This is a genomic window from Collinsella sp. i06-0019-1H4 (assembly GCF_042849575.1).
In the GTDB taxonomy this organism is placed as follows: Bacteria; Actinomycetota; Coriobacteriia; order Coriobacteriales; family Coriobacteriaceae; genus Collinsella.
Map to the genome: position 1 here is coordinate 230687 of NZ_BAABYB010000001.1, position 115343 is coordinate 346029.

Here is a 115343-nt window from a genome sequence, read left to right on the forward strand (position 1 = left end):
ACACCGGCTGCGGCGAGTTCTCGCTGTCGGTCTATCCCACAAGCCAGCCCGTGGCGCTCGAACTTACGCGCCGTGGCTACATCTACGACCTTATGGAGGCCGGCGCGATCGTGCGTACGGCGTTCTGCGGTCCGTGCTTTGGCGCCGGCGACACGCCTGCCAACAACGGCCTGTCCATCCGCCACACCACGCGCAATTTCCCCAACCGCGAGGGTTCCAAGCCGGGTAATGGCCAGCTGAGCGCCGTGGCCCTGATGGACGCTCGCTCCATTGCGGCGACGGCTGCCAACGGCGGCGTCCTGACGCCGGCGACCGACCTGCCCGAGGAGACTTGGGACGAGGCCTGCGAGTACACCTTTGACGACGCGCCGTACAAAAAGCGCGTGTACTGGGGCTTTGGCAAGGCGGAGCCTGCCGACGAGCTGGTCGAAGGCCCCAACATCAAGCCGTGGCCCGCGATGGAGCCCCTCGGCGACGATATCCTGCTCAAGGTGTGCTCCAAGATCATGGACCCGGTCACTACGACCGATGAGCTCATTCCCTCGGGCGAGACGAGCTCCTTCCGCTCCAACCCGCTGGGCTTGGCCGAGTTTACGCTCAGCCGCCGCGACCCGGCCTACGTGGGCCGTTCCAAGGAGGTCGACGCGGTGGAAAAGCGCCGCGTTGCCGGCGAAGCGGCAGGCGACCTGGCGGCGCTCGATGCCGAGCTTGCCGGCGTGTTTGAGGCGCTGGCTGGCGCGGGTGTCGCGGCAGACGCCAAGGCAACCGAGTACGGCTCCATGCTCTACGCCAAGAAGCCGGGCGATGGCTCTGCCCGCGAGCAGGCCGCGAGCTGCCAGCGCGTAATTGGCGGTCTGGCAAACATCGTCCACGAGTACGCCACTAAGCGCTATCGCTCCAACGTGATGAACTGGGGCATGGTGCCCTTCCAGATGGAGGCCGAGCCCAGCTTTGAGGTGGGCGACTACGTCTTTGTGCCGGGTATCCGCGCCGCGCTCGACGGCGACCTGAAGGACATCGCCGCTTACGTGGTTCGCGCCGACGGTACGGTCGAGCAGATTGAGCTCTATATTGCCGATATGACGGCAGAGGAGCGTGCCATCGTCAAGGCCGGCTGCCTGATCAACTACAACAAGTTCAAGGCCGCTGCCGAGTAACGCACTTAATTGTCCGCCCGGGGCTTATCCTTTCCCGCCCGCTCACGCGCTTCGCGAGGGTCGCGTTCGGGAAAGGGTAAGCCCCGGGCTACATTTCTGCGTTCTCGTTGGGTCTTGAGGGACGCTAATAAATAGACTTGTTTGATGCCGCCCCTGTTAATGGGGCGGCTTCTTTTTGTCGAGAACCGCCACAAAGGGGACAGGCACCTTTGTGGCGGTGGGGACGAGCTCGATGTTGTTGTGATCGTTGAGCGGCATGTTAATGGGCACCTCTACAGAATTTCATCTGGGCTGGCGGGTTTGGTTGTTTTGGGGATGCCGAGTTTGGATGACGCGAAATCGTCAACATTGTCCTTAATTCCGTCTTTGGTGTAGACAGTGACCATATAGGTGCTGTGTCCGAATTCGCCCTTGTCGCGTGTTGCCCAGGCATCCCAGTAGGCGGCCCCGTTTCGCCCTTTGATTTTTCCGACACGGCGGAGTTCTGTTCGCTTTAATTTCTGGTTGCTATAGATGGTTCGACCGGCTTCCGCGGTGAGCCCGCACTGTCCAAGCAGCTTGTCGAGGACTTGGTTCATGTGGCGCTCATCGGTGTTTGGTGCGTAGTCGTAGGCGAGGGTGATGGAGTCAAGGGGCTGGTCGTCGATCAGATAATTCATTGTCTGAGGTTCGAGGCAGAAATAAGGAGAGCATCCGTCGACCTTGCCGAGCAACGGTAACTTGGACTGCCAACTTCCGGTGGGAATTGCATATTCGTAGAACACGCCACGGCAGACAAAGGAGAGCGAGGTGGCACGCGAGCCGGCGTCGATCATCCCGCAAAGATCGAAGGGCGAGGCGATACCAAAAGAAAAGGGCGTGATGACGATAAGGAAGAGCATCACGATGGGTATGGCGAGAATGGCGATGACGTTGCGACCGGTGGAATGAGACGGCTTCATATGCGCTCCTCGAGACAAAGAGCTGTTGAGGATAGGCAGAAATGGATATGTTCAGAGAACAATTCAAGTTTAATCTCATGGCGTGAGATGGTCGACCGTTAGCGTCGAAAACCACCACAAAGGTGCCTGTCCCCTTTGTGGTGGTGGGGAGCGCGCGGCTTCTTTGGTGATAGTGTTAGCCGGCGGTATCATTAGGACAAATGGCGCGGGTTTGCATTGTGAGGTGCTTTGCTGTGAGAAGTCCTGCCCGTATTGGATTGATTGTCTTGGCGCTTGCGATTGCTGTGGTTGGCGCGGGCGCTGTCGGTATGGCATTTCTACCTGCTGCGGTGACGGAGCCGGTGGTCAAGCCTGTGACTCAATCTGTCGAACTTCTGACCGGCGACGACAAGCCTGAGACCATTACCGTTGATTTTGATGAGCAACCGGCTGCGCTGGGCATTAGTAATTATCCACGCATTCAGCTTGGGGCTATGCGCTATACCACGGATTCTGGTCTGATCGACAGGGCGTCCGAGCTGCTCAAGGGCAAAATCTTTAAGCGCTGGTATGGATATGCGTCCTATCGGGCAAAAGCGAACGACATGGTTGGCGGATGCCACTCTTCCATCGAGCTGGACACTGCAAACGGCGCAAAGTTATGTGATGTCTCGTACGATCCGGGCTACGAGGACAATGAGGGTCCGGGCATCTACATCATGGACGGCGATGTCGCCTATGTCATGGAGGGCGACCAGACCGAGCTCAACGATTTTATGGGCCAGTGTATCCAAGATGCCTATAAACAGACCTGCTTGCCTGACCCGCAGGCTGCACGCGATAGTGGGTCTGCCCGTACATGGCTGTTCGAGGATGAGATGCCCTGGACCGTCGAATCGGGAAGTACGGGTCCGGCGAAGGAGTAGAGACCGCGACCACCACAAAGGTGCCTGCCCTCTTTGTGGTGGTTTTCGGTCTGTCTCGATCTGTAACATCTTGGCCGCTAAAAGTGGGCCTGGTGTTACAGATTTAGATTTTTGATCCGGGTGTCTTCTGTTTGTCTCAATCTGTAACAGGTAGAGCTCTATTTGCCGAGTAGATGTTACAGATTGAGACAAACGGGTGCCGCTGGTCATTTCATCTCGATCTGTAACATTTAGAGCTATAAACAGCCGCTAGATGTTACAGATTGAGATAGTAAGGGGACGAGGCCGTAGCGGGTGAGCGCACCTGCCCCCTATCTTTCAATCACTCAGAAAATCTTATATATAGAGACTTAGATTTGTGTATAAGATCGCGCAAAGCTGGCAACAATACATCTCGAACAACGTGAAGCCGCCCCGTAGGGCGGCCACCCCAAGAGAGGTGATTCCATGAGAATCGATAAGCTAGCAATGACGTCGCGCGAGGCGCTGCAGACCGCCATGAGCACGGCTGCCGACGCGCAGGCCGGCGCGGTGGAGCCGATTCACCTGCTGTCTGCCCTGCTCGGTGCCGGCGAGCGCAATATCTCCGTGATCATCGAGCGCATCGGTGCCGACCCGGCTCAGCTCGCACGCTCCACGCAGGATGCCATCGACCATGCGCCTAAGGTTTCGGGCGAGGGCCAGCAGATGGGTCTTTCCAATGAGCTCGTCCGCGTCATCGAGAAGGCCGAGAAGAAGGCCACCAAGATGGGCGACAGCTTTGTGGTGACCGAGCATCTGCTGATGGCACTTGCCGAGGACAAGGGTGAGGCCGGCCGCGTTCTGCGCGACGCCGGCGTGACCAAGGAGCGCATCGAGCAAGTCTACGAGGAGCTGCGTGGCGATGACCGCGTGACGTCTGCCGAGGACAAGACCCAGTTTGAGGCGCTGGAGCAGTACGGCCGCAATATCTGCGACCTTGCCCGTGCCGGCAAGCTCGACCCGGTCATCGGCCGTACCGACGAGATCCGTCGTACCATCCAGGTCCTGTCCCGTCGCACCAAGAACAACCCCGTGCTCATCGGCGAGCCGGGCGTCGGCAAGACGGCCATCGTCGAGGGTATCGCCCAGCGTATCGTGGCCGGCGACGTTCCGAGCACCCTGCGTGACCGCGACCTCATCGAGCTTGACATGAGCGCGCTGGTCGCCGGTGCCAAGTACCGCGGCGAGTTCGAGGACCGCTTGAAGGCCGTGCTCAAGGAGGTACAGAAGTCCGAGGGCAAGGTCATCCTGTTCATCGATGAGCTCCACACCATCGTGGGCGCGGGTGCCACTGAGGGCTCCATGGACGCCGGTAACATCCTCAAGCCGGCGCTCGCCCGTGGCGACCTGCATGCGATCGGCGCGACCACGCTCGACGAATACCGCAAGTACATCGAGAAGGACGCGGCGCTCGCGCGTCGTTTCCAGACCGTTATGGTGAGCGAGCCTACCGTCGAGGACACCATCTCGATCCTGCGTGGCCTCAAGGAGAAGTACGAGATCTTCCACGGCGTGCACATCACCGATAGCGCGCTCGTGGCCGCCGCCGACCTCTCCGATCGCTATATCGCCGACCGCTTCCTGCCCGACAAGGCCATCGACCTGGTCGATGAGGCGGCAAGCCGTCTGCGCATGGAGCTCGACAGCATGCCGGTCGAGATTGACGCCACCACGCGTCAGCTCACCCAGCTGCAGATCGAGGAGCAGGCGCTCATGAAGGAGACCGACGATGCCTCCAAGGAGCGTCTGGAGGCTCTGCGCCAGGAGATTGCCGAGGTCCAGGAAAAACTCAACGTGCAAAAGGCTGGCTGGCTCAACCAGAAGAACGCCATCGACCACGTGCAGGAGCTCAAGGGCCAGCTTGACGAGGCCAGGAGCGAAGAGGAGCGCGCGACGCGCAACGGCGATTTGGGTCGTGCGTCCGAGCTGCGCTACTCCGTGATTCCGGGCCTGCAGCAGCAGATTCAGGATTCCGAGGCCGCGCTCGAGGCGCAAAAGCAGCAGGACGGCGAGGGCCTCAATGAACAGGTGACCTCCGATGAGATCGCCGAGGTCGTGAGCGCCTGGACCGGCGTGCCCGTGTCCAAGATGATGCAGGGCGAGCTCGACAAGCTGAAGGGCTTGGAGGGCGAGCTGCATAAGCGCGTCATCGGCCAGGACGAGGCCGTCTCCGCCGTCGCCGCAGCTGTGCGCCGCAGCCGTGCGGGCCTCTCCGATCCGGACAAGCCCATCGGCAGCTTCTTCTTCCTGGGCCCCACCGGCGTGGGCAAGACCGAGCTCGCCAAGGCGCTTGCCGAGTGCCTGTTCGATGACGAGCGCGCGCTCGTGCGTATCGACATGTCCGAGTACATGGAGAAGTTCAGCGTCCAGCGTCTGATCGGTGCGCCCCCGGGATACGTGGGCTACGACGAGGGCGGCCAGCTCACCGAGGCCGTGCGCCGTCGTCCGTACTCCGTAATCTTGCTCGACGAGATGGAGAAGGCCCATCCGGATGTCTTCAACGTGCTGCTGCAGGTGCTCGACGACGGCCGCCTGACCGATGGCCAGGGTCGCCAGGTGTCCTTCAAGAACACGATTATCATCATGACGTCCAACGTGGGCTCCAAGGCCATCGCCGATCTGTCCGGTAAGGACGAGGAGGAGATGCGCCATCAGGTCGACGCCGCCATGGCTCAGACCTTCCGCCCCGAGTTCCTCAACCGTATCGACGATATCGTGGTGTTCCATCCGCTCGGCATGGCGCAGATCGAAAGGATCGTCGACATCCAGCTTGCCGACGTCCGCGCACGTCTGGCCAAGGAGCGTATGACGCTTGCCATCACCCCGGCGGCCAAGCAGATGCTCGCCGTGGGCGGCCTGGACCCGGTCTTTGGCGCCCGTCCGCTCAAGCGTCTGGTGCAGCGCGAGGTCGTGGATGCCATCGCCGCCGCTATCATCGACGGCACGGTGCGCGAGGGCGATCAGGTGACGGTCGATGTCGACAAGGACGGCGGCTTTACCGTCGTGTGCGACAATACGCCGGCGGCCACCTACGAGGTCCCCGACGCCGAGTAGATTTTGGGCCATGCCTTAAAATCTGCCTTTTGAGCCGAACGCCAAGGGCGGCGGATCCGATTGGGTCCGCCGCCCTTTTTCGTGCGACAATCGATGGTGTTGAACGTGAGCACATGGCAAGGAGCTATGCAGATGAAAGACGAGAACAAGACGAACGCACCGGTGGCTGAGGCGGCGCCCGCCGCACCGAAGACTCCGCCTAAACCGGCGCCCAAGCCGCGCGACCCCTATATCCGTGCCGAGAACGAGGACGATGACGGTTACGATCCCTACAGCGATCGCCGCCCCGAGCGCGAGCCAATGTTCGAAGCCGATCCGTGGCGCTGAGTGCCACCCAAAAGGTCACCAATAAGTTGCGGTGAAATAGGGACTGTTTTGCGGTTTGACCAGCAAAAACAATCCCTATTTCACCGCAACTGCGTTAGGGATGTGGTTGTTGGGCGGCTGTCTTCGGGCCGACTAGTCCTGGGCTTTGATGCTCGGCAGGAGAATCTGGGCGAGGTAGTCGGTCTCGAGTTTGGTCGCGGCGTCTGCCTTGCCGTCTTTACCGACCAGGTCGTTCTTAATCTGGCTATAGGTGTAGCGGTTGCCGGTCGTAAGCTCGACAAGCTCAATGGCCGTGTCCATGGGGTAGGTCGACACAGGGTCCTGCGTGCGTCCATTAACGGTTTGCGGAATCACGTACGGATAGACGGGGCCGCTGGCGTAGACGGTGTAGCCGTTGCCCAGGCTGACCGTGCCCAAAACCGTATCGCCGTCATCGGGGGTAAAGGTCTCGCCGTCGCGCACTGCGACAAGCGTCACGAGCGGTGTGTTGGTGTCGCTGTCCAGATAAATGCACAGCGTGCTGCCGTTTTGCCAGGTTGCGACCTTGCCATACCACTCAACCGGAATATCGAGCTGATACAGGTTCGTCGCCTTGTGCCGAGCGTCGGCATCGCGGGCGGACTGAGCCTCGCTTGCGCTTACGGCGTTGGCGGCGGCATCGCGGCGCGTAATTGCCGCCTGCTGGAGTATCTTTGCCGCGGCGGCAGAGCTTGCGCCCCCTTCCTCGGCATACTTGGCGGCGGCATCGATCTGGTCGTCAGTCACCGTGTCGGCCGAAGGTACCTTGAGCTTAAAGGTGGCTTGAGCGCGCAGATCCTGCCCATCGCTCTTAATGGTGACCTGCGCCTTGGTGGTCGGGACGGTGTAGATGGTGCCGTCTTCCGCGATGGGGGATCCAGCAATGGAGAGCGTGTAATCGCCGGGCAGCAGCTTAATGCCGCGACCGTGCTCGTCAACGTAGAGCGTTTCGCTCACAGAGGAGCCGTCGGAGTCCTGGCCACTCACCTGCACGGGGATCTTTGAGCCGGTGGAGCAGTCGAGCCCCGCGGCATGTACGCCAATTTGCACCGACATCATCGTGTGCGCACTGGCGGCGACAGCGGCAGCCTGCTCTTGCTGATATCCGTTCCAGGCAGCATAGCCTGCGTCGCCGGCGACGAGCGCGACGGCCACAACGCCGGCAACCATCAGGTTGCGGCGCCTGGGCGACATCTTACGATGACGAACCTCGGCTTCGCGTGCCGAAGGAACGGACGGTAGGGGAATATCGCCCATGGCGATGGTCTCGTCCACGGCAGGCGCAGAGCCTAAGCCAGGGAGCTCGCGGGTCAGCGAATCTTCGGCCGGCAAGTTGTCGAGCAAGATGGTTTCCTCGCTCGTGTCGGATCCGGGCTGGCCGTCGGCCTCGCATTCGGATTCCTCGTGCCCCGCCTCGTCTTCGGCGGGCGCGGCGCCATCGTCTTTTGCATCCCGATCATCGGGCTGCGCCTCGATTTCCGGCTTATCCTGCACATCAACGCTCGAATCGTCAAACGCAATCTCGGCCAGCGCAATCCGGTCTAGGCTCTCCAGGGCCTCGGCACACGCTTCTGCATCTTGGACCGCGTCCTCTTGGCCCGTCGTCTCATCTTTCATATATCCCCCAAGCTCAATATCGGGACAACACTGTACCCAAAAACGGGACCCTATAGAGCCGCCGCATGATTTGAAATCCGATTTTATATATGCGCATGTTTTTGAATAGATGAATAGAGGCGCAATGACAAAAGCCCCCGAAAAGCGAGCGAAACGCTTTCCGGGGGCTCTGCGAGACATTGGATGAAAAACCTGGCGGGCGGGCCTATGCCCAGGCGCCAACAGCGACCAACATGTTACTCGGCGTGCGCGTAATCAACCTTGGCGCGGCGAGCGGTAGCCTTCTCCCAATCGCTGGTGCCCTCAAAGACATCCTGCTTGTAGGGATTGCGGCCGAGCTTCTTGGCACGGTAGGCGATGTAGATGATTGCGGCGACGTTGGCGATCAGCGCGGCGACCGAGACCGCGGTAGCGGCGCCGGGGTCGAGCGTGGAGTGGGTCACAAAGATGGACTCCTCCTGGAAGTACGGGAACACCTGGGCAAACATGCACCAAATGGCCAGCGTGAAGGCGCGGTTCTGGATCCAGCCGCCCTTGTTCCAGATAAAGGCGGCGACGGTGGGCGCCAGCAGCACCGCAAAGCCGCAGAACCAGGAGTGGGTGGGCAGGCAGTTGTAGGTGTAGCAGAAGTTCCAGATATCGTAGGCGATGATGTAGACCCAGGTCATGTCGGGCCACAGCATATCGGTCTGATCCTCGGAGGCGTAGACGCTCCACCAACCGGTCATGCAGAAGATGTTGATGATGCCGGCGATGCCGTTGAACACGTTGTTCCAGCCGGCCAGCTGCGTAGCACCTTCGGAGGTGACCCAGGTGGATTCGCCCAGGACAAAGAAGTGATAGGCGCTCTCAAAGTCGGACACGACGGCGATCATGATGTTGATGGCGACGATCACAAACGGCCATGCGCGGAACCAATGCGCCTTGCCGATCTTGCCCCACTGGTACTTAATGGCAATGAAGCCCCAGCAACCGGCCAGCGCCGCGTATACCTTGGCGTAGTGGAACCAGCTGTTCTGGTACACATGGGTGGGGTTGGTGAGCGCCCACTCGGCACCCTGCGAAACGCCCACGGCGATGGCGACGCAGTAGATGGTCATGGCCAGCGGAGCCACGCCAAAGATGATTGCCGCGCCCAGCTTGGTGCGGCGGCCGACCTCGTTGAGCACGATCAGGCCAATAAAGACCATGGCCCAGCCAGCCCAGTGGATAAGGGTATCGCTACCCCAAACGTCGAACAGCATGCTGCTCTCCATTCACACGCCCGCGGCCCCTCTTCTGATCGCGGGCAGTTTGGCCAAATGTCGTCAGTTCTGGGGCTTGCGCTCCGGATACTTGGCGGTATAGCCCTCGATGTGGAGTGTCGAGGCGATGATTTCCTTGACCGTCTCGTCGGGCACATCGGGGTGTGTGCGGATATACATCAACAACCCCATGATGAGGGTGTAGAACGTCTCGTAGACATGGTCGATGCGTAGCTCATGATGGGCGACAAAATCCACCACGGTGGTGTCGCAGATATACTGCGCCACGCGCTGGACCACGTTGTGCAAAAAGCCGCCGTAGAGCGCACCGCTGCTCGAGGTGAGCGTGCTCGGCAGCTCGTGGCCGCTCACGACCAGACGCTTAAAGAGCGGGGCGACGGTGTCGAGCGCGCCTTCGATATCACCGACGGTGCGGCCGGCGTTCCACCGCTCGAGCTCGGAGATAAAACCGTCGATTGCCTCGTCCATGACAGCGGTGACGGCGGCGTCCATATCAGCAAAGTAGTGGTAGAACAATGAGCGCGTGCAGCCGGCTCGCTTGGTCACGGCCGATACCGAAAGATGAGACACGCCCAGCTCGGAGCTCACGGTGCGCACGGCGGCGAGGATCTCGCGACGGCGTTCGTCGCCCGTCAAGCGCTTTGCCGCGCTATCGGATGCGGGGACGGCATCGACCACAGAGGTATCTGCTGTGTTGTCGCCCATGTTTTGCCGCCTTTCATCCTCTTTTGCCTGACCGTTCACCTAACAGTCTTGAATATTGTTGACGGTTCGTCAATACTATTTTTGACACAATGTCAACAATGGCGGGTGAACGGCATGGGGCATGCCCGACCTGCAAAAAAAGAGGGGCGCTGCGGCCTCGTCGGGCTGCGGCAAGAGAAGGGACAACCATGATTCTCAACGGACCGGGAATTAGCTACACCGAGCCCGATATCGGTTCGGAGTTCGTGCCGCCGCTGCCGGAGCATCCGCGCGAGGCAATTGTCAAGCTGTGCGAGCACTGCACCAACCGTCTGCTGCATCGCGACGAGCTGCTGGGCTACGAGTACTGGTCGTTTGCCGAGGCCGCGACCGACGAGCAGGCCGAGGTGCTCTGCAAGATGAAGATGCGCCGTCCCTACACGCTGCCCGAGATGGTCAAGCTCACCGGCATGCCCGAGGCCCAGATCGAGAAGATGCTCGACGACATGAGCTACACGGGTCTGCTCGAGTACAACTGGGAAAACCCCGAGCGCGCCAAGCAGTGGGTGCTGCCCATGCTGGTACCGGGTTCCGCCGAGTTCCTCAACATGCGCGTGAGCCAGCTCGAAGAGCACCCGGTCTACGCCAAGTTCTTTGAGCAGGCGTCCAAGGGACCGCTGTCCAAGGCCACGCCGATGGTGCCGCCCGGAGGCGCCGGCATCGGCATGCATGTCATTCCGGTCGAGAAGGCCATTGATGCCACGAGCACCTCGGTGCCGATCGAGCATATCGAGCATTGGCTCGACAAATACGAGGGTAAGTATGCCGCCAGCACCTGTAGCTGCCGCGCGAGCCGTCGCGTGATGGGCGAGGGCTGCGCCGACGACCCCGCCGACTGGTGCATCGCCGTGGGCGATATGGCCGACTACGTGGTTGAGACCGACCGCGGCCACTATGTGACGCGCGAGGAGGTTTACGACATCCTGCGCCAGGCCGAGGACAACGGCTTTGTGCACCAGATCACCAATATCGACGGTGAGAACAAGATCTTCGCCATCTGCAACTGCAACGTCAACGTGTGCTATGCCCTGCGCACCTCTCAGCTGTTCAACACGCCCAACCTGTCGCGCTCGGCCTATGTCGCCAAGGTCGAGAAGGACAAGTGCGTGGCCTGCGGTCGCTGCGTTGAGGTGTGTCCGGCCGGCGCCGCCAAGCTGGGCCAGAAGCTCTGCAGCAAAAAGGCCGGCGGACAGGTGCCCGAGTATCCGCGCCAGGAGCTGCCCGACGCCACCAAGTGGGACCACACCAAGTGGTCGCCCAACTACCGCAACGACAACCGCATCGAGACGCATGAGTCCGGCACCGCGCCCTGCAAGACGGCCTGCCCCGCGCATGTCGCCGTTCAGGGCTATTTGAAGCTCGCGGCTCAGGGCCGCTATGACGAGGCGCTGGCGCTCATCAAGCGTGAGAACCCGCTGCCCGCTATCTGCGGCCGCGTGTGCAACCGCCGCTGTGAGGATGCCTGCACCCGCGGCCGTGTGGACGCCGCCGTGGCTATCGACGAGGTCAAGAAGTTCATCGCCCAGCGCGATCTTGATGCCGCGACCCGCTATGTCCCACCCGTGGTGACCCCGACGCGTGCCGGCGGCTTCGACCAGAAGATCGCCATCATCGGTGCCGGTCCGGCAGGTCTGTCCTGTGCCTTCTATCTGGCCGAGAAGGGCTACAAGCCCGTCGTGTTCGAGAAAAACGAGCGCCCGGGCGGTATGCTCACCTACGGCATTCCCAGCTTTAAGCTGCAGAAGGATGTTATCGAGGCCGAGGTCGAGGTCATTCGCCTGATGGGCGCCGAGTTCCGCTATGGCGTGGAGGTCGGTCGCGACGTGACGCTCGACGAGCTGCGCGAGCAGGGTTTTAAGGCCTTTTATGTTGCCATCGGCTGCCAGGGCGGCCGCTTCGCCGGTATTCCGGGCGAGGATGCCGAGGACGTGACCGTGGCCGTCGACTTTTTGCGCGAGGTCAACAGTGGCAAGATCGACGCGCTGCCCGGCCGCACCATCGTGGTGGGCGGCGGCAACGTGGCCATCGACGTCGCGCGCAACGCCTGCCGTCTGGGTTCCGAGCACGTTGAGATGTTCTGCCTGGAGAGCGAGGCCCAGATGCCCGCCAGCGAGGAGGAGCGTCGCGAGGCCGTTGAGGACGGCGCTCACATCAGCTGCGGCTGGGGCCCCAAGGAGGTTCACCTGGACGAGGCCGGTCGTGTGTGCGGTATCACCTTCAAGCGCTGCACGCGTGTCTTTGACGACGAGGGCCGGTTTGCGCCCGAGTACGACGAGAACGATCTGCGCCGCGTCGATGCCGACCGCGTGGTCATGTCGATTGGCCAGTCCATTGTGTGGGGCGACCTGCTGGCTGGCTCCAAGGTGGAGCTCGGCCGCGGCCAGGGTGCTCTTGCCGACCCCCAGACCTATCAGACCGCTGAGCCCGACATCTTTGTGGGCGGCGACGTCTACACCGGTCCGAGCTTTGCCATCGACGCCATCGCCGCCGGTCACGAGGCCGCCGTGTCCATCCATCGCTTTGTGCAGCCGGGATCCACGCTCACCATCGGCCGCAACCAGCGCCACTACACCGCGCTCGACCGCGACGATGTCGTGATCGAGAGCTACGACAACGCGAGCCGCGAGGTGGCGCATGTCGACCGCGAGCGCGAGAAGGCTGCACCCTTTAGCGAGTACGTCGAGACCTTTACCGAGGAGCAGGTGCGCGCCGAGACCGCCCGCTGCCTGGGCTGCGGTGCCTCGATCGTCGATCCCAACAAGTGCATCGGCTGCGGCCTGTGCACCACCAAGTGCGCGTTCGATGCCATCCGCCTGGATCGCGATCGCCCCGAGTGCTCCACGATGGTCAAATACGAGCAAAAGCTCCCAAGCCTCGGCAAGTACGCGCTCAAGCGTGCCATCAAGATTAAATTCGGTCGCAAGTAAGTAGTCATAACGGGAACGGCGGAAGGAATTAAAAGTGCACGAGCTCGGAATCGTTTACCACATCATTCGCGATGTCGAGAACGTGGCGCGCGCCAATGGCGTGAGTCGCGTTTCGAGCGTCACGCTGCTGCTGGGCGAGGTCTCGGGCGTCGTTCCCGACTTGCTGCTCGACGCTTGGCGCTGGGCGGCAGATAAAAAGCCCATCGCGCAGGGCGCGGAGCTTATTGTGGAGCCTGTCGAGGCCGTGACGCATTGCGAGGCGTGCGGCCGCGACTATGCGACAGTCGAGCACGGCAAGACCTGCCCTCATTGCGGCAGCGGCGAGACATACCTGCTGCAGGGCCAGGAGGTCATGATTAAGCAGATTGAGACCCCCGACGAGGAACCGGCAGACGCTGCCCCCGACGGCCCTTCCGACGTCCTCGACGCCGTCGATGCCGCCCACCCCCTCCACATCGTCTAGGATTCCCTATAAGTTGCGGTGAAATAGTTCCTAAATCCAGCCTTCTGGCTCTTAAACAAGAACTATTCCACCGCAACTTTTTTGAGTGGTTTCGTAGATCATAAGTCGCGCAAATAGTCAAGTCATACCTGTTTGAACAATGTAGCGGCAGTACAAGCGCATTCGCGCTTGCCTAAAATCGATATTAATGAACAGTCTGCTTGTATCTGTAAAATGCGTGGCTTGATGAGCGACGCCTTGGCGGGTAATGAGTCGAAAAGCAGCAACGTAACCAACTTGTAACAAACTTAGACGTTTAAACAAATAATCCAACCTTTTGCGGATTTAGCTATAATTCCACAAACCAAACAGGTATACTCCTTTCATGTCGTGTAGGAATTACGTAGACAAAAAGGAGGTTATGTGATGGTAAGTATTGTTCTTGCTAGCCACGGGGACTTGGCAGCTGGAATCAAGCAGACGGGCTCGATGGTCTTTGGCGATCAGCCGTCTGTGGCCGTGGTCTCGCTCGAGCCGAGCATGGGCCCCGACGACTTCCGTGCTAAGGTCGAGGAAGCAATCGCTTCCTTCGAGGACCAGGAGCAGGTGCTCTTCCTCGTTGATCTGTGGGGCGGCACGCCGTTCAACCAGATTAGCGGGCTCATCGAGGGCCATGATTCCTGGGCTATCGTCACCGGTGTCAACCTGCCTATGCTCATCGAGGCATATTCGCAGCGCTTTGATGCAAAGAACACTGCACATGCGATCGCAAAACATCTCGTGACTGAGGCTAAGGCTGGCGTGCGCGTCAAGCCCGAGTCTCTGGAGCCCGAGGAGAAGAAGCCGGCTACGGCCGCCGCTGCTCCTGCAGGCGCCATCCCTCCGGGAACGGTCATCGGCGACGGGCACATCAAGATTGCCCACGTCCGTATCGACACCCGTCTGCTGCATGGTCAGGTGGCCACCACGTGGACCAAGCAGATCAACCCCAACCGCATCATCGTGGTTTCCGACGGCGTTGCTCACGACGAGCTCCGCAAGACCATGATCGAGCAGGCTGCCCCTCCGGGAGTCCATGCCAACGTCGTGCCTATCAAGAAGATGGCCGAGGTCGTCAAGGACACGCGTTTTGGTGACACCAAGGCCATGCTGCTCTTCGAGAACCCGCAGGATCTGCTCAAGGCCATCGAGGCCGGCGTCGACATCAAGGAAGTCAACATCGGTTCCATGGCTCACTCCAAGGGCAAGGTCGTCGTCACCAACGCCGTCGCTATGGGCGATGACGACGTTAAGACCCTCGAGGCCCTCAAGGCCAAGGGCGTCAAGTTCGAGGTCCGCAAGGTTCCTTCGGATGCCTCCGAGGATCTCGACGCCATGTTGAAGAAAGCTAAGGCCGAACTGGCCGCTCAAGCATAGTAAAGGAGGGTCCGATACATGTCTGCAATCACTATTCTGCTTGTTGCGATTGTCGCGTTGCTTGCCGGTATGGAAGGCATTCTGGATGAGTTCCAGTTCCATCAGCCGCTCGTGGCATGCACGCTTATCGGTCTCGTAACCGGTCACCTTCAGGAGGGCATCCTCCTGGGCGGTTCGCTCCAGATGATGGCCCTTGGCTGGGCTAACGTCGGCGCCGCCGTCGCGCCTGACGCCGCTCTGGCCTCGGTCGCTTCTTCGATCATCATGGTGCTCGCCCTCAACGGCGGCGCCACTGATTCGGCCAAGGCCGTTACCGCGGCCATCGCCGTCGCCGTCCCGCTGTCGGTCGCTGGTCTGTTCCTGACCATGATCTGCCGTACCATTGCTACCGCTATCGCTCACGCCATGGACGGTTGCGCCGAGAAGGGCGACTTCTCCGGCATCGAGCGCTGGCAGTACGCTGCCATCCTCATGCAGGGCCTTCGTATCGCCATCCCGGCAGTACTTCTGTGCGTTATCCCGGCCGAGGCTGTTACCAACGCGCTTAACGCTATGCCCGACTGGCTGTCCGGCGGCATGGCCGTCGGCGGCGGCATGGTCGCTTCCGTCGGTTACGCCATGGTCATCAACATGATGGCCACCAAGGAGACCTGGCCGTTCTTCATCCTCGGCTTTGTCCTTGCTGCCATCCCTCAGCTCACGCTGATCGCCCTTGGCCTCATCGGCATCTCCCTTGCCCTCATCTACCTTGGCCTTAAGGATCTGGCCAAGCAGGGTGGCGGCACGGGCGGTGGCTCCGGCGACCCGCTCGGCGACATTCTGAACGATTACGAGTAGGAGGGGAGTGATACATATGGCAGAGAACAAGATTCAGCTCACCAAGGCTGACCGTAAGAAGGTTTGCTTCCGTCATCAGTTCCTTCAGGGCTCGTGGAACTACGAGCGTATGCAGAACGGCGGCTGGTGCTTCGCAATGATCCCTGCGATCAAGAAGCTCTACACCAGCAAGGATGACCAGATTGCCGCGCTTAAGCGCCACCTGGAGTTCTATAACACCCACCCCTATGTTTCCGCCCCCGTCATTGGCGTTACCCTCGCCCTCGAGGAGGAGCGCGCCAACGGTGCTCCGATCGATGACGTCGCCATCCAGGGCGTCAAGGTCGGTATGATGGGCCCGCTCGCCGGCGTCGGTGACCCCGTCTTCTGGTTCACCCTTCGCCCGATTCTGGGCGCTCTGGGCGCTTCCCTGGCCATGTCCGGCAGCATCGTCGGTCCGTTGCTGTTCTTCTTCGCGTGGAACATCATCCGTTACGCTTTCCTGTGGTACACACAGGAGTTTGGCTACAAGGTCGGCTCCTCTATCGCCAAGGACCTCTCCGGCGGTCTGATGGGCAAGGTCACCGAGGGCGCTTCCATCCTGGGTATGTTCATCATCGGCGCCCTGGTCGAGCGCTGGGTGTCCATTTCCTTCACCCCGATCGTCTCCACGGTCAAGCAGTCTGCTGGCGCCTTTATCGACTGGGCTAGCCTGCCTTCCGGTTCCGAGGGTATCAAGGAAGCGCTGACGATGTACAACTCCGTCGGTGCTACCGCCCTTGATCAGATGAAGGTCACCACGCTCCAGGGTAACCTCGATCAGCTCATCCCCGGCCTTGCCGCCGTGTGCCTGACCCTGCTGGTCTGCAAGCTCCTCAAGAAGAAGGTTAGCCCGATCGTCATCATCCTGGCTCTCTTCGCCGTCGGCATCATCGGTCGCTTCTGCGGCTTCATGTAAGCACGCTTCGGCTTAAGACCGAGAGTTGCTAGGTAAGGGCTTTTGAGCCATTGAAACGGACCGCACCCGGTGGGTACACTGGATGCGGTCCGATTGTTTTTATTGGAGGGCGAGGCGCGTATGGCGCAATCTCAGAACAGCACGGTCGATCTGGCAACGCCGGCAACCTGCCTGATGGGGCTTACCAGCCACGGTAACGTCATGGTGGGCAATAAGGCGTTTGAGTACTATAACGAGCGCAATCCCGAGGATTATATTCAAATCCCGTGGGACGAGGTCGACTATATCGCCGCCGAGGTTTTGCGCGGCACCAAGAAGATCACGCGTTTTGCCATCTTCACCAAGGACAACGGCCACTTTACGTTTTCGACGCGCGACGATAAAGAGACGCTTCGCGCGGTCCGTAAGTACGTCGACGAGGATAAGCTCGTGCGTTCGCCTGACTTTATCGATGTGACGGCTAAGGGCGCCAAGAGCATCCCCGCTGCCATCAAGAGCCTTTTCCACAGAGACAGCTAATCGTTGGCGATAGATGGCGGAAAATGCATCCCGGAATTTGTTCTCATTCCGGGATGCATTTTCCTTTTGAGGGCCAGTTGGGAAAGCTTGTCCCATTATTTCGCGTTATTCCGGGTTATTCTTTCCGATATTGAGGATTGCCCTCGGAAACTATTCGCTATAGAGCCTTCTCGATGAGTGGCCATGCGCTACATGGCAAAGGGGTAAATCTGCTACACTAGTACAACATGCCTCCGTAGCTCAGGGGATAGAGCACCGCTCTCCTAAAGCGGGTGTCGACGGTTCGAATCCGCCCGGGGGCACCAGGGAATATGACGGCGTCGCGGGAGCGGCGCCGTTTCTGGTTCAAGACTTTAGTCCGCTGGCCGCGCAGCGGCCAGCTTTAAACCACCCGCTACGCGGGTGGAGACAAACGGCTTTACAAAGCCACCCCTCCGACCGATATTGACGATTGTTCAGGCCGTCAAGAATTCGAGTCGAAGGGGTGGTCGCCATGGCCCAGAAGGCCTACAGCCTTTCCCACACGAAGTGGATGTGCAAGTACCACATCGTGTTCACGCCGAAGTATAGGCGCAAAGTGATCTACAACCAAATCAGGAGCGACATAGGGGAGATCCTCAGGAAGCTGTGCGAGTACAAGGGGATCGAGATAATCGAGGGGCACCTGATGCCCGACCACGTGCACGTGCTGCTGGCGATCCCGCCGAAGTACAGCGTCGCGAGCGTCATGGGCTACCTGAAGGGGAAGAGCTCGCTGATGATATTCGACAGGCACGCCAACCTCAAGTACAAGTTCGGCAACAGGAAGTTCTGGGCGGAGGGCTACTACGTGTCCACCGTCGGCCTGAACGAGGCGACGATCGCCAAGTACATCAGGGAGCAGGAGTCCCACGACATCGCGCTGGACAAGCTGAGCGTGAAGGAGTACGAGGACCCCTTCAAGAGGGGGTGATGCTGCCGGTTCGACCGGCGCGCCACGGGTCAAGATGCACTAGGCCTGGACGAAGTCCGGGCCCGCGCCTTTAGACGCGAGCCCGGGGCCCGTGGGTTATACCCTAAGAGCAAACCACCCTTTTTAAGGGTGGTTCTGATTTGCGGGGGCCGCCGTGCTGCTCGCCCGTGGGGGACTGGCATCTGTTTCCTAGAGTGCGCTGCGGTAAATCTTTCTCGCGTTGTCCAGCGTGAGCTTCCTGAAGCTGCCGAAGAGCTCTCCGCGGTTGATCTTGAGGCCCGGAATCATCTTTTCGATATCGTCCTCGGTGACTCCGAACTCCGATAGCGCGCGCGGCATTCCCAGCGAGACGAAGAAATCCTGCAGCTCGTCGATGGTCGCTTCGACCGCGTACTCGATTGCCTGCTCGGGGGTTACCTCCACATCGAGCTCGTCCGCGTCCGAATCGATGGGTTCGATGCCAAGGGCCTGGGCGCTGAACTCCAGGAAGCGCTCAGGGTGCTCTCGCCATACGTAGCGCATCCAGGCGGGGAAGATGACGGCGAGGCCGGCGCCGTGCGTGATCTTGGTGTCCAGTGCGGATAACTCGTGCTCAAGGCCGCGGCAGGTCCAATCGCCGTCGCGCAGGGCGTTATGGGCGAGCGTACCCACCCACATGATCTCGGCGCGGGCGTCGTAGTCATCGGGGTTCTCCATCACCTTGGGCGCCGCCTCCCTCGCGGCGCGCACTAGCCCGCAGGCGATGTTGTCGGTTACGCCCACGGCGGGCTCGCCGGAGAAGAGTCGCTCCATGATATGGGCGATCATGTCGGTCACTCCCGCGGCGGTCTGGCAGGCGGGCAGGCTGAAGGTCAGCTCCGGGTCGAGGAAGGCGATGGCCGGGCGGTTGAGGTCCGTGTTAATGCTGCATTTGAGGTGCTCCTCGTCGTTGCTGATAACGCAGGAGTTAGATGCCTCGGAACCGGATGCGGGGATGGTCACCACGCAGGCGACGTCGATGCGGTCGGCGGGAACGGCGCGCTTGCGGAAGAAGTCCCATACGTCGCCGTCGTATACCGCCCCAGTGCGATGGCCTTCGCGCAGTCCATGACGGAGCCGCCGCCCACGGGCAGGATGATGTCGGCGTCGTTTGCCCGTGCGAGCTCGACGCCTTCTCGTGCCAAGCCTATTTCGGGGTTTGGACGCACCCCTCCAAGCCCGATGTGCTCCACGCCCGCGGCATCGAGCGATGCCCTCACGCGGACGAGCGTTCCGCAGCGAACTGCGGAACCCCTGCCGTAGACAATGAGCGCTCAGCGGTAGCCGGAGGCGGACAGAGTCCCCCAACCTTGTCGGTCGCTTTTCGCCCAAAGACAAAGCGGGTGGGGGAGTAGAAAGAGAAATCGTTCATGGAGCTCCAATCTGGCGTTTCGCCCTACATGCGCGGAGGAGTTTTTCGGGCGCATCGCCTGCGTTCGCGTCGCAATCTCGGCGGCGCGGTGCGGTCCGTGGATTCCATCGTATCGCCCGCGGCACCCCTTACCGACGATTGAGGCGAGTCTGCATTTCGCGGCGCGACGTCCACCTGGCGGACGATATCCGTTCGCGACACGTGGCCGTCCCGGTCGCAATAGCGTATGCGCACCGGGTTGCCGAGATGGGCCTGCGACCCCTTCTCCTGATGCGAGCGCGCGAGACGGGCGAGCAGCGGCGCGAGCACCTGCTCGACCGTCTCCTCCCGATACCACGCCGCCACGGGCAACCCGTTCACGTCAAACCCGTACGTTCGCCATGCCATTCGCCTCGCCGCCTTCGCCGAACGAAACCGCGTATCCAGACCGCCGGTCCCCCACCCAGCACTTCGACGAGCCTTCGCGCTCACTTCTGCGGTCGGGATGCGCCCGCGAGGCGCTCGGCAGGCAGCGCCATTTCCGCTCGCTGTGTCGAGCGCGAGTGTCGAGAAGTCGCCATATGCCACTCAGATGTAGCATGGAGTGCCGAAGCGCACGCGCCCGTGACGAAACACTGGCGCCAACCCGTTCCGCGCACCACCCCGCCCGTAAGGTGTGTGGCGAAAGGAGGACCAGCCGCATGAACATCCCCGAGACACAGAGCCTACCTCGATCGCATTCCGCACGAGCTTCTCTGACATTTCCGCCCATTACCACGTGGAGGTCCCCGTCGCGGAGATCGCCTACGCATACGACTACATCAATTCCCGGCATGCCCCGCGCAGGCAGGCCACGCTGAACGACGGGTCCGCGGCCCGGCAGGACGAATGACGCGCTTCGGCACAGGCCATGCCGAAACGCGTCACGCAAGCAAAGGAAGGAAGCCAACATCACATGAGCATCATCGCAGCACGCATCGACAACCGCCTGCTACACGGCATAGTGGCAACCCAGTGGGTACCCGAGTTCCGTCCGCAGCGTCTCATGGTCATCGATGACATCGTCGCCAACGACCCGACCAAGAAGGCCGCCATGCGGATGGCAAAGCCCTCGGGAGTCGCCCTCTCCATTATCAACAAGGAGACGGCTCTCACGAACTATCGGGCGGGCAAGTACGACGACCACACGGTCTTCATCGTGGCGCGAGACCCCCAGACCATCCTCGACGTCATACAGACGGGCCAGGTTATTCCCACACTCGTGGTCGGAGGCACAGTCTTTCCCGAAGAGGGGTCAGACGCCGTCCAGGTGAGCAGTCGCGCCTACGTCACCAAAGACGAGCTGCCCGCATATCGAGCGATTGCTGGCACCGGCTGCGACATCACCGTTCGCTATGTGCCGGCCGACAAGCCCGTAGAGCTCTCCAGCATCATCACGCTTTAGCAAGGGAGTGAACTTATGACACCATCCATCATCCAGATAGCCGTCGTTACACTCATCGCCTTCATCTACGGAGCCGAGAAGAACGCGGGACAAATTCTCACGAACATGTCCGTCACGCCAGCATGGTTCGTCGGACTTGCGCTCGGCGACCCCGTAACCGGCCTCGCCGTCGGCGCCATCGTCCAACTCATGAGCCTGGGCGTGGCGGCCATGGGAGGAGCCTCCGTCCCCGACTATCCCACTGCCGCCATCATTGGCGCCGTCGTTGCCATCACCTCGGGTCAGGAGGCGAGCGTCGGCGTTGCCGCCGGAATCGCAGTCGGCATGCTCGGCCTTCAGCTCGACGTCATCGCCAAGACGGCAAACGGCTTCCTCGGGCGTACCTCGCAGCGCTTTGCCGAAGAGGGCAAGTACTCGCAGATGAAGAGCGTACTTTTCCTCGGTCCGGTCTTCTATGGCCTTACGGCGGCCATCCCCACGTTTGCCGTACTGCTCTTTGGCGCCGATGCCGTCAACGCTTTCCTCTCCGTCATGCCCTCCTGGTTCACGACCGGCCTCTCCATCGCCGCCGGTATCCTCCCCGTCGTCGGCCTTGCGATGCTTCTGTCCTTCATGCCAATGAAGAAATTCATCGCCTACGCCATCGTTGGCTTCGTTCTGGCCGCCTACCTGCAGATAAGCATTCTCCCCATTGCCCTGCTCGGTGCCGCCGCGGCCATCGAGTACTACAAGTCGCACAGCAATCCGTCCGTAAACGCCCTCGACGCTGGAGGTCTGGAAGATGAGTAACGAAGTTAACGCCACCAAGGCAAACGAAGCGCCAACCCGCCTGGCAGACGGAACGTACCAGCCAGTCCTCACCGTTTCCGATCTCGACCGTTGCGGCCGCCGCTGGATGCTCGGCGCGTCCATCTATAACTATGAGTCCCAGTGTGCCCCGGCGGTCATGTTCGCAACCGAACCCGCCCTGCGCAAGATCTATGCAGGAGACGAGGAGGGCTACCGCAGGTCACTTCTGAGCACCTATCGCTATTACAATGCGACTCCCCAGGTAAGCGGCCTGCTCCTCGGCGCCGGCCTAGCCTTGGAGGACAAGGGGCACAATGACGCCATCGACGCGGTCCAAGACCTTAAGATTGGCCTCATGGGCTCCCTCTCAGGAGTCGGCGATACGATCTTCGCCATCCTCATTCCCACCATCTTCGGCTCCATCGCCGCCTACATGGGACAGGCGGGAAACCCCGTCGGCGTGCTTCTCTGGCTCGCCGTCGCCATCGCCATCTTCGTATGGAAGCTCTTTGACTGGCGCATAGGCTATAAGTTCGGCGACAAGCTCTTCACGACCCTTGCCGAGAAGATGTCCGTTTTCACCGAGTCGACGTCGGCACTTGGCATGATGGTCGTCGGTGCGCTCATCCCCACCGTCATCAAGGTCTCGTGTGGTCTCACGTTCACCATGGGTGACGTCACGCTCGACGTCCAGACGGGCATCCTCGACCAAATCATGGTCGGCATGCTGCCCGTAATAGCCACAGCCATCGTCTACGCCCTCGTCAAGCGCAAGGTCAGCATCAACAAGATTGTCCTCGGCATCCTCATCATCTCGTGGGTGTGCGCGGCTTTCGGCATTCTTGCTGCCTAGCCTAGGGCTAGACCAACCCACAAAGGACGCATTATGAGGCACATCATCATTGCATCGCACTACGGCCTGGCAGCCGGACTCGGAGACACGCTCAAGGCCATCATAGGACCGGGGCACGACATCAGGGTTGTCTGCGCGTTTACAGACGAAACCCCGCTCGAGGAGAAGCTCGCCAGCGCATTCGAGGGCATCGCCGAAGATGACGAGACCCTCGTTCTCACCGACATCCTTCAGGGCAGCGTAAACCAGCTCGTAGCCTGCTCGGCTCCGCGAGGCGCGTTCATAGTGACCGGCGTAAACCTTCCCGTGGCCCTCGAGCTCTCGCTCCACGCCGGACAGCTTACTCCCGATGTGGTGAGGCATGTCGTCACCCAAGCCAAAGAGCAGCTCGTCTACCTCGGAGATCTTACTCCGGACGTTGACGAAGAAGACGAATAGGAAAGACGCGACAGTAAGGAGGACGAGACATGCGCAAAGTCCCGACCAATAACCAGCACCTGTTCTACCAACCGAAGGACGTGTGGGTGGGAGACGTCATGCCCTTCGGCAAGGACGGCACGTTCTATCTATACCACCAGCGTGACACGCGCGACCCCGCTCCGCTTGCCGAAGGACAGCCCTTTGGGTGGTCGCTCGCGACCACCCAGGACTTCGTGACGTACCAGGAACACGGAACGGCGATCCCCCACGGCGGAGAAGACGACCAAGACCAGTTCATCTACGCCGGAACCGTTTACGAGGCAAAAGGGGAGGTACGCGCTTTCTATACCGGGTTCAACCGCAACTACCTGCGAGAAGGCAAAACGTCCCAGGTGCTCATGCAGGCGAAGGCCTGCTCGGATGATTATGCGACGTGGAAAAAGACGGGCGTTGCAGTAGAGCTCACGCCTCAGCCAGGATACGATGGGCGCAACTGGCGCGACCCTTTCGTAATATGGGATGACGACCGGAAGGAATACCTCCTCGTACTGGGCACGCGTAAGGGAGACGACCCCTCCAAAACCCTCCAAACTGGCAGGCTCGTTCACTTTACGTCGAAGGACCTCGAGCACTGGCAGTTCAAGGGCGACTTCTGGGCCCCCGGCCTCTACACCATGTTCGAAATGCCAGACATTTTTAAAATTGGCGATTGGTGGTACCTGGTCTACTCTGAGTACAGCGACGAGAACAAGATCGTCTACCGCATGAGCCGCGATCTCTACGGTCCGTGGGAGAAGCCGAGAGATGACGCCTTCGACGGGAGGGCGTATTACGCCGGACGGACCGCCTTCGACGGATCGCGCAGGATTCTGTCCGGCTGGGTCCCCACGCGCGAGAACGACGATGACCGGGCCAACTGGCTTTGGGGTGGCTCGTTTATGCCCCATGAGGTGTACCAGCGCCCCAATGGCACCCTCGGCGTTCGCCCTCCCCAAAGCATAAAGGATGCGTTCGAGTGCCCTGATGCCGTCCCGGATATCGAGCTTCGCGGAGACCACGAACGAACGGAGTGCGTAATCACCGAAAACGCAGGCGAGATCTTCTGCTTCGAGGCAGACGTGACGTTCAGGGACGCTTGCGACTTCTCAATTCGAGCCTACAAGAATCTCGAGACCGACGAGTCGTACGAATACCGCTTCGACCTCGACGCGAATCGGCTCTCGTTCGACAAGAGCCCCTGTTACAAGTGGTTCCGCGTAATGGATAAGGGGCTTTGGAGGCCAGTCTGGCTCGAGTCCGGGCGTTCTTACCACCTGCAGTTCATCGTTGACGACAACATCCTCGTCCTCTACCTCGACGGTACCGCACTCACGACACGCGTCTGCGAGAAGTTCGGCCACTCGCTTGCTGTTACGGTAACGAATGGCGAACTCAAACTGTCCAACATAGCCTTGGCGAAGGGGCTGCGCGAACAGGAAAAGTAAGCCAGTGAACCTCGTCACCACAGCGACTCCCCCAGCAAAACACGCGAACAACGGGTCCGGCCGCATTCCGGCGACCGGACTCGTCCTGTGCCCTGATGGCACATGGCCCCGGGCTGCCGACAGCGAGGCGGCCTTAGGGGCCTCGCCTACAGATTCCTGAGTGCGTCGACGAGGGAGACCTTGCCCGCGGTGACCTCGTCGGCCTGCTTGATGACCTTTGCGGGCACGACGGCCACCACAGCGCCGGCGGCAGAGTCGATTCGAGCGATGTGGTCAGAGACGGAGCGAACGGCGAGCCGCTTGCCGACAGGGAGGCAGTCAAAGGTGGCAAAGCGCACTCCTACGGTTGGGATACGCCCGTGAGGCGCTCGGCGGACAGCGCTGTTGCCGCTCGCTGTGTCGAGCGCAGGTGTCGAGAAGTCGCCATATGTCACTACAGATGTATCATGGAGTGCCGAAGTTCACGTGCCCGTGACAAAACGCGGGCGCCAACCCGTCCCGAGCACCACCCCGCCCGTAAGGTGTGGGACGAAAGGAGGACCAGCCGCATGAACATCCCCGAGACACAGAAAGACCTGCTTGCCTACCTCGATCGCATCACGCGCGAGCTTGGCAGCACGCGGGGCGGGCGCATCCAGAACCGTCTCGACCACTTCACCACGGCATCTATAACCGACTCGCTCGCCATCTCGCGCAGCCTGGCAAGTCAGTATCTCAACGAGCTCGTGCGCGCTGGCCTCGTGGTGAAAGCAGGGGCACGACCGGTGTGCTACTTCCACCGCCGCTCCCTCGAACGCTTCTTCCAGTCTCGCATTGAGCGTAGCACCTACCCTTCGGTCGAGCAGCTCTTCGCCACGCTCGGAAACGGCGAGCGACTCGACTTCGACCGCGCAATCGGTCACGAGCTGAGCCTTGCGCCCTGCATCAGCCAGCTCTGCGCCGCGCTCAAGTACCCGCCAGCTGGCCTGCCCATCCTGCTCTGTGGCGCCTCGGGAACCGGCAAGGGTCTACTCGCCGAACTTGCCCTCGAATACGGCAAGAACGTCGGCGTCCTGCAGCAGGAAGCCAAGCTTGTGAGCATCGACTGCTCGCATTACGCAGACGATGCCCGCGCGCTCACTCACGACCTGTGCGCAGATGGCGGGCCTGCAGATCGGGCGAGCGGCGGCATCGTTTATCTCAAGGACGTCGACGCCCTCTCACCCGCTGCCCAGGACGCGCTCTTGGAGTGGGCCTCCGCACAGGCGGGCGCCATTGTGCCAGCCCCTGCTGTGCGCCTTATCTTTGCCACCTCAAACGAGGCAGACAGTACCGAGTGCCGCAGCCTCACGCGTCGCATCCCCATGTCCGCCCAGGTGCCGTCTCTGCGCGAGCGCACCCAGGAGGAGCGTGAGGAACTGACTCTCCACTTCCTCAAGGAGGAGGGCCGACGCATAGGACGCGACATCCTCATAAGTCGCGGAGCCTTCCGAGCCCTCGCCGGCACCAACTTCGAGGAGAACGTACGCGGCCTGCGCGACTGCATCACCAACTGTTGCGCCGAGGCCTATCTAGACACGAAGGGTGACAGCCTGGAGATTCGCACCTACCAGCTTCCCTCCGCAATCCTTGCCGGCTCCGCACTCGAGCGCAGCGAGAACGACATGCAGCTCATCGACACCACCCGGAGCATCCAAAGCCAGGCGGACGACCGCGCACGGCATGTACTCGACGCCATGCTGGAGCCATACGAGAGCTATCGCGAAGGCACGCTTGATGGGGGCGCGTGCAGCGCTCAGCTGGTGGAGCGAGCCCGCGACCTCGAGGACTACCTGGCGTTCGGGCAAAACCCGGGCCGCTCGAAGTCCGATGCATACGAGCAGATCGCCGACAGCGTCGTCACTTCCGTGAACGAACTCTACTCGATCGATTTGTCCCGAAAGAGCTCGCATCTAATCGCCCAGGGCATCTGCCTCCAGCTGTGGCCGCCCGCAAGCCTCTCGCGCTGGAAGAGCTCCCATGCAAGCGAGCTTTCCGGCATGCGCGGCGTCGTGGCCCAGCGCAACCGCTTTGCCGTTACTGTCTGCGCCTGCATCGCTGATGAACTCAAGGCCACGCTCGGCATCGCACTCGACGATCTCACGTGTCTGCTCGTCCTTGCGCATGCGGCACTCGCACTCGACCCGTCTAAGCGTCGTCGGAGCGTCGGTATCGTCCTCAGTCATGGCTACTCGACCGCCACGAGCATCGCCGACGCCGCCAATCGGATTCTTGACACGAGGGTCTTCGAGGCCATCGACATGCCCTACGACCAGAAGGTTACGGACGTCGCTGTTCCTCTTCAGCAAATCATCGACCGCTTCTCCTACGCAGACGAGGTCGTCATCCTCGTGGACATGGGATCGCTCCAGGATATTTATAAGAGTCTGGAATCCACCTCCGGCATGACGCTCGGCATCATCAACAACGCCTCTACCGGCCTTGCGGTGGAGGTTGGCGCCGGACTTATCGCGGGTCGCTCCGTGCGAGAGGTTCTCGACGATGCTGCGGCAGCTTGCACCTGTAATTATCACATCGTGGCGCGCAACGCCCGACCGGACGCGATTGTCTTCTGCTCCGAAGGCGGACTTGACGCAGCTGCGCGGATCCGCGATCTCGTGGCGCAGAGCCTGCCTGGCGAGTCCCCCGCGCGGCTTGTCGCCGTTGACTGGCGGCAGCTCGCCAATAACGGATCTGAGGATGCCGCCTTCTCCCAGTACAACGTGCGCTCGGTCATCGGCACGGACAATCCGCACGCCGACGGAGTCCCGTTCATTTCGCTCGAGGAACTCATCGCCGGCGAAGGAACGGCCCAGATAGACCGCGCCTTCGCACGCTTGCTCGACGCTGACAGCTTGCGCACGTTCCACCAGAATCTCGTCAAGAACATGACCCTCAGGAACGTGGTCGAGTCCATCACAATCCTTAACCCCAACAAGCTCTTCGGCGAAATCGAGAGTGCCGCAGAGCGGCTCCAGCAGCTCACCGGAGACGTGATTGGCGCTCGTGTGAGCATGGGGCTCTACGTGCACCTGTGTTGTCTCGTGGAGCGCCTCGTGACCAGAAGCCCCATCGAGAACTACGCAGACGAGCAGCGCTTCGCCAATGAACACAACGATTTCGTCGAGGCATTCCGCACGAGCTTCTCTGACATTTCCGCCCATTACCACGTGGAGGTCCCCGTCACGGAGATCGCCTACGCATACGACTACATCAATTCCCGGCATGCCCCGCGCAGGCAGGCCACGCCGAACGATGGGCCCGCGGCTCAGCAGGACGAGTGACGCGCCTCGCAAGCAAAGGAAGGAAGCCAACATCACACGAGCATCATCGATCGCTGCGTGCAAGGCGGCGGGCCTCACCGTGTTCGCCAAGCGCGAGGAGCGTTTTGGTTTTTCGCAAGCAAATGCGGACGAAATCAGCGACCAGATTCCCGATCCGCTCAAACATGCAGGGCCCCTATGTGTTTAACCTCATTTTTCCGTGTGCGGTAGAATGGAGTCGTTGAGATCGCGAACGCCTTAAAGGGAGAGTTTTTGTGGATGCGCATCTGGATGGGGGCTCTTCCGCCCCGCTGTATCAACAGGTGCTCGATTTGCTTAAGAGCGATATCGAACAGGGGACATATCCCGTTGACTCGCAGATTCCAACGGAACTTGAGCTTTCTAAGATGTACGGCGTGGGAAGGGTCACGGTTCGCCGCGCAATAGAGGAGCTTGTGGGCGAGGGGTATCTCACCAAGCGGCAGGGGCGTGGTACGTTTGTGACCGCGACAAAGATAATTCGCAAGGTGCATCAGAAGGACGATGTTCAGAGTTTTACCCAAGCATGCGCTGAAAACGGCATGAAGGCGGGCGCTCGCGTCGTTGCCCGCAAGACCGTTGCCGCCGATCGCGACCTCGCTTCTTTCTTTGGCTTGGATGAAGGCTCTGACCTCATCTTGGTCTCACGCGTGCGTACCGCAGACGGCGTGCCGGTCCTGTTCGAGAACAACTACTATCCTGTCGATGGATTCGAATTTCTCAAAGATATCGGTCTCTCCAATTGTTCGATATTCGAGGCCGTGGGGGAGCGTACGGGTAGGTATCCCTGCTCGTCCGATCCCTGCAGGCTGGAGATCGCCCGTGCGGGAATTGATGCCGCCCGCGAGCTCAAGGTCCCAGTAGGGGAGCCGCTGTTCTTCATGAACGCGGGCTTTCTCGATTCCAACGGAGAGCGCTTCTGCTATGGCAGACAGTACTACGTGGGTTCGCGCTACAGCTTCGATATCTAGCGGCTCTGTCTCACACAGCGCTGTTCTCGTATTGCCGCGGCAGGTCCGTTTAGCGCGTAAAAGTTACCACTTATAGAACAACCTAATATGTTTCTTGACCGACGCCTTCATGCAGGTTATACATAGAACAACCTAAGATGTTTGCCTATACGTGAAGGATTTTTGGCAAGCATCGTTGCTCTGGCAGGAGGTTAAGAATGTCGGATGCCAAACAGGAGAAGCCCAAGCGCAGATTCCATCTCCAGCTTCCCCATGTGTACACCATCGCGTTCATGCTGATCGTGTTCTTCGCGGTGCTCACATGGATCGTCCCATCGGGTCAGTTCGACCGCCAGACCATTCAGACGGCCGCGGGCGAGCGAGAAGTCGCCGTAGCCGGAACGTACCAAGAGGTCGACAAGGTCTGCACCGATTCGGAGACGGGGGAGACCGTCGATCTGCGACAGGGCATCGATGCCGTCCTGCAGGCTCCCGCCAAGGGCATTCAGGCTGCGGCCGATGTCGTCGCGTTCGTCCTGCTGATCGGCGGATCGTTCGCCATCGTCACCAAGATCAACGCCCTAAACGCCGGCATGAGCCGCGTGATCAAGAAGCTGAAGAACAAGGACATCTTGATCATCCCCATCTCCATGATCCTGCTCTCGATCTGCGGCACCACGTTCGGCATGTCCGAGGAGGCGCTGCCGTTCTACGCGATCTTCATCCCCATCATGCTGAGCATCGGGTATGACTCCATGACCGCGTTCATCATCTGCTTCCTCGGCCCCAACCTTGGTTACTGCGCATCCACTATTGATCCTTTCAACGTGCTGATCGCCCAGGGCGTTATCGGCATCGAGGGAAATCCCCAGCTTTGGCTCCGCGCCATCCTGTGGGTCATCTTCACCGCCGCGGGCATTTTCTGGGCCATGCGCTACGCGCGCCGCGTCAAGCTCGATCCCAAGTCCTCCATCACCTATGAGGACGATAAGCAGAAGCGCATCGAGTTCTCTGTCACCGATGCCTCTATCGAAGAGGAGTTCACGCTTCGCCACAAGCTCGTCCTCATTGATTTCGCGGTCGGCATGGGCGTTATCGTGTGGGGCCTCGTTACCCAGGGCTGGTATATGGACGAGATCTCCATGGTGTTCCTGGCCATGGGCCTTCTTGCCGGCATACTCGGCGGCCTGGACGAGAAGACCATTGCGGAGGAGTTCGTCCGCGGAATCGCCGACTTCGCCTACGCAGCCTGCATCATCGGCATCGCCCGCGGCATCCTGGTCGTCGCAGAGGGCGGAATGATCATCGACTCTATTCTTAACTGGCTCGTCGGACTCCTTGCGGGCGCTCCGTCCTTCATCTATACCACCTTCATGTACATCGTCCTCGGCCTGCTTTCGCTGCTGGTTCCTTCCAGCTCCGGCCTCGCTGCACTCACCATGCCCGTCATGGGCCCGCTGACCGAGCTTATGGGCCTCAATCCCGAGGCTGCCGTCACCGCTCTGCAGTTCGCGAACCAGACCGTCAACACCATCAGCCCCGTTGCGGGCATGACCGTCGCGGGTCTTGCCGTGGCGAAGATCTCCTTCGGGCAATGGTGGAAGACCATCTGGAAGTTCTTTATCTTCATGGTTCTGTTCGGATTGGTCGCGACTGTGATCTCCGGCCTACTGCCGATGTAGGAGGTGCCCAGCATGGATTTAAGCGCTTCCACACCCCGTCTGCGTCGCGAGCAGGTCGCCGGCATGAACATTCACTACATCATGTGGTCGCTCGATTACTTCCTTGATGCTCAGCAGCGCCTTGGCTTCAAAACCATCGAGCTTTGGGCGGCCGAGCCGCACGTGACGCTGGACCACACGGGGTATTTCGAGGCCGACGAGCTTCGCCGCAAGATCGAGTCCCGCGGACTCTCCGTGAGCTCCCTGTGTCCGGAGAACGTGGTGTATCCGTGGCAGTACGCTGCCAGAAAGCCCCTCCACGCGCAGCGGAGCCTCGCTTACTTTAAGCACGGCATCGAGCTCGCCGAGGTGCTCGGCGCCCCGTATATGTCCATCAACTCCGGTTGGGGCGATTGGGACGGGGACCGCGAGGAGGCTTGGAAGCGCTCTGCCGAGCACTTGGCGATTCTTGCGGACTATGCCGGCGAGCACGGCGTGACCCTCTGCATGGAGAGCCTGAGGCCGGAAGAGAGCAACTTGGTGGTTACACTCGCGGACGCCAGGCGCATGCTTGACCAAGTAGCCAGCCCGCACCTTACTCCAATGGTGGACACTACCGCTATGGGAGTCGCCGGCGAGAGCCTTGAAGAGTGGTTTGCCGAGTTTGGCGATGGTGCCATAAGGAACATGCGCTTCATTGATGGCGACCCATATGGCCATCTGGTTTGGGGCGATGGAAAGCACAGTATGGACGATTTCGTACGCGTCCTCAACGCGCATGGGTTCGAGGGCTATCTTGGCCAGGAGATCACCGATGGAAGGTATTTCGATGATCCCGCAGCAGCGGACCGGCACAACATGGACGCCTTCGAGAGGTATTTTGTCGACTAGCGCGTAGCTCCCATTCGCGTGGGGAAGTCAACACGCTTGACGAGAAGACTCGCAGTAAACGTTGGCGGATTCGTCCGCCGTATCGAAAGGAAGAATAACAATGAACGCACATGATCTTATCGCCGACGCAATCGCTGAAAAGGGCGGTTTCGATAGCGTCTTCTGGGTTGCCTGCGGCGGCTCCCTCATCGACCTGCTGCCCGCCCACGAGCTGCTCAAGCGCGAGGCGACTACGTTTGCCAGTGAGGCGTATACCGCCCGCGAGTTCGATATCATGCGTCCCAAGCGCCTGGGCGAAAAGTCCCTTGTCATCGCTTGCAGCCACTCCGGCAACACCCCCGAGGTAATCGATGCGTGCTCGATCGCCAAGGCGGCGGGCGCGACCGTTATCGTGCAGACGGACAACGCGGGTTCCGGCATCGATAACGGTGAGTGGACGTGCTGGGTATATCCGTGGGGCGAGGGAGTTCCGCAGGCGGAGGTGCCCGCCGGCATCTCTTTGGCTCTCGCTTCCGAGCTCCTGGATCAGCAGGAAGGTTATGCCGACCTTGCCGACATGTACGAAGGCATCGCCAAGATGGACCAGATCCTGCCTGCAGCTCGCGAGAAGGTCAACGCCGAACTCTGCGACCGTTTTGCCGCCCTGTGCCAGGACCACAAGTTCCTGTATATCTTGGGGTCCGGTCCCGTGTTTAGCCAGGCCTATGGCTTCGCTATCTGCTCGCTTATGGAGATGCAGTGGCAGAGCTGCGCCTATATCCACTCCGGCGAGTACTTCCACGGCCCCTTCGAGGTGACCGAGCCCGGAGTCTTCTACTTCCTGCAGATGTCTTCTAGTGAGTGCCGAGCCATGGATGAGCGCGCCCTCGCATTCCTCGAGACCCATACCGACACTCTTATGGTGCTCGACGCCATGGAGTACGGCATGGACCAAGTACCGGCGAGCGTTCGCGCGTTCCTTGATCCAATCCTGTTCTACGCGATGAACTGTGAGCTGCGCTCCGCTCGCGGCAAGGTGTTCGACCATCACCCGGACGTGCGTCGTTACATGGGCATCGAGAAGTACTAGCGATTTTAAAACGGGGCGCGAGGCGCGTTGAGACGTGCGAATCCCTCGCGCCCCGTCTGCTCGCCGTAACCACGGCGGTTTACCTGAATGGAGATAACCATGGCAGCCTATCCTATAAGCGTGCTTGGCTTTGGAGACAACGTTGTCGATAAGTACGAGCACATCAAGGCCATGTATCCCGGCGGCAATGCAGTTAACTTCGCCGTCTTCGCCAAGAAGCTCGGCGTCGATCGCAGCGCCTACATGGGAATCTTCGGATCAGATGAGGAGGCCGAGCACGTTATAGCATCGCTCGAGGACGAGGGCGTCGAGCTTCTTCGCTGCCAGCAGGTCCTGGGCGTCAACGGCGCCGCTCGCGTGACCGTTGACGAGACCGGGGACCGTATCTTCCTGGGCTCCAATGAAGGCGGCATACGTGGCGACATGCGCTACGTGATAGACCGCTTCGCCGCCGAGTACGTCAGCGGCTTCGATTTGGTGCACAGCGGCAACTACTGCTTCACCGAGCGCGAGCTCCCCAAGATCAAGGCTGCCGGCGTGCCTATCAGCTTCGACTTCTCCGATGACTCCACCGACGAGTACTTCGGGCAGATTGCGCCATTTGTGACGTACGCCTTTATGTCCATGGGCGACGCTTCCCTGGAGGATATCAAGGCGAAGCTCGAGTGGGTGAAGGCCCTTGGCCCTCAAATCGTATGCGCATCGCGCGGGAGCAAGGGCTCCGTCGCCTATGACGGCGAAAACTTCTACGAGCAGGGCATCAAGCCCGTGGCGCCCGAGGAGCTCAAAGACGCTATGGCGGCCGGCGATTCACTGCTGACGGCGTTTTTGGTCACCTATCTTTCCAAGAAGAAGGCCGGCGAGTGCGGCGAGGCCGCGATTCGCGAGAGCTTGGACTTCGCTGCCGGTTTTGCGGCGGAGACCTGCAGGATCGAGGGCAGTTGGGGCCACCCGCTGGTCTACGAGAACTAGTTTTTTGTCGTGGCGGGGTGTCTTGGGGCGCCCCGCATTGCGTTAGGAGTCAAGATGTCCGTTCGTGCCTGCGCGGCAGGATTTTGCTGCGCCGATGTCTACCAGAATCTGGATCCCCTGGGTTGCATCCAAGGGGGCCTCTCAGGAGCGCTTCGAGGGGTGCTTCTTGAGTATATGAAGGCAAAAGGGATATGCAATCTTCATATACGGCCTTCTTTTAGAGGGCGTTGTCCTTACTCTTTCATCTCCTTGCCTATGGACATTTTGTCCATAGGCAAGAGTCCATGGTCGAGATCATGGTGAAGTTCTGCGGCCAGTAATTACTGCATTACATATTCTGTTGTCACCTGGGAGGCTCGCTTTTGCGGGCCTCTTTGCGTTGCTAAGGGGCCATGGTCTGTCGATAAATAAAGCGCCCGCTTGCGGGGGAGCAAGCGGGCGCCGTTGAGCGAATATGTTTGCGGCCCTAGCCGCTGCGGGTGATGGGTCCTCGACTAGTTAGTCGTGCCGGAATCGTCGCCCGAATCGGAGCCAGAAACCGAAACCGTCAGCGTGATCGTGCTGTCGGTGGACTGCTTGCCAGTGGGGGAGACGCCCGTCACGGTGGCGTTTTCGTTGCCACTCACGGGATTGCCGTTCTGATCGCAGAATGCGATGTTGTAGAACCCGGCGTTGTTGAGCGCGGTGACGGCGGCGGAGATGCTCTTGCCGTACAGGTTGCCCGGAACGCTGGCCTTGCCGGACTTCTTGGCGATGACGACGGTAATCGTGGCGCCGGGCTTCTGCTTGCCGCTGGGGTTCCAGCTAATGACGGTGCCCTCGGTGACGGAATCGTTCTCCTGGTAGCTCACGTTGACGCCAAAACCGGCCATGTCGAGAGCGTTGCGTGCCTGGGCCTCGGTCATGTCGGTCAGATCGGGGACGGAGGTGGTGTCAGGACCGCTGGAGACCTTATACGAGATGGTCGTGCCCTTCTCGACTTCCTTGCCGGCATCAGTGCCCTGCTCAAAGACCTGGCCTTCGTCGGCCTCGTTGGCCTCCTCGGTTGCGTTGCCCTTCAGGCCCACGCTTGCCAGCGCGGCCTCGGCCTGGTCCTTGGTTAGGCCGACGAGCTGCGGAACCTCAACTTTCTCGGAGGGCTTGGGGCCCTTGGAGATCACCAGGTTAACCTTGGAGCCCTTGGGCTTCTTAGTGTTGCCGTTGGGGGTCTGCTCGGCAACCTTGCCCTCGTCGACATCGTCGTTATAGCTCTGGTCGACAGTTCCGACCTCAAGGCCGGCCTCCTTGATCAGCTCGATAGCGGTCTGCTGGTCCTTGTTAAGCACATCGGGCACCGTAACCTGCTCGCCCCCAAAGAGCCCGGTGGCGAAGGCCACCACAACGCCAACCACGGCGATTGCGGCGACTACGGCGGCGATAATCTTGTTCTTGTTGGACTTGGGCTGATCGACCTCGTAGGAACCGGTGGAACCCGAGACGGCGCTGCGGGGGTTGGTCTGTCCGCTTACGCCCGATACGGGGCGAACCATAGCGCGCGTGGAGTCAGACAGCTCACGGGTCTTGGTGGCGCCCAGGTCGCCCGCGGCACCGATGATGTGCGTGGGCTCGGAGACGTTGACGGCGCGGCCGGACAGGTAGTTGTTGAGCACCTGGCGCAGCTCGTCTGCCGTCTGGAAGCGGTTCGACGGGTCCTTTTCCATGCACTTGAGGATGATGCGCTCCAGATCGGCGTCGACGCCGGAGTTGATCTGGCTCGGCGGAACCGGCAGTTCGTTTACCTGCTTGAGCGCAACCGAGATGGCGTCGTCACCGTCAAAGGGGACGCGACCGGTGGCGCACTCGTACATCACGACGCCCAGGGAGTAGATATCCGAAGTGGGACCGAGGTCCTGGCCGCGCGTTTGCTCGGGGCTTACGTAGTGGGCGGTGCCCAGTACATTGTTGTCCTGCGTGAGGTGGCTGTTCTTTGCGCGCGCGATGCCAAAGTCCATGACCTTGATGTTGCCGTCGGGCAGCACCATGATGTTTTGCGGCTTAATGTCGCGGTGGATGATCTCGTGCTTGTGGGCGACCGAAAGCGCGGAGCTGATCTGCGAGCCGATCTGCGCGACCTTCTTTGGATCGAGGGCGCCGTGGCTCTTGATGCCGCTCTTAAGGTCGGTACCGCGCAGGTACTCCATGACGATGTAGTAGGTATCGCCATCCTTGCCCCAATCGTAGACGCCCACGATATAGGGGGAGGAGAGACCTGCTGCTGCCTGGGCCTCCTGCTTAAAGCGGGCGGCGAAGGTGGCGTCGCCGGCATACTGCGGCAGCATGATCTTGACGGCAACCGTGCGGTCGAGGACCTGATCTTGCGCACGGAAGACGGTCGCCATGCCGCCCGTTCCCACCTTATCCTTGAGGAGGTATCTTCCCCCGAGGACCCTCTGTTCCATTCCTGCTCCTAACTAACTTATTCGCTCAACGATGTGTGTGGTACCAAATGTGTGGCCGCTGGGGCCGTGTGGCGCGTTGCCGCTAGCTCATCGGCCGTGGCGTGCCCCAAGTATCCGCCTTGATCACGGGCATCACGCTCCCTGTGCGGCGAGCGCCGCGGTCAGGACGATGCCGGCAATCTTGGCCGCCTCGACGTCATGCTTGTCGTAATCCTCCAAGGCCACCGAGATGGCGACCGTGGGTGAATCGTAAGGTGCAAAGCCAACGAACATAGAGTTGACGTTGGTGCCGCCGGTCTCGGCCGAACCGGTCTTGCCGGCAACCTTGACGCCCGGAATCTGGGCATCGGTGCCGGTGCCGGACTGGACGACGGCGAGCATGGCCTGCTTGACCTGGTCGGCCGTGGCGGAGCTGACGGCCTGACCCAGCGAGCGGGACTGCGTGGTCTTGACCACGGTCCCGTCCGGGGCGAGTATCTGTGACACAAAGAACGGGTCCATGACCACGCCGCTGTTGGCGATAGCGGCAGCGATCACGCAATTCTGCATGACGGTGGTCTGCGGGCCAGGTGTGTGGTCCATGCCGACGGGCTGGCCGGCGCCGGCCCAGGCGGTCTCCCACTCGGTCATAAGCGAAGGGTCGGCCATGATGGAAGCCGCGGTGGTCAGGTCCTGACCGAGCTTTTGACCGTAGCCAAAGGCGTTGGCAAACTGGACGAGCGAGCTGGCGCCGACCTCGTTGGCCACCTGGCCAAAGACGACGTTAGACGACACGGCGAAGGCCTGCTGCAGGCTGATGGTTCCGTAGCTTTCGTTGGCGGAGTTGGTGACCGGCGCGTTGCCGATATCCATGGAGCCGGGCGCCTGGTACGTGCTGGTAAGGCTGGCGGTGCCGGTTTCGAGCGCCGCGGAGAGTGTGACGACCTTAAAGGTCGAGCCCGGGGTATAGAGAGCGTCCATGGCGCGGTCGTACATGGAGCCGTCCTCGCCACCGCCCGACTGCATCAGGGCATCGATGTTGGTGTTGTCATAGGTGGGCGAGCTTGCGCATGCGAGGACCGCGCCGGTGCGCGGATCCATAACCACCACGGCACCCTTAAAGCCCTTGAGTGCCTGCTCGGCAGCCGTCTGGATGCGCGAGTCGATGGTGAGCTTGGCGGTGTTGCCCGGTTGGTTTTGGCCCGCGAGCGACGCGAGGGCGTTGTCCCAGCTGGAGTAATCCTTGGAGCCGGTGAGCGTTTCGTTCATGACGCTCTCGACACCAGCGGTGCCGTACTGCTGGCTTACATAGCCCACCACGTGAGCGGCCATGTTTCCGTTGGGGTAGGAGCGGGCGTAGGTGCCGTCTTCCTGTTGCAGCGACTCGGCCAGCGTCACGCCGTCGGACGTGATGATGGAGCCGCGCTGGATGTACTTGGAGCGGGCGATGGTGTGGTTGTTGGTCGGCATGTCCTGATAGTCCTTGGCCTTGATGACCTGGACATAGGTGAGGTTGCCGATAAGGATGGCGAATAGTGCCGTAAAGGCGAGCACGGCGCGGGTCAGTCGATTGGCGAGCGCCACGCGGCCGAGCACACCGGATTCGGGCGTGTCGAGCAGGCGACGACGCATGCGCGAGCCGGCGGAGTGGCTGCCGCGGGCATACGAAGACGAAGTGGCGAAGCGCGTGCCGGCCGGGGAGGACGCCGAGGCGACCTGGTCGTCGGTGATGGCGGCCATGGTGCCGGTGCCGGTGAGCTCGGCCTCGCGACCGGTTGCCTCGTCACCGGCGCGCAGCAGCAGCGCGACGATGATAAAGCTTGCCAGCAGCGAGGAGCCACCCTGGCTCATAAAGGGCAGGGTGACGCCGGTCAGCGGGATCAGGCGGGTAACGCCGCCAACGATCAAGAACGCTTGGAAGCTGATAGCGGCCGTAAGACCGGTGGCGCTAAAGGCGGCAAGGTCGGACTTGGCACGGGCTGCCGTGGTCAGGCCACGTACGGCAAAGAGCATAAACAGGATAAGAACGGCGCCACCGCCCAAAAGGCCCATCTCCTCGCCGATAGCCGAGAAGATAAAGTCGGACTCGACGACGGGGATGTTGTTGGCCATGCCGTTGCCAATGCCGACGCCAACAAGGCCGCCGTCGGCCAGCGAGAAGAGGGACTGGACAATCTGGTAGCCCTGGCCCTGTGCATCCTTAAAGGGATCGGCCCAGATCTGGAAACGAACCTGGACGTGCGACAGGAACTTGTAAGCGCCCACGGCCCCCACGGCCAAGAGCACAAGGCCGATGATGACATACGAGAAGCGACCCGTGGCAACGTAGAGCATCAGCAAGAAGATGGTGTAGAACAGCAAGGCCGAGCCCAGGTCACGTTCGAAGACAACGACGAGCAGGCATACGCCCCAGACTGCGAACAGCGGTAGCAGCAGGCGCAGACGCGGAATCTTAAGACCCAAGATCTTGCGGTTGGAGATAGAGAGCAGTTCGCGGTTCTCGGCCAGGTAACCGGCTAGGAACAGCACGATAAAGACCTTGGCGAACTCGCCGGGCTGAATGGTAAAGCCGGCGATGCGAATCCACAGTTTAGAGCCCGAGATCGTGGTGCCGATAAAGATGGGCAGCATCAGCAAGATGATGCCGATGATGCCAAAGGTGTACTTGTAGCGCATGACCACGTCGAGGTTTTTGACCAGCGCAAGCGTCCCCACCATCAACGCCACCGAGATAAACAGGATGACGAGCTGCGAGATGGCGAGCGTGGGCGCCAAGCGCGTCACAAACGTGATGCCAATGCCCGAAAGAACAAAGACGATGGGCAGGATGGCCGGGTCGGCGCCGGGTGCCAGAATGCGCACGGCGATATGCGCCGCGGCGAAGGCGGCAAAGAGACCGATCGGAACGGCAAGTGTCTCAAACGAGATGGCGGCGCCTGCGGTGAGCACGTACATCGCATACAGCAGGATGACGGGGAACGCCGAGGCGATGAGTAAGAGCAGTTCGGTATTACGGCGACTCATAAGCGGCACTCCCTTTCTAATTCTTATCGGAGGCTTCGGCCTCGGCGGACTGTTCGGCGGTATTCTCGGAATCCGATTCGGAGATCGAACCCTGGTCGGTGTTATTGCGGATCGTTTGCGCGTCGATCACCTGACGGGTCTGCTCCTCGTCGATCTGATGGCGGTACTTGGAGATGGTGTCCTGTGCGTCGTCGATGCTCGTCTGCTGAATACCTGCCTTAAGGCGATTTTGTGTGTCTTCGGGCAGGTCGGACAGTTTGATGGTGGTCGTGCTGTCGAGCCAGTGCAGCTTAAGGCCGAGCGGCTTGCCGGGAATGCCCCGGTAGACCGCGACGGTGTCCTTGTAGGTGCCCAGGTAGTACGAGCCGGTGATGCCTGCGTAGGCCCAGATGGCTGCCGCCAGCACAAAAGCGATGCCCAGTACGGTGGCAATGGTGATGTTGCGGCGGCGGACGCGCTTTGCCTCGCGCATGACGCCATCGTCGACCAGGTCAACGACAAGCACGGTGACGTTGTCATGCCCGCCGGCGACCAGTGCCGCGTCAACAAGGTTGTCGACGCAAATCTGCGCGGTCGAGGACTGCGTGGCGATGTTTTCGATATCGCTATCGGGAATCATGCTCGAAAGACCGTCCGAGCACAGGATCAGGCGGTCGCCTTCCTCGATATGCAGGGTAAAGTGGTCGGCATACATTGCGGGATCCGAGCCCAGCGCGCGGGTGATGACCGAGCGGTTGGGGTGGATGCGAGCCTCGTCTGCCGTAATCTCGCCGGCGTCCACGAGCTCCTCCACATAGGAGTGGTCGCGGGTCACGCGGATGAGCGTGCCCTCGTGGAGCAGATAGGCGCGCGAGTCGCCCACGTGGGCGATAGCGAGCATGTCGTTTTCGATATAGGCGCAGGTTGCCGTGCAGCCCATGCCAGGCTTGCCAAGCCCGTTGAGCGCAGCCTCGATGACCGCGGCGTTTGCAGCTTCGACGGCGGCCGCCAGTCGTGCGGCGTCGGCTGCCTGCGGCGCTGTCTTGGCAATGGTCTCGACGGCGATGGAGGAGGCTACCTCACCGGCGGCGTGGCCGCCCATGCCGTCGCATACGCAAAAGAGCGGCGATTGCACCAGATAGGAGTCTTCGTTATGCGGGCGCACACAGCCAACATCGGAGCGGGCGCCCCACATGAGCTGCGTGGTCGTGCCGGCGTCGTAGGTCGAGTCAGTCTCGACGCGCTCGTCGGTCAGCGGCTCAAAACTCATGGTCGAGCCGGGGTCCTTAAGCTTGGCCTCCACGGCGGCAACGTCAATCTCGGCCGTATCGCCGGGCGAGACGGTGTCGGCATCGTTGCTCGGGTCGTTGACGTTGGGCGTGGCGGGCTCTTCGGTTGTACGGTCGACAGGCTCGTCGTCTTGCGGGGCGACGGCTGCAGACTCGGGCGTCGCGAAGTGCGCGGGCGCGGGCGTGCCGTGGGATTGGGAGACATCCTCCGTCGTTGCTGCGGGTACGTCTTCGGTTACAGACTGCATGGCTTCGGGCGCCGCCGCGGGTTCCGGTGCAGATGCGGACTCGGGTGCTGCGGCGGGTGCCGGCGCTACGGGAAACACCGGTGCCGCGGGCTCGGGAGCCGCAAATACCGCGGAGCTCTCGGTAATCGCCGTGGCGACGGGTTCGGCAAAGTGAGCCGGCGCGGGCATGTCTTGCGGGACCGCGGGCTGCTCGGTAGCGGCGTGCACGCCGATGGGGGTGTTACCGCCGTCAGCGTTGTCCTCGGTATCCTCGCCGTCGGTCAGCGTCGGATATTCTTGCGTTACATGCGAAAGAGGCAGGGAGAACACAGTGTCCTCGGGCTCCACGGGCGCATGGCCCGCCGGGGCGGCATGAACCGGCGCGGTCGCGGGGGCGGCCGACGTCTCTGGCATGGTTGCGGACTTGTTCTCCTCGTCGATCATCGACGGTTCACCTTCATGACCACGTCGCCAATCTGGACTTCGTCGCCCTCGCGCAGCGTTGCGGGTTCCACCAGCTGGCGGCCGTTGACGAGCGTGCCGTTAAGCGAGTTGAGGTCCTCGATAATAAGTGCCGGACCCTGCAGCGAAAAACGCGCATGCGAGGCCGAGACAAACGGTTCGTTGATGCAGATGTCCGACGACGGCGAACGGCCGACGATGACGGGGCCGAGCATATCCACGTGGATGCCGCGGATGCCGCGCGGGCCCTTGTCCACATCGATCGTCCAGATGGCCGAGTCGCGGCGCTGGCCGCGGACGAGCCCCACGCCGGTCTTCATGACGGCAAACAGGAAGATATAAAGCAGGACGACCAGGACGATGCGGCCTGCAAACAGGACGATATCGATGTTCATAAGCGACTATCCCCTAAATTCGAACGTGCTCAGGCCAAACGTCAGCAGGTCGCCGTTGCGCAGCGGGCAGCGCGTGATGCGACGGTTGTTGACGAGCGTGCCGTTGGTGGAGTTGAGGTCCTCGATCGACCAGTCCGAGCCGGTAAAGGTGAGCTGGGCATGACGGCGCGACACGTTGGGGTCGCGCAGGGCGATGTCGGAAACCGAGCGCTCGCGACCGATGGTCACCTGTGCGGAGGTGATGGCGTGGCTCTCGCCGCTCACGACGTCGACGAGCTGGGCGAGCGGACGCTGCGGGGCGCGAGAGCTTGCCATGTTGGAGGCGATGCTGGCTGCGGCGCCAAGGCCAGCGGCGGCGCCGGTCGCGGCGGCTCCGCCCATGCCGGCAAGCGCGTCGCGCGAGACGGTTTGGGGCACGGGGATGGGTGCGGCGGCGGGATCGGGCATATTGGGCGCAAAGGGGTCGGCCACGGCAAGCGGGTCGGGAGTGGCAGCACGAGGTGCCGGCTGCTGCTGCGGCATAGCAGCGGGGTGTTGCTGCGGGGCGGCAAACTGCTGCTGGCCGGCGCGCGGGGCGCTGGCGGCACGGCTCGCGGCCGAGTTGTTCTGGCCCAGGCCGTTTTGGTAGGCGCGCTCTTCCTCGTACAGGCGACCGAGCGTGGGGGCATCGACGTTCTCGGCAAAGACCGAGAACTTGCCGCCGCGCAGCTGCGGGTCGATCATAAAGCGAACGAGGGGCTCGCCGACAAAGACGTAGCGGCGCTTTTCGGCCTGCGCTTTCACAAACTCGCGGACCTCGCGCGAAAGCTCGGGATAGAACGGGGCGAGCATGGGATCGTCGTCGGCGGCAATCAGGATGGTATAGAGCGCCGGCGCGGTGTTGACGCCGTTGATCACCAGAGTCTGATCCTCCATGTCGCGAGCGGCCTGCTTGGCAAGCTTCTTAAAGGAGAACGGGGCACGGGTGGCACCGAAGATGCCGGCCACGTGGTCCTCGAAGATGTTCAGGAAGTTCACGAAAGATCACTCTCCGTATAGGTTCTTTGGTATCCGAGCAAATAAAGGCATATCCCGACGATTATAGAGGATAGGATTCCCGTAACCGCCGCCTTGGCGACGACCGGGCCCGCAAGGCTGGCAATTTCCATATGGTGTGCAAGACAAAACGATACGGCCGAGCCGATGCCGGCGACGGCAATTGCGACGATGGCGGCAAGGTTCGATCCCTGCTCGGCGCGCTTGGCATGAGCATTGAGCAGCAGCGATGTTGCCGCGGCTATTGCTGCAACCAGCACGATTGCAGCGAGAAGGAGCGCGTCTCCCAGCGCTGCGACGACATTGCTAAGCCCCAGTACGCCTCCCGCAGAGAGAGCCGCTGCGGCAAGGCGGGCAAAGAGTGCGCCCATGCCCGTGGCCGCCGCTGCGCTTGCCGGGCCGAGCCAAAACGCCGCGATGCTCGTGGCGGCTCCGGCGGCAAGGAGGGCGTCGCCGGTTAGGCAACCCAGCGCAAGCGCGCAGGTGAGCGTCGCGCTCGCAGCCGCCTCGGTGCGTCCCCAAGCAATCCACCAACCGGACATGGCAGCGGCAAAAATGACCGCGACCGGCAGCATCGACAGGATGCCCTGCGCCTGCATGGTGGCGTTGGCCATGAGCACCAAAAAGCCCACGGCCGAGATGGCCGAGCCAATCTGCGGGGCCAAGCCTGCCGCCGCGCCAATGGCGACGGCCGCCACGACCAGCCCGGGAAGCGTCGCGACGCCGGCTGTCTGCATAAGCAAAAAGCTGAAGGCTCCGCATGAGAGCGCCGAGATGCCGCGCATGGTGTAATTGCGTGCGCGGCCCCAGCGCGTGCCCGCCCAGCCAAGTGCGGGGTCGACCTCGACGGTGTCATCCTCGTAGCTCGATGGCTCGATATCATCTGCCGCGCACTCGTCATTCGAAAGCTCGCCTACCATCTGCTCCAAGCTGCGACGGCCTTCGCGCACGCTCCCCAAGCCGGCAAGGAGCTGGTCGCAAAATGCCTCGATGCTGCTGGGGCGGTCCTGCGGCATGGGGGAGAGCGCGCTCATGAGCGCGGCCTCGGCTCCCGGGGGAAAGTGTGGTATCAGCTCGCTGGGATAGGTGGCGCCGCCGATGATGCGGTCGAGCGAGTCGGCGGGCGTGGCCGCCATAAAGGGGGCGCTGCCGCACAGGCCCTCATAGATTACACAGGCGAGGGCAAAGACATCGGCGCGCTCATCGACCGTGCCGGTCTCGATATCGAGCTGCTCGGGTGGCATGTAGCCGATGGTGCCGCCGCGCGAGCCGCCAAAGCCGCCGGCAGACGACAGTCGCGCCATGCCAAAGTCGGTGAGCTTTACGTTGCCCGAGTGGTCGATGAGCACGTTGGCGGGCTTAATATCCAGGTGGAGCACGCCGTTGCTATGGGCGAAGGTGAGCGCCTGGCCCAGCGCGTCGGCAATTGCCGCGGCCTCGTCAAAGGTGAGCGAATGGCCGTCCACGCGATGCAAAAAGTCGGCGAGCGACATGCCGTCGACATATTCCATGACGAGGTAGGCATAGGCGGTATCGTGCGTAAAGTCGATAACCTGCACGATATTGGGATGTTGAAGCATGGCGGCGGTGTGTGCCTCGCGCAGGACATCCATGATGTCGCTGGCGGGCATGCCGGCGCCGTTGATAAGGGGGATGCGCTTAATGGCGACGCGGCGGCGCAGGTGCGTGTCGCGGCAGATCTCGATGGAGCCAAAACCGCCGGTCGCAAGTGTCTCGAGCGGCTGGTACCGCTTGAGCAGCTCGCGAGAGCTGGTGCCCTCCAAAGGAACGTCCGGCGAGAACCGGGCGGTATGTTGCGGGAAAAGCGGCATGGCCAACCCTCGTGCGTTTAAAGTTCGTTTGCGAGCGGCGGGCGCGGGGCCGAGCCATTCGCGGTGGCATAGATGCTGCTAGTGTAGCACGCTCGGGCGGATGGCGAGGATAACGGGATGCGAGGCTGCCTGTCTGTCTTGGCCTTCGTCTCGACCCATCCGGAAAGCGCGCCCCAGTTTGCGGCCAAATACTGGGACACGCTTTCCGAATGGGGTGTGCTGCGGAAACTGCGTCCCAGAATATTGACTCAGAACGGGATACAGTTTCCAGATCGACGCTCAAAAGGAAACCGCATCCCGCTTTGATGCGGGGACTGCGGACAAAAGCTGAACCGTGATCTGGCTCGGATTGGAGTTCGCCTGAATCGTTGATGCTGGCTGGTGTGGGCGTGGAGATAAACGAGCAGCCCGAGCGATATAATGACACGCTATGGAGGTCATATGCTCTTTTCCCGCTGTTCTGCCACATCTGCTTTCGCCATTGCGCTCGTCGTAATGGCGGTTACCCCTTATCACCGGTTTTCATCTTCAATCGGCTTGGCATCAGGTGCAATGACCTGGCTCGTTATCCTTGGCGCATGCCTCGCGGCGTTTGGTCATGGTGTTGCGCTCCGCAAGGGGAGAGAAATAAGACGGCCGGGTCGCCTTGGCGTCTTCGGTGTTTTCCTTGCTGCTATTGCGGTGGTTCCCGAATGGGTCGACTTGGCCTTCTATGCTCGCGGAGATTCTATTCCAATCGTGTTTGCACCAATCTGGTTGTTGCATCGTGTTTCGTGTGCCTTGTGCTTCACTGGGTCGTTGCTCCTCTCATATGTAATTTGGGATACGGCGGGCTCTCCTTTGATACGGGGGGCGGCGCGGGACGGCGAAAGGGGGACCCGCCGATCGCAGAGCACGCTTTTTGCAGAAACAATAGTTGTCCTGTCTTGCCTGCTGTTTTGCTGTCGAATTTCATGGAGAGTCGTTCCCGAGCCATGGGGGATGCCCTCTGTAACGGCCGCATCAATTGGCCTCGTGCTTTTAATTCCGCTGGTCTATCTCGTATTGGCTGCGGTCCCGCTGCTTTGCTGTCCCCGCGCCTTTGGTCGGGGGCAGGGCGACGTGTTTGCCCGTTCTGTGCTTGTAGCAGTTCCCATTGGCCTTGTTCCGGCTGTCGAGGTGGCATACTTTGCAAGCGATGCCGCAGTCATTGCATCACTGTCGATGGGGTCCGCTATTGCTGTTGCCGCCTTCGTATGCACATTGCTAAGGGAGAAACGGGACAACAATTCGGATACCCCTCGCACGTCCGACCCATTCGATGCGGGGGTGTTTTCCCCTGCCCTGTCGCCTCGAGAAGAGCAGTTTGTTCGACTGCTGCTCAAAGGGAAAACGCCGGCGGAAATTGCCAGGGAGACGGGTACGAAGCCATCGACGGTGCGAACAACGCTTCACCGAGCATACGGGAAGGCATCGGTTGCGGGCTCACGCGAGCTCGTGGCATTGTTTGCGGGTGAGGGTGATGCTACAGGGCCTGGTCTGCTGCAGCGGCATGCTGGTGATATGTTGACATCAGTTCGGACGCGCCGGCTGTTTCGATACCTGCTCACAACATTTTTTATCCTCCTTGCGGCGGGCCCCTTGGTAATGGCGGATAGCGATTGGGGATCCGGTGTTTCGCGGGCAGTCGCCTTTTCTCTCGCAAGCTATGCATTGGGTCTCGGACTGCTTCTGTCGCTGCACTACGCGGGTGAAAAACTGAATCGTGAAGTTGCGCTGACTAGAACGGATGGGGCGATTGGGCTCGGAAGCCCGTGCGTATGGGCGGTGCTGTCTGCCGTGGAATGGTCTTTTGTCTATATCGCGGCATGGAGGTGTATATGCGATCCGTTGATGGCTGCGCCGGTCCTGCTGTGCGGCGTGGCATCTACGGTCTCGCTCGCTGTTGGGCTGCGTCCGTTTAAGGTGCATGCCCGTGTCCGGGCTATCGTGCCGTTGGTGTCAATAGGTGCGGCTACTTTAATCCATGCGGCCACTAGGGGGCGAATCCATGGGTTCGCGGTGCTGACGGGGATGTTGCTCACATACATAGTGCTGCGTAGCTGTCCGCAGCGCAAAATGCTTGGGATATGGATGCTTTGCTTTGGGGCGGCGGCTCCTGTCTGGGTTGTCTTGCTCAACATGGTGCAGGATCTGACGGTTTTCGAGCCTCTGTTCCTTGCGTCGTTGCTGGGGCAAAGTTCGGCCGTCAATGTCGTCGTGGCAACGGTGATTGTTTGCTGGTCTGTGCCCATGCTCGTTACGCACATCGTGCTCGTACGCTCGGTTGAGGACGAGAAGGCCGTCTTGAAGTACCGTGCGAACGGGTCCACCGAAGCAGCTCACGTGCGCCGGCTGGCTCTGCTTACGTCGCGCGCCCTGTCCGATGTTCAGGCCCGAATATTGTTGATGACGGCAGAGGGCACAACGACAAAGACTATTGCGCAGGATGTCGGTTACGCTGCATCTACGGTGCAAGCGCTGCGATCCGCGTCCTATCGCCAGTTGAAGATCAAGAACAAAGCAGAGCTTATTTCATTGTTATCGCAGGTAGATAACGTGTAAACGCCTGGATTATCAACTCAATAGCGAGTGTTTACAGACATCTTTCTCCATTCATGCAAAGGTTGCTGTGCGTCGACGCATTGTTAGCCGCTTTTGATTGGAGAAGGCCATGATTAAGCCAAGGAGCGCTATTACTCGAATCGGAGTCGGGTTGGCGATTGCTGCGGGTCTGTCCCTAGGGGTTCCCGCTGCATCGTTCGCGCAAGAGGAGTTTGACACCTCTCAGGTTTCTAGCATTACTCAAAACGCCGATACGGGAATTACGACCTGTACGAACAATGCCGATAGGGCATTTAGTTTTCAATGTGCCGGGACGAGTGCAACTGGCTACCGTCAAAAGGATGATTCCTCATCGCTCTATCTGGATATCCAAGGTTATACGGGAAATCCGCTTCGGTTATATACAGACGGTGCGTATAACACAAGCGGTAGCGGCAGCATGAATTGTACTCAGGGAACGTATCGTTCGAATCACAAGGGACAGTGGGAAATGTATAACCTCGTCCGTGAGAACGGGCGATCTGCGGCGCGACTGACTGCATGGGCGGAGTCTGGCTACGGCACTGTTATTGGTGTATGGAGCCCCGACTGCGTCGGGCATTTCCGCAAGCTTCCCGCATAGTTGTTTGAATTGGCTCCCTCCGGCTTTCTGGGTCGGAAGGGGGAGGAGGACGTATGAACCAAAGGCTCGTAAGATATGAGCTGTCGAAAACGATAAGACGCCCAGCTTTTATCTTTGCTCTCTTGATTGCAGTCGCAGTTGCAATAGCTGCTGCGCTGGAGCCGTGGGCAAATTTGGAAAAAGAACGTCACAACCTTCTTTCTTTTGGTTACGGCGTTGGCATGCAAGCCAAAAACTATCTCGGTCAAACACGTGAAAGCAGCTTCGGTAACTGGATTGTTGTGAGCGCGAACGCGCCACTGTCTGCGTCGGTGTTTTTCTATGCACTGCCCCTGCTTGCAATGTTGGCCGGATCTTGGTCGTGCCTCTTTGAGCGTTTGAGTGGTTATGACATGCAGATATGCACGCGCGTTTCCAGAAAGGCATACGTGAACGTAAAGGTGCTGTCTGCTTTCCTCTCCGCGTTTACAGTGACTGCCATTCCTCTGCTCGTCAATTTCCTGATTGTCTCGATGCTTTTTCCTGCGTATCTTCCTCGGGTCGATGAGTCGACCTACGTAGGGCTTTACCTACATAGCTATTTCTCCGGTCTATTTTATTCACATCCTTTGTTATATGTGCTTGCATACACGCTGTTCGATGCGGTCACGCTCGGGACTTTATCCATGGCTGTAACTGGCTTCTCAATTTTGTTTCGTAGCAGAATCAAAGCGATAATTGTCCCGTATCTGCTAATGGTTGCGTGGCATTTTGCAAATGGCTGGATCTTCGGCGTAATGGCTTGTGTGGGGTTTAACTGCAATATCTTCAACAGCATCAGGTCGGAATCGCTGAATAACTGGCCAGACATTCGAGCCGGTTTTGCGGAAATCATATTATTGACCCTTGCTTCGTTGGCTTTTTCTGGGGCGTGGAAAAGGCGGGAGATGGTCTGATGCTGTTTAGGCTGGTCGCCGCGGACCTGAGGACCGTTTTGAAGAAGAACATCATTACCTTTATTGCGATTGCGGCAGTGACCGTTGCGAACCTGGTGTACGCCTACGGTTTGTCTTCTGTGTATGGGGTCAGGACGGATGCCTTGGGGTTTGCGGACAATCTTGCGCTCGTGTTTGCCGGATCTGCTCCGTTTGAGCCTAGGCCCGGGGTCATGTTTGTGCCTCCGCTAGGATGGCTATTTCTCATTCTGCTTATTCTCTATACAACACTCGATTATCCCGCCGAATCGTTGCACGGGTTTGGTTTGCAAACGCTTGTCCGATGCCGGGCGAGAACCCTTTGGTGGGTCTCGCGTTTTATCTCAGTGGCGGCGATAACAGCATTTTCGCTGCTCGTGGTGGTTTGCTCTGTTGTGATTTGGAGCTTGATGGTGAGTGCCTCGTTCAGCGCGGTCATCCATGGCGAGTCGCTTCAGCTGGCTAATTTGGCGCCGTGGTTTCTCAAGGCGAGCGAAGCAGGTGCACTGCCGTTTTTCGCAGGTCTCTTTCTTGCTTTTGAGGCGCTTGCGTTTGTGCAGGCAACGGTTGGGTTTGTGCTTGGGCCGTCAGTTTCATTTGCGGTTGTAATGAGCTACCTGATCTGTTCGGCATATGCGCGGCATTGGGCGCTACTGGGAAATGCCTTGATGCTGTTGCGCTGGGGTGGAATCGTCAAAGAAGGAATTGCGACGGGCTCGAGTGGCTTGTTTTCAATTGTGATTATGTCGTTATGCCTATCGTTGGGTGGACTGTGGTTTCGAAGGGCCGACCTTATCGAAAAGAGGGACAAGATATGAGTGTGATCGTTAGGGACGTATCGAAGCGCATGGGCAAAAACGATGTCCTGCGCAACGTGTCTATCGAGGTTGACCCTGGGACTGTGGTCGGGCTTCAGGGGATAAACGGTTCGGGTAAGACCATGCTCATGCGAGCGGTCTGCGGATTGATTAGACCCACCGAGGGCGAGATTATTATCGATGGCCAAAGACTTGGGGCGGATATCTCGTTTCCGCCGAGTCTGGGGATGTTGATAGAGGCGCCTTCCTTTTTAGGATATCTGTCTGGTTACGACAATCTGGAGCTCATAGCTCAAATCAATGGCGTTGCCACCCCCGAGGACATTCGCTCTGCCCTGCGGCTCGTGGGGCTCGATGCAGACGAAAAAAAGAAGTTTCGAGCATACTCGCTTGGGATGAAGCAGCGTCTGGGAATAGCTGCGGCAATTATGGAAAAGCCGAAGCTGCTTGTTCTCGATGAGCCAACGAATGCCCTCGACGAAGCGGGCGTGGAAATGCTCAAGCGCGTTGTGGCGATGGCGGCATCAACGGGTCGCGAGGTTCTTCTGTCTAGCCATGACGGAGAGGTGCTCGAGGAGCTAGCCGATCGTGTTTACTGCATGCGCGACGGTGCCGTTGTGAAAGTTCGGGAAAGGTCGTGAGCGCGATGAAGAAGGCCCTGTTGACGAGAAGGTCGATGCTCGCGCTTTTTGGCTGTGCTGTTACCGGCCTTGCGGGCATGAGGGTGAGCGTCGTTAACGGGAACCGGACAGTCATTCCTGAAAAATATTACGCGGAGGGCGAATGGCTCTCGATGGATGGGGCGTTTCTGGGGTCGAAGGATGTGGCGACTGACGGGTATTCGTTTTGCATAGACGGGGCAGAGCTGCTCACGCCGCGCGAGTATCTCAAGCGTGCGCATGATGATTATTCAAAATATGGCATCGTAGATACGAAAACGAAATTGAAGGACGCCGACATCACGTGTGTTATCGCCGTAAAGATGCGTGTCAGGAATAAGGACAATGTCGAAGGCGGAATTAAAGCGTATGTTTGGCATTTGGTGCCGGAGTCTGCGCCAAACTATGACTTTGTGGTCAATACCGATCTGATAACGCAGGCAATGCCGGTGCTGGGCGGTTCTGCTGCGTTTGCTGTACAGGTTGGGGCGGAGAACGAGTTACTCGTCCCATTCATGATGCAAAACACCAACGACTATTTCGAAGGTTACGAGACCGTCCGTTTTGAGAAAGCGTTTCCCGGGACCTATACGATGAAGATGACCGATCTGCCGGAGCGAAGGCTCTTCAGGTTTGAAGTTAAATAGCTCGAAGGCCCTGTTGGGGGAGCCTCATCCTACGCTGAAGCGGGATGAGATTCCCTTCGCAGTGGCGCTCGGCCCTAGCGCTTCTTCTTGCTCTTCTTCTGCTTGCGCTGCTTGCCCTTGTTGTCCTGGGGCTTGTCGGCCTTGTCGCCCCGCTTGGCCTCGGCGGCAGCCTTCTCGGCCTTCATTTTCTTCTTCTTGGTCTCGATGCGGAGCTTTTTGTTGATGCGCGCCTTAAGGAAGGGACCGAACTGCTCGGCATCGCCGCGGACAAAGGTGTCCTTAGGGATCGTCACGCCCTGGTCGGCGAACATGGCCACAAAGATGCGCTCGCCGTCGAGCACGTGGTCGAGCTTTTCAAACGGGAAGAACTGCGACTTGCCGCTCGTGCCCCAAACCATCAGGCCGTCCTCGTTGGCGGCGACGCGGCGATAGCGGCCACCCATGGACTCGTCGGCCTCAACGGCGTCGATAAAGTCGCGGGCGAGGGTGTGGTGCAGGTTTTTGCTCCACCAGGCCAAAAAGGCGCCGAATACGATCAAGACGACGCCAAACTTGATCCAGTTGCCGCCGGCCACCAGCATGCCGATGCCGATGAGCGCGGCAATTGCCGCGGCGACATACAGCGAGCCGCGACGCCTGGGCGAGGCGACCAGGCGGGCGAAGTCGGTGACGAGGTCGTTTTCGTATTGGTACTCGTTGAGGTACAGGATGCCGTCGTCGGCTGCGGCCTGCTCCTCGAGCGCGACCTCGACCTGGTCGGCTGCTTCGGAGGGAATGAGGTTGCTCTCTGCGTCTGCCATGCTCTTTGGACTCCTATCGCGGCGGGCTCGCCGTACGGGTTATTATGGAATGCAGTATGCCGTGCGACCGCATGGCCGCCGCGGCAACAAGACTCAGTATACCCGGGGGAGCACCCATGGAATCGTTGTACCGAAAGTATCGCCCGCTCACCTTCGACTCCGTGGTGGGCCAGCAGCATATCGTCTCGACGCTCGAGCACGCCATCACCGAGGGGCGCCTGTCCCACGCCTACCTGTTCTGCGGACCGCGCGGCACGGGCAAGACCACCATGGCGCGCATTCTGGCCAAGGCGCTGCTGTGCCGCAATGCCGAGGCGGCGCGCGCCGAGGGTGCAAGCGGCTGCATGCCCGACGGTACTTGCGAGGAGTGCGAGCTCATTGCCGAGGGTAACCACCCCGATGTCTACGAGCTCGATGCCGCCTCCCGCACGGGCGTGGACAATGTGCGCGAGGAAATCATCAACTCCGTCAACTTTGCCCCGGTGCGCGGCAAGTACAAGATCTATATCATCGACGAGGTCCACATGCTCACGACGGCGGCGTTCAACGCGCTGCTCAAGACGCTCGAGGAGCCGCCGGCACACGTGATCTTTGTGCTGTGCACCACCGACCCGCAAAAGATTCTGGAGACCATCCTCTCGCGCTGCCAGCGTTTCGATTTCCATCGCATCGGCAACGAGGATATCGAGCGTCGCCTGGCATACGTGTGCGAGCAGGAGGGCTTCGATTACGACGATGAGGCGCTGGCTATCGTGGCGCGCCATGCCAAGGGCGGTATGCGCGACGCGTTGTCCACGCTGGAGCAGCTGAGCGTCTTTGGCAACGGTTCTGTGCATGCGGACGACGCCCGCTCGCTTTTAGGCGAGGTTTCGGACCAGATTCTGGGCGAGTTTTCCCGCGCCATTGCCGATCGCGATGTTGCCGAGCTCTATGGACTGATCCGTGCGCAGGTCGAGGAAGGAAACGACCTGCTGGAGCTGACGCGCGACCTGGTAGCGCATGTGCGTGACGTGTACGTTGCCTGCGTTGCCGGTGCCCGTGCCGAGCTGTTTGAGGGCGGCTCCGAGCAGGCCGAGGCGCTTGCTGCCGAGGCCGCTGCCTTTGGCGAGCATCCTGCCGACCGCCTGGCCCGCGTGCTGACGGTGCTCGACGATGCCGCACTGGAGATGAGGGGCGCGAGCGACGTGCGCCTGGTGCTCGAGATTGCCTGTACGCGTCTGGCACGTCCCGAGGCTGATTTAACGATTGAGGCATTGGCCGAGCGCGTGGCTCGCTTGGAGGCCATGGTTGCCAACGGCGCCGTGCCGGCGAGCGTGGCTGCTGCTCAGGCCGCCGCGCCTGCAGCATCCGTACCCGCTGCTGCCCAACAGCCGACGCTCATTTCGGGCGCTCGTGCTGCCGCTCCGGCGGCATCCGCTGCCCCCGCTGCTACGTCCGCGCGCCAGGGCGGTATGCCTTGGGACCGTGGTGCTGCTGTTCCGGCTGCCCAGCCTGCGTCCCGTTCTGCGTCCGTGTCAGCTTCCAAGCCTGCAGCGCCTGCACCTCAGCCTGCGCCAACTCCGACGCCTCAGCCCGTTGCGGCCCCCGCGCCTGCCACCGCTCCGGCACCTAAGCCCCAGTCCAACAATGCCGCCCAGGTTGCCGCCGCCGGTACTGCCGAGACGCCCGCGGTCGATGATGCCGGAGAGCTGCAGCGCAAATGGGCCGAGGTTGTCGAGCGTGTCAAGGCGCGTCAGGCTTCCTACGCAGGGCTTTTGCTCAACGCTCGCGCCACGGCCGACGACGGCTCCAAGCTCACGGTCTCGTTCCCCGCGGGCTCGACCTTTGCCATGAAGATGCTCGGACGCGCCGACACGCAGTCGGTGGTCCTGCCGACAGTCAGTGCGGTCTTCGGTCGTCGTACCGTCGACTATGTCCTGAATGGGGGTGGCACGCCGGCTCCTCAACATGAGGAGCATTCTCCATCTGCACGGGCTGCGGTATCTGCGGACCCGCAACCCGTGTCCTCGGCGGCCCCTGTATCCTCGAGCGCCAGCGCTCCACAGCAGCAAGCGACGCCGGTGATGGCACCGACCCCGTCGGCGCCTGAACCCGTTGCGCCCAAACCGGCTGCTCCGGTCCCCGGGCCTAAGCCCGCCGCCGCGCCTGCGCCCAAGTCATCCGACCTGGCTAAGGCCCCCTGGCTGCGCTCCGACAACCCCGCCGGCGCTCCTGCCACAGGCAAGCTCCCGACCGAGCCCGCACCCCGAGCGCCCGAGCGCGCGTCCGCTCCCAAGGCTCAGCCCGCCGCGCCGTCTGCGCCGTGGGAATCCGAGCAGGTTCCCTACGACGATGTCATGGTCGGCGGTTTTGCTGCCGATGCCGGCGGGGACGATCTGCCCCCGTTCGACGTGCCGGGTGCGGCGTCCGCGCCCAAGCCCGCTGCAACTGCCCCCAAAGAGGAGGACGCTCCTGCGGCTCCCTGGGAGTCCAACCCCGGCGCGGGCAGCCCCTTCGGCCATCAAGGCGCAGCCCCAAGCATCCCGCAGACCGAGGACGAAGCCAAAGCCCTCATCCGTAGCGTCTTCGGCCAGTCCACCATCTTCAAACCGGTGGAGTAGCTGTACGGGCGGGTACGCTGCTCAAGAAGAGATCTCTTTGTTCGGGCGCATCTGTATTTCGGACATGTGTAGTGTGGTGCCGCGTATATCGCATTCGAGCAGACAGGCGCGTGACGGTCGGCCTAGGATGCTGAGGTCGATACGATATGTCGCATGGCTGTCCGTGTATTCGACTTGCTCGGCGTTGACGGTTGCTCCGATTGTAAATAAAGAGCCCAGTTCGGCATCGACAATCTTGGAGTCCTTTATCTTGACCTTGAACTCTTGGTAGAGGGACGGGCTGTTGTAGTAAATGGTTCGGGTTCCGTCGGTGCATTCATCGGTCGTCTCCCATTTGACGACGGGCTGGTCCGAGCTGGCTATCAGCAGTTCTGCTCCAAAAGCTATGGCATGGGTGATGACAACCAGCAATGCCCAGCCGACAAAGAGATAGAGAACCACATATGCAACGGGGTGTTTTGAGCGGATGTTTTGGAGCGCGTCGGGGGCATTCATGGGGCACCTCCAAATTGCAATCTATGACAATCAAATTATACCCTGCCGCCATGTGCTCCGCCTCGAGCAGCGGTTTGGCATTTAGCTATTTAGTGGCACACATGAAATGCCGGATTCGGCTCTACTAGATTGAGTATGCGATATTATGCAACCTTGCATAATTCGGCCTTGCATAATCTTTGCGCGTGGTTTGTATTGGAGGACATGTATATCGACTGAGGTAGCGTGTCCGCCCCGCTTGCTTGCCCCGCGCCGTGGTACGATTTTTGAGTTTGAAAGTCCCGTCGCGCTCCGGCTGCCCTTGCAGCTTGTCGCGCGGCCGCACGTAAAGGAGCCATCATGGCCGGTATGAACATGCAGCAAATGATGAAGCAGGCTCGCAAGATGCAGGAGCAGCTTGCCGCCGCGCAGGAAAACCTTAAGTCCCAGACCGTCGACGCCTCTGCCGGCGGCGGCATGGTCAAGGTGACCGTTAACGGCGAGATGGAGCTTGTCAACCTCACCATCGACCCCGATGCCCTCGATCCCGAGGACGTCGATATGCTGCAGGACATGATCATGGCTGCCGTCAACGAGGCCGTCCGCGGTGTCAACGAGCTTGCCAACAAGCAGATGGGCGCCATCACCGGCGGCCTCAACATCCCGGGCATGCCGTTCTAAGACACGCATATATATGAGTGCCAACCATAGTCTGCAAAAATTGCTCGATGAGCTGGGCCGTCTGCCGGGCATTGGTCCCAAGTCGGCCCAGCGCATCGCCTATTACCTGCTCGAGGCCGATGCCGAGGAGGCGCGCCGCCTGGCCGAGGCTATCCTGGAGGTTAAGCAGGAGGTTCACTTTTGCAGCCGCTGCTTTAACTACGCCACGGCCGACGAGTGCTCCATCTGCCAGGATTCGATGCGCGATACCACTCGCATTTGCGTGGTGGGCGAGCCGCGCGACGTCCAGGCAATCGAGCGCACGGGCAGCTACCATGGCCTGTACCATGTGCTAGGCGGCGTGATCAGTCCCATGGACAAGATTGGTCCCGAGCAGTTGCACATTCGTGAGCTGCTGGCACGCTTGGGCCACGAGGACATCCACGAGGTCATCATCGCCACCAACCCCAATATCGAGGGCGAGACCACGGCGAGCTACCTGGCCCGCACTATCAAGCCGCTGGGCGTTGAGGTATCGCGTCTGGCGAGCGGCCTTCCCGTGGGCGGCGACCTGGAGTATGCCGACGAGCTTACGCTTGGGCGCGCCATCGAGGCCCGTCGCACGATTTAGTCGCCGGGTGCTCCGCGGCATGGCCGGCCGTTCTGCCGCACGGGGTACTCATAATTAGGCACGCGTTCGCTTGTTTGTTGTGCAACAAACCTGCTCTACTTTCGCTTATCGCGTGGATGGGGCCGTTTGTACTCCGTATTTGCTCATTCGTTGCGCAACCTTTTAGATTCGCTGATACACTCACATATGGATATGAATGAATGCGCCGCTCCTGAGCGGCGTGTTTTTGTTAGAGGAGAGCGCATGCGACCCGGGGGCACTCAGACAAAGCGTGGCACCGCGGTGCGCATACGACGCCGGCTGGGCCTGGCGCCTCGGGCGTACGTGCTGCTGTCGTGCTCGCTGGCGCTCGTCGTTGCCGGCGTCTCGGCCTATGGCATGACGGTGCCGTCCATGGTGCAGGCGCATGCTGCGCGCGAGTTGCATATAGGGCGCAAGGCCAAGAACGACCTGGGGACGACAACCGGATATGCATGGGCGAGCGTGGTCGGGCGCACCGTGTTTGGCGTCGATCCTGCTGACGAGGGCGAGCAGGCGTCTAACGAGATCACGCTGGCAAACGGCAAGACCATCATGCTCACCAACACCAAGGTCATTACGAAGCTTTCCAATAACAACGTGGCTTCTGTCATTAACAAAGCGGAGCAGCAGAAGGAGCAGGATACGCAGCAGGCGGGTAAGCCCGGCGGCTCGGACGGGTCCGGTTCTGGCACCGGTTCGGGCTCCGCCTCTGGCGGTGGATCTTCGAGTGGTGGCTCGACGGACGGCGATGCCGGCGGGGACACGGGCACGGGTAGCCTCTCGGCTGCCGAGGAGGAGAGTATCCACAGTTGGCTCGTGACCAAATACAACATGCTCGATGGCTATGTCGCCCGCGCCAATAGCGTGGTGTCGACCTATAACGCCACGGGCGACACCGGACCATGCGATAGCCTGGTCAATGACATGTTTGTCATCCGTGCCGAGTTTGGCCGGCAGACGTTTCCTCCCCAGTCAAAGTGGTATCGACAATTCGCCAACCTTTGGGGCTGCTACACAAACCTGTGTCAATGGGTCGGACATTACGGCGACGATAACGTCGCGCTCAACAACTTCAATAACAATGTGGCGGCGATCGCCCTATGACGAATAGCCTTGCTTCTAGCGCATCGTGCGCGCTAGACCGCGACCCTATGGTGGGCCTGCGCCTGGCGCGCGTTGGAGGGTTTGAGCCTGCTATTGCGCTGAGCCCGGATGAGCTTCCCGCCTACCTGCGCCGTTTTACGATGCTGTTTGCCGATGACGCCACCATGCGCCGCGGCGGTATCGGCCGTGTGACGCGTGCCGTCAACGCGCAGGGCGAGGCCGTGGCGCTCAAACAGCTCATCTTGCCAACGCGCGACGAATTTGATGACGATGTAGCCCGCGAGGCGCTGGTCGCCAAGTTCAAGGCGGCGTTTCGCGAGGAATACGAATGCCACCGCGCCCTTTCGGGCCTTAAGGGCTTTCCCCGCCTCTACGGATGGGGCGAGGTCGACGGCGTCCCTGCGATTGTCATGGAATGGGTCGAGGGCGAGACGCTCGCCCGCCTGCGCTCGCGCCTTGCCGTAGATGATGCCGGGCGCCTGTCGCCGCTTGTGGCGGCACGTCTGGGTCGCGACCTGTTCGATCTGCTCTGCCGCATGAGCCTGGTGGGTGAGGGCTTTGTCCATCGCGATATCTCGCCTGCTAATATTATGGTGCGTACGGCGCGTCTACCGCTTGACCGGCAGCTTGCCGAGGGCACCTTTGACCTGTGCCTGATCGACTTTGGCTCGTCGCTGGCGCTCGAGCCTGCCTCTGCGGTGGCGGGAACCGGCGGCAAGGAGTCCTTTACAGAGCGCTACGCCACGTTGCGCCGAGCGACGGTCGCCTACGCTCCGCCCGAGATGCTCACCGACGATATTGCCGACCTGCGCGTTTTGCGCATGTCGCCGGCAATCGACGTGTATGCCGCGGCGAGCACGGTCTATGAGCTCATCGCCGGTGTCGCGCCGTACGAAGTAGCGCCGGGCACGTCGGGTACTTCGGGCTCGCGCAAAAAGACGCGCGATATCGCCAGCCCTTATCGTCTCAAGATGGATACGCTGCCCGATTATCCCGTCGGCGCCCACGCGCCCGGCTGCGACTTGACGCAACTGCTGCGACGCGAGCCCGATGTGGCACTTGCCGCGGCCGAACAGGCTCAGCAGCTGGGGCTCGATCCAAATTCCGAGGATCTGCGCGATGCGCTGGCGTTTGTCGACGCTCAGCTGTTCGATGTGGTGATGGCCTGCCTGTCGTGTAATCAGGGCGATCGTCCCGAGCCCGCCGCGGTGGAGGCGGCGCTTACGACGTTTTGCGACCACTACGCGCAAAACGTCGGTCGCTCGCTTCGCGGCGAGCCGCTCACGCCCTGTCCCATGGACGCGTCCGGCCGCGTGGTCCGTCGCGCTGCGATGATCGGCGCTGCGTCTGCCTGCGGCCTCGTATGGGCCGTTGTGGTGGTGTCGGCGGCACTGCTGGCGTCTGGTGCTCGTGCGACGGTTGCCGTGGGGTACATTTCGTGGTCCGGTACGCTGCCGGGTATCGTTGCCGCGCTCGCGCTGGCGCTGCCGGGCATGGCGGGTATTGCCGCCGGCGCCATGGCGCACGATCGTCGCACGGGGTTCCTGCATGGCGTACTGGCGCTTTCTGCCTGCGAGGTTCCGGTGCTGATTGCGGTTGCATGCACCGTGTTTTCCCAGCGCGCCGTAGCGAGCGGCTTTGTTGCCGCCTTAATTGCAACATACGCGCTCGTATGGTTTTTGCTGTCGATGGGTTTTGCCTTTGAGCTTCCCGTCGCGGCGCCGCGGCGCGCAAAAACCCAGACGGTGACGCCGCTTGCCGGTGGTGCCGCGGCGGTTCGCGCCTTTGTCGGGACGACCGAGACGTCGTCCGATACGAGTTCAACGACCAAGGAGGTCTAGGCCATGGCATCTCAAATCAAGCTCACCCCGTGCGGAGCCATGTTCGACATCTTTAAACGCGCAGCGCACCTGAGCCATATCGAGCTATGTGGCATGGTGCTTTCGAGCCGTCCGCTGGCCGATGGCCGCAGCCCCCAGAGCCGCGCCGCTGATCGCTCCTGGGTCTCGCGCTTTATCGTGCGCGCTCCGGTCGGCACGCTGCAGGAGCGCTATTTTGCCGATTACGGCACCTCGGCCGCGCGCATCATGTCGCATCTTGCCCTGCACCGCCGCAATCCCATGAATGCCACGGCGGTGATCAACATGGTGTGCGGCCCCGCCGGCGAGCCCATGGTGCGGGCGCTCGAGGAATGCCATCAGGATACGAGCCTCTACCGCAATGCGGTCGAGCGCCTGTCGCAGGCGGCGGAGCTTATGCCCGCCGAACGTGCCGAGGCCGTGCTGGTGCTGTTTGTAGCCGTCGGTTGCTCGGCAGATGTTCGATCCTCGGTGACCTATGCCATCGACTACGCTCATGCGACCTGCGGCGGCGCCACGTCGACGCCGCGCTCGCTGAGCACCTCGACGGTCACGGGCGATCACGAGGCGGCGCCTGCGCATCCGCTGGGCCTGCTTCGCGTGCAAAACGGCTACGTGGTGAGCGCTCCGCGCTGGATTCAGCCGAGTGAGCAGGGCGTGGAGATCGGTGCGCTGGCGACGGGGGAAGGCGATATCACCGATGTGGGCGATGACGTTTCGGCTCGCCATGCCCACGTGTGGTGCGATGGCCAAAATGTCTGGTACGTCGAGGACCTGTCGTCCACCAACGGAACCGTGGTGGTAAACGGCGCGACGAACGTCTGCACCCAGGTCGAGCCCGGCCGCTCCGCTCAGCTCAACCCCGGTGACGAGCTCAGGCTCGGCGAATCCACCACCTACGCCATCCTCCTCGGCGCTCTCTAACTCATCTCCTAAATAAGTTGCGGTGAAATAGGGACTGTTTAAGGCCGCGACCGGCAAAAACAGTCCCCATTTCACCGCAACTGCCGTGTGGTCGGCGATAGAGAAACGAGAGTGGATTTCCGGACGCACGAGAGAGGATTTTCGGACGCACAACCCATGAGAGTGGATAATCTCCCACTTTTGGTCAAGATACAGGCAAAAAGTGGGAGATTATCCACTCTCGATGCAGGCTGCGACTTTTCCGTCCGAGGGGCCATCTCGCCCCTTGGCAGTCACCTAAGGTAAACCTTTACCGCCCACCTATATTTGTCGAAATATGGCTTGGCGGCGGGGTACAATAAGCCCGCATGCGGATTTCCGTTGCGGGCGCTTCCCATCGCCGGGGCGTGCCCGGGAGCATCCGGCATGCGGCCTTTGCGGCGCTCGGTCATGTGCAAGACGGGTAGCTGGGCCTGTGGAGCGCGTGCAGCCCTCCTCGCCTTGGCATGCCTTCTCTCCACGCCATGTGCCTGCTGCTCAGTCTGCCTGCCAGATGATTGGAAGCAACAGCGAAAATCCCATCACGCCAACATCCCGGCAATCGCCGGGGCCTGTATACCTATATGAGAGGAGAGGGGTATATGGCGCGTAAGTTTAAGTCTATGGACGGCAACGAGGCGGCCGCATATGTTTCGTATGCGTACACCGAGGTAGCGGGAATTTATCCCATTACGCCGTCCAGCCCGATGGCCGACCATGTCGACCAGTGGGCGGCCCAGGGTCGCAAGAACATCTTTGGCACCCCGGTCAAGGTCGTCGAGATGGAGTCCGAGGCAGGTGCAGCCGGTACCGTTCACGGTTCGCTGGGCGCCGGTGCTCTGACCACCACCTACACGGCTTCTCAGGGCCTGCTCCTGATGATCCCGAACATGTACAAGATCGCGGGCGAGCAGCTCCCGGGCGTCTTCCACGTCTCCGCGCGTTGCGTCGCTTCCCACGCCCTGAACATTTTTGGCGATCACTCCGATGTCATGGCCTGTCGTCAGACCGGCTTCGCCATGCTCGCCGAGGGCAACGTCCAGGAGGTCATGGACCTCTCGCCGGTGGCTCACCTTGCCGCCATCGAGGGAAAGACCCCGTTCCTTAACTTCTTCGACGGCTTCCGCACCAGCCACGAGATCCAGAAGGTCGCCATGTGGGACTACAAGGATCTTGCCGAGATGTGCGACATGGACGCCGTCCAGGCTTTCCGCGATCACGCGCTCAACCCTGAGCACCCGCACACCCGCGGCAGCCACGAGAACGGCGATATCTTCTTCCAGAACCGTGAGGCCTGCAACAAGGTCTACGACGAGCTTCCCGCCGTCGTCGAGGGTTACATGAAGAAGATCAACGAGAAGCTCGGCACCGATTACGGCCTGTTCAACTACTACGGCGCTCCCGATGCCGATCGCGTCGTCGTGTGCATGGGCTCCTTCTGCGACGTGCTCGAGGAAGTCATCGACTACCTCAACGCTCACGGCGAGAAGGTCGGCCTGGTCAAGGTTCGCCTGTTCCGTCCGTTCTCCATCAAGCACTTTGTCGACGTTCTCCCCGAGACCGTCAAAAAGATTGCCGTCATGGACCGCACCAAGGAGCCGGGTTCCATCGGCGAGCCGCTCTACCAGGACGTCGTCTCCGCTCTCTACGAGGCCGGCAAGACGGGTATCAAGGTCGTCGGCGGCCGTTACGGCCTGGGCAGCAAGGACACGCCTCCCGCGTCCGCGTTCGCTGTCTTCGAGGAGCTCAAGAAGGACGAGCCCAAGCGCGAGTTCACCATCGGCATCGTCGATGACGTGACCAACCTGAGCCTGCCCGAGGCCGAGGATGCGCCCAACACCGCAGCCCCCGGCACCATCGAGTGCAAGTTCTGGGGTCTGGGTGGCGACGGTACCGTCGGCGCCAACAAGAACTCGATCAAGATCATCGGCGATCACACCGACAAGTACGTTCAGGCCTACTTCCAGTATGACTCCAAGAAGACCGGCGGCGTCACCGTCTCGCACCTGCGCTTTGGTGATTCCCCGATCCGCTCGCCGTACTACGTGACCAAGGCCGACTTTGTCGCTTGCCATAACCCCAGCTATATCGTCAAGGGCTTCAAGATGGTCCGCGACGTCAAGCCGGGCGGTACCTTCCTGGTCAACTGCCAGTGGAGCGACGAGGAGTTCGCCGAGCACATGCCCGCTGTGGCCAAGCGCTACATCGCGAACAACAACGTCAACGTCTACCTGATTGACGCTATCGACCTGGCCGCCAAGGTCGGCATGGGCAAGCGCACCAACACGGTGCTCCAGTCCGCCTTCTTCGCGCTGGCCAAGGTCCTGCCCGCCGAGGACGCCCTGCAGTACATGAAGGACGCGGCTACCAAGTCCTACATGAAGAAGGGCCAGGCCATCGTCGACGCCAACCACAAGGCTATCGATGCCGGCGCTACCGCCTTCCGTAAGTTCGAGGTTCCGGCCGACTGGGCAACTGCCGAGGATGCCGCTCCCGTCGAGCTCTCCGAGGAGACCAAGTCTGCCATCGCCCAGCAGGTCAAGAACCTGCTCGAGCCCATCGATCGCATGGATGGCGACAGCCTGCCCGTTTCCGCCTTTGTCGATTGCGCCGACGGCCAGTTTGAGCTGGGCGCCTCCGCATACGAGAAACGCGGCGTCGCCGTGGTCGTTCCTCACTGGGACGAGACCAAGTGCATCCAGTGCAACCAGTGCGCCTATGTGTGCCCGCATGCCACCATCCGTCCGTTCGCGATGACCGAGGACGAGGCTGCCGCCGCGCCCGAGGCTACCCGCACGCTCGACGCCATGGGCCCCAAGGCCAAGGGCATGAAGTTCACCATGGCCGTGTCCCCGCTCGACTGCATGGGCTGCACCAACTGCGTCAAGGTCTGCCCCAAGGGTGCCCTCGAGATGGTTCCCACCGAGCAGGAGATGGACCAGCAGCCCGTTTGGGACTACATGGTCGAGAACGTCTCCGAGAAGAAGGAGCTCATCGCGGCCAACGTTAAGGGCAGCCAGTTTAAACAGCCCTACCTGGAGTTCTCTGGCTCCTGCGCCGGCTGTGCCGAGACCGCCTATGCACGTCTGGTGACCCAGGTCGCCGGCGACCGCATGTTCATCTCCAACGCCACCGGCTGCTCCTCCATTTGGGGCAACCCCGCTGCCACCGCTCCTTACTGCAAGGACAAGGACGGTCACGGCCCGGCGTGGAACAACTCCCTGTTCGAGGACAATGCCGAGCACGGTCTGGGCATGGCCGTGGGCTATGAGGCTGTTCAGCACAAGCTGATTGCCGCCACCCAGGAGATCATCGCCGCCGATGGTCCGTCCGACGAGCTCAAGGCTGCCGGCCAGGCTTGGATTGACTCTGTCAACGACGCCGAGGCCTCCAAGACCGCTGCCGCTGCCTACGTTGCCGAGCTCGAGAAGTGCGGCTGCGAGGCTTCCAAGGCAATCCTCGCCGACAAGGCTTACCTCACCAAGAAGTCCTTCTGGATCTTCGGCGGCGACGGTTGGGCCTACGACATCGGCTTCGGTGGTCTGGATCACGTCCTGGCTTCCGGCCACAATGTCAACGTCTTTGTCTTCGACACCGAGGTTTACTCCAACACCGGCGGTCAGGCCTCCAAGGCCTCGAACCTGGGCCAGGTCGCTCAGTTCGCCGCTGCCGGTAAGGTGACCAAGAAGAAGTCCCTGGCCGAGATTGCCATGAGCTACGGCTACGTCTACGTGGCGCAGGTCGCCATGGGCGCCAACCCGGCTCAGACCCTCAAGGCCATCCACGAGGCCGAGGCCTACGACGGCCCGTCCCTCATCATCGGCTACAGCCCCTGCGAGATGCACTCCATCAAGAAGGGCGGCATGCAGAACTGCCAGGCCGAGATGAAGAAGGCTGTCGAGTGCGGTTACTGGAACCTCTTCCGCTTCAACCCCGAGGCTGCTGCCGGCAAGAAGTTCTCGCTCGATTCCAAGGAGCCCGCGGGCGGTTATCAGGAGTTCCTGATGAACGAGGCCCGTTACGCTTCGCTGACGCGTTCCTTCCCCGAGCGCGCCGAGGAGCTCTTCAAGGAGAACGAGCAGGCCGCTATGGATCGCTACGCTCACCTGCTGAAGCTCAAGACGGTGTACAACGAGGCTTAGGTCTCCCACCGCAGGATCTGAGGGCTGACCTTCGCGGACGTCCTCGGACATGAAAGAACCCCCGCTGCGCACTACGTGCGGCGGGGGTTCTTTCGTCCTGCGGAGTGTCCGCGAAGGTCAGCCCTCAGATCCTGCTACGACTACGTCCTCAGATTGTGTGGGCTGATGAAGGACGTGGTTGGTGGGGTGCCTTGTCCCGGTCACTGTTTCGCGGCTTTGCCGCGAAACCACGCGCTGCTTTGGGCATAGAGGGGGACCTAGTTGCGGACCCAGATGGCCTAGAGGGATATGGGTGCAAACGAGAAATCGTTGTTGGGGTCGTCCTTTTCCATAAACTCATCGAGGCAGAATGTCATATAGATTGGAACGTACAGGACCTTGCCCTCTTTGCTGAGGTTCTCGTGGCTTAGCACAACGGCCTCGGGGATTTTGTATTCGTTCACGCTCATCAGACGGTCGAGGGCCGCATGGGCTCGAACCTTCTTGCCCGATTTGACCTCGATTGGGACAACGTGCCCACGGGTGCCTTCGATCACAAAGTCAACTTCGCCGACCTCGCGTGTCTGGTAGTACCATGCATCAGTTCCAAGGGCGACAAGCTCCTGCGCGACCACGTTCTCATAGAGACCGCCGAGGTTGGGGGTTTTCATATCAAGGTAGACAGCGCGTGCCGTGCTGCCGGGATACCGTGATGCGAGCATGCCTGTATCAGACTCGTATAGTTTAAAGGCGGTCGCCCTTTCTGTCCTCTTAAGAGGACTCCGGGCCTCCGTCACCTGGGCGACCATCAAACCGACGCCCGCGTTCACCAGCCATAGGAAATCCTGCTCGTATTTTTGAAGGCGAGCCCCCTCGCCCAGGGATGAAACAACAAAGCGATGGGACTCCGCCTCAAGCTGAACGGGAATTTGTTCGAAAATCGCGCGAACGTTAAACGCTCGAGTCGATGCATATTTAGAGATATCGCTTTTGTACTGATCGACCAGCTGAATTTGAAGCTCACGCGTCCTCACGAGTGAATAACCCGAATCGATATAGTTCTGTACGACCTCCGGCATGCCGCCGCAAACGATATAAGCTCTAAAGTTTTTGAGCATCGCCTCATGAATATAGTTTTCGACGGGACGCCTCTCGACAAGGCAGCTGCGGATGTCTGCAAGCACATTCTCGCTGATGCTGTTTGCCCAACAAAACTCTTCAAAATCCATTGGCCGCATAACAATGTGCTCGACATACCCCACCGGGAAAGAAGAGATCCCCTTAAACTCAGTCCCAAGCATAGACCCCGAGAAGACATAGCTAAAGCGCCCGTCCTCGACCAGCGCCTTCATGAGCGTGACGATCTGCGGATACTCCTGTATTTCATCGACAAAGATAAGCGTATCTCCCTCAACAAGCGGTGCATCCGCAAGAAGGGCCACGCGGTTGATAAAGTCAACGGCGTTCTTAGCGCCAATGAGCACATCTCTTGCCTCGGTATCGAGCAGCAAATTGGCCTCAAAATACGACGCGTAGTTGTCTTTACCAAACGCGCGAATCGCATAGCTCTTGCCAATTTGACGCGCACCGGTAACAAGCAATGCCTTATGAGAGTTATTTTTCCAGTTCAAAAGCCTATTAGTGACCTTACGGCGTAGCATTAAAACCCCCAAATGACAAAAATTGGCAAATAGATTTGCCCTAATCATACAAAAATTGGCAGATAGATTTGGCTCTAATCATACAAAAATTGGCAGATAGCAAAGATTCGCTTAGGTCTCAAAGCCATCGAGTCGGCGCGGTGCCATGCGAAAACGCTGGGGACGCCGTTAGCGTTCTCGGCTGCTTGAGTGGGCAGGAGCGAAAGGGCATCAGCGGCGTTCATGCAATACCCGACGGTAAAGTTCCATACTGCAAACTCACAGTCGCTTGCCGCAAAGTGAAGCGCGATTGGCTATCCCTTTTGTTGGATGAAAAGCCCCTTGTTTTTGCAGGGGTGCATACTCGTCTTATAAGTGCATAGAATCTCGTATAGTGCGAGTAAGATTTTGCGCTGTCCGTTTTGTGTTTAGCAAAGATATAGTTTGCATAATCTGGTCTAATCCCTGCTCTATTTAAATAAAGTTGCACGTAAATGGCGTAGATATGCGTGAGCTGGGGTTCTTTACGCTGAGCGGGTAAAAACGACCGTTCACCGTTCAACTATTTTCAAAATGAATAAAATGAGGGATAACAGGAATATAAACCTTAATAAACTCGCGTATCGCACGGACACGAGTTATTAATGGGTTGTAGGCCTTTTACAGAAAGGATTCCAGCAATGTCTAAGCCTCTTGGCAAGCCCGATCGTATTGTCGTCGCCCTCGGCGGCAACGCCCTCGGCAACAACCCCGTCGAGCAGATCGAGGCCGTGAGCAACACCGCCCACGCCCTCCTCGGCCTCATCGAGCAGGGCAACGAGATCATCATCACCCACGGCAACGGCCCGCAGGTCGGCATGATCCAGAACGCCTTCGCCGCTGCCCACGACGCCATCGGCACCCCCGAGATGCCGCTGCCCGAGTGCGGCGCCATGTCTCAGGGCTATATCGGCTATCACCTGCAGCAGGGCATCGGCCGCGAGATGCACAAGCGCTATAAGCGTTGGCACGCCGCAACCGTCGTCACCCAGATCGAGTGCGATCCGGACGATCCCGCGTTCAAGAATCCGACCAAGCCGATCGGTCCCTTCTACACCGAGGAGCAGGCCAAGGAGTTCATGGCCGAGGATCCTTCCAAGGTCTTCGTCGAGGATTCCGGCCGCGGCTGGCGTCGCGTCGTCGCCTCCCCCGACCCCAAGAAGATCGTCGAGGCCGACTCCATCCTCAACCTGCTCGACAACGAGTTCATCGTCATCGCCTGCGGTGGCGGCGGCATCCCCGTCGTCCGCGACTACGAGAACAAGGGCTGCTACAAGGGCGTTCCCGCCGTCATCGACAAGGACCTGGGCGGCGAGCTGCTGGCCGAGGACTGCGACGCCGACGTCCTGTTCCTGCTGACCGCCGTCGAGCATGTCGCCATCAACTTCGGCAAGCCCAACCAGGAGGAGCTCGAGGACCTCACCGCCGACGAGGCCGAGCGCCTGGCCGACGAGGGCCAGTTCGGCAAGGGTTCCATGGAGCCCAAGGTCCGCGCCGCCATCAAGTTCGCCCGCTCCCGCAAGGGCCGCACCTGCATCATCGGCGCCCTGGACAAGGCCGCCGAGACCATGGCCGGCCTCTCCGGTACCCGCATCCACGAGTAGCCCCTACTCCGTTGCCTCTCCCGTGGGCGCCAGGCAAAGCGCCCACAAACTAGCCTCTCTTCATGAGCCCCGCGGTCCGCTCCGACTGCGGGGCTTTTGCTATTCACCTAGTCATTGGGGACGTTCTTAAACGACTAGTCAAACAAGAACGTCCACAACGACTACTCATTTAAGTCTGTCCCCAATGACTGCGGAAAGCGCATCTCACACCGGCACATGGCTTTCGGGCCCTTTCTCCGTGCTCCCTATAAGTTCGGCTGGACTCCCCGCAACCTGTTCCGAGTTGGCGGAACGAGCGCGACGTGGAGTGTCATTCTTTACCGCGTTAGACTAGACGCAGGGAAAGGAGGAGGACATGGATGCTCGCGTCAAGCAGCTTGTAAATATGATCGAGGACGCTCAGCCTGTCGCTGTCGCGGTACTTGCCAAGCGTCTCGAGGTAAGCGAGCGCGCCGTGAGAAACTATATCCATCGCGCAAACGACAACCTTGCAGGGGTTGCACGCATCGTTGGCAGCAAGGGGCAGTATCGTATCGATGTTGCACGTGCAGATGAGCTTGCTCGCTTGCTAGACGGTGCGGCTCTGGCCCATCCGGGCATTCCTGATACGCGCGACGGCCGTGTGTCCTTCCTTCTTAACGACCTCCTCATGCGGTCCCAGTGGGTGACGATTGAGGAGTATGCGGATTTACTCTACGTTTCGGCGCGAACTCTGTCCAATGACATGCGTCTGGTAGAGCAGAAACTCGCCCAATTTGACTTAACGCTCGAAAAGCGCCCACGCTACGGAATCCGCGTTGCGGGCGGGGAGTCGCAGCGGCGCCTGTGCCTGGCCTCGCTGGTGAGGCCCGTGTTGCCCGACACCGACGATGCAAAGCTCGCCGAGCGCCTGCGGGCCATCGCCGCATGTGTGGACGATGCTCTGACGGCCTCGCCCGTCACGGTGAGCTCGCTGGCATCCCGCAATCTCATCATGCATCTTTACATTGCTCTTGGCCGCATCGAGCAGGGCTGCTATGTCCCAGCTGCAGAATCGGACGTTCAAAAACTGGAGGGAACGCGCGAATACGCCGCGGCTTTCCAGATTGCCGCAAACATCAAGGATGCCCTGGGCGTGAGCATGCCCCGAGAAGAGGTTGCCTTTATCGCAATCCATTTGCTCGGCAGGGGCACGGGCGTGCCCGAGAAGGGCTCTGCCGTTATCTCGGACGAGATGTGGGAGATTGCTTCCGAGATGGTACGTGCGGTCAACGATGAGTTTAGGTTTGACTTTAGCGGCGATCTTGAACTTCGCATGAACCTTGCTCGGCATATCGGCCCTCTGGGCTATCGCCTTGAATATCACATGCATATGGATAACCCCATGCTGTCCGATATCAAGACGAGGTTTCCGTTGGCCTATTCGATGGCAGCTGGCACCTCGCAGGTACTCGAGCGTCATTTTGGCAGCCAGCCCTCTGATGAAGAGCTCGGCTACATCGCCATGGCATTTGCCCTGGCCCTCGAGCAGCAAGCCGACCAGCCGCGTCGCAAACGCATCCTGATCGTGTGCGCCTCGGGAGCGGGAAGCGCCCGTATGCTCGAGCACCAGTACCGCAAGCAGTTTGGCATGTATATCGATTCGATTGAGACATGCGATGTCGCCCGCGTGGGAACGTTCGATTTTTCGCATATCGACTACGTGTTCACAACGGTGCCGCTCAACGTCAAGTTGCCCGTGCCCGTCCGCGAGGCCGATTTCTTCTTGGAGACGAGCGATGTCAACGCTATCCGCAAGGTGCTGAGCGACGACACTGCGCAATCGGACTCCGTGAGCTCTTTCTTTAGCCGTGCCCTGTTCTTCAACCGCGTTGAGGCGTCGTCGAAGCAGGCCGTTCTCCGATATCTCTCCGAGCGCGCCGTCGAGAGCGGCCGTGTCGATGCCCAGTTTGCCCAAGAGGTCGCCGAGCGCGAGAGCGCGAGCGCCACCTCGTTTGGCAATGGGGTAGCCATGCCCCATGGGATGCATCCCTTGAGCGCCGAGGCCTTTGTTACCGTGGGCCTGCTCGAACATCCCATTCTTTGGGACGAATACGGCCATGAGGTCGATATCGTCTTTATGGTGTCGTTTGCCCGGTCGGGCGGCGATGAGGCGCGGATCTTGAGCTCACTGCTCGCCGAGATCTTTATGGACCGCCAGGGGGTCGAGCGCCTACGCGAGCGCCGGTCCTGGCATGAGCTGATGGCGCTTGTGCAAGCGCATACGGCTTAAGACTTCTTTTGTCGATGACCCTGTCAGTCTACCTGCAATAAACCTCGAGGATTGCGGGCGGGAGATAGGCGTTTCGAATATTCAAGTACAAACCAAACATCACGGGAGAGGAGACCGTTATGGACGATCAGGGAACCGAGATGGTTTCGTTTCAGCTGGTCGCTGCAGCGGGAGAGGCACGCAGCCTTGCCTTCGAAGCCCTTGAAAAGGCAAAGGCGGGGGATTTTGACGCCGCCGCCAAACTCATGAAGCAGTCAAAGGATGCGGGAATCAAGGCTCACCACATCCAAACGCAGCTGCTTTCGACTGAGGCAGCGGGCGAGCATCTGTCGGTGGATGTGTTGCTGGTCCATGCTCAGGACCACCTCATGTGCTCCATGCTTGCTCAGGAGCTCGTGCAGGAGCTGATCTGCCTGTATGAGCGCACTGCAACCAAGAACGCCTAGCGGCGTGCGGTGACTATCCAACCAATCAATGCGAAGGGAATCCCTTATGAAGATCCTTCTTGTTTGCGCAGCTGGTCTGTCTACAAGCATTCTGATGAAGAAACTCGAGAAATATGCGGAGCAAAACGGCATCGAGCTCGATATCGATGCGGTGGGTATCGGCGAGTATCAGGAGACGTGCGCCAATTATGACGTGCTGCTCTTGGGGCCGCAGGTGTCCTACCAGCTCAACACCGTCAAGCAGGGGAGCGGTAAGCCGACCGCGGTCATCCCCGCACAGGACTACGGCATGGGCAACGCCGCCAACGTGCTGGCACTCGCCCAGTCGCTGTTGGGTTAGGAGGCAACCATGGAGAAGTTCATGACCCTGCTTCAGGAAAAACTGACCCCTATCGCCAATTTCTGCGGCACCGAGCGCCACTTTGCCTCCATGCAAAAGGGCTTTATGAGCGCGATCAGCTTCATCTTGGTATCTGCCGTCTTTATGATCCTCGCCAACCCGCCGGTCACGGCCGACCTGGTGGCGCAGGGCGGGTTCTGGTCCGTCTTTGGCCCTTGGCTCGATTTTGCCACGGCCAATAAGCTCACGCTGCTCATTCCCTTCAACATGACGATGGGCATACTGTCGGTGATCGTGACGTTCGCAATTGCCTATAACCTGGCGGGCACCTACAAGATGCCCAAGCTTAACGCCGGCATGACCTCGCTGGTGATGTTCCTGATCGCCGCGGCGCCGTCGTCCTACTACCAGCTTGCTGACGAGTCCGTGCTCCAGGCGGTCCCCTGCACCTATCTGGGTGCGCAGGGCCTGTTTACCGCCATCATCGTTGCCTTGGTCTCCGTCGAGGTCACGCGCTTCTGCCAGACCAAGGGCATCACCATCAAGATGCCCGATGGCGTGCCGCCGTTTTTGTCCGAAACCTTTGGCGCCATCGTACCTATGCTCGCCAACATCCTCATCTTCTTTGGCGGCAACCTGCTGATCCAGATGATCGATCCCGCGCTGTCCATCCCCTCGGTTATCGAGAAGCTGCTCGCTGCCCCGCTTTCCGTCGCAGTTGACTCTGTGCCCGGCGCACTGCTTATCTGCTTCATGACGCTGCTGTTTTGGTGCTTTGGCGTCCACGGCAACATGATCGTAATGCCCATCACCGCCCCGGTCACGCTTGCCGCCTTTGCCGCCAACGCCTCGCTCTATGCTGCCGGGCAGCCGCTTGAGTTCCACCCGGCGCTCATGTCGTTGGCCATCAACCTCATCGGCGGCACGGGTAATACGTTCTCTTTTGTGGCGCTCTGCGCGTTTAGGGCAAAGTCGCAGCAGCTCAAGGCATTTGGCAGGGCATCGATCGTGCCGAGCTTCTTCCGTATCTCCGAGCCCGCGATCTTCGGCGCGCCCATCATCTTCAACCCGATCCTCATGATTCCGTTTGTGCTAGGCGGCATGATCTCGGCCCTGCTGTATTGGGGTGCGGTCTCACTGGGTCTTGTCTCTAACTTCTACATCTTGGTGAGCGGCACGTTCCCCATCTTCGTTCAGGGCTTTGTCCAGTGCCTCGACCCGCGCATCTGGGTGTTTACGATCGTTTTGATCGTGGTCATGGCTGTGGTCTGGTACCCGTTCTTTAAGGTGTACGATAACCAGCTCCTGGCTCAGGAGCAGGAGAACGCCGCGGCAGCTTCTGCCGAGGATGCTGAGTAGCATGAGTTACTTTGACAGAACGTCTGCCGCCGGTATGCCCGAGGGCTTTTTGTGGGGTGGTGCCCTCGCCGCCAACCAGGCCGAAGGGGGCTGGAACGAGGGCGGCCGCGGCATGTCGCACTCCGACCTGATCCCACAGGGTTCCGACCGCTGGGATGTAATGTTTGGCAGGCAAAAGCCCGTGGACGATCCGGACAGGCTGTATCCATGCCGCTGGGGCAACGACTTCTTCCATCATTGGCACGAGGATGTCGAGCTCTTTGCCGAGATGGGCTTTAAGTGCCTGCGTCTTTCAATTTGCTGGAGCCGTATTTTTCCCACAGGGATGGAGACCGAGCCCAACGGCGAGGGCTTGGAGTTTTACCGTCAGGTATTCGAGGCGCTGCGCGAGCATGGAATCGAGCCGCTTGTGACGCTGTCGCACTACGACTATCCGTTGGCTCTGGTCGAGCGCTATGGTGGCTGGCAAAGCCGAGAGATGATCGAGCGGTATGCGCACTACGTCGAGACCGTCGGACGCGCGTACCAGGGCCTCGTGCGTTATTGGCTTACGTTCAACGAGATCAACAGCGTGGCGCTGTCCTATCTCAACGCGGGTGTCACGCTCGAGGATGAGCGTGACCGTGCAGCCGTGACCGCGGCGTTCTCGCACCATATGTTTATGGCGAGCGCTCGCGCTGTCGAGATTCTGCACAAGATCGATCCCGCAAACAAGGTGGGTTGCATGGTCGCTGCCGGTGCGACCTATCCGTACCGTTGTGCGCCCGAGGACGTATGGCTTGCGTATGAGGAGGACCGCGGCCGCTACTTCTACACAGACGTGATGGCTGCGGGCGCCTATCCTGCTTGGAAGCTGCGTGCACTCGAGAAAGAGGGTGTTCACGTGCCCTTTGAGCCGGGCGATACGGAGTATCTGGCAGAGCATACGGTCGACTTCATCTCGTTCTCGTACTATTGCTCGCGCTTGGTGTGCGCCGATGATCAGGTGATCGCCGAGAAGGCGGAGGGCAACGTGTTCCCGACGTTGCGCAATCCGTACCTCAAGGATAAAGAGACTGCCTGGAAGTGGCAGATCGATGCGCTGGGTTTGCGCGTGACGCTTGCCGGCTACCACGATCGTTACCATCTTCCGCTCTTTATCGCCGAGAACGGTGTGGGCGGGCTCGATGCGCTGGAAGACGGCAAAGTCCACGATGCGTATCATATTGATTACCTGCGAAGGCATATTCTTGCGCTGCGCGATGCAATTGTCGAGGACGGTGTTGACCTGATGGGATACACGCCGTGGGGCTGTATCGATTTGGTGTCGGCCTCGACGGGGCAGATGAAGAAGCGCTATGGCTTTGTTTATGTTGATGCCGATGATATGGGCAAAGGCACGTTCGATCGCTACCGAAAGGACAGCTTCTGCTGGTACCAAAAGGTCATTGCATCAAATGGCGAGGACTTGAGTTAACTCTTGCAGGTCTGTTGCCCCCGCGGTCCGCTTCGGCCGCGGGGGCTTTTGTTATTGAGGCGGCTGTTCATGAGGAGCATTGCAGGCTGCGGAAACCCGGCACTTGGGGACGTTCCTTTCCTGCCGGCAGCTTGGGACAGTCCTTAAAGGCCGCATCGATCAACTGCGGAAAGCACATCCCAGAATGAGCGTCCAACATGGGGTGCGGTTTCCCTTGAGGCCCTCAATCGGAAAATGCATCCCGGATTTTTGTCGAAAAGCGGTCCCTAGTTTCCCAAACGGGCCGCTAACGGAAAGCGCATCCCGCTATTGGGCCCCAAAGCAGGATGCGCTTTCCGTGCTGGCAGTTCCAAGCAGTTCGGGATGGCCCTTTTCGTCTGCTCTCGGCCGGCGTCCGTAAGACTGTCCCCAATGACCACTCATTTAAGTCTGTCCCCAATGACTAGTAGTAGGCCCACATGGCTTCGACTTCGTTGAGGACCTCCACCACGCCCCAGCGGCGGGCGCTGCGGCTGGCCGAGTTGGGGTCGTAGACGCCAATCTGGTTGGCATCGTCGATGCCGTAGAGCACGATGTAGTGGCCTACGTTGGTAAACGTACCGGGGCGCACTGCGGCGATGACGGGCACACCCGAGCGAAGTGCTTGGGTAATCGATTCGCGATCGTTATAGAGCTGTGTTCCGTTGAGCCCTAGCTGCCACGCACCGCTTGTCATAAACGACCACTCGGTGGCACCAGTGGGGGCGTAGTTGCCGGCTTCGGCCAGTGCGCATATATCGACCGGCGTCTTATCGGTGTGGCCGGTCTTAAAGATATAGACCATGGTGAGGCAAGTGGGACCGCAAGCGTTTTCGCGAATAGTGCCACCGGCATAGGGCAGCTCCGACCATGCGGGGTCAATTTGGTAGATGTGGGGCATGGTGCCGGCCTGCCATTGCGAGCGTGGGGTCGAGAACGCAAAGGAGTAACCGGGCGCGACGGGAGCTTTAAGCAGCTTGTCCTCGGCAGTGGGCTCGAGACCGGCTGATCCGTGAGAGATACAGGATCCCAAAAACACAAAGACGAGGCAGGCGGCGATGGAGCAAAACGCAAGGCGTAGGCGGCGGGCCGGAAGCGCGTGACTTGTGGTGTGCGACGCGGGGCGAGGGGCGGAATTGCCGCGATCGCGTTGAGGTCGCGAAAAGGAGCGCTTAACGTAGTAGTCGGTCTTACGGCGATCGTAGCGGCGTGGCTGCGATGTGTCGGTCTGGCGTTGGCGTGTGCTCGTACTCATTCGGTCTGACTGCTGCACGGTACGGCTTTGTTGCCGCGAAGAAGCCCCGAGCTGCTCTTGGGGGCGCTGCGGGTTGTCGTTGTCGGAGGTGCTTCTGGGCGTTGGCGTGGTGCGGCCGGCAAGGCGCACGCTTTGTGGCCGTTGGTCGCCGTCATTGTATCCATATGCCATTCGAATCACCTTGCCTCATGTGTAACTTGTCTATCCTACATAAAAAGATGCACGACACATGGGCATGTGCGCCAAAAGCCTGACAAATGGTATGAACGTTGCCGCGCCGCGCGCCAAGCGTCACGGCAACAGGTATTCAAAAGCAGCCAAGATGAAAGCGTCCAAGACGAATGACGTCTTCCTCCGTTCGTCCCAAAAACGGCGCCGCTCGTTTTGCAGTTCTGCCTTCGGTCGAGCTACAAGCGGCACTGCTGTGCCAAGGCCGTATCTTAAAGCCATGAAATAAAAGCGCGCGGCAAAGCGGACCGCGCAAGGGGTGACGCCAAGGGCGTCAAAAAGGAAAGGAGGGGAACAATGGCGGACAAGAACGCAGAAGTTGCAGTCGAGGACAACGGCGGCATGAAGAAAACGCTTTCGCTCTGGAACTTCTTCACCATCGGTTTCGGTGCCATCATCGGTACCGGTTGGGTTCTGCAGGTCGGCGACTGGATGGTCGTGGGCGGCGGTCCCGTTCCCGCTATGATTGCATTCCTCTTGGGCGCAATCTTCCTCGTGCCCGTCGGAGCTGTTTTCGGTGAGCTCACGGCTGCTATCCCCATTTCGGGTGGCATCGTCGAGTATGTCGATCGTAGCTTTGGCCGTACGATGAGCTACATCACCGGCTGGCTCCTGGCCCTGGGCAACGGCATCCTGTGCCCGTGGGAGGCCATCGCCATCTCGACTCTCGTGTCCGAGATGTTCGGCAGCCTGCCCGGCCTTGAGTGGCTGCGCGCCGTCAAGCTCTACACCATCCTGGGCGCCGACGTTTACCTGTTCCCGACGCTGATCGCGCTCGGCTTTGCAGCCTACGTCATCTTCCTCAATTTCCGCGGTGCCAGCTCGGCCGCCAAGCTGCAGGCCTTCCTGACCAAGGCCCTGCTCTGCGGCATGCTGCTCGCCATGGGTGTCTCGCTGTTCACCGGCTCGCCTGACAACGCCATGCCCGTGTTCTCCCAGGTCACCGGTGCTGGCGGCGGCAAGCCTGCTACCGAGGGCACCAGCCTGTTCGCAGGCATCGTTTCGGTCCTGGTTCTGACCCCGTTCTTCTATGCCGGCTTCGACACCATTCCTCAGCAGGCTGAGGAAGCAGCCGAGGGCCTCAACTGGAACAAGTTCGGTAAGATCATCTCCCTGGCCCTGCTGGCCGCCGGCGGCTTCTACATGGTCTGCATCTACTCGTTCGGCACCATCCTCGACTGGCATGAGTTTGTTAAGAGCCCGGTTCCCGCGCTTGCCTGTCTCAAGGGCATCAACATGCTCCTGTACCTGGCCATGCTCGTCATCGCCACGCTTGGACCCATGGGCCCGATGAACTCCTTCTACGGCGCCACGAGCCGCATCATGCTCGCCATGGGCCGAAAGGGCCAGCTGCCCGAGAAGTTCGCCGAGGTCGATCCCAAGTCCGGCGCTCCCAAGCTCGCCTGCGTCGTTCTGGGCGTCATCACCGTCGTCGGTCCGTTCCTGGGCAAGAACATGCTCATCCCTCTGACCAACGTGTCGGCTCTCGCCTTCATCTTCTCCTGCGGCATGGTCGCCCTCGCTTGCCTGCGCATGCGCTTCACCGAGCCCGACCTGCCTCGTCCCTACGAGGTGCCCGGCGGCAAGTTTGGCATCAGCCTCGCTATCGTTGCCTGCGGCACCATCATTGGCCTGCTCGTGATCCCGTTCTCTCCCGCCTCCCTCAACATGGTGGAGTGGAGCATCGTGATCGGCTGGCTGGCTGTTGGCCTGGCCCTCATGGCCTTCACCAATTCGCGCAAAAAATAACGCCTAGCCGGGGCGGATCGGGTGCGCGGAATCCTCTCTCCCGCGCACCGAACCCGGCACCACTTGGGTAGTTTTGTGAGGCCTTAACCCAACGCGGCCTCGCCCACTATATGGATCCATAAGGAGGAACCATGTCCACTAAGTATGCAATCGTTGGCGGCAAGCTCATCGACGGTACCGGTGCCGAGCCGGTCGAGAACTCCCTCGTTCTCGTCGACGACAACGGCAAGATCGAGTACGCCGGTGTCATGCAGGACCTTCCCGAGGGCGTTGAGGTTATCGACGCCGCCGGCAAGACCGTCCTTCCCGGCCTGATCGACACCCACCTGCACTTCTCGGGCAACCTGACCGACGATGACACCGACTGGGTCATGCAGCCGCTCCTCGAGAAGCAGGCCGTCGCCGTCAAGCAGGCCTACGACTGCCTCACCCACGGCCTTACCACCGTCTGCGAGATCGGTCGCTTTGGTATCCAGATCCGCGACTGCATCGACAAGGGCGTCTTCAAGGGCCCGCGCGTTCTGGCCACTGGCCTCGGCTTCTGCCGCGTTGCCGGCCACGGTGATTCTCATCACTGCAGCCAGGAGCTCAACAAGGAATCGCACCCCTGGGGCGACCAGGTCGACGGTCCTTGGGATCTGCGTAAGGCCGTCCGTCGTCGCCTGCGCGAGAACCCCGATGCCATCAAGATCTGGGCTACCGGTGGCGGCATCTGGCGCTGGGACTCCGGCCGCGACCAGCACTACTGCTCCGAGGAGATTCAGGCTGTGGTCGAAGAGGCCAAGATGGTCGGCATCCCCGTGTGGAGCCACTGCTACAACAACCACGCCGCTGCCTACGATTCCGTCCGCTTTGGCTGCGAGCAGCTGATCCACGGCTTCGATATCGATGAGCGCACCATGGACCTCATGGCCGAGCAGGGCACCTTCTTCACCCCGACGATCGCCTTCCTGCCCACCTGGTACGCCACCTATCCGCCCGTCTACGTCCCCGAGCTGCACGACAAGTACGAGGGCACTCTGGTCGAGAAGGAGCTGCAGCGCAACTACGACTGCCTGCGCGAGGCCAAGAAGCGCGGCGTCGTCATGACGATCGGCTCCGACTCCTTCTCCTTCGTCACCCCGTACGGCACCTGCTCCATCGAGGAGATGTACGAGTTCGTCGACAAGATCGGTTTCACCCCGGTCGAGACCATCACCTGCGCTACCCTCAACGGTGCCAAGATGTGCCACATCGAGGACGAGACCGGTTCCATCGAGGCCGGCAAGTGCGCCGACCTGCTGGTCGTCAACGGTGACGTCGCCGCCGACATCCACGTGCTCAACACCGACAACATGGACGTCATCATGAAGGACGGCTGGATCGTCGAGGCTGGCACTTTTGGTGAGGCTAACAAATACAGCGCCTAAGATACCGTTTGTCGATGGCTTGATGTAAAACACAGTATTTGATTGCATAATGCAATGGAGAGGGTCGCTTGCGGCCCTCTTTATTGCTATGGGTGCGTCAGTAAGAAGGGGATGACGGTGGATCTCAATAGGCTGATTCTGGGCAAGAGCTACAACTCTACCAAGGTCTTTCGTACCGCTCAGCATGTGGTTCAAGCCATCTTGCTCGGTATTGTCGTTCCGCTGCTTATCCTGCTGCTCATCTGGGATCTAACCGATAATCCCAATCCCGTTCCAGCCGTTGTCGTCATTGCCGGCTTGGTCATGCTGTGTTTCTTCTTCTCGTACGTCTTTGTCGTTCCCGACGACCTCACATCGAGCGCAACCGACCGCACGCTCGCCATCGCTTCAAAAATATTCGCCTACACGTCGCGCGGCCTTACGCCCGAAGCTGCCCTGGGCGCCTCTAAGATCATCCTGTCCGAAACTATCGCCTCTGCCATCTGCTTTACCGACGGCAAGCAGGTGTTGGCAAGCTGGGGCGAGGATTCGGCAAAGTGTCCCGCCGGCACCCCGGCGGTGCTCGAGACCACGCTCAACGTGATCAACAGCGGTGAGCAAAGCGTGTTTTCGCGCGACGCCTCCAATGAGACGGGTGGCTACTTTCCGCGCCTGCGCGCCGGTATTGTCGCACCGCTTACCGTGCGCGGGCATTGCGTGGGCACGCTCGAGCTGTATTATCCCCGTCTGAGCAGCATCGATATGCGCCAGACGGCGCTTGCCTCGGGCTTTGCCGACCTCATTTCCACGCAGCTTGCGAGCTTTGAGCTCGAGCGCCAGGACGAGCTCACGGCCCGCGTGGAGCTGCGCGCCTTGCAATCGCAGGTCGATCCTCATTTTCTGTTTAACACCATCAGCACCATCGTGTCGCTCGTTCGAACCGAGCCTGACAAGGCGCGATCGCTGCTCATCGATTTTTCCAATTACTACCGTCAGACGCTTTCTGATTCCGATACGCTCACCACGCTCGAGCACGAGGTGGAACAGGGCACTCGCTATATCAATCTTATGCAGGCTCGTTATGGCGACGGCCGTCTGCGCGTCTCGGTCGATATCGACTTTGAGGTGCGCGATTGCATGGTGCCGCCGTTTATCTTGCAGCCGTTGCTCGAAAACTGCATCAAGCACGCGCAGCGCGAGACCGAGCCGCTTTCTATTCATGTTAGGGCTTTCGAGACCGATGACGGTTTGGAGATCATCGTCGAGGACGACGGCATCGGTATGAGCGAAGAGGTCTGCGCGCATCTGTTTGAGCAACATCGCCGAGAGGAGCCCGAGAGCATTACCGCCGACGGCTCCGTCAAGCGAGGTTGCGGCCTGGCGCTCTTCAACGTGCTTCAGCGCATCCATTTCTTTTACGGAGAAGATTCCGGCATGCGCGTGAAGTCCCAGGAGGGCGTGGGAACGCAGGTCATCGTCGAGCTGAACGGCGAGCCGCATGAGCCGGCGCCGTTGACGGCGTAGCGCGCGGTTGGATTGAGAGAAAAAGAGGGGAAGCACATATGTCCGAAGGCTGGAACATCTTGGTGGTTGATGACGAGCCCCCAATTAGGGCTGAGCTACGCTATCTGTTGGAAAAGGATACGCGTGTGGGTCAGATTGCCGAGGCGGGCAATGTCACCGAAGCTGTGGAGTCGATTCTGTCGAACAAGCCCGACGTGTTGTTTTTAGACATTACCATGCCCGGTCGCTCGGGAATTGAGCTTGCCGAGACGCTGCAGAACCTAAAAACGCCGCCGGTCGTGGTGTTTGTGACGGCGTTTGCAGAGTTCGCGGCCGACGCGTATAACCTCGATGCCGTCGATTACGTCGTTAAGCCGGTCGAGGATGCCCGCTTGTCAAAGGCGCTCGACAAGATCGAGACCGCCCTGGGTGTCCGCCGCGTCGTCCATGCTCCGCGCCAGCCCTTGCGCCTGACGGTGGATCGCGGGGGCAAAAAGGTGTTTATCCCTGTGGCGGATGTCTGCTACTTTGAGGCGCGCGCCGATTTTTGCAACGCTATCTGCGCCGAGGGAACGTACCTGATCAATGAGTCGATCTCTTCGCTCGAGCGTCGCTTGGCCTCCGAGGGCTTTATCCGCGTCCATCGCAGCTATCTGGTCAATTTGGAAGACGTGCACAATGTTGAGATTGGCTCCACGGGGTTGATGGAGCTCAGGCTCGACCGCGTGAGCTCGACGGTGCCGGTGTCCCGTCGTCGTGCCGCTGAGGTCAAGTCGCACCTGGGACTTGCGTAAGAGGCTTGCGTGCCGTCGTTTACCGCCGTGGGTTTGGCATGACCGTGCGGTGGGCATAATGGGTGGCATCGAATGAAATCGAAAGGATCATTATGCCCGCGCTTATCACCCATCATCTGTTTGGCGAGGAAAGCATCGACCGTCTTCCTCAGGGCGTTATTACGTCCGACGAGGAGCGCATCGCCTTTATCCTGGGAAACCAAGGTCCCGACCCGTTTTTCTTCCACATGCTCACGCCGCGCATTTCCGACTGTACGTCGCTTGCTCAGGTCATGCACCGCTCGCGCATGTCGCGCCAGTTCTCGTGCCTGCGCGATGGCGTGTCGCACCTGCAGCCGCGCGATGCCAATCTGGGTCGCGCGTTTGCGCTGGGCCTGCTGTCGCACTATGTGCTCGACCGCAATGCCCATCCCTTTGTCTACGAGCAGCAGTTTGGCATTGTTGAGTCCGACCCCGAGCTCGAGGCTTCGGGCAGTCAAGTTCACGCCGTGCTCGAAAGCGACCTGGACGTGCTGATGCTGCAGCTTAAACGTGACGGGGCCACGGTCGAGGATTATCCGCCGGCGGGCGAGATCGTCACCACCGATCGCATCAATCGCGTTGCCGGCGTGCTGATGAGCTACGTCGCCGGGCGCGTGTACGGTATCGACATCCCGGCGGGGGAGTACGGTGCTGCCGTTGCCAATATGCAGCGACTTTACCGCGCGATTGAGCCGGCCGGCTCCGCAAAGACGCGCGCGATCTCGCTGGTTGAGGGCTTGGTGCACGACTACTCGCTGCTCGACGGCCTTGCGCACCGCGTGACGACCGAGCTGCCCGAGCGTACCGGCAACCTGGGCCACTTGGCATGGAAGAACCCCTTTACCGATGAAGTCTCGACCGAGAGCTTCCCCGAGGTCTTTGACCGCGCGCTGCTCGATTACGAGTGCACGGTTGCCCGCTTTATCGAGACCGGCGATATGGAAGCCGTGACCAACCATGTCAATTACAGCGGTCGCGTGCTCAATGCCGATGAGGAGTTCGACCGCGAGGAATAGGGCTCATGCGTGCCCCTTTGCCGAATCCTTACCGGTGCTTCTGGACAATTGGGGTACGATGAACTAACTGCATATCGGGCAAATACGAAGGGTCCCTGTCCATGAAATACACCAAGCTCGAGCGTAACTGGGTTATGTACGATGTGGGCAATTCGGCCCTCGTGCTGCTCAATACCTCGGTGGTGCCCATTTACTTTAACGCCATCAATACCGGCGCTTCCTCGGCCGACCTGGTGGTCGCTTGGGGCAATGCGCAGACGATCGCCTCGCTGGTCATCGCCATGCTCATGCCCATTCTGGGCGCGCTTGCCGACTACGCCGGCAACAAGATCAAGTTCTTCTTGGGCTTCTTCCTCACGGGCCTGGTGCTCTGCCTGGCGCAGGCTATCCCAATGTCCGCCATGGCATTTTTGACCGTGTACGTGCTGTGCACCATCGGCCTTAACTCTTCTATGACGTTCTACGACGCCATGCTGCCCGACATTACCACCGACGAGCGCATGGACGCCGTGTCCAGCTCGGGCTATGCCTGGGGCTACATCGGTTCCACCGTGCCGTTCGTCATCTGCCTTGCGCTCATCATGGGTGGCCCCGCTCTTGGCGTCCCCACCATGCTGGCAACGCGTCTGTCGTTTATCATCACTGGTGCCTGGTGGCTCATCTTTACCCTGCCGCTCATTCGCACCTATAAGCAAAAGTACGGTCGCGAGCGCGGTCCCGAGGACACCATCGGCCACATCGTGGGCGGTGTGTTCTCCGAGGTCGGACACACCATGCGCGAGATCGCCCACAACAAGACCGTGCTGGTCTACATGATCGCGTTCTTCTTCTATATCGACGGTGTGCACACGGTCATTTCTATGGCCACCAGTTACGGATCGGCCTTGGGCATCGATTCGACGCAGCTGGTCCTGGCGCTGCTCGTCACGCAGTTTGTTGCTTTTCCGTCTGCCATCATTTACGGCAAGCTCGCCGGCCGCGTGGGCACGCTCAACATGATCTTGGTGGCAGTCGCCGCCTATATGGGCATCGTGCTCTTTGCCGCGTTCTTCCTCAAGACCGCCTTTGAATTCTGGGTGCTTGCCATTTTGGTCGGCCTGTTCCAGGGCGGCGTGCAGGCGCTCAGCCGTAGCTACTTTGGCCGCATTATTCCCAAGGAAAAGTCCAACGAGTACTACGGCTTCTTTGACATCTTTGGTCGTTATGCAAGCGTTATGGGCACCTTCCTGGTGTCGGTCGTCACCTCGCTGACCGGCAACCCGTCGCTGGGCGTCCTTTCCATTGGTGTGCTGCTGGTCGTTGGCTTTATGCTGCTGGTCCGCCTGTCCCGCATGACTCGGGCGGCAGAGCATGCCGCATAGGAGCGAGCGGCTATTGTGCCTGTCCACGGTACTCTTTTGGGGTTATCCGCAATAAACATTGCGACTTGCGAGCAATGATTTGCCCAAGTGGGTATGATGGAATCAGCTAGGTCGCGGGGCGTCGCCTGTGTTTGGCGGCGTCCCGTTTTTGTGTTGCAGGGAGGGTAAGGCATGAACGCCACGGTCGTGATTCCAACGTATTGGGCGGGCGATGACGCTTGCGCAAACGCCCCTGGCACCTATGACCATTCGACGCGACTCAACGCCGACAATCCCGAACTCGACCGCTGCCTGGCCTCGCTTGAGCAGGTACGTGACATCCCGCGCATCATCCTTTTGGTGGTCTGTCCCGTTTCTGCCACAGCCGATGTGTCGCTGCGCGTGCACGAGATTGTCGACGCGCATCCCACGCTCAAGGTCACCGTTGTCACCAACACCCAGGCCTCGCGCATCGCAGACCGGGTTGCTCAGATCGCGCCTAAGGGTTCGGGCGAGTGCGTGAGCCTGCGAGGCTACGGTGCCATCCGCAACATGGGGCTAGCTTGTGCCGCTGTGCTGGGGCATGACGCGGTTATCTTTTTGGATGACGATGAGACTGTCATCGATGCCGACTTTATGAAGCGCGCGACCTACGCGCTGGGTCAGCAGACGCGTCAGGGCCTGCCGATCTTGGTCAAGAGCGGCTATTTCTACGATCGCGACGGCTCGCCGCTGGCTCCCACGGACAAGGCGGGCATCTGCCATCGTTGGTGGACCAAGCGCATCGAGTTCAACCGTTGGATGAAAAAGGCGCTCTCGGGCACCCGCATCTCGCGCTCCAACTACGTGTGCGGCGGCCTGATGGCCCTGCACGCCCGCGCCTTTACGCGTGTGGCCTTTGACCCGTTTATCACCCGTGGCGAGGACTTGGATTACCTCTTTAACATGCGCATGTTTGGCTATGACGTGTGGTTCGATAACGAGTGGACCGTGCGCCATCTGCCTCCGGAGTCCGAAAAGCGCTCGCCGCGCTTTATGCAGGATGTATACCGTTGGTACTACGAACGGGCCAAGTTGACGTTCGCCGCGCATCAAAAGGAGCTCATTCCCGTTACGGCGGCATCGCTCATGCCCTACCCGGGCCCGTGGATTTCGCGCGAGCTCGACGACCGCGTGCGCAAGACCGCTATGGTCCGCAGCGTGTTTACCCGCGAGCATGAGGGCTACCTGCGCATCTGGCGCCATGGTATCGACGAGGCAAAGGCCTATGCGCGCCAAAACGCTGCAAGCTATCTGCGTTTCCAGAGCTTTTGGCCCAAGATCATGGACGGGCTTTGGCGTGACGCACAACTGATCAGTATCCTGGAGGGGGCCGAATGATCGACCGCCGCGCCCAGCGCGATAGTTCAATATCAATCTTTCGCATCATTGCCGTTGCCTGCGCCATTTGCGTGCTGGTGTACTTTATTTTTGCCTTGGTGACCGGTATCGAGCCGATCGCCACGGTGATTGCCTGCGCGCTGCTGTGCATCTTTCTGTGCATCTTTATCTTTTTGACGCTCAATCCCGATTCGGTGCGCTCCCAGTACACCGAGGAGACGCTCTCGGTGGCCTCGGCCATGCTCGAGGACATTAAGGGCGGTCTGACGCAGGAGTCGGCGCGTTTGGTGTGCCGGCGCATTTTGCCCGAGACGCGCGCCATGACGGTGGCCATCACCGACGAGGACAACGTGCTTGCCTGCGCGGGCGAGTTTGAGGAAAAACTGCTGCCCGATACTCCCATCCACACGCTTGCCACACGCTACGTTATCGAACATGGCATCGTGCAGTCGTTCAACCGTATGGTGGATGTCGTGGGCTCGGACGGCTCGCACAACCAAGTCCCCGCCGGCATTATCGCCCCCATCAAGGTGGGCGATCGTACCGTCGGTACGCTCAAGTTCTACTACAAGACCCCGCGCGCCGTCGACCGTACCCAGTATGCGCTTGCCTCGGGCTTTGCCGAGATCTTGTCCACGCAGCTCGCCATCCACGAGCTCGAGGTGCAAAAGGAGCTCACGGCGCGCGCCGAGGTGCGTGCGCTGCAGGCGCAGATTAACCCGCACTTCCTGTTCAACACGCTGAACACCATTGCATCGTTTACGCGCACCGACCCGCTGCGGGCCCGCGAACTGCTTCGTGAGTTCTCATCGTTCTATCGTGCCACGCTCGACAACTCGGGATCGCTTATTCCGGTCTCGCGCGAGGTCGCACAGACCAAGCGCTACCTTACCTTTGAGAAGGCCCGCTTTGGCGAGGACCGCGTGCTTGCGACGTTCGATGTGTCCGAGGACGTGGAAGATACGCTGGTGCCGGCGTTCGTGATCCAGCCGATTGTCGAGAACGCCGTACGTCATGGTATGGGCGATGACGACGCCCTGAGGATCGACGTGACCGTTCACCAAGACGGCGAGGATGCAATCTTGATTGCTGTGGCCGATAATGGCGTGGGCATGGATGAGGGCACCGCCGCCAGACTGTTTGACGAGCGCTCTGCCCGTCCCGACGCCAGCTCTCCCCAGGGTGGCGGCGCCGGTGTGGCCATGCACAATATTTCGGAGCGCATCCATCGCTTTTATGGGCCGCACTCCTATACGCGTGTCGAATCGGCGCCGGGCAAGGGCACCAAAGTGCTCCTTCATCTTGATTTGTCAGAGAGCATCTTTGACATTCAAGAGTAAAATAAAAGGCTACGGGCTCAACGTCATGCGACGGATGCCCGGCGTAGTTAGTTGACGAAAGGTTTTATCCCTATGCTGCGTGCGATGATTGTGGATGATGAGGCGCCGGCTCGCTCGGAGCTTCGCTTCCTGCTCGAGCAAACGGGCAAGATCGGCACGATCACGGAGGCGTCGAGCGTCCGCTCCGCCATCGAGATGCTTATGGAAAGTCGCGTGGATGTCGTGTTTCTCGATATCTCGATGCCCGGTGCCTCGGGCCTGCAACTTGCCGAGGCGCTGCATAAGCTCAAAAATCCGCCGGCGATCGTGTTTGTGACTGCGTATAGTGACCATGCGGTCGAGGCATTCGACGTGGATGCCGTCGGTTATCTGATGAAGCCGGTTGAGGAAGCTCGGTTGGATCGCGCGATCGAGAAGGTCATGCAACGCGCCAAGCCGGTTACGGACAGCAAGGTGACCATCGAGCGTATCCCGGTGGAAAAGGGCGGCCGCAAGGTGCTCATTCCCGTGGACGACATTCGCTTTATCATGGCCAAGGACGATTACTCCTGCATCTATACCGTCGATGATCGTTTTTTGTCGACGACCTCGCTGGCGCAGTTTGAGGCCAAGCTCTGCGACTTTGGCTTCTTCCGTGTTCACCGCCGCTATATCGTCAACTTGGCGTGCGTTACGGACGTCGAGACGGTGCCCTCGGGCGCCATCCAGCTGGGCATTACGGGCGTCGACGAACGCGTGCCGGTTTCGCGCCGCCGCGTCGTGCCGCTCAAGAAGGCCCTGAGTCTCTAGCACACTGGCCCCGCAGCCCTGTAGACCCATCGTCTGCGGAGCCGTGGGGCCTTTTTTGTATGTATCTGCCGAATCGTTTTTTGCGGAAGGGATCCCATGAACAGTGCAAGCGCCAAGCGCATCGACATCATCTCGGACACCCACGGCTATTTATCGCCTGCGCTCTTGGATGAGCTTGAGGGCGCAGACCTGATCATCCACGCCGGCGACCTCACGTCAGAGATGGACTACGAGCACCTATGCACCATCGCCCCCGTGCGGGCCGTACTGGGCAACAACGATTACTACCGCGACTACGGCCCCGATGTAGACCGTCTTGCGCTCTTTACCTACGAAGGCCTCAAATTTGCCGTAGCCCACTACCGCGAAGACCTTCCGGTGGGATCCGTAGACGTAGCCATCAACGGCCACACCCACGTAACCAAAGAAGCCCAAGTGGGCCGCTGCCTAGTCCTCAACCCGGGCAGCGCCAGCTACCCCAGAGGCAGCCGAGGCCCCACCATGGCCAGAATGCTCGTCAAAGACGGCAAGATACTGACCACTAAGTTTATTGACTTGGACTAACCGCAACAAAAACGGGGGATGCACAACGCATCTCCCGTTTTCTTTGAGCCAAAGGCAGAGTCCCAACAAGAATCTAAGACAACCCCGCCACGGAGAACGGGGCCGCCGAGCCGCGAAGCGGCGAGCAACAAGAACTGGTTGAAGAAAGTGACGGCAGGGAGGGTCCGAAAAATTTTTTCAAAAAAGTTGTTGCGCACCGGACAGGCTTCTGTGTATACTAATCCCCGCAGCGCACGCGAGCGGAAACAAACGTGAACGACTGCCTGGGGAGTTAGCTCAGTTTGGTTAGAGCGCCGGCCTGTCACGTCGGAGGTCGCGGGTTCGAGCCCCGTACTTCCCGCCAACGCAATTAAAACCACGTCTTCGGACGTGGTTTTTTGCGTTTGATAGGACCTTGATCCCATCGGCTCCTTTCGCCCAAAACCAAAGCCTTCCAATTCTCGGACAAGCTCCGCTTGAGACATGGTTCAAACAAGGAATTTGTTGCGCAACGCCTGCTCAATGAAGTAGGGGCAGGTTATACTGAATTGCACTGTGGGCCGTTTTTGATGCAAGAGGCTTCAAACACGGCATTCAGTGGGCACCCATTTTTCAATTTGGGCGTCCATACGGTCATTGGTGTCTCGACGTAAGCTCGGCCCCGGAGCTCGTTCGAGCTGTTCCTATTCTTTGAAAGGGGAAAAATGGACATATCGAGGAAGACTGATTACGCCCTTCGCATGCTCGCGATGCTTGCCGAGGACCCGGAGCGCCTGCTTTCTGTTCGCACCGCCGCCGAAGAGGTCAATGTCCCGTATTCGTTTGCCCGTTCGATCCAGCATGGTTTGGTTCAGGCCGGTATTGTGGAGAGCCTGCGTGGCGTCCATGGCGGCATGCGTCTTAAGGTCAGCCCCGACGATGTCACCATCCGCCAGGTCGTTGAGGCCGTTCAGGGTCCCATCGTCATGAACGATTGCACCGCGCCCGATGGCGACTGTGCGCGCATGGGTACGTGCTGCTATCATTCCCTGTGGGCCGGAGCTCAAGCGCTGATGCGCGACTACCTCGATTCCGTTTCGCTGGGCGATATCGTCGCTCACCGCCAGTTCCCGGCCGTCGATTCCAAGTTCGCCGACCGCGATGCGTTTCCCGAGTACGCCACCTGTGCGTGCGCTTGCCGGGGGGAATAGCGCCGCATAAGGAGCATAGCCATGATTCAGGACCCCTTTCGTTCGATGATTCGTTCGGAAGGGGTCCTGCGTTATCGCGACCTTCCGTGGCGCCGCACGCGCGACCCGTACATTATTTGGCTTTCCGAGGTTATGCTGCAGCAAACGCAGGTGCCGCGTGTGGAGACGCGTATGCCCGCGTGGCTCGACCGCTTTCCGACCGTACAGGCGCTCGCCCAGGCCGCTCCTTCCGACGTTTTGGATGCCTGGCAGGGGATGGGCTACAACCGGCGTGCTCTGGCGCTTCACAGAGCCGCTCAGTGCGTTATGGAAGACTGGGATGGGGAGTTTCCACGTGAGACGCGCGACCTGGTCGCTCTGCCTGGTATTGGCCCGGCAACGGCGCAGGGTATCCGGTCGTTTGCGTTTGATCTTCCGGGTGTGTATCTGGAGACCAACGTGCGCACGGTCTTTTTGCATCATTTCTTTCCCGATGTGCCGGCTGTTCCCGATCGCGAGCTGGTGCCGCTGATTCAAGCCGCCTGTCCGGCGGCCCCCGGTGCGGCGGCGGACGAGATCGCGCCCTTTGCCGCGCCTCAAGACGATGCCGACACGCCGCGCGCGTGGTATTACGCGTTGCTGGATTACGGCGCGTATCTTAAAAAGACGCTGCCCAATCCGTCCAGGCGGTCGGCGAGCTATAGTCGTCAGTCCAAGTTTGAAGGCTCGCGTCGCCAAAAGCGCGCCCACATTGTGCGCATGCTGCTGGCGGCGCGCGATGGGCAGCCGGCAGGTATTACGCTCGATGAAGCTGTTGCAGGCGTTAACAAGATGGAGGCGGCAGCCGGCAGAGAGTCGGTCGAGCGCGAGCTGGTCGCAAGTATTCTTGCCGATCTGGAGCGCGAGGGCTTTTGCCGCTCCGAGGGCGATCGTTGGCGGAGTGTGTAGCCCGCTCAAATCTGAAGAACAGGATTGTAAGGTTTAGATTTTCGACATGAGGGCATCCTAAAGACAAGGCCGCCCGAAGCCTACGGGCGGCATCTGTTGAAGGGAAGTACACCTATGGATTTTGAGAACTCCCAAACCAAGAAGAACCTCGAGACCGCTTTTGCCGGTGAGTCCCAGGCGCACACCAAGTATCGCTACTACGCATCTAAGGCCAAAAAGGACGGCTACGTTCAGATCTCGAATATCTTTGCCGAGACCGCAGGTAACGAGTCCGAGCACGCCAAGCTGTGGTTTAAGTATCTGCACGACGGCGCCGTTCCCGACACCCTGGACAACTTGCGTGATGCCGCTGCGGGCGAGAACTACGAGTGGACCACGATGTACGACGAGTTTGCCAAGACCGCCGAGGAGGAGGGCTTTGCCGAGATTGCCGCAAAGTTCCGCGGCGTCGGTGCTGTCGAGAAGGCTCACGAGGAGCGCTACAACAAGCTTGTCGAGCGCATTGAGTCGGGCGAGGTGTTTGAGCGCGAGGGCGTGAAGGTATGGAAGTGCCTGAACTGCGGGCACCTGCATGTGGGTGCCGAAGCGCCCGAGGTGTGCCCGGTGTGCAACCACCCGAAGGCGTACTTTGAGGAGCAGGTGGTGAACTACTAGCGCCGATACGAACGTGGACTGCGGAGCGCAGGGCGGGGAAATACCTTTCCCTCTCGCTCACGGCTTCGCAGGGTCGCGTTGAGGGAAGGTAGTCCGGCCCTCCCGGCCCGCTTTGGGTCGTCGCGTGCTCGCTACAGAAAAGCTGATAATTAAGTTTGTGTGCCGTCCCTTTTTGGGGCGGCACATCTTGTATGGGGTGGACAGTTAGTTCAGATACGTATTATTCCAATCACTCTGCGGTCGGCTTTTTGGCAGTTGGAGGCCTATCGAGCCCCTTTGGGCTGCCTGAAGGGCCTGGTTTTAGGTCTTACTTGCCCGTTGTGTGGACTCAATCGCACCAAACGTAGCATCTTATAGCATATGGAGGGGGCCTGAATTATGCGTATTTGAACTAACTGTCCAGGGTGCTTCGCCCAGGGCCGTGCCGCCTTGTTTTTTCGCACCTCATTCGGGGCGCCGCGCCTTGTTTGAGGTTCCGGTCTTCACAATTTCCGTCAAGCTTTTGGTTAGATTTTGGTCAGTTGGCGTAAGGGTGGAAGGCCAAAAGATTGCTGACGAAAAAAGCTCATAGAAAGTGCTGGTAGGGGAGTCGTTGAGCTTTTCGACAGCTTTCTGGTAAAAGAAACTTTGCAGCTATTGCTACGGATTGCGTTGCCGTGGCCTTGGCGGTGCGGGATGCTGGGCGTAAGCGTCGAATGCTCCGATTGAGGAGGCCAGCATGGACCTGTTTCTTGAGACTCCGCAGCAACAAGCCGAGCGCATGTTGCGCCAACAGCAATGGCTTATGGAGATGCAAATGCAAGGAGTAGCCGCCCAGCCCCCTGCGCAACATGCCACGCCCGCGGTTTCGCTTGCGGGCGGATCGGTGCCAGAGAACTATTCTGTACAACAAGATTCATATGCGCAGGAGCTTGCGTTCGACAAACGCCGCACGCGTCACCGCCGCGTGGGCCAGCGCCTGCGCACATTAGCGATGATCGTTCTCATTCCGTTAGGACTTGCGGTGATTTTCCTGGTCTCGTATGCGTTCACCTGCATCCTCAACGGCGCCTCGCCCAATGAAGTGCTCCAACATCTGTCAGCCCTCGGCCAGCGCCTAGGCGATGTCATAACAACCATCCGCGCCGGCTGGGAGAGTTAGCGTTTGTCACATTAGGACTTCTAGGATGTAGGGATTATCGCCACGAGTAGAATTCTTGCATCCTGTAGGTCCTGTCGTGCGACTGAATAGTATTATTGAAGATGAATAATAATAGGATTTGCCATGTATAAGCAGGATTTAGAGAAGACTCTTTTGGGTATTGACGAAGAGGCGGAGCTGGAAATAGGTCCAAGAGACGATAGGCCGAGCGTTGTATCGGTGGGAGGAAGCGCCTTCATGCTAAACGATGTGACGAATCGGTCGGTTACACATGACATTGATGTGTTTGAGGCAGACAGGTGTCTCCGCGAGATCATAGCTCGATACCCCGAGGTGAATGGTATGGCAGTGGCATATTGCAACCAGATGCCATTCAATTACGAAGATCGCCTGATCCCATTGGAGATTGGGGCGCATTTTATCAGGTACTTTACGCCATCTTTGGAGGATCTGGCGGTGATGAAGCTTTATGCCTATCGTCCGAACGACATCGTTGACCTCCATAGTCGAGAATTTATCGATCGACTTGATTGGGATCTGCTCGAGCGGCTTATATTCGATGAAGGAGAGGCGTTGGCCTCGTCGCCTTCGGAGCGGAGTTATCAAGAGATGGTCTGCGCATACAGACAATACAAAAAGGAGGTGTTCGGTTGAATTTGACCTTTGAGGGATTCTTAAAAGGCTATTGCCGAGAGCTGTCCGGACAGCAGTCACTAAGTTTTAGAAAACTGGTTGAGCGGGCGACGACGGTTGCGCCGCGCGTGGCGGAGCCTCTGTTTTTGCTCGCTTTGGCGCAAGGAAAAGCCGAATACGTTCTGGGTTTATCCGAGGGCTCGTGGATGGAAGAGGGCTATCGTGGTGTTTTGTCTCTGTATGACCAAGCGGGTAGCCTGGCATCTCTATGCTCCGAGGATAAGCTCCCCAATCGTTACGCCAACGTTTGGCGCGCGTATAGAGCGGTGAAGGAAAAGCCAGCGGCCAACAGAAGGGTGAACGCCCTGATGCGAAAAAGAACATTGGGAGCGCTAAGGAAATCGGGCGTAACGCGCTACGGTCTCTGCCGCGATTTGAATCTGAATAAAGGAAACGTATACGCATACTTGGCCGGCAATGACTCAAAAGTGAGCAGGGAAACGGCGCGTCGCATTATGAAATATGCGGAGGAGAGAAGCGCACAAGAAGGGGCCGGGCGCCCGGTGCGTGTGGCGGGGTAAGATTGATCACGGTTTTGATTGATGCTCGATTGGGTTTGTTGGGCGGAGTCTATGTCTGCTATTGATATTGCGCTTGTTGTGATTGCCTTGGTGTCGGTGGGAGTTGCTGTGGTTTGCGCCCTGCAGCTTAAAGGCCTTCGTGCCGAGTTGCGAGAGCGTGGCGGCAACGACGCGGAGACGCTCGCGGCGCTCGAGCAGGCCAACAGCACGCTCGATGCCCTCAACGTCGCGCTGGCAGAAACCCGCCGCACGGCAAACGCCATAGCGCAGCAGCAGACGACCGACGCCGCCGTGGAGCAGCAACGCTACTTGACCATTGCGCGCGAGTTCTCACAGGCCGGCGACCGTATGGATGACCTGCGCCGTGAGACGGCCCAACAGCTTGGCGCCAACCGCGAGGGTATCGAGCACCGCCTGGACAAGGTGCGCGAGACGGTCGATGCCCAGCTGGGCGCCATCCGCAAGGACAACAACGTTCAGCTCGACCAGATGCGCGCGACGGTGGACGAGAAGCTTTCCCGTACGCTCAACGATCGTCTGTCCGCATCGTTTAAGCAGGTGAGTGATCAGCTCGAGGCCGTGTACAAGGGCCTGGGCGACATGCAATCTATCGCCACCGGCGTGGGCGACCTTAAGCGCGTGCTGGGCAATGTGAAGGCGCGCGGCATTTTGGGCGAGGTGCAGCTGGGCGCGATCCTGGCGGACATCCTTACGCCCGACCAGTATCTGGAAAACGTTGCCACCAAGCCTGGTGCCTCGGAGCGTGTTGAGTTTGCCGTCAAGCTGCCGGTAGACGAGGGCGATCCCGTGCTGCTGCCGATTGACTCCAAATTCCCGGGCGACGCGTACGAGCATCTGCTCGACGCCCAGGAGTCGGGCGACGCGGAGGCTGTCGCCGCTGCGCGCAAGACGCTCGATGCGATGGTCAAACGCGAGGCAAAGGACATCTGCGAGAAGTACCTGAGCGTGCCCGCGACGACCAACTTTGGCATTCTGTTCGTGCCGTTTGAGGGCCTGTACGCCGAGGTCGTCAGTCGCCCCGGGCTTATCGAGATCCTGGGCCGCGACTATCACGTCAACGTTGCCGGCCCCAGCACCATGGCGGCCATCCTCAACAGCCTGCAGATGAGCTACCAGACGTTTAGGCTGCAAAAGCGCACCGATGACGTGCTGCGCGTGCTTTCCGCCGTCAAGGCCGAGCTGCCGCGCTATCAGGCGGCGCTGCGCCGCGCCCAGCAGCAGATCGAGACCGCGGGCAAAACGGTCGAGGGCATCATCACCACGCGCACCAACGTTATGGAGCGCAAGCTCAAGGACATCGACGCCCTGGAGGATGCCGACGAGGCCGACGCGATCTTGGGGCTCACATCCGCGGGCCTGCCCGCAGACCAAGAAGACAAGGACTAGCCGTGCCTGACGGCGGGGCGTCTGCGCAAGCGCGGAGCGCGGGCGCTTTTCGTGTCGTACGTGCCTGAAGCGCGCTTTAGTGTGCAACAATGGCGTTTCGCCCTATCAGACGCGAAAGGAAGCCTATGTCTCAGAAAAGCACCAGTCCGCTCAAACGCTCCACCGTGCGCCGCACGTTGCAGCGTTTTTGGGATGTCACGCGCACGCAGCCGCTGATCGTCTTTCTCTCGGTATTCTCGTCGGCGGGCTATATCTATTTGCTTACGTTTGCCAACACCTACGTGATGGCGCTTATCGTCGACCGCGTCCAGGCCGGCCCCGTGGCAGGCGACCAGGTGTTTGAGGTCTTTAGCCCCTATATTCTGGCGCTCGTGCTCGTTAACCTGGTAGGCCAGATCCTCTCCAAGCTGCAGGACTACACCGTCTACAAGCTCGAGATTGCGGGCAACTATCACCTGGCGCGCTTGTGCTTCGACACGCTCTCCAATCAATCCATGACATTCCACACCAGTCGATTTGGCGGATCGCTTGTGAGCCAGACGAGCCGTTTTATGAGCGGCTACACGGGCCTGGTGGACGTGACGGTGTATTCGCTCATCCCCACTATCACCTCGGTTGTCTGCACGGTGGCGGCGCTCGCCCCGGTGGTGCCCGCATTTACCGTGATCCTGGTGGGCATCATGGTCGTCTACATCGCGTTTGTCTGGCTTATGTACAAGCGCATCATGCCGCTTTCGGCCGCGACGTCCGCCGCGCAGAACAAGCTGTCGGGCGTGCTGTCAGACGCGGTCACGAACATCCTGGCCGTCAAGACCTGCGGGCGCGAGGACTTTGAGCGCGACCTATTCGATACCGCCGACCGTGCCGCGCGCGATGCCGAAACGGTATCGATGCACGCCATGATGCAACGCAACTTTACGACCTCGGGCCTTATCGTCATTACCATGGCCGTGGTGAGCGTGTTCGCCGCGGGCGGCAACGCGTGGTTTGGCATTTCGGCCGGCGCGCTCGTCATGATCTTTACCTACACGTACAACCTCACTATGCGTCTGAACTACGTGAGCTCCATGATGCAGCGCATCAACCGCGCGCTGGGCGACGCCGCCGAGATGACGCGCGTGCTGGACGAGCCGCGTCTGGTGGCAGACGACGCGAATGCCCCCGAGCTCAAGGTGCGCGAGGGCGCGATTGATTTTGAGCACTTGAGCTTTGCATACCGTGACGCCGCGTCGGGCGAGAACGTGTTCGACGACCTGACGCTCCATGTGGCGGCGGGCCAGCGCGTGGGCCTGGTGGGCAAATCGGGCTCGGGCAAGACGACGCTCACCAAGCTGTTGCTTCGCCTGGACGACGTGCAGGGCGGCCGCGTGCTCGTGGACGGCCAGGATGTCTCGCGCTGCACGCAGCAGAGCCTGCGCCGCCAGGTTGCCTACGTGCCGCAGGAGGCGCTGCTGTTCCACCGCTCCATTCGCGAGAATATCGCCTACGGACGCCCCGACGCCACCGACGAGCAGATTCGCGAGGCGGCTCGCTTGGCTAATGCGACCGAGTTTATCGACCGCCTGCCCCGTGGCTTTGACACCATGGTGGGCGAGCGCGGCGTTAAGCTTTCGGGCGGCCAACGCCAGCGCGTGGCCATTGCCCGCGCCATCCTCACCGACGCGCCGATTCTGGTGCTCGACGAGGCGACGTCTGCCTTGGACAGTGAGTCCGAGGCGCTGGTGCAGGAAGCGCTCGAGAACCTGATGCGCGGCCGCACCTCCATTGTGGTGGCGCATCGCCTGTCCACCGTGGCGGCGCTCGACCGCATCGTGGTGCTGGCGGACGGCGAGATTGTCGAGGACGGTACGCATGCGCAGCTCGTCGAGGCGGGCGGCGAATATGCAAGCCTGTGGAGCCGCCAGACCGGCGCATTTTTGGAGGCTTAAGGTCCCCGTACGTGGGACAATCGTTTTTGTGAAGTTATGTTTCTGCCGATCCGAGGAGTCGTTATGCCACGCGAGACCAATGCCGCCAAACGCGAGCGCGCCGTTGAGGTGTGCGAGCGCCTTAGCCGTCGCTATGGCCCGGTCGAGTGCTTTTTGGACCACGAGAATCCCTTTAGGCTACTTATCTCGGTACTGCTCTCGGCTCAGACGACCGACGCGCAGGTCAATAAGGTGACGCCCCAACTATTTGCCCAGTGGCCCACGTCCGAGGCCATGGCCGGGGCAAGTGTGACCGACGTGGCCGAGACCATCAAGTCGCTCGGCTTTTATAAGAGCAAGGCCAAGCACGCCGTGGAGGCCGCGCAGATGATCGTTGCCGATTACGGCGGCGAGGTACCGGCCGACATGAAGGAGCTCGTCAAGCTGCCGGGTGTGGGACGCAAGACGGCGAACATCGTGCTCAACGTGGGGTTTGGCATTGTCGAGGGCATCGCGGTCGATACGCACGTCAACCGCATCGCGCACCGCCTGATGCTGAGCCCCAAGACGCATGCCAAAGAGCCGCTCAAGACCGAGCAAGATCTGCTCAAGATTCTGCCGCACGAGTATTGGGGATCGGTCAACCACCAGTGGATCACCTTTGGCCGCGAGATCTGCGACGCCCGCAAACCCAAGTGCGATGAGTGCCCGCTGGCGGATTTATGCCCCAGCGTGCGTGTGATGGAGTAGGGGTCCGGCGCATTTTGTCGGCACCCGAGGACGGCGACTAATGTTGCGCAGCACATGTGGGTCGCGAGGGCTCAATATGATGGCGACAGATGCCGTTTGTTGTGAGGGGGTGCCCGAATATGTCTTGCACCAAGTGTGGCTCCGAGATGCCCGACGGAACCGATTTTTACACGAACTGCGGGGCTGGGCATGCGTTTGAGCAGGAGTATATGTTGCTTCCTGCCGCCTCATGCAAAAATGTGTTGCTAATTTAGAAGCCTATTCAAGCGCGCCGAAGTCGTGGCGTGCTGGCGTAGCATGAACAAAAAATCAAGCAATGGAGGGCAACGTGGCAACATTGAAGACGCGAGAGCTTGAAGATTATTTTGAGCGCATTGTGCGCACGCGCGAAGGTGACCTACCTGGTCGTCGCAAAGGCGACGAATACTTGTCTCAAACCCATGTACTCTACCACGGAGATCCTGCGCCCTGGGCTTTAACGCCAAAGATATTCGATAAGGATATGACGGCGCTTCTTAAGGAGGCGGCCGAGCGTATGTACGGCATTATGGACAAGGTGACGCGGGCGTTTTGTTCTGATGCCTCCGTGCGTGCGTGGTTTCGTATGGATCCGGCTTTTGCTGACCTGTGCGCTATGGATGCCGGCTATGATTGCCAGATTCCCCTTGCGCGCGTTGATATCTTTCTTGACGAGGACGCCGGTTCGTATACGTTTTGCGAGCTCAATACCGACGGCAGTGCTGGGATGGTAGTGACCGATGCGGTCTGCCAGGCAGTGCAAATGACGCCTTCCTTTGAGGAGTTTGCATCCGACCACCCCGGCTTTTGGCAGTACGATTTATGCGGCAGCTGGATAGATGCATTGTTTGACACCTATGCAGAGTGGGAGCTGGCCCAGCCTCGTCGCACCGAGGATAGTGCACGATCGGACGACGGAGTCTGTGTTGACGAGGGGCTCTATGCACCGCAATCAAAGATATATCCCGCTTCGGTGGCAATCGTCGACTATTCGGAGAGCATCGACTTGGAAGATGCGGCTCATTTTGTCGACCTTATGAGGCAGCGGGGTGTAGTCGCGCGCTTTGCGGATGTGCGCGACCTGCGGATTGGCAAAGGCGAGAGCGGTGCTAGGCGCCTATGCGATGCTGCTGGTCCTATTGATTGCGTTTGGCGGCGCGCGGTGACCGGCGAGCTGTGGGATAAGCCGTGCGACGGACGCTCGGCCTTAATCGAGGCTGCCCAAGAAGGGCTTGCATGCATCGTCGGTGGTTTTAGAACGTGGCCGTGTGCGACTAAGACCGTATTTGCGTTTTTGTGGTCTCGAGCCGGGCAGTCCTTGTTGAGCCCTGAGGAGCAGTCGTTTGTGCGGGAGCATGTGCCCTATACCGAGATTTTGGACGAAAGCACCCAGTTGTCGAGATTTGCCGAAAAGGATCGATGGATTGTCAAGCCGTGCGGCGGCTACAACGCTGTTGGCGTTGTCGCCGGTTTGGATGTCACGGAACGGGAATGGTCCCAGGTGCTTGCTCGCGCTGCGGCAGCTGGGGCGATTGTGCAGGAGTATGCTCAGCAGTATCAGACTCCCTGCTTGCGCGGAACGCTTGTCGATGGGCCGCATCGAGGAGAGGCGCCCAAAGGACTTGTGGATGATCTTGGTTTTGCGCCCGCTTCTAATATGGAAGGCCTGTACCTGTATCGCGGCCGTTTTGCGGGCGTGTACACACGCGTCGGTTTTGCCAACACCATAGGTGAGTGGACGAGCCGCCTGAACGTTGCGAGCTTTTTTGAGGAATAGCCGTTTCTTGGGGCACCTTCCGTGGTTGCGGCGTTCGACGTGACGGGGAGATTTTGGCGAGGCCGATGAGTTCAGTACTATCTGGCGTTTTTGTTGCGGGGCTGGGCGTACGCCTGAGCTGGAGTCCTCTCCATGCGCTACCATGACAACAATGAACTTTGACGCACGACCCGCCGAGCTTGCCCCGGCGGGCTTTTGGCGTTGCAATGCCGGAGGAACAGCATGCTCATTCACCGTATAGCCGCGCAGCTCTACACTGCCGAGGCCTTGCAGACCGTCGAGGCCGGACTCGATGCCGGCGAGGACGTGACGCTGGCCGTGTCGCAGTCGGGCCGCACGCTTATGGCCGCCGCCCAGTTTGCGCGCCGTCCGCGCCCCACGGTCTATATCGTAAGTGGCGAGGACGCGGCCGATCGCGCCGCGCGCAGCCTTGCCGCCTACGTGGGCCTGGCACACGTGTGCCGTTTTCCCGAGCGCAAGGACTATCCGTGGCGCGAGCAGGCGCCCGACGATGCCGTGGTTGCCCAGCGCTGCGAGGCCCTGGGACGCATCGTGCGCGGTGACAACTGCATCATGGTCGCCTCGGCCCGCGCGCTGTTGCGCTGTGTGCCACCAGTCGAGAGCCGCTACTGGGAGTCCACGACCTTTGCGGTGGGCGAGGAGATTCCTTTTGACGAGGTGCCGCAGCGCCTGGTGGGCATGGGTTACACCAATGCCGGCGCCGCCGACGCGCCCGGCCTGTTCCGCGTGCACGGTGACACCGTCGAGGTGTTCCCGGCACAGGAAAAAGCGCCCGTGCGCATCGAGTTCTTTGGCGACGAGATCGACCGCATCCGCCGCATGGTGGGTTCCACGGGCCAGACCATCGGCAACGAGGACAGCATCGAGATCTTCCCGTGCCGCGAGTTGGCGCTTACCGACGAGGCCGTCCACAACATGCATGTGGCGCTCTATCGCGCCAGCCAGGACGACAGCAAGTTGGCGGCGCTGCTCGAGATGGTGGATGCGCGCATCGTCACGCCCGAACTCGACCGCTTTTTGCCGGTGATGTACGGCCAGACCGTGAGCCCGCTGGCGCATGTTGGCGGCCGTGCACTTGTGGTCCTGTCCGAGCCGCGCTCGCTGTTCGACGATTGCCTGCGTGCCTACGAGGATATCGAGGCGCGTGCCGTCGAGGCGGGGATTGACCGACTGGATGGCCTGTATGTACGTGCCCAGCAGCTCGATTTTGGTGCTCAGCAGCGCATGAACTATGTGAGCCTGATTCGTGCCGGTGGCGCGGTGACGGCAGAGCTCAAGATTGAGCAGCCGGCCATCGCGGGCTCGGACAATCGCTTTATGACGCGCATCCAGGAGGTCGTGGGCAAGCGCTATGCCTGCGTGTTTGCCATCCCCGACCGCGGTGCGCGCGAGTCGATGGAGCTCACCTTTGGTGACGAGGGCATTACCTTTGAGGAGTCGCTGACGGCCGCGCCCGAAAACGCCGGCGTCATCGGCGACCGTGTGCGCGTGGCGGAAGCGGATTCCGCCGACCGTGCTGTCCGCCAGGAGGCCCATGCTGCAATTCGCGAGCGCCGCGCCGACGCACTCAACGCCCGCTCGCTCGAGGCGGGTGCCGCCCAGGCTGCCGCCGGTGCCGCCGTGCCCACCATCTCGCGCGGACGCGTGACCTTTGTGGATGCCGCCCTGCCGCAGGGCGTGGTGGTGCCCGATGCCAACCTGGCCGTATTCTCGATTGCCGACCTCAACGCCCGCATGGACGCCAACCGCGCGCGCAGTCGCCGCAAGGTGGACATTACGCAGATCACGTTCCCGTTTAAGCCGGGCGACTACGTGGTGCACGCAACGCATGGTATCGCGCTCTTTAGCGAGATCGCGCGCCAGGAAGTGGGCGGCAAGGAGCGCGACTACTTTTTGCTGGAATATGCCGATGGCGACAAGCTCTACGTGCCGTTGGAACAGGTTGACCGCATCACGCGATACGTTGGCCCCGACGGCGACAAGCCGCGCCTGACCAGACTCAACACCGCCGACTGGACGCGTGCCACCAACAAGGCGCGCAAGAACGCTAAAAAGCTGGCGTTTGACCTGGTCGACCTGTATACGCGCCGCTCCTCGATTGCCGGTATCGCCTGCCCGCCCGACACGCCCGAGCAGATTGAGATGGAGGAGAGCTTCCCCTACGACGAGACGCGCGACCAGCTGGAGGCTATTGCCGACATTAAGGCGGACATGGAGGCACCCAAGCCCATGGACCGCCTGCTGTGCGGCGACGTGGGCTTTGGCAAGACCGAGGTCGCCCTGCGCGCAGCGTTTAAGTGCGTGGACTCCGGCCGCCAGGTCATGGTACTCTGCCCCACGACCATTCTGGCCCAACAGCACTACGAGACATTTTTTGAGCGCTTTGCACCGTTTGGCCTGGAGGTCGAGGTGCTCAGCCGCTTCCGTACCCCGGCGCAGCAAAAGCGCGCGCTCAAGGCGTTTGCCGAGGGCACGATCGATGTGCTCATCGGCACGCACCGCCTGCTTTCGGCCGATGTGAACCCCAAGAACCTGGGCCTGGTGATCATCGACGAGGAGCAGCGCTTTGGCGTGCAGCACAAGGAGCAGCTCAAGAACCTGCGTGAGCAGATTGACGTGCTCACGCTTTCGGCAACGCCCATTCCGCGAACTATGCAGATGGCCACGAGCGGCGTGCGCGACATGAGCCTGATCACCACGCCGCCGACCGGGCGCCGCCCCGTGATCGTGCACGTGGGGGAGTACGACCCCGACGTGGTGAGCGCGGCGATTCGCCTGGAGGTGGGTCGCGGCGGCCAGGTGTACTACGTGTCCAACCGCGTCAAGACCATCGACGATGCCGTGGCGCGCGTGCACGAGGCCGCGCCCGAGGCGCGCGTGGGCGTGGCGCACGGCAAGATGAGCCCGCGCGAGGTCGAGGACGTGATGATCGAGTTCGCGACCAAAAAGATCGATGTGCTCATCGCCACGACCATCGTGGAGAGCGGCATCGACAACGCGACCGCCAACACGCTCATCATCGAGGACTCGCAGCGCCTGGGTCTGGCACAGCTCTACCAGCTCAAGGGCCGTGTGGGTCGCTCGGCCACGCAGGCATACGCGTACTTTATGTTCCCGGGTGAGCTGCCTCTCACCGAGGAGGCCACGGCGCGTCTGACCGCACTTTCCGAGTTCCAGGACCTGGGCAGCGGCATGCGCATCGCCATGCGCGACCTGGAGATCCGCGGCGCCGGTTCGCTTATGGGCGCTGAGCAGCACGGCAACCTGTCGAGCGTGGGCTTCGACCTGTTTACGCAGATGCTGGGACAGGCCGTGGCCGAGGCGCGCGGCGACGACGATGCCGGCGTGGAGGCGGCGAGCGTGGGCATTAACCTGCCGGCCGATTACTTCTTGTCCGAGGAGTACCTGCCGGCGGTGGACCAGCGCGTGCTCGTGTACCGCAAGCTCGCGGCGGCCGAGGACCTGGAGAGCATCGACGAGGTGCAGGAAGAGACCGAGGCCGCGCATGGCGAGCTGCCGTTGGCGGGACTCAATCTGTTCAACCGCGCGCGTATCCGTATCCGCGGCGAGCGCTTGGGGCTCGAGAGCGTCACGCTCAGCGGCGGACGCATCACTTTTTTGGGTGTCGACGTGCCCAAGAAGGTGGCCTTTGAGCTCAAGACCCGCTACGGTGCGGTGAACTTCCCCAAGAGCCGCAAGCTGTCGGTGCCCTACAAGGCGGGCGCCGGTGCGGGCAGCGGCCTGGGTCGCGGTCTCGATGCCAACGACGGCACCGGCCCCGTGGCCGCGGCGCTCATGCTGCTGCAGCAGCTGGGCGTCAGCGACGACGAATAGCAGGTAAGTGGCGTGGTGGGACATGGTTGTCTTTGCCCCGCCGCGTTGCAGGTTGAAAGCTTCGTCCCATCGAAAGGGAGCTATGTTCGGGTACATCTACAAGAAAGATGCTGCCGCCATCGCGGTTGTCCTGTGCCTTTGTCTGGGCGTGGGCAGCTTCTTCGATTACCAGATCTCGAGCGCGCTGTTCAACATCGCCAGCATGTACGGCCGCTTTATCGAGGCCGCCGGCGAGCTGCCGTTTGAGCTGACGGCGAGCGTCGCAGGCGTTATGCTCGTACGCGCGGTGCGTCCCGACTCCAGGGGGAGCAAATGGCTCGCCGTGCTGGGCGTTCTGGTCAACGTGGGCCTGGTCGGCTACGAGATCGTTTCGTCCCTGCGGGTTGGCGGCAAACTCATCGTGGTTCAGTTGGTGCTGACGTTTGTGCTGGTCATCGCGGCCAACCTTATCGTCTATCGCCTCACGCGCACGACCGAGCCCGACGAGCTCGCGCGCTGGGCGTTGATGGTACTTGCCGTGTGGGTCGTTCAGGCCATTATCCTCAACGTGATCGTCAAGCCGTTGTGGTCGCGCCCGCGCATGCGTGTGATCGAGGTGACGCAGGGACTCGAGTTTCAGCCATGGTGGGTGATCGGCAACCCCGACAAGTGGAGCTATATTGCGGCCGGCGTAATCAAGGACGGCTTTAAGTCGTTCGCGAGCGGACATACGGCGCACGCGGCGATCGGCCTTATGCTCGCCGGGCTTCCCGCGGCGGCCTTTAAGGAAAAACCGTCGCGCCGCCGCGTGGTCTTTTGGACGGCGGCTGTGGTCGCGGCGCTCGTCGCCTTTGGCCGTATCGTGATCGGGGCGCATTTTTTGAGTGACGTGAGCTGCGGCTTTGCTCTGGTACTGGCACTTGAGTGCCTTGCCGCGCGTATTGCCTATCCCAACGGCGTACAATAGCTCCGTTTGAATCATCGGGCCCGTGCCCGGTAAGAGAGGATTGCCATGCTCGCGTTTAACAACGATTATTCCCACGGCGCACACCCGGCGGTGCTGCAGGCGCTCGTCGACACCAATATGGAGCCGCAGCCCGGCTACGGTACCGATGCACATACCGAGCGTGCCAAGCAACTTATTCGCGAGGCCTGCCAGGCCCCCGATGCCGACGTGTTTTTTCTGGTGGGCGGCACGCAGGCCAACGCGACGGTGATCGACATGCTGCTCGCGCCGTACGAGGGCGTCGTTGCTGCTGAGACTGGCCACGTTGCCTGCCACGAGGCTGGTGCCATCGAGTTTGGCGGCCACAAGGTGCTCACCATCCCCGGCTACGAGGGCAAGATGCACGCCGAGGACCTCGAGAACTATATCCAGGTGTTCTACGAAAACGAGAGCTACGAGCACACGGTGTTCCCGGGCGCCGTGTACGTGAGTCTATCGACCGAGTACGGCACGCTCTACTCCAAGGCCGAGCTCGCGGCGATTCATGCGGTATGCCAGAAGCGCGAGATTCCGCTGTTTGTGGACGGTGCTCGCCTGGCCTATGCGCTGGCGGCCGATGAGTGCGACATTACCCTGCCCGAGCTGGCGCAGCTGTGCGACGTGTTCTACATCGGCGGCACCAAGTGTGGCGCGCTTTGCGGCGAGGCCGTGGTGTTTTGTGGCATGCACGCTCCGGCGCATCCCATTCCGCGCATTAAGCAGCACGGCGCGCTGTTGGCCAAGGGTCGCCTAACGGGCGTCCAGTTTGAGGCGCTCTTTACCGATGGCCTGTATTTTGAGATTGGCCGCCAGGCGATTGAGACCGCTCAGGCGCTGCGTCGCGTGCTGCACGAGCGCGGCTACCAGTTCTTTTTGGAGACGCCCACAAACCAGCAGTTCGTGATTCTGCCCAACGAGGACATGGCCCGCATTCGCGAGCATGCGGCGATCGAATACTGGGAAAAGTACGACGAGACCCACACGGTGGTGCGCTTTTGCACCAGCTGGGCCACGACGCAGGAGGATATCGACGCGCTGGCGGCTGTCCTGTAGCCTGATGTAATGACGAGAGGCCGCCTTGCGCTGGGTTTGGCGCAAGGCGGCCTTTGTTTTTGAGGGGGAGGGGCTGTATGCCCGAGATGTCCGAGCCGACGATTCGCCTGGCGACGCCCGATGATGCGCCGGCGTTGCTTGCCATCTATGAGCCGTATGTGCGCCAGACGGCGATTACCTGCGAATACGAGGTGCCGAGCGTTGAGGAGTTCGCCGGGCGCATCGAGCGTACGCTCAAGCGCTATCCGTATTTGGTGATGGAATTGGACGGGCGTCCGGTAGGCTATGCCTATGTGAGTCCGCTTAACAGCCGCGAGGCATACGACTGGTCGGTCGAGACATCGATCTACCTGGCGCGCGATGTGCGCCACGGCGGGCTGGGCCGCAAGCTGCACGATGCGCTCAAGCAATGCCTGATCGCGATGGGCATCACCAACATGTGCGCGCTCATCGCCGTGCCGCACGATAAGGACGACGAGTACCTGACACACAACAGCCAGGATTTCCATGCCCATATGGGGTATCGCCTGGTGGGCGCCTTCGACCGCTGCGCCCAAAAGTTCGGCCGCTGGTACGACATGTGTTGGATGGAGTTGGTCCTGGCCGCGCGCACACCCAACCAACCCAAGCCAACCTGGTTCCCCGACCTCCCCAAACCTACCATTTAGGGACAGGTTTATTTTGGCAGGTTTTATCTGGGCAAACGTTAAGGGCCGCCGCGAAGGATACGAAAACCTTCGCGGCGGCATTTGTTTTGGGTGTGTATGACCAAGGCGATTGACCTGCGGATATAACAAAACCCCAGATAAAACCTACCAAAATAAACCTGTCCCTTTTTGGCAGGTTAACCGATTGGCTCGGTGTATTTGGCGCGGTCGGTGCGCTGGATGCGCTTGGAGATGTGCAGCGGGCGGCCGTCGGTGTCGTAGACGTAGTCAGTGATTAGGATCAGCGCCTGTCCGCGCTCCACATTGAGCAAAAACGCCTCGTTTTGCGAGGCATAGCACACCTCGAAGGTCTTGTGCCCCTGCGCCGGCGCGCGATGGAACTCCTGGCGCAGCGTGGCGTAGAGCGATCCGTTGATATCGCGATCGATGAGCGCCTCAAAGCTTGGCGGCAAATAGGTGGTCTCCAGGCACAGCGGCGCATCGTCCAGATAACGCAGGCGGACAAGTTTGACGAGCTTGCTGCCCACGGCGGCATCAAAAAACCTGGCCGCATTGCCCACAGCCTTGGTAAAGCCTGAGTCCACCGTGCGCGTGGTGGGCTTCATACCCTGTCCCTGGATCTGCGCCGTATAGCTCGAAAACACCAGGTTGTTCTCGTGTAGCGCCGGCGTGTCGGCCACAAAGGCGCCGCGCCCGCGCTCGGTTCGAACCAGACCCTCATCAACGAGCACCTTAAGGGCATGGCGCACGGTGCTGCGAGACAGCCCCGATTCGTCCATGAGTTCCATCTCGGACGGCAGCTTGTCCTCGCGTGCGTAGGTGCCAGAGGCGATGCGGTCGCGCAGCATGCCCGCCAAGCGCTCGTATTGGGCCAGTTTCCTCTTGACCGAAATACTCATACGGCTAACCTGTATCCTACTTTTATACCTAATCAATCACGCATGTATCTTATATATCCATAAAACTGCTGGTAATGAGCCGGTGAAGGGCACGTACCTTTTTCCTTTCACCAAGATTGAGTTGAGCAATATAGCGCATGTGGATATTAGTCAACTCGTAATTAGTTTAGTTCTATAAGTTTTACTAATTAGCCACCTATTGACCGTTCGCCTCTAAAAATCTACCGTTTGTCCGGGTAAATTGGATAATTAGTGTATACAACATATAAGACGTATATGATGACTTATATCAGACGGGTACAAGATCCGGACTTGTATGCTGTCCTTCGCAACGTAGGATGTTGTGATTAGGAATAGTTGGAAAGGAGACGGTAATGAATCAGCTTTATGCAGCAGTAGCCGTTGGCCTCGTGGGTGTCATTTGCATCATGGACTCACGCATGTTGGGTCGATTGAGCCTTGAACGACCTCTTATTGGCGCGACTATGGTCGGTATCGTATTGGGAGATATTCCTACCGGTTTGGCGGCTGGCGCAACGCTGGAACTGATGAGCATTGGCCTGATTAATGTCGGTGCTGCAATGATTCCCGATATGAATATGGGATCAATTGTTGCTACGGCGTTTTGCATTCTGACGGGCGCTGGCCCAGAGGCTGCATTGACTATTGCGGTTCCCGTAGCTGCCTTTGGTCAGGCAATTGGTCTTGCGGTACGTATGGTGCTCGCGGCGTTTTCCCATAAAACGGACGTTCTCATTGACCAGGGAAAGTTCAAGCAGGCACTTCATCTGCACATTATTTGGGGAAACGTCCTGTATGCGCTGATGTATTTCGTCCCCATTTTCTTGGCGATCTATGTGGGAACTGATTTCGTACAGGCTATTGTGGGCATGATTCCCGGTTGGGTGACTAGTGGCCTCGGCCTTGCTGGAAATGTTCTTACGGCGCTCGGTATGGCTCTGCTGCTTAATATTATGCTCACGAAGAAGATGGCTCTGTTCTTCTTCGTTGGATTCTTTGCTGCCGCTTTCCTCAGTATTAATGTGACTGCAGTTGCTATCTTCGCAGTTCTGCTCGCACTTATACTCTCGGACATCAAGTTTCATGATGGCGGAAGCCAGCTCGCGGCGCAGTCGGCAGATGATTACGATCCGCTTGAGGACGACGACTAGGTATCGAGGAGGTCATTAAAATGGTGGAGCAGACTGTTGGAGCTCAGGCATCCGAAACTACTGAGCTTAAAAGCCTTGAACCGCAAAGCGTTTCTGAGAATAAACGACTTTGGCAATTCTTTTGGCGAACATGGGCGATTCAGGCTTCGTGGAATTACGAGGGCCAAATGAATCTGGGCTTCCTGTATTCAATCGCCCCTACTCTTGATCGAATCTATGCGGATGAATCGGATCCCGAGATTCTGCAGCGAAAGAAAGACGCTTATCATCGCCACACCGCTCTTTATAACATTACGCAGCAGCTTAATAGCTTTGTGCTTGGACTTGCTGCGTCCATGGAGGAAGAGTATGCGCGCGATCCGAAGAACTTTAACCCTGAAGTTATCAACAGCTTAAAGGTTTCGCTCATGGGTCCGCTTTCGGGCATCGGTGATTCATTGCTCGAGGGAACCCTTCGAATTATTTCCTTTGGTCTGGGTGCGTCTCTTGCCGCTCAGGGTTCAATTCTCGGTCCAATTTTGGCTCTTTTGATTTCAGGCATTCCTAAAGCCCTCATTACCTGGTTCGGCGGAAAGTTCGGATATACGCTCGGCGCTGATTATGTCAAGCAGCTACAGGGTGGCGGCATGATGGAGCGTGTCATGTATATGGCGAGCGTAGTCGGTTTGATGACCGTGGGCGCAATGATTGCCACCATGGTTGGGATTACGACTCCTCTGCAATTTCAGGACGGTGCCGTAGTGATTCAGGATGTCTTGGACGGCATTTTCCCGGCAATGATTCCTCTGGCAATTACCATGCTGTTCTACTGGCTTCTTAAAAAGAAGGCAAGTCTGACAGTTCTCCTTCTCGGTGGCATCGCAGCGAGCCTTATCGCTAGCTTCTTGGGCGTGCTCGCTTAGACCTTGCTTTAAGAGGGATCAGAATAATATGTTTTAATTAGGGGTATCGACCGTGTCGGTGCCCCTAATATCGTCTAAAGTGATTCCGGATTGATGCCTTGTTGGCACTGTTTATAGAAAGTCGTTTTCAGTGGCGTGATGACAAATCAACCTAATACTCATCGCTGCGCTGATCGTCTTCGACTAATGGGCATCCAGGCTTTAGTCAAGAGAACCGGGCTTATAGGACAAAATGTGTGTCCGCATTGGGGGTATCGGCGCAGGTCGATGCCCCTTTTTCAGCCGTTTAAATTTCGAGTCCGTTTTTAACCATTCGGACAGAATATGTGTCCGGTTGCCTATCGTTCCCGCGGGTCGATGACCTTTTCCGGAATCGTTAAGCCCTTTCGGAAGAGGTGCCCATGCAGGCCGTTTACCGGATCGCTCGCCCTTTTTGGAAAAGGTGGATGCAGAGATCTGAATATGGGGGGTACGTGCGGGCTCCGGGCATGTCTGCCCCTTGTGTCTGCGATTGTTCCTGCGCGGGTGTTTAGAACTGTCCGCGAGCAAATATGGGGTAGATTGGTTTGCGTGAGATTGTCGAGGCATTTTCCTTATTAAAACGTTAGAAGACTGCTGTCAGCGGTCGCTGAAGTGTGGCGTTTGGGTGCGATGAGGTGTCTGAGCGAATTCTTAGCCCTTGCTCCACGGCCTATAGTGCATCCCGGTTGCCGTTAAACGGTTCGATACTTGTCTTTGTTGCCATTGGATTGTCAAGCGATGCGGAGGCGAGGGATTCCCATATTGGGTAACGGACTAAGGCATGGGAGGCTTTTGAGCTGAAGCGAGTACGCTGGTCGTTGCGGAACGCGATTGACTAATCTTTGTGGGCCTTGCGTTGCAGCGACTGGGGCGAGCTCGAGGTGATGGAGAGGTGCGGATGGTGGTTGAAATCGGGAACACGGTCGGATTTCTATCCAAAGCCGGCAAATAGGGTTAAGTCTGCATGAACTATCAGCCGTATTCCAGGCGCTTGGATGTCGGATTGACTTGCTTCGAATCGGGCGTTGCTCCAACTATTTCGGTAACAAACCTGCTCTGGCTAGTCTCCATCTGTTACGTTAACTCCTCCTTGCATGCCTCTTTGAGGTCTGCTAGAACGGCAACGTCTTTTCAAAGAAAATGGGCATCAGCTGACGCTGATGCCCATTTTCAAAGCTGTTTGTTATCAAATTATCGTGAGCCAGCCGCCCCTATGCCCTCAATGCTGCGGTAGGCCTCTAAATAGGCAGACATCGAGCGCGCGTCTGCTGCCATTGGATTCGTGAGTGTTTCTGAATCCGTGCATTCAACGCTTAGAACTCCTGTGTAGCCGTTGCGCTCAAAGGTCATAATATCTTCCGCGATATTTCGATTGCCATCACCGAGTGCGAGATGAAGCGAACGTTCTCCTGTGTCAACATAATGCGAATGAATCAAATTGGCGCCAAATGCGTCGAAATATCCCTGTATGGTATCTCCGGCGCTGACCATTGCACCGATATCTAGGCATACCTTAAGGGCCGTTTCATCAACCATCTCAAGTAACAACTCGAGGTCCTTAACAGTATTGGCAATTCGCGATTCCGGTGCTCGAAGTGCTTCAATGGCAAGATTTATGCCTTGTGACTCTGCATAGTGCGCAACTTTCTTGAGCATAGATGCACTTCGCTCTCGTGCTTGCTCTACCGGTTCATCGTAATATGCCCAACCGCTGGTAACTAATACCTGGCTTGCTCCAAGCGTTTTTGCAACATCGATCGCACGGGTAAAGTATGCAAGGGTGCGATTTTGAATTGACTCATCCTTTGCGGCCATATTGTGCGGCTTGGGGTTGCATTGTTCGGGGCAGATGCCGTGAACACGTACACCGAATTTATCCATTAATGCTAAAACGCGTTCCGTTGGATCGTTTTGCTGGTAATCCATAAAAAAATGCTGCGGGGATGTCCACAGCTCAACGCACGGATAACCCAGCTTGGATGCGTTTTCAAAAAAAACGTCCAAGTCATAAAACATGTAATGATGGTTCATGGTGGCAAGTTCGATACGTCGTCCGGTCATCAGTTCTCCTTTCAGATAAAATGGTATGGAACGTCACAGACGTTATATATAATTATAGCCAAGGAGGTGCCACGTGCCAGTTTGCTTGTCTGTTCGCCGTGAACGGTAGCAAATAGCCGGCAAACGGAAAGAAATATATTATCTGGACATACACGTATATAACGTCTATGATGTAGACAACCGATAGGAGGTAATGATGAATCAGATAATTCTTGCATCGCATGGTGGGCTTGCCGCTGGAGCCCGCGATACACTTGAAATGATTATCGGAGATGTATCACGTGTCCATGTCATTTCATTGAAAAGAGATGATAAGGACCAAATTGACGAGCGCACAATTGCCTTAATCGATTCCTTTGATGCGTCCGATAAGGTTTACATTTTGACGGATATGATGGGCAGCAGCGTAAATAACTCAATGGTATCTGTCTTGTCAAAGAGGGCTTCAGTAAGTGTGATCGCCGGGATGAACTTCCCTCTGATTCTCGAGATAGCATTGTCGAGCGATCCGCTTCCGCAATCGCGGCTTGATGAAATAATTGCTCAGAGCAGGGCGGGTATTCAGGATGTAGCTGCCCTTTTGGCTCAGAAGGTACAGGAAGATGAGGAGGACGACCTATGATTAAGCTTGTTCGTTTGGATTACCGCTTGGTTCATGGACAGGTTCTGGCAGCATGGGTAAATCAAATCAGCGCACAACGAATAATTGTCGTTGACGACGCTGCGGCCAATGACGAGATGAGGTCTGCTGCATTAAAGTTGGCAAAACCTGCGGGGATCAGGCTCAATATCTTTACAACGGAAAAAACCATTGCAAAGATGCCTAAGATTCTTGAGCTAAAAGAAAACATCATGATGGTATTCGGTACAACTAGGGCCTTAGTTGATGTTTGCAGTGCGACTGGTGCAATTACTGAAGTGCAGTACGGCGCGACCTTTAACAAAGAAGGTTCGAAGCAGATTGACCAAAGCGTTTTCCTGGACGATTCGGAAATCAACGATACGCGCGAGCTGCTTGGGATGGGGATTAAGCTCTACAGCCAGCAGACTCCGTCATTCCCGAAGGATCCAATTACGTCTGTCTAGTGGTTGCTGAGTAGCGCAACACCCGACGCGAATGATGGATAAATTCGTGATCGCCATCGTGGGCGGCATCGCCCTCTCCGCGGCCGGCATCCTGGCCTAGTCGCGACCCAGCGCTTCCCCCGGGGGCCTGCCTGGCATCCCATACCCCAGGCAGGCTTCCATCCCTAACATGTGACAAAGGGATAGTCCCTTTGTCACATCCTCAACGGGCCGGCGACTCGGTCCTAACTACGGTAACCCTGCGAGCGTCCGGCAATGTGACGCCGCAACAAATCGAAAGGAATGTGTCAGATGTACGAGATCGACCTTAACCTCCCTAAGCAGATCGTCGCTGACGTCCTGTCCAACCACGAGATCCACAGCGTCGCTTTCGTCGGCTGCGGTGCTTCCATGTCCGACCTTTACCCCGCCAAGTACTTCCTGGCCAACAACACGGACAAGCTGAACGTTCAGATCTTCACCGCTAACGAGTTCAACTACGACACGCCTTCCTGGGTCAACGAGCACACCTTCGTGATCACCTGCTCCCTCGGTGGCTCCACGCCCGAGACCGTCGAGGCCAACAAGACCGCCAAGAAGCACAACTGCCCGGTCGTCTCCCTCACCAACAAGGCTGGCTCCGCTCTGACCGTCGACGCCGACCACGTCATCGTTCACGGCTTCCACGCCAACTACGCTGCCAAGTGCGAGAAGCCCGGCTACGCCATCGCTCTTGCTGTCGAGATCCTTCAGCAGACCGAGGGCTATGACCACTACGAGGACATGATCACCGGTCTCACCAACGTCTTCGAGCTCTGCGAGAACGCCGCTCAGTCCGCCAAGGGTCTTGCCAAGCAGTTCGCCCAGGACTTCAAGGACGACGAGATGATCTACTTCATGGCCTCCGGTGCCTCCGAGAAGATGGCTTATTCTCACGCCGCCTTCCTGTTCACCGAGATGCAGTGGATCGACGCCGCCGCCTACAACACCGGCGAGTACTTCCACGGCCCGTTCGAGGTTTCCACCGAGGGTAAGCCCTACGTCTTCTTCATGTCCGATGGTGCCACCCGTCCGATGGACGCCCGCGCCCTCACCTTCCTTAAGCGCATGGGCGCCAAGGTCGCTCTGATCGACTCCAAGGACTACGGTCTGGCCGACGCCGTGCCGGCAAGCGTCGTCACCTACTTCAACCCGCTGCTGCACCTCGCCGTTATGCGCGAGTACGGCAACCAGATCGCCGAGGCCCGTCAGCACCCGCTGACCATGCGTCGCTACATGTGGAAGCTTTCCTACTAATCACAAGTAAGTAGACCTTACAGGTTGATTGAGAGGGGATGGGGTTTGTGCCCCATCCCCTTTTTGCTATTGATGGGAGATACGTATGATTAAAGCAGTGCTGTTTGATATGGACGGCGTGTTAGCCGATACCGAACGGTTCTACAATCGTCGACGCGTGGCGTATATGGAGGAGAAGGGATTCCACTTTGATGAGATTCCTGATCTTTCGGGGTCTAATGAACCGGCGATCTGGGAAGCACTAGTTCCCGGCAATCTCACGTTACGTGAGGAATTGCTCGCGGAATATAAAAAAAGATATTGTCCCGCTCATCCTATTCCGTATGCCGAGCTGCTCAACGAGCAAACGGAGCCGGTGATGCGCGAGCTGCACGAGCGCGGCGTGAAGTGCGCCATTGCGAGCTCGTCCTACCGTGAGCTCATCGACGAGCTGGTGGAGATTGCCGGCATAGCCGACGTGCTGGACTACACCATCAGCGGCCACGAGTGCAGTGCGTTTAAGCCCGATCCCGAGATTTACCTGCGCGCCATGGAGGCATTGGGTGTCGATCCGGCCGAGTGTCTGGTTATCGAGGACTCGCCTTTGGGTATCGAGGCCGGCAAGCGCTCCGGCGCCCGCGTCCTGGCACTGCGTCCGCACGAGGGCGTCAACCTGGATCAGTCCGCCGCCGACACCATCATCGACAATCTCGCCGACATTTTGACTGCTTTGTAGCGTCAATTCGCCGCGAGAAGCACGGATTCACACGTCTTTTGCGGTGGATTGGCTCATTTTGGCTTTGATTGGATCCGTTCGGCTTCGGCTCGGACTAAGTGAGTAGACTTTTTGGCGCAGGCCAAGCACAAAGCGTATCTGCCTTAGTAAAACCGACGCTCCTATAAGTTGTCAAGAGGCAGTTTGCGGGAGCGTTCTCTCCAATTCGCACAGGAGCTCGTAATACCTCCTCTCCAGTTTCGTCGACCGCCGTTTCCCCCGTTCCAAGTGCCCGAGTGTGGCTGCGGACAGGCCGAGCTCCGCGGCGGCTTTCTTCTGAGTCACCCGCATCGCCTTGCGCATCTTCGCGAGCTCGGGGCCTTCCGGCGCGGCGCCGTCGGGGTTCGGGTCCATGAGCACGTGGTACACCTCCCGCGCTATGTAGCGCTTCAGGCAGCGGACCGCCTCCCGCCGGGACTTCCCCTCGGAGGTCCGCCTCGCCACGTACCTCCTCGTCCTCTCGTCGTACGCCATGCGCTTGATCGCGATCTCGTAGAGCGCCCAGTTCGCCTGCCGGTTGCCGCCGCGGTTGAGCCTGTGCCGGTCCGTCTTCCCGCTCGACGCGGGGATCGGCGAGGCGCCGCACATCATCGAGAACGCCGCCTCGCCCTTCAGCCTGCCGGGGTTGTCGCCGGCGGCCACGACCAGGGCGGCGGCGGTCGTGGTGCCGCAGCCCTCGACGCCGAGCAGCGCGGGCGCGTTCGCCTCCAGCAGCGCGCGGATGCGCTCGTCGAGGGACTCGACCTGGCTGCGGGCCTCCTTCCAGACCGCCGCGACGGACCGCAGCGAGGCCAGCACGCTCTCCTCGAGCGCGTCGCCCGCCTTCCTCCCGCGCGCGAGCAGCGGCATGAGGTCCTTCGGCCGCTCGCGGCCCCTGAACCGCTCCCTCAGGGCGCTCGGGGCCGTCGTGAGCATCGACTTCGCGCAGGCCACGCAGGACGTGGACGTCGCGACGGCCAGCCTGCGCGCGACGTAGAGCTGGCGCACCGCCTCGACCCAGCCGTCCTGCGACTTCGGCACGGAGCAGCCCCTCCCGGACGCCGCCTTGCGCGCCGCGCGCTCGGCGTCCAGCGGGTCGCTCTTCCCCTCGCCGGGCCTCACCTTGTCCCTCTTGGGCCTGAGCACCTCGACGACGTTGTACCCGAGCTCCACGAGCCTCCTCGTCAGCCCGGCCCCGTACGATGCCGTGCCCTCGACGCCGACGACCATGCAGCTCCCCGGGTCGCCTATCGCCTCCGCCAGCCTGTCGTAGCCCTCGGGGTCGGCCCCGAAGCTCCCGCTCCAGATCTTCCTCCCGAGGCCGTCGAGCAGGCACAGGACATGCACGTCCTTGTGCGTGTCGACGCCCGCGATGACCGTTTCGCCTTCCATTTTCGCTCCCCTCGGTCTGCCGCCTGCTCCGCGCCCGGGTCTCCCAGACATTGCACTGACGGGAGCGCTACAATCCAATTGGCTTGTCCGATTGTCCGCGCTCATGCTCCTATTAGGTCATGGCAGGACTCCGGGACGCGGATGCCGGGGCGAGACAGGTCGGATTTGAGGACGGCCGAAGAGGCGTCAGCAGGTCAGTGGGTCATCGTCCCGGCATTCAGCATCAGGGTAGCGCTGCGACGCGGAAATCGCGCGCCGTTGCCGCGCCCCGCAGTGCCCGCTTCCCCCGAGAACAATTATCAGTGCAGGTCACAGAGGTGACTTTTTTGGGTATGCTCGGTGGGTCGCGAAAAGTCTACTCACTTAGAATTTGGCTCTTTGGTTGGGGGGTTGCTGGCTCGTTTTGGCTCGTTTTGGTTGTCGAGAGAGGGTGAATTGAGGCGCCTTCTCGCGCTCCATGCTACAATCGCCGGCATGCCCCACAACTACATCTGCCCTCGAAAGGAGCCTACGTGGCGAACGCCATCGATCAGCTCACGGACCGCGTGCTCGTGCTCGGCCGCCTTACCATTGTCCGCCGCGCCATCACTGCTGTAGCGGTCACAATTTCCGCCGTTCTCCAGACATTCCTGATCCAGGCGTTCATTCGCCCCGCCGACCTGCTTCCGAGCGGTCTCACCGGCGTCGCGGTCCTGCTCGATCGCGTTACCTCGCTCGGCGGCGTTCATATCGACATCTCGCTCGGCATGCTCGCGCTCAACATCCCCGTGGCGCTTCTGTGCTGGAGCGGCATCAGCAGGCGCTTCGTCATCTTCTCGATGATGCAGGTCGTGCTTTCGTCGCTGTTTCTCAATATCTTTCACTTCGCCCCGTTTTTGGGCGACAAGATCATGCTCATCATTTTTGGCGGCGTGGTCTCGGGCCTGGGCGCTGCCATCGCGCTTAAGTCCGGCGCATCCACCGGCGGTACCGACTTTATCGCGCTGTGGGTTTCCAACCACACGGGCAAGACCATCTGGGGCGTTATCTTTGGTTTCAACTGCTTTATCCTGGCGATCTTTGGCTTTATGTTTGGCTGGGACAACGCGGCGTACTCCATCGTGTTCCAGTTTATTTCGACCAAGACCATCGACAGCTTCTACCGCCGCTATGACCGCGTAACGCTGCAGATCACGACGCGCAAGGCCGACGAGGTCATGAACGCCTATATCGACCATTTTCAGCACGGCATCAGCTGTGCCGAGGTCGTTGGCGGATACAGCCGCGAAAAGATGTACCTGCTGCACACCGTTGTCTCGACCTACGAGAGCCAGGACATCATCAAGTTGGTGTGCGACATTGATCCCGGCGCAGTGATCAATGTGTTCCACACGCTTAACTTTGTGGGCGGCTGGTGGGGCGGTCATGTCGACGAGCCCATGCCTACGGCCGTGCCCGATCCCGACAAGCCCGCGCGCATGGCGAGCCGTCAGGCGCGCCTCAGCGAGCAGGACAGCCTGCAGCAGGATGACGGCAAGTAAAGATTTGTTGTATGTGGTGTATCGTTTTATCAAACTGAGGTAACATATAAAAAGACGTTATATACGTATTAGATATTTCAAATATCGATATTTTGATAAGAGTGATCAGATATGCCCGCATCCAACAACGCGCCACTTTACCAGCAGATTTACGATGAGATCAAGGAATCGATCGAAAAGGGCGTCTATGCACCCAAGGAGCGTATTCCATCTGAGCTTGAGCTTGCCGAGCAGTACGAGGTGAGCCGTATCACGGTGCGCCGCGCTGTTGAGGAGCTGTGCTCCGATGGCTATTTGGTCAAGCAGCAGGGCCGTGGCACGTTTGTCGCTACGCCGCACATCAACCGTCAGTTCCATGCTTCGACGCTGCAGACGTTTACCGAGCTTTGCGCCGATAGCGGCATGAAGGCGGGCGCGCATGTGATCGATCGCCAGATTGTGCCGGCGCGCCAAAACGAGATGGAATTCTTTGGCCTGCAGAAGGATGCGCTGCTGCTGCATATCAAACGCGTGCGTACGGCCGATGGTGAGCCCATCTTTGAGGAAAACATCTTTGTGCCGTTTGATACATACCGTGAGCTGTTGACGGCCGATCTTGAGGACAAGTCGATTTTTGCCGAGGTCGAGCGCGTTGGCGGAATCCCGGTTGTCTCCGCTGGCTACCGCACGGTCGAGGCTGTTCGCGCCAGCGCCGAGCAGGCGGCCGAGCTGGGCATTGCCCCGCACGATCCGCTGCTCAACCTGCGCGCCGGCTTTATCGGCCCCAATGGCGAGCCGGTCCTGATGGGTAAGCAGTACTACGT

General features: G+C 59.9%; 93 protein-coding genes and 2 tRNA genes (2 of these 95 running past the window's edge). 74 read left to right on the top strand and 21 right to left on the bottom strand.

Translation table 11 applies throughout. From position 1 onward, the window contains the following. Window positions 1–1157: the 3' portion of a hydratase gene (locus ACGHEN_RS00935; RefSeq protein WP_390396603.1), read on the top strand. It extends 1144 nt beyond the left edge of the window; the window shows 1157 of its 2301 coding nt (coding positions 1145–2301); the start codon falls outside the window, past its left edge; its stop codon occupies window positions 1155–1157. Between the two features lie 272 nt (window positions 1158–1429). Here ACGHEN_RS00935 and ACGHEN_RS00940 read toward each other — a convergent pair whose 3' ends face one another. Beyond that, window positions 1430–2098 carry a hypothetical protein gene (locus ACGHEN_RS00940; protein ID WP_117770268.1) on the bottom strand — a complete coding sequence of 223 codons (669 nt, stop codon included), beginning with the start codon at window positions 2096–2098 and terminating at the stop codon, window positions 1430–1432. A 266-nt stretch (window positions 2099–2364) separates the two neighbouring features. Between ACGHEN_RS00940 and ACGHEN_RS00945 the strand changes: the two genes are divergently transcribed. The 3 genes from ACGHEN_RS00945 (at window position 2365) to ACGHEN_RS00955 (ending at window position 6405) form a co-directional block, all read left to right on the top strand. Beyond that, entirely contained in the window at window positions 2365–3003 is a 639-nt protein-coding gene (locus ACGHEN_RS00945) for a hypothetical protein (protein WP_117770269.1), read from the top strand. A gap of 447 nt (window positions 3004–3450) precedes the next feature. Further along, window positions 3451–6078, top strand: coding sequence for an ATP-dependent chaperone ClpB (gene clpB / locus ACGHEN_RS00950; RefSeq protein ID WP_390396605.1), 2628 nt, complete (start codon window positions 3451–3453; stop codon window positions 6076–6078). 132 nt (window positions 6079–6210) lie between these two features. Beyond that, complete coding sequence (locus ACGHEN_RS00955) at window positions 6211–6405, top strand: hypothetical protein (RefSeq protein WP_229107803.1); 195 nt, start codon at window positions 6211–6213, stop codon at window positions 6403–6405. 132 nt (window positions 6406–6537) lie between these two features. Here the strand turns inward: ACGHEN_RS00955 and ACGHEN_RS00960 are convergent, their stop codons facing one another. The 3 genes from ACGHEN_RS00960 to ACGHEN_RS00970 all read right to left on the bottom strand — a co-directional run bounded on the left by ACGHEN_RS00960 (window position 6538) and on the right by ACGHEN_RS00970 (window position 10010). Then, window positions 6538–8040, bottom strand: coding sequence for a hypothetical protein (locus ACGHEN_RS00960; RefSeq protein WP_390396607.1), 1503 nt, complete (start codon window positions 8038–8040; stop codon window positions 6538–6540). Window positions 8041–8276: 236 nt separating this feature from the next. Then, entirely contained in the window at window positions 8277–9284 is a 1008-nt protein-coding gene (locus ACGHEN_RS00965; protein ID WP_390396610.1) for a DUF5692 family protein, read from the bottom strand. A 63-nt stretch (window positions 9285–9347) separates the two neighbouring features. Next, window positions 9348–10010 (bottom strand): TetR/AcrR family transcriptional regulator, encoded by a 663-nt coding sequence (locus ACGHEN_RS00970; protein ID WP_390396613.1) that lies wholly within the window; start codon window positions 10008–10010, stop codon window positions 9348–9350. 188 nt (window positions 10011–10198) lie between these two features. On the opposite strand from ACGHEN_RS00970, the gene ACGHEN_RS00975 reads away from it, so the two are divergent. From ACGHEN_RS00975 to tnpA, 8 genes are all read left to right on the top strand, one after another. After that, window positions 10199–12976 carry an FAD-dependent oxidoreductase gene (locus ACGHEN_RS00975; protein ID WP_390396616.1) on the top strand — a complete coding sequence of 926 codons (2778 nt, stop codon included), beginning with the start codon at window positions 10199–10201 and terminating at the stop codon, window positions 12974–12976. Between the two features lie 34 nt (window positions 12977–13010). Beyond that, window positions 13011–13439 (top strand): hydrogenase maturation nickel metallochaperone HypA, encoded by a 429-nt coding sequence (locus ACGHEN_RS00980; RefSeq protein ID WP_055250791.1) that lies wholly within the window; start codon window positions 13011–13013, stop codon window positions 13437–13439. A 405-nt stretch (window positions 13440–13844) separates the two neighbouring features. Continuing rightward, window positions 13845–14834: a PTS sugar transporter subunit IIB gene (locus tag ACGHEN_RS00985; protein ID WP_152068158.1), complete on the top strand. Its 990-nt coding sequence runs from the start codon at window positions 13845–13847 to the stop codon at window positions 14832–14834. An 18-nt stretch (window positions 14835–14852) separates the two neighbouring features. Beyond that, a complete protein-coding gene (locus tag ACGHEN_RS00990; RefSeq protein WP_035136637.1) occupies window positions 14853–15671 on the top strand; it encodes a PTS mannose/fructose/sorbose transporter subunit IIC in 819 nt (272 codons plus the stop codon). A 16-nt stretch (window positions 15672–15687) separates the two neighbouring features. Then, complete coding sequence (locus tag ACGHEN_RS00995; protein WP_035136639.1) at window positions 15688–16608, top strand: PTS system mannose/fructose/sorbose family transporter subunit IID; 921 nt, start codon at window positions 15688–15690, stop codon at window positions 16606–16608. A gap of 120 nt (window positions 16609–16728) precedes the next feature. Beyond that, window positions 16729–17127 carry a DUF956 family protein gene (locus ACGHEN_RS01000; protein WP_217750475.1) on the top strand — a complete coding sequence of 133 codons (399 nt, stop codon included), beginning with the start codon at window positions 16729–16731 and terminating at the stop codon, window positions 17125–17127. A gap of 229 nt (window positions 17128–17356) precedes the next feature. Next, window positions 17357–17432, top strand: a tRNA-Arg gene (locus tag ACGHEN_RS01005). Between the two features lie 188 nt (window positions 17433–17620). After that, window positions 17621–18079: an IS200/IS605 family transposase gene (gene tnpA / locus ACGHEN_RS01010; RefSeq protein ID WP_055287554.1), complete on the top strand. Its 459-nt coding sequence runs from the start codon at window positions 17621–17623 to the stop codon at window positions 18077–18079. 189 nt (window positions 18080–18268) lie between these two features. Here the strand turns inward: tnpA and ACGHEN_RS01015 are convergent, their stop codons facing one another. The 3 genes from ACGHEN_RS01015 to ACGHEN_RS01025 all read right to left on the bottom strand — a co-directional run bounded on the left by ACGHEN_RS01015 (window position 18269) and on the right by ACGHEN_RS01025 (window position 19856). After that, on the bottom strand, window positions 18269–19162 hold the full coding sequence (locus tag ACGHEN_RS01015; protein ID WP_306667647.1) for an iron-containing alcohol dehydrogenase: 894 nt from the start codon (window positions 19160–19162) through the stop codon (window positions 18269–18271). After that, window positions 19057–19317: an iron-containing alcohol dehydrogenase gene (locus ACGHEN_RS01020; RefSeq protein ID WP_308196324.1), complete on the bottom strand. Its 261-nt coding sequence runs from the start codon at window positions 19315–19317 to the stop codon at window positions 19057–19059. The genes ACGHEN_RS01015 and ACGHEN_RS01020 overlap by 106 nt, the downstream gene beginning before the upstream one ends. 176 nt (window positions 19318–19493) lie before the next feature. Further along, window positions 19494–19856, bottom strand: a complete 363-nt coding sequence (locus ACGHEN_RS01025; RefSeq protein ID WP_217750474.1) for a hypothetical protein — start codon at window positions 19854–19856, stop codon at window positions 19494–19496. Window positions 19857–20403: 547 nt separating this feature from the next. Between ACGHEN_RS01025 and ACGHEN_RS01030 the strand changes: the two genes are divergently transcribed. The 5 genes from ACGHEN_RS01030 to ACGHEN_RS01050 are packed head-to-tail and all read left to right on the top strand — an operon-like array spanning window position 20404 to window position 24438. Then, complete coding sequence (locus tag ACGHEN_RS01030; RefSeq protein ID WP_390396623.1) at window positions 20404–20892, top strand: PTS system mannose/fructose/N-acetylgalactosamine-transporter subunit IIB; 489 nt, start codon at window positions 20404–20406, stop codon at window positions 20890–20892. Window positions 20893–20907: 15 nt separating this feature from the next. Further along, the gene (locus ACGHEN_RS01035; protein ID WP_118080237.1) at window positions 20908–21681 is read left to right on the top strand and encodes a PTS sugar transporter subunit IIC; all 774 of its coding nucleotides are present in this window, start codon (window positions 20908–20910) and stop codon (window positions 21679–21681) included. Next, window positions 21674–22534, top strand: coding sequence for a PTS system mannose/fructose/sorbose family transporter subunit IID (locus tag ACGHEN_RS01040; RefSeq protein ID WP_118080239.1), 861 nt, complete (start codon window positions 21674–21676; stop codon window positions 22532–22534). Before ACGHEN_RS01035 ends, ACGHEN_RS01040 begins: the two co-directional genes overlap by 8 nt. Window positions 22535–22567: 33 nt before the next feature. Next, a complete protein-coding gene (locus ACGHEN_RS01045) occupies window positions 22568–22972 on the top strand; it encodes a PTS sugar transporter subunit IIA (protein WP_118080241.1) in 405 nt (134 codons plus the stop codon). Between the two features lie 29 nt (window positions 22973–23001). Next, window positions 23002–24438, top strand: coding sequence for a family 43 glycosylhydrolase (locus tag ACGHEN_RS01050; protein WP_390396627.1), 1437 nt, complete (start codon window positions 23002–23004; stop codon window positions 24436–24438). Window positions 24439–24584: 146 nt separating this feature from the next. On the opposite strand, the gene ACGHEN_RS01055 is transcribed toward ACGHEN_RS01050, so the two are convergent. Beyond that, window positions 24585–24872 carry a hypothetical protein gene (locus ACGHEN_RS01055; protein WP_217752370.1) on the bottom strand — a complete coding sequence of 96 codons (288 nt, stop codon included), beginning with the start codon at window positions 24870–24872 and terminating at the stop codon, window positions 24585–24587. 114 nt (window positions 24873–24986) lie between these two features. Between ACGHEN_RS01055 and ACGHEN_RS01060 the strand changes: the two genes are divergently transcribed. The 6 genes from ACGHEN_RS01060 to ACGHEN_RS01085 all read left to right on the top strand — a co-directional run bounded on the left by ACGHEN_RS01060 (window position 24987) and on the right by ACGHEN_RS01085 (window position 33301). Beyond that, complete coding sequence (locus ACGHEN_RS01060) at window positions 24987–27740, top strand: PRD domain-containing protein (RefSeq protein WP_195568643.1); 2754 nt, start codon at window positions 24987–24989, stop codon at window positions 27738–27740. A gap of 254 nt (window positions 27741–27994) precedes the next feature. Further along, window positions 27995–28729, top strand: coding sequence for a GntR family transcriptional regulator (locus ACGHEN_RS01065; RefSeq protein WP_118080248.1), 735 nt, complete (start codon window positions 27995–27997; stop codon window positions 28727–28729). Between the two features lie 197 nt (window positions 28730–28926). Continuing rightward, window positions 28927–30390 (top strand): YfcC family protein, encoded by a 1464-nt coding sequence (locus tag ACGHEN_RS01070; protein ID WP_390396631.1) that lies wholly within the window; start codon window positions 28927–28929, stop codon window positions 30388–30390. Between the two features lie 12 nt (window positions 30391–30402). Further along, window positions 30403–31260, top strand: a complete 858-nt coding sequence (locus ACGHEN_RS01075; RefSeq protein ID WP_390396634.1) for a sugar phosphate isomerase/epimerase family protein — start codon at window positions 30403–30405, stop codon at window positions 31258–31260. Window positions 31261–31360: 100 nt separating this feature from the next. Next, window positions 31361–32329 carry an SIS domain-containing protein gene (locus tag ACGHEN_RS01080; protein WP_118080255.1) on the top strand — a complete coding sequence of 323 codons (969 nt, stop codon included), beginning with the start codon at window positions 31361–31363 and terminating at the stop codon, window positions 32327–32329. Between the two features lie 99 nt (window positions 32330–32428). Beyond that, a complete protein-coding gene (locus ACGHEN_RS01085) occupies window positions 32429–33301 on the top strand; it encodes a PfkB family carbohydrate kinase (protein WP_390396637.1) in 873 nt (290 codons plus the stop codon). Between the two features lie 494 nt (window positions 33302–33795). Here the strand turns inward: ACGHEN_RS01085 and pknB are convergent, their stop codons facing one another. The 6 genes from pknB to ACGHEN_RS01115 all read right to left on the bottom strand — a co-directional run bounded on the left by pknB (window position 33796) and on the right by ACGHEN_RS01115 (window position 43961). Further along, window positions 33796–35739 carry a Stk1 family PASTA domain-containing Ser/Thr kinase gene (gene pknB / locus ACGHEN_RS01090; protein ID WP_390396640.1) on the bottom strand — a complete coding sequence of 648 codons (1944 nt, stop codon included), beginning with the start codon at window positions 35737–35739 and terminating at the stop codon, window positions 33796–33798. A 132-nt stretch (window positions 35740–35871) separates the two neighbouring features. Then, window positions 35872–38742 carry an FtsW/RodA/SpoVE family cell cycle protein gene (locus tag ACGHEN_RS01095; RefSeq protein WP_390396643.1) on the bottom strand — a complete coding sequence of 957 codons (2871 nt, stop codon included), beginning with the start codon at window positions 38740–38742 and terminating at the stop codon, window positions 35872–35874. A 16-nt stretch (window positions 38743–38758) separates the two neighbouring features. Next, window positions 38759–40681 carry a Stp1/IreP family PP2C-type Ser/Thr phosphatase gene (locus tag ACGHEN_RS01100; RefSeq protein WP_390396646.1) on the bottom strand — a complete coding sequence of 641 codons (1923 nt, stop codon included), beginning with the start codon at window positions 40679–40681 and terminating at the stop codon, window positions 38759–38761. Further along, on the bottom strand, window positions 40678–41094 hold the full coding sequence (locus ACGHEN_RS01105) for an FHA domain-containing protein (RefSeq protein ID WP_055250779.1): 417 nt from the start codon (window positions 41092–41094) through the stop codon (window positions 40678–40680). Before ACGHEN_RS01105 ends, ACGHEN_RS01100 begins: the two co-directional genes overlap by 4 nt. A 6-nt stretch (window positions 41095–41100) precedes the next feature. Beyond that, entirely contained in the window at window positions 41101–42111 is a 1011-nt protein-coding gene (locus tag ACGHEN_RS01110; RefSeq protein WP_070097114.1) for an FhaA domain-containing protein, read from the bottom strand. Further along, entirely contained in the window at window positions 42108–43961 is a 1854-nt protein-coding gene (locus ACGHEN_RS01115; RefSeq protein ID WP_390396649.1) for a serine/threonine-protein kinase, read from the bottom strand. The genes ACGHEN_RS01110 and ACGHEN_RS01115 overlap by 4 nt, the downstream gene beginning before the upstream one ends. Before the next feature lie 441 nt (window positions 43962–44402). Here ACGHEN_RS01115 and ACGHEN_RS01120 point away from each other — a divergent pair, with 441 nt between their 5' ends. The 5 genes from ACGHEN_RS01120 to ACGHEN_RS01140 all read left to right on the top strand — a co-directional run bounded on the left by ACGHEN_RS01120 (window position 44403) and on the right by ACGHEN_RS01140 (window position 50243). After that, window positions 44403–46544, top strand: coding sequence for a LuxR C-terminal-related transcriptional regulator (locus ACGHEN_RS01120; protein WP_270226311.1), 2142 nt, complete (start codon window positions 44403–44405; stop codon window positions 46542–46544). A 675-nt stretch (window positions 46545–47219) separates the two neighbouring features. Beyond that, window positions 47220–48101, top strand: coding sequence for a hypothetical protein (locus tag ACGHEN_RS01125; protein ID WP_118098139.1), 882 nt, complete (start codon window positions 47220–47222; stop codon window positions 48099–48101). A gap of 38 nt (window positions 48102–48139) precedes the next feature. Beyond that, window positions 48140–48937 (top strand): hypothetical protein, encoded by a 798-nt coding sequence (locus ACGHEN_RS01130; protein WP_147356338.1) that lies wholly within the window; start codon window positions 48140–48142, stop codon window positions 48935–48937. A 29-nt stretch (window positions 48938–48966) separates the two neighbouring features. After that, window positions 48967–49578 carry an ATP-binding cassette domain-containing protein gene (locus ACGHEN_RS01135; RefSeq protein ID WP_270226310.1) on the top strand — a complete coding sequence of 204 codons (612 nt, stop codon included), beginning with the start codon at window positions 48967–48969 and terminating at the stop codon, window positions 49576–49578. Next, a complete protein-coding gene (locus tag ACGHEN_RS01140; RefSeq protein ID WP_373205084.1) occupies window positions 49575–50243 on the top strand; it encodes a hypothetical protein in 669 nt (222 codons plus the stop codon). Before ACGHEN_RS01135 ends, ACGHEN_RS01140 begins: the two co-directional genes overlap by 4 nt. A gap of 74 nt (window positions 50244–50317) precedes the next feature. On the opposite strand, the gene ACGHEN_RS01145 is transcribed toward ACGHEN_RS01140, so the two are convergent. Beyond that, window positions 50318–51043 (bottom strand): hypothetical protein, encoded by a 726-nt coding sequence (locus ACGHEN_RS01145; protein WP_390396655.1) that lies wholly within the window; start codon window positions 51041–51043, stop codon window positions 50318–50320. Between the two features lie 116 nt (window positions 51044–51159). On the opposite strand from ACGHEN_RS01145, the gene dnaX reads away from it, so the two are divergent. Further along, window positions 51160–53643, top strand: coding sequence for a DNA polymerase III subunit gamma/tau (gene dnaX, locus ACGHEN_RS01150; protein WP_390396658.1), 2484 nt, complete (start codon window positions 51160–51162; stop codon window positions 53641–53643). Between the two features lie 21 nt (window positions 53644–53664). Here dnaX and ACGHEN_RS01155 read toward each other — a convergent pair whose 3' ends face one another. Further along, a complete protein-coding gene (locus tag ACGHEN_RS01155) occupies window positions 53665–54138 on the bottom strand; it encodes a hypothetical protein (RefSeq protein ID WP_390396661.1) in 474 nt (157 codons plus the stop codon). Between the two features lie 339 nt (window positions 54139–54477). Between ACGHEN_RS01155 and ACGHEN_RS01160 the strand changes: the two genes are divergently transcribed. The 6 genes from ACGHEN_RS01160 (at window position 54478) to nifJ (ending at window position 63476) form a co-directional block, all read left to right on the top strand. Beyond that, window positions 54478–54798: a YbaB/EbfC family nucleoid-associated protein gene (locus tag ACGHEN_RS01160; protein ID WP_006235174.1), complete on the top strand. Its 321-nt coding sequence runs from the start codon at window positions 54478–54480 to the stop codon at window positions 54796–54798. A 13-nt stretch (window positions 54799–54811) separates the two neighbouring features. Beyond that, window positions 54812–55408, top strand: coding sequence for a recombination mediator RecR (recR, locus tag ACGHEN_RS01165; protein WP_089573257.1), 597 nt, complete (start codon window positions 54812–54814; stop codon window positions 55406–55408). Window positions 55409–55651: 243 nt separating this feature from the next. Next, entirely contained in the window at window positions 55652–56533 is an 882-nt protein-coding gene (locus ACGHEN_RS01170; protein WP_390396665.1) for a hypothetical protein, read from the top strand. Beyond that, complete coding sequence (locus ACGHEN_RS01175; protein ID WP_390396668.1) at window positions 56530–58374, top strand: serine/threonine protein kinase; 1845 nt, start codon at window positions 56530–56532, stop codon at window positions 58372–58374. Before ACGHEN_RS01170 ends, ACGHEN_RS01175 begins: the two co-directional genes overlap by 4 nt. A 3-nt stretch (window positions 58375–58377) precedes the next feature. Further along, the gene (locus tag ACGHEN_RS01180; protein ID WP_349102604.1) at window positions 58378–59316 is read left to right on the top strand and encodes an FHA domain-containing protein; all 939 of its coding nucleotides are present in this window, start codon (window positions 58378–58380) and stop codon (window positions 59314–59316) included. Between the two features lie 620 nt (window positions 59317–59936). Further along, the gene (gene nifJ / locus ACGHEN_RS01185; protein WP_390396671.1) at window positions 59937–63476 is read left to right on the top strand and encodes a pyruvate:ferredoxin (flavodoxin) oxidoreductase; all 3540 of its coding nucleotides are present in this window, start codon (window positions 59937–59939) and stop codon (window positions 63474–63476) included. Between the two features lie 278 nt (window positions 63477–63754). On the opposite strand, the gene ACGHEN_RS01190 is transcribed toward nifJ, so the two are convergent. Continuing rightward, a complete protein-coding gene (locus tag ACGHEN_RS01190; RefSeq protein ID WP_390396673.1) occupies window positions 63755–65086 on the bottom strand; it encodes an ATP-binding protein in 1332 nt (443 codons plus the stop codon). 689 nt (window positions 65087–65775) lie between these two features. Between ACGHEN_RS01190 and arcC the strand changes: the two genes are divergently transcribed. The 6 genes from arcC (at window position 65776) to ACGHEN_RS01220 (ending at window position 72590) form a co-directional block, all read left to right on the top strand. Continuing rightward, window positions 65776–66738, top strand: coding sequence for a carbamate kinase (arcC, locus tag ACGHEN_RS01195; protein WP_006235166.1), 963 nt, complete (start codon window positions 65776–65778; stop codon window positions 66736–66738). Between the two features lie 355 nt (window positions 66739–67093). After that, window positions 67094–68989 carry a BglG family transcription antiterminator gene (locus ACGHEN_RS01200; protein WP_195445069.1) on the top strand — a complete coding sequence of 632 codons (1896 nt, stop codon included), beginning with the start codon at window positions 67094–67096 and terminating at the stop codon, window positions 68987–68989. A gap of 119 nt (window positions 68990–69108) precedes the next feature. Beyond that, on the top strand, window positions 69109–69435 hold the full coding sequence (locus ACGHEN_RS01205) for a PTS lactose/cellobiose transporter subunit IIA (protein ID WP_117757821.1): 327 nt from the start codon (window positions 69109–69111) through the stop codon (window positions 69433–69435). Window positions 69436–69481: 46 nt separating this feature from the next. Next, on the top strand, window positions 69482–69775 hold the full coding sequence (locus ACGHEN_RS01210) for a PTS sugar transporter subunit IIB (RefSeq protein ID WP_117648560.1): 294 nt from the start codon (window positions 69482–69484) through the stop codon (window positions 69773–69775). 9 nt (window positions 69776–69784) lie between these two features. Then, window positions 69785–71134 (top strand): PTS sugar transporter subunit IIC, encoded by a 1350-nt coding sequence (locus tag ACGHEN_RS01215; protein WP_195361524.1) that lies wholly within the window; start codon window positions 69785–69787, stop codon window positions 71132–71134. Window position 71135: 1 nt separating this feature from the next. Continuing rightward, complete coding sequence (locus ACGHEN_RS01220) at window positions 71136–72590, top strand: family 1 glycosylhydrolase (RefSeq protein ID WP_255413168.1); 1455 nt, start codon at window positions 71136–71138, stop codon at window positions 72588–72590. 442 nt (window positions 72591–73032) lie between these two features. Here the strand turns inward: ACGHEN_RS01220 and ACGHEN_RS01225 are convergent, their stop codons facing one another. Then, window positions 73033–74034, bottom strand: a complete 1002-nt coding sequence (locus ACGHEN_RS01225) for a C39 family peptidase (protein WP_390396680.1) — start codon at window positions 74032–74034, stop codon at window positions 73033–73035. A 354-nt stretch (window positions 74035–74388) separates the two neighbouring features. On the opposite strand from ACGHEN_RS01225, the gene ACGHEN_RS01230 reads away from it, so the two are divergent. From ACGHEN_RS01230 to ACGHEN_RS01350, 25 genes are all read left to right on the top strand, one after another. Beyond that, window positions 74389–75840 (top strand): APC family permease, encoded by a 1452-nt coding sequence (locus tag ACGHEN_RS01230; protein ID WP_118405887.1) that lies wholly within the window; start codon window positions 74389–74391, stop codon window positions 75838–75840. A 131-nt stretch (window positions 75841–75971) separates the two neighbouring features. After that, window positions 75972–77249 carry an amidohydrolase family protein gene (locus tag ACGHEN_RS01235; RefSeq protein ID WP_117634436.1) on the top strand — a complete coding sequence of 426 codons (1278 nt, stop codon included), beginning with the start codon at window positions 75972–75974 and terminating at the stop codon, window positions 77247–77249. A 117-nt stretch (window positions 77250–77366) separates the two neighbouring features. Then, window positions 77367–78752, top strand: a complete 1386-nt coding sequence (locus tag ACGHEN_RS01240; RefSeq protein WP_390396684.1) for a sensor histidine kinase — start codon at window positions 77367–77369, stop codon at window positions 78750–78752. A gap of 38 nt (window positions 78753–78790) precedes the next feature. Further along, window positions 78791–79525: a LytR/AlgR family response regulator transcription factor gene (locus tag ACGHEN_RS01245; RefSeq protein ID WP_390396687.1), complete on the top strand. Its 735-nt coding sequence runs from the start codon at window positions 78791–78793 to the stop codon at window positions 79523–79525. 92 nt (window positions 79526–79617) lie between these two features. Next, entirely contained in the window at window positions 79618–80562 is a 945-nt protein-coding gene (locus ACGHEN_RS01250; RefSeq protein WP_390396690.1) for a zinc dependent phospholipase C family protein, read from the top strand. Between the two features lie 101 nt (window positions 80563–80663). Beyond that, a complete protein-coding gene (locus ACGHEN_RS01255; protein WP_117767335.1) occupies window positions 80664–81923 on the top strand; it encodes an MFS transporter in 1260 nt (419 codons plus the stop codon). Window positions 81924–82094: 171 nt separating this feature from the next. Beyond that, on the top strand, window positions 82095–83282 hold the full coding sequence (locus tag ACGHEN_RS01260; protein ID WP_055285281.1) for a glycosyltransferase: 1188 nt from the start codon (window positions 82095–82097) through the stop codon (window positions 83280–83282). Next, window positions 83279–84622 (top strand): histidine kinase, encoded by a 1344-nt coding sequence (locus ACGHEN_RS01265; RefSeq protein WP_006235157.1) that lies wholly within the window; start codon window positions 83279–83281, stop codon window positions 84620–84622. The genes ACGHEN_RS01260 and ACGHEN_RS01265 overlap by 4 nt, the downstream gene beginning before the upstream one ends. 72 nt (window positions 84623–84694) lie before the next feature. Further along, window positions 84695–85411 carry a LytR/AlgR family response regulator transcription factor gene (locus ACGHEN_RS01270; protein WP_390396694.1) on the top strand — a complete coding sequence of 239 codons (717 nt, stop codon included), beginning with the start codon at window positions 84695–84697 and terminating at the stop codon, window positions 85409–85411. 96 nt (window positions 85412–85507) lie between these two features. Beyond that, complete coding sequence (locus ACGHEN_RS01275) at window positions 85508–85975, top strand: YfcE family phosphodiesterase (protein WP_117640999.1); 468 nt, start codon at window positions 85508–85510, stop codon at window positions 85973–85975. Between the two features lie 265 nt (window positions 85976–86240). After that, a tRNA-Asp gene (locus ACGHEN_RS01280) sits at window positions 86241–86318 on the top strand. A gap of 340 nt (window positions 86319–86658) precedes the next feature. After that, entirely contained in the window at window positions 86659–87144 is a 486-nt protein-coding gene (locus ACGHEN_RS01285) for an Rrf2 family transcriptional regulator (RefSeq protein ID WP_347492912.1), read from the top strand. A gap of 21 nt (window positions 87145–87165) precedes the next feature. After that, complete coding sequence (locus tag ACGHEN_RS01290) at window positions 87166–88071, top strand: adenine glycosylase (RefSeq protein ID WP_390396698.1); 906 nt, start codon at window positions 87166–87168, stop codon at window positions 88069–88071. Window positions 88072–88185: 114 nt separating this feature from the next. Then, complete coding sequence (gene rbr / locus ACGHEN_RS01295; RefSeq protein ID WP_089573238.1) at window positions 88186–88725, top strand: rubrerythrin; 540 nt, start codon at window positions 88186–88188, stop codon at window positions 88723–88725. Window positions 88726–89443: 718 nt separating this feature from the next. Then, window positions 89444–89866: a hypothetical protein gene (locus ACGHEN_RS01300; RefSeq protein ID WP_390396703.1), complete on the top strand. Its 423-nt coding sequence runs from the start codon at window positions 89444–89446 to the stop codon at window positions 89864–89866. Between the two features lie 123 nt (window positions 89867–89989). Beyond that, window positions 89990–90520: a DUF6036 family nucleotidyltransferase gene (locus tag ACGHEN_RS01305; protein ID WP_390396705.1), complete on the top strand. Its 531-nt coding sequence runs from the start codon at window positions 89990–89992 to the stop codon at window positions 90518–90520. Then, window positions 90517–91080 carry a hypothetical protein gene (locus ACGHEN_RS01310; RefSeq protein WP_390396708.1) on the top strand — a complete coding sequence of 188 codons (564 nt, stop codon included), beginning with the start codon at window positions 90517–90519 and terminating at the stop codon, window positions 91078–91080. Before ACGHEN_RS01305 ends, ACGHEN_RS01310 begins: the two co-directional genes overlap by 4 nt. Before the next feature lie 51 nt (window positions 91081–91131). Next, window positions 91132–92487, top strand: a complete 1356-nt coding sequence (locus tag ACGHEN_RS01315) for a DNA recombination protein RmuC (protein ID WP_390396711.1) — start codon at window positions 91132–91134, stop codon at window positions 92485–92487. A 125-nt stretch (window positions 92488–92612) separates the two neighbouring features. Then, on the top strand, window positions 92613–94415 hold the full coding sequence (locus ACGHEN_RS01320) for an ABC transporter ATP-binding protein (RefSeq protein WP_390396714.1): 1803 nt from the start codon (window positions 92613–92615) through the stop codon (window positions 94413–94415). A gap of 63 nt (window positions 94416–94478) precedes the next feature. Further along, window positions 94479–95144, top strand: a complete 666-nt coding sequence (gene nth / locus ACGHEN_RS01325; RefSeq protein ID WP_390396717.1) for an endonuclease III — start codon at window positions 94479–94481, stop codon at window positions 95142–95144. Between the two features lie 328 nt (window positions 95145–95472). After that, on the top strand, window positions 95473–96939 hold the full coding sequence (locus tag ACGHEN_RS01330; RefSeq protein ID WP_390396720.1) for a hypothetical protein: 1467 nt from the start codon (window positions 95473–95475) through the stop codon (window positions 96937–96939). 222 nt (window positions 96940–97161) lie between these two features. Then, complete coding sequence (gene mfd, locus ACGHEN_RS01335) at window positions 97162–100794, top strand: transcription-repair coupling factor (RefSeq protein ID WP_390396723.1); 3633 nt, start codon at window positions 97162–97164, stop codon at window positions 100792–100794. Window positions 100795–100876: 82 nt separating this feature from the next. Next, a complete protein-coding gene (locus ACGHEN_RS01340; RefSeq protein WP_390396726.1) occupies window positions 100877–101740 on the top strand; it encodes a phosphatase PAP2 family protein in 864 nt (287 codons plus the stop codon). Window positions 101741–101785: 45 nt separating this feature from the next. Then, window positions 101786–102811, top strand: a complete 1026-nt coding sequence (locus ACGHEN_RS01345) for a threonine aldolase family protein (protein WP_390396729.1) — start codon at window positions 101786–101788, stop codon at window positions 102809–102811. Between the two features lie 77 nt (window positions 102812–102888). Further along, window positions 102889–103479: a GNAT family N-acetyltransferase gene (locus ACGHEN_RS01350; protein ID WP_390396731.1), complete on the top strand. Its 591-nt coding sequence runs from the start codon at window positions 102889–102891 to the stop codon at window positions 103477–103479. Window positions 103480–103655: 176 nt separating this feature from the next. Here ACGHEN_RS01350 and ACGHEN_RS01355 read toward each other — a convergent pair whose 3' ends face one another. Further along, on the bottom strand, window positions 103656–104378 hold the full coding sequence (locus ACGHEN_RS01355) for a GntR family transcriptional regulator (protein ID WP_390396734.1): 723 nt from the start codon (window positions 104376–104378) through the stop codon (window positions 103656–103658). A gap of 374 nt (window positions 104379–104752) precedes the next feature. Between ACGHEN_RS01355 and ACGHEN_RS01360 the strand changes: the two genes are divergently transcribed. Then, window positions 104753–105550 carry a PTS mannose/fructose/sorbose/N-acetylgalactosamine transporter subunit IIC gene (locus ACGHEN_RS01360; RefSeq protein ID WP_390396737.1) on the top strand — a complete coding sequence of 266 codons (798 nt, stop codon included), beginning with the start codon at window positions 104753–104755 and terminating at the stop codon, window positions 105548–105550. 20 nt (window positions 105551–105570) lie between these two features. Beyond that, the gene (locus tag ACGHEN_RS01365) at window positions 105571–106452 is read left to right on the top strand and encodes a PTS system mannose/fructose/sorbose family transporter subunit IID (protein ID WP_390396739.1); all 882 of its coding nucleotides are present in this window, start codon (window positions 105571–105573) and stop codon (window positions 106450–106452) included. A 1212-nt stretch (window positions 106453–107664) separates the two neighbouring features. On the opposite strand, the gene ACGHEN_RS01370 is transcribed toward ACGHEN_RS01365, so the two are convergent. After that, complete coding sequence (locus ACGHEN_RS01370; protein WP_390396742.1) at window positions 107665–108534, bottom strand: sugar phosphate isomerase/epimerase family protein; 870 nt, start codon at window positions 108532–108534, stop codon at window positions 107665–107667. A gap of 196 nt (window positions 108535–108730) precedes the next feature. Between ACGHEN_RS01370 and ACGHEN_RS01375 the strand changes: the two genes are divergently transcribed. The 4 genes from ACGHEN_RS01375 (at window position 108731) to ACGHEN_RS01390 (ending at window position 111610) form a co-directional block, all read left to right on the top strand. Beyond that, window positions 108731–109156 carry a PTS sugar transporter subunit IIA gene (locus tag ACGHEN_RS01375; protein WP_390396745.1) on the top strand — a complete coding sequence of 142 codons (426 nt, stop codon included), beginning with the start codon at window positions 108731–108733 and terminating at the stop codon, window positions 109154–109156. Beyond that, a complete protein-coding gene (locus tag ACGHEN_RS01380; protein WP_118385297.1) occupies window positions 109153–109620 on the top strand; it encodes a PTS sugar transporter subunit IIB in 468 nt (155 codons plus the stop codon). Before ACGHEN_RS01375 ends, ACGHEN_RS01380 begins: the two co-directional genes overlap by 4 nt. 291 nt (window positions 109621–109911) lie before the next feature. Continuing rightward, window positions 109912–110895 (top strand): SIS domain-containing protein, encoded by a 984-nt coding sequence (locus ACGHEN_RS01385; protein ID WP_233502903.1) that lies wholly within the window; start codon window positions 109912–109914, stop codon window positions 110893–110895. 85 nt (window positions 110896–110980) lie between these two features. Beyond that, window positions 110981–111610, top strand: coding sequence for an HAD family hydrolase (locus ACGHEN_RS01390; protein ID WP_390396749.1), 630 nt, complete (start codon window positions 110981–110983; stop codon window positions 111608–111610). Window positions 111611–111781: 171 nt separating this feature from the next. Here ACGHEN_RS01390 and ACGHEN_RS01395 read toward each other — a convergent pair whose 3' ends face one another. Then, window positions 111782–113020, bottom strand: a complete 1239-nt coding sequence (locus ACGHEN_RS01395; RefSeq protein WP_373094348.1) for an IS110 family transposase — start codon at window positions 113018–113020, stop codon at window positions 111782–111784. A gap of 512 nt (window positions 113021–113532) precedes the next feature. Here ACGHEN_RS01395 and ACGHEN_RS01400 point away from each other — a divergent pair. Then, window positions 113533–114540 carry a YitT family protein gene (locus ACGHEN_RS01400; protein WP_390396752.1) on the top strand — a complete coding sequence of 336 codons (1008 nt, stop codon included), beginning with the start codon at window positions 113533–113535 and terminating at the stop codon, window positions 114538–114540. Window positions 114541–114651: 111 nt separating this feature from the next. Beyond that, window positions 114652–115343 carry the 5' portion of a GntR family transcriptional regulator gene (locus ACGHEN_RS01405; protein WP_390396755.1) on the top strand. It continues 28 nt past the right edge of the window, so only the first 692 of its 720 coding nucleotides appear in the window; it begins with the start codon at window positions 114652–114654; its stop codon lies off the right edge, out of view.

What these genes read in the sequence shown, in the direction of transcription:
- ACGHEN_RS00940 (WP_117770268.1), bottom strand. Translation starts at nt 2,098, where the DNA reads ATGAAGCCGTCTCATTCCACCGGTCGCAACGTCATCGCCATTCTCGCC.
- clpB (WP_390396605.1), top strand. Translation starts at nt 3,451, where the DNA reads ATGAGAATCGATAAGCTAGCAATGACGTCGCGCGAGGCGCTGCAGACC.
- ACGHEN_RS00955 (WP_229107803.1), top strand. Translation starts at nt 6,211, where the DNA reads ATGAAAGACGAGAACAAGACGAACGCACCGGTGGCTGAGGCGGCGCCC.
- ACGHEN_RS00960 (WP_390396607.1), bottom strand. Translation starts at nt 8,040, where the DNA reads ATGAAAGATGAGACGACGGGCCAAGAGGACGCGGTCCAAGATGCAGAA.
- ACGHEN_RS00965 (WP_390396610.1), bottom strand. Translation starts at nt 9,284, where the DNA reads ATGCTGTTCGACGTTTGGGGTAGCGATACCCTTATCCACTGGGCTGGC.
- ACGHEN_RS00970 (WP_390396613.1), bottom strand. Translation starts at nt 10,010, where the DNA reads ATGGGCGACAACACAGCAGATACCTCTGTGGTCGATGCCGTCCCCGCA.
- ACGHEN_RS00975 (WP_390396616.1), top strand. Translation starts at nt 10,199, where the DNA reads ATGATTCTCAACGGACCGGGAATTAGCTACACCGAGCCCGATATCGGT.
- ACGHEN_RS00985 (WP_152068158.1), top strand. Translation starts at nt 13,845, where the DNA reads ATGGTAAGTATTGTTCTTGCTAGCCACGGGGACTTGGCAGCTGGAATC.
- ACGHEN_RS00990 (WP_035136637.1), top strand. Translation starts at nt 14,853, where the DNA reads ATGTCTGCAATCACTATTCTGCTTGTTGCGATTGTCGCGTTGCTTGCC.
- ACGHEN_RS00995 (WP_035136639.1), top strand. Translation starts at nt 15,688, where the DNA reads ATGGCAGAGAACAAGATTCAGCTCACCAAGGCTGACCGTAAGAAGGTT.
- ACGHEN_RS01000 (WP_217750475.1), top strand. Translation starts at nt 16,729, where the DNA reads ATGGCGCAATCTCAGAACAGCACGGTCGATCTGGCAACGCCGGCAACC.
- tnpA (WP_055287554.1), top strand. Translation starts at nt 17,621, where the DNA reads ATGGCCCAGAAGGCCTACAGCCTTTCCCACACGAAGTGGATGTGCAAG.
- ACGHEN_RS01025 (WP_217750474.1), bottom strand. Translation starts at nt 19,856, where the DNA reads ATGGCATGGCGAACGTACGGGTTTGACGTGAACGGGTTGCCCGTGGCG.
- ACGHEN_RS01030 (WP_390396623.1), top strand. Translation starts at nt 20,404, where the DNA reads ATGAGCATCATCGCAGCACGCATCGACAACCGCCTGCTACACGGCATA.
- ACGHEN_RS01035 (WP_118080237.1), top strand. Translation starts at nt 20,908, where the DNA reads ATGACACCATCCATCATCCAGATAGCCGTCGTTACACTCATCGCCTTC.
- ACGHEN_RS01040 (WP_118080239.1), top strand. Translation starts at nt 21,674, where the DNA reads ATGAGTAACGAAGTTAACGCCACCAAGGCAAACGAAGCGCCAACCCGC.
- ACGHEN_RS01045 (WP_118080241.1), top strand. Translation starts at nt 22,568, where the DNA reads ATGAGGCACATCATCATTGCATCGCACTACGGCCTGGCAGCCGGACTC.
- ACGHEN_RS01050 (WP_390396627.1), top strand. Translation starts at nt 23,002, where the DNA reads ATGCGCAAAGTCCCGACCAATAACCAGCACCTGTTCTACCAACCGAAG.
- ACGHEN_RS01060 (WP_195568643.1), top strand. Translation starts at nt 24,987, where the DNA reads ATGAACATCCCCGAGACACAGAAAGACCTGCTTGCCTACCTCGATCGC.
- ACGHEN_RS01070 (WP_390396631.1), top strand. Translation starts at nt 28,927, where the DNA reads ATGTCGGATGCCAAACAGGAGAAGCCCAAGCGCAGATTCCATCTCCAG.
- ACGHEN_RS01075 (WP_390396634.1), top strand. Translation starts at nt 30,403, where the DNA reads ATGGATTTAAGCGCTTCCACACCCCGTCTGCGTCGCGAGCAGGTCGCC.
- ACGHEN_RS01080 (WP_118080255.1), top strand. Translation starts at nt 31,361, where the DNA reads ATGAACGCACATGATCTTATCGCCGACGCAATCGCTGAAAAGGGCGGT.
- ACGHEN_RS01085 (WP_390396637.1), top strand. Translation starts at nt 32,429, where the DNA reads ATGGCAGCCTATCCTATAAGCGTGCTTGGCTTTGGAGACAACGTTGTC.
- pknB (WP_390396640.1), bottom strand. Translation starts at nt 35,739, where the DNA reads ATGGAACAGAGGGTCCTCGGGGGAAGATACCTCCTCAAGGATAAGGTG.
- ACGHEN_RS01095 (WP_390396643.1), bottom strand. Translation starts at nt 38,742, where the DNA reads ATGAGTCGCCGTAATACCGAACTGCTCTTACTCATCGCCTCGGCGTTC.
- ACGHEN_RS01100 (WP_390396646.1), bottom strand. Translation starts at nt 40,681, where the DNA reads ATGATCGACGAGGAGAACAAGTCCGCAACCATGCCAGAGACGTCGGCC.
- ACGHEN_RS01105 (WP_055250779.1), bottom strand. Translation starts at nt 41,094, where the DNA reads ATGAACATCGATATCGTCCTGTTTGCAGGCCGCATCGTCCTGGTCGTC.
- ACGHEN_RS01115 (WP_390396649.1), bottom strand. Translation starts at nt 43,961, where the DNA reads ATGCCGCTTTTCCCGCAACATACCGCCCGGTTCTCGCCGGACGTTCCT.
- ACGHEN_RS01120 (WP_270226311.1), top strand. Translation starts at nt 44,403, where the DNA reads ATGCTCTTTTCCCGCTGTTCTGCCACATCTGCTTTCGCCATTGCGCTC.
- ACGHEN_RS01125 (WP_118098139.1), top strand. Translation starts at nt 47,220, where the DNA reads ATGAACCAAAGGCTCGTAAGATATGAGCTGTCGAAAACGATAAGACGC.
- ACGHEN_RS01135 (WP_270226310.1), top strand. Translation starts at nt 48,967, where the DNA reads ATGGGCAAAAACGATGTCCTGCGCAACGTGTCTATCGAGGTTGACCCT.
- ACGHEN_RS01145 (WP_390396655.1), bottom strand. Translation starts at nt 51,043, where the DNA reads ATGGCAGACGCAGAGAGCAACCTCATTCCCTCCGAAGCAGCCGACCAG.
- dnaX (WP_390396658.1), top strand. Translation starts at nt 51,160, where the DNA reads ATGGAATCGTTGTACCGAAAGTATCGCCCGCTCACCTTCGACTCCGTG.
- ACGHEN_RS01155 (WP_390396661.1), bottom strand. Translation starts at nt 54,138, where the DNA reads ATGAATGCCCCCGACGCGCTCCAAAACATCCGCTCAAAACACCCCGTT.
- ACGHEN_RS01160 (WP_006235174.1), top strand. Translation starts at nt 54,478, where the DNA reads ATGGCCGGTATGAACATGCAGCAAATGATGAAGCAGGCTCGCAAGATG.
- recR (WP_089573257.1), top strand. Translation starts at nt 54,812, where the DNA reads ATGAGTGCCAACCATAGTCTGCAAAAATTGCTCGATGAGCTGGGCCGT.
- ACGHEN_RS01170 (WP_390396665.1), top strand. Translation starts at nt 55,652, where the DNA reads ATGCGACCCGGGGGCACTCAGACAAAGCGTGGCACCGCGGTGCGCATA.
- ACGHEN_RS01175 (WP_390396668.1), top strand. Translation starts at nt 56,530, where the DNA reads ATGACGAATAGCCTTGCTTCTAGCGCATCGTGCGCGCTAGACCGCGAC.
- ACGHEN_RS01180 (WP_349102604.1), top strand. Translation starts at nt 58,378, where the DNA reads ATGGCATCTCAAATCAAGCTCACCCCGTGCGGAGCCATGTTCGACATC.
- nifJ (WP_390396671.1), top strand. Translation starts at nt 59,937, where the DNA reads ATGGCGCGTAAGTTTAAGTCTATGGACGGCAACGAGGCGGCCGCATAT.
- arcC (WP_006235166.1), top strand. Translation starts at nt 65,776, where the DNA reads ATGTCTAAGCCTCTTGGCAAGCCCGATCGTATTGTCGTCGCCCTCGGC.
- ACGHEN_RS01200 (WP_195445069.1), top strand. Translation starts at nt 67,094, where the DNA reads ATGGATGCTCGCGTCAAGCAGCTTGTAAATATGATCGAGGACGCTCAG.
- ACGHEN_RS01205 (WP_117757821.1), top strand. Translation starts at nt 69,109, where the DNA reads ATGGACGATCAGGGAACCGAGATGGTTTCGTTTCAGCTGGTCGCTGCA.
- ACGHEN_RS01210 (WP_117648560.1), top strand. Translation starts at nt 69,482, where the DNA reads ATGAAGATCCTTCTTGTTTGCGCAGCTGGTCTGTCTACAAGCATTCTG.
- ACGHEN_RS01215 (WP_195361524.1), top strand. Translation starts at nt 69,785, where the DNA reads ATGGAGAAGTTCATGACCCTGCTTCAGGAAAAACTGACCCCTATCGCC.
- ACGHEN_RS01220 (WP_255413168.1), top strand. Translation starts at nt 71,136, where the DNA reads ATGAGTTACTTTGACAGAACGTCTGCCGCCGGTATGCCCGAGGGCTTT.
- ACGHEN_RS01225 (WP_390396680.1), bottom strand. Translation starts at nt 74,034, where the DNA reads ATGGCATATGGATACAATGACGGCGACCAACGGCCACAAAGCGTGCGC.
- ACGHEN_RS01230 (WP_118405887.1), top strand. Translation starts at nt 74,389, where the DNA reads ATGGCGGACAAGAACGCAGAAGTTGCAGTCGAGGACAACGGCGGCATG.
- ACGHEN_RS01235 (WP_117634436.1), top strand. Translation starts at nt 75,972, where the DNA reads ATGTCCACTAAGTATGCAATCGTTGGCGGCAAGCTCATCGACGGTACC.
- ACGHEN_RS01245 (WP_390396687.1), top strand. Translation starts at nt 78,791, where the DNA reads ATGTCCGAAGGCTGGAACATCTTGGTGGTTGATGACGAGCCCCCAATT.
- ACGHEN_RS01250 (WP_390396690.1), top strand. Translation starts at nt 79,618, where the DNA reads ATGCCCGCGCTTATCACCCATCATCTGTTTGGCGAGGAAAGCATCGAC.
- ACGHEN_RS01255 (WP_117767335.1), top strand. Translation starts at nt 80,664, where the DNA reads ATGAAATACACCAAGCTCGAGCGTAACTGGGTTATGTACGATGTGGGC.
- ACGHEN_RS01260 (WP_055285281.1), top strand. Translation starts at nt 82,095, where the DNA reads ATGAACGCCACGGTCGTGATTCCAACGTATTGGGCGGGCGATGACGCT.
- ACGHEN_RS01265 (WP_006235157.1), top strand. Translation starts at nt 83,279, where the DNA reads ATGATCGACCGCCGCGCCCAGCGCGATAGTTCAATATCAATCTTTCGC.
- ACGHEN_RS01270 (WP_390396694.1), top strand. Translation starts at nt 84,695, where the DNA reads ATGCTGCGTGCGATGATTGTGGATGATGAGGCGCCGGCTCGCTCGGAG.
- ACGHEN_RS01275 (WP_117640999.1), top strand. Translation starts at nt 85,508, where the DNA reads ATGAACAGTGCAAGCGCCAAGCGCATCGACATCATCTCGGACACCCAC.
- ACGHEN_RS01285 (WP_347492912.1), top strand. Translation starts at nt 86,659, where the DNA reads ATGGACATATCGAGGAAGACTGATTACGCCCTTCGCATGCTCGCGATG.
- ACGHEN_RS01290 (WP_390396698.1), top strand. Translation starts at nt 87,166, where the DNA reads ATGATTCAGGACCCCTTTCGTTCGATGATTCGTTCGGAAGGGGTCCTG.
- rbr (WP_089573238.1), top strand. Translation starts at nt 88,186, where the DNA reads ATGGATTTTGAGAACTCCCAAACCAAGAAGAACCTCGAGACCGCTTTT.
- ACGHEN_RS01300 (WP_390396703.1), top strand. Translation starts at nt 89,444, where the DNA reads ATGGACCTGTTTCTTGAGACTCCGCAGCAACAAGCCGAGCGCATGTTG.
- ACGHEN_RS01305 (WP_390396705.1), top strand. Translation starts at nt 89,990, where the DNA reads ATGTATAAGCAGGATTTAGAGAAGACTCTTTTGGGTATTGACGAAGAG.
- ACGHEN_RS01315 (WP_390396711.1), top strand. Translation starts at nt 91,132, where the DNA reads ATGTCTGCTATTGATATTGCGCTTGTTGTGATTGCCTTGGTGTCGGTG.
- ACGHEN_RS01320 (WP_390396714.1), top strand. Translation starts at nt 92,613, where the DNA reads ATGTCTCAGAAAAGCACCAGTCCGCTCAAACGCTCCACCGTGCGCCGC.
- nth (WP_390396717.1), top strand. Translation starts at nt 94,479, where the DNA reads ATGCCACGCGAGACCAATGCCGCCAAACGCGAGCGCGCCGTTGAGGTG.
- mfd (WP_390396723.1), top strand. Translation starts at nt 97,162, where the DNA reads ATGCTCATTCACCGTATAGCCGCGCAGCTCTACACTGCCGAGGCCTTG.
- ACGHEN_RS01340 (WP_390396726.1), top strand. Translation starts at nt 100,877, where the DNA reads ATGTTCGGGTACATCTACAAGAAAGATGCTGCCGCCATCGCGGTTGTC.
- ACGHEN_RS01345 (WP_390396729.1), top strand. Translation starts at nt 101,786, where the DNA reads ATGCTCGCGTTTAACAACGATTATTCCCACGGCGCACACCCGGCGGTG.
- ACGHEN_RS01350 (WP_390396731.1), top strand. Translation starts at nt 102,889, where the DNA reads ATGCCCGAGATGTCCGAGCCGACGATTCGCCTGGCGACGCCCGATGAT.
- ACGHEN_RS01355 (WP_390396734.1), bottom strand. Translation starts at nt 104,378, where the DNA reads ATGAGTATTTCGGTCAAGAGGAAACTGGCCCAATACGAGCGCTTGGCG.
- ACGHEN_RS01360 (WP_390396737.1), top strand. Translation starts at nt 104,753, where the DNA reads ATGAATCAGCTTTATGCAGCAGTAGCCGTTGGCCTCGTGGGTGTCATT.
- ACGHEN_RS01365 (WP_390396739.1), top strand. Translation starts at nt 105,571, where the DNA reads ATGGTGGAGCAGACTGTTGGAGCTCAGGCATCCGAAACTACTGAGCTT.
- ACGHEN_RS01370 (WP_390396742.1), bottom strand. Translation starts at nt 108,534, where the DNA reads ATGACCGGACGACGTATCGAACTTGCCACCATGAACCATCATTACATG.
- ACGHEN_RS01375 (WP_390396745.1), top strand. Translation starts at nt 108,731, where the DNA reads ATGAATCAGATAATTCTTGCATCGCATGGTGGGCTTGCCGCTGGAGCC.
- ACGHEN_RS01380 (WP_118385297.1), top strand. Translation starts at nt 109,153, where the DNA reads ATGATTAAGCTTGTTCGTTTGGATTACCGCTTGGTTCATGGACAGGTT.
- ACGHEN_RS01385 (WP_233502903.1), top strand. Translation starts at nt 109,912, where the DNA reads ATGTACGAGATCGACCTTAACCTCCCTAAGCAGATCGTCGCTGACGTC.
- ACGHEN_RS01390 (WP_390396749.1), top strand. Translation starts at nt 110,981, where the DNA reads ATGATTAAAGCAGTGCTGTTTGATATGGACGGCGTGTTAGCCGATACC.
- ACGHEN_RS01395 (WP_373094348.1), bottom strand. Translation starts at nt 113,020, where the DNA reads ATGGAAGGCGAAACGGTCATCGCGGGCGTCGACACGCACAAGGACGTG.